The organism is Spiribacter vilamensis (assembly GCF_004217415.1).
In the GTDB taxonomy this organism is placed as follows: Bacteria; Pseudomonadota; Gammaproteobacteria; order Nitrococcales; family Nitrococcaceae; genus Spiribacter; species Spiribacter vilamensis.
This window is the reverse complement of record NZ_SHLI01000001.1, coordinates 795,167-907,142: the sequence shown is the minus strand read 5'-3', so window position 1 is coordinate 907,142 and position 111,976 is coordinate 795,167. Positions and strand designations below refer to the sequence as shown.

The 111,976-nt window shown below is 63.7% G+C and carries 110 protein-coding genes, 3 tRNA genes and 2 pseudogenes (1 of these 115 only partly in view); 56 read left to right on the top strand and 59 right to left on the bottom strand.

Going from position 1 to position 111,976, the window contains the following annotated elements:
- The 5 genes in view from sufC to EV698_RS04510 are tightly spaced (at most 44 nt apart) and all read left to right on the top strand, a layout consistent with a single transcriptional unit that may run on beyond the window.
- Positions 1 to 446: the 3' portion of a Fe-S cluster assembly ATPase SufC gene (sufC, locus tag EV698_RS04530; RefSeq protein ID WP_130502943.1), read on the top strand. 310 nt of this gene lie to the left of the window's left edge; 446 of the gene's 756 nt are visible here — the last part of the coding sequence; its start codon lies beyond the left edge, outside the window; the stop codon is at positions 444 to 446.
- Positions 447 to 466: 20 nt separating this feature from the next.
- A complete protein-coding gene (gene sufD, locus EV698_RS04525; RefSeq protein WP_130502942.1) occupies positions 467 to 1,795 on the top strand; it encodes a Fe-S cluster assembly protein SufD in 1,329 nt (442 codons plus the stop codon).
- 44 nt (positions 1,796 to 1,839) lie between these two features.
- A complete protein-coding gene (locus EV698_RS04520) occupies positions 1,840 to 3,048 on the top strand; it encodes a cysteine desulfurase (protein WP_130504017.1) in 1,209 nt (402 codons plus the stop codon).
- A gap of 2 nt (positions 3,049 to 3,050) precedes the next feature.
- Positions 3,051 to 3,509, top strand: a complete 459-nt coding sequence (sufU, locus tag EV698_RS04515) for a Fe-S cluster assembly sulfur transfer protein SufU (RefSeq protein ID WP_130502941.1) — start codon at positions 3,051 to 3,053, stop codon at positions 3,507 to 3,509.
- Positions 3,510 to 3,512: 3 nt separating this feature from the next.
- Positions 3,513 to 3,836 (top strand): SUF system Fe-S cluster assembly protein, encoded by a 324-nt coding sequence (locus EV698_RS04510; protein WP_130502940.1) that lies wholly within the window; start codon positions 3,513 to 3,515, stop codon positions 3,834 to 3,836.
- Here the strand turns inward: EV698_RS04510 and EV698_RS04505 are convergent.
- The 14 genes from EV698_RS04505 to gshA form a co-directional block, all read right to left on the bottom strand.
- Positions 3,829 to 5,433, bottom strand: a complete 1,605-nt coding sequence (locus EV698_RS04505; protein WP_130502939.1) for a TadA family conjugal transfer-associated ATPase — start codon at positions 5,431 to 5,433, stop codon at positions 3,829 to 3,831. The two genes, EV698_RS04510 and EV698_RS04505, sit on opposite strands and share 8 nt — an antisense overlap.
- Complete coding sequence (locus tag EV698_RS04500; RefSeq protein WP_130502938.1) at positions 5,426 to 6,706, bottom strand: type II and III secretion system protein family protein; 1,281 nt, start codon at positions 6,704 to 6,706, stop codon at positions 5,426 to 5,428. The genes EV698_RS04505 and EV698_RS04500 overlap by 8 nt, the downstream gene beginning before the upstream one ends.
- Positions 6,703 to 7,491 carry a Flp pilus assembly protein CpaB gene (gene cpaB, locus EV698_RS04495; protein WP_130502937.1) on the bottom strand — a complete coding sequence of 263 codons (789 nt, stop codon included), beginning with the start codon at positions 7,489 to 7,491 and terminating at the stop codon, positions 6,703 to 6,705. Before cpaB ends, EV698_RS04500 begins: the two co-directional genes overlap by 4 nt.
- A gap of 24 nt (positions 7,492 to 7,515) precedes the next feature.
- Positions 7,516 to 7,644 carry a hypothetical protein gene (locus EV698_RS10440; RefSeq protein WP_275395082.1) on the bottom strand — a complete coding sequence of 43 codons (129 nt, stop codon included), beginning with the start codon at positions 7,642 to 7,644 and terminating at the stop codon, positions 7,516 to 7,518.
- The gene (locus EV698_RS04490; RefSeq protein ID WP_130502936.1) at positions 7,637 to 8,317 is read right to left on the bottom strand and encodes a hypothetical protein; all 681 of its coding nucleotides are present in this window, start codon (positions 8,315 to 8,317) and stop codon (positions 7,637 to 7,639) included. The genes EV698_RS10440 and EV698_RS04490 overlap by 8 nt, the downstream gene beginning before the upstream one ends.
- Before the next feature lie 25 nt (positions 8,318 to 8,342).
- Entirely contained in the window at positions 8,343 to 9,101 is a 759-nt protein-coding gene (locus tag EV698_RS04485) for a hypothetical protein (RefSeq protein ID WP_130502935.1), read from the bottom strand.
- Positions 9,098 to 10,333, bottom strand: a complete 1,236-nt coding sequence (locus tag EV698_RS04480; RefSeq protein ID WP_130502934.1) for a hypothetical protein — start codon at positions 10,331 to 10,333, stop codon at positions 9,098 to 9,100. Before EV698_RS04480 ends, EV698_RS04485 begins: the two co-directional genes overlap by 4 nt.
- Positions 10,320 to 10,607: a Flp family type IVb pilin gene (locus tag EV698_RS04475; protein ID WP_130502933.1), complete on the bottom strand. Its 288-nt coding sequence runs from the start codon at positions 10,605 to 10,607 to the stop codon at positions 10,320 to 10,322. The genes EV698_RS04480 and EV698_RS04475 overlap by 14 nt, the downstream gene beginning before the upstream one ends.
- A gap of 91 nt (positions 10,608 to 10,698) precedes the next feature.
- Positions 10,699 to 12,582 carry a hypothetical protein gene (locus EV698_RS04470; RefSeq protein ID WP_130502932.1) on the bottom strand — a complete coding sequence of 628 codons (1,884 nt, stop codon included), beginning with the start codon at positions 12,580 to 12,582 and terminating at the stop codon, positions 10,699 to 10,701.
- On the bottom strand, positions 12,583 to 13,038 hold the full coding sequence (locus EV698_RS04465) for a tetratricopeptide repeat protein (protein WP_165385720.1): 456 nt from the start codon (positions 13,036 to 13,038) through the stop codon (positions 12,583 to 12,585).
- Between the two features lie 2 nt (positions 13,039 to 13,040).
- Complete coding sequence (locus EV698_RS04460; protein WP_130502930.1) at positions 13,041 to 13,415, bottom strand: DUF192 domain-containing protein; 375 nt, start codon at positions 13,413 to 13,415, stop codon at positions 13,041 to 13,043.
- A complete protein-coding gene (locus EV698_RS04455; protein WP_130502929.1) occupies positions 13,412 to 14,302 on the bottom strand; it encodes a type II secretion system F family protein in 891 nt (296 codons plus the stop codon). Before EV698_RS04455 ends, EV698_RS04460 begins: the two co-directional genes overlap by 4 nt.
- Positions 14,295 to 15,146, bottom strand: a complete 852-nt coding sequence (locus tag EV698_RS04450) for a type II secretion system F family protein (protein WP_130502928.1) — start codon at positions 15,144 to 15,146, stop codon at positions 14,295 to 14,297. The genes EV698_RS04455 and EV698_RS04450 overlap by 8 nt, the downstream gene beginning before the upstream one ends.
- Before the next feature lie 32 nt (positions 15,147 to 15,178).
- On the bottom strand, positions 15,179 to 16,765 hold the full coding sequence (gene gshA / locus EV698_RS04445) for a glutamate--cysteine ligase (protein WP_130502927.1): 1,587 nt from the start codon (positions 16,763 to 16,765) through the stop codon (positions 15,179 to 15,181).
- Positions 16,766 to 16,910: 145 nt separating this feature from the next.
- On the opposite strand from gshA, the gene phbB reads away from it, so the two are divergent.
- Complete coding sequence (gene phbB, locus EV698_RS04440) at positions 16,911 to 17,633, top strand: acetoacetyl-CoA reductase (protein WP_130502926.1); 723 nt, start codon at positions 16,911 to 16,913, stop codon at positions 17,631 to 17,633.
- 6 nt (positions 17,634 to 17,639) lie between these two features.
- Here the strand turns inward: phbB and EV698_RS04435 are convergent, their stop codons facing one another.
- Entirely contained in the window at positions 17,640 to 17,912 is a 273-nt protein-coding gene (locus EV698_RS04435) for an HlyU family transcriptional regulator (RefSeq protein WP_165385719.1), read from the bottom strand.
- Positions 17,913 to 17,986: 74 nt separating this feature from the next.
- On the opposite strand from EV698_RS04435, the gene EV698_RS04430 reads away from it, so the two are divergent.
- Entirely contained in the window at positions 17,987 to 18,568 is a 582-nt protein-coding gene (locus EV698_RS04430; protein ID WP_130502924.1) for a class I SAM-dependent methyltransferase, read from the top strand.
- Here EV698_RS04430 and EV698_RS04425 read toward each other — a convergent pair.
- The gene (locus tag EV698_RS04425) at positions 18,532 to 19,710 is read right to left on the bottom strand and encodes an MFS transporter (RefSeq protein WP_207220498.1); all 1,179 of its coding nucleotides are present in this window, start codon (positions 19,708 to 19,710) and stop codon (positions 18,532 to 18,534) included. The two genes, EV698_RS04430 and EV698_RS04425, sit on opposite strands and share 37 nt — an antisense overlap.
- A gap of 50 nt (positions 19,711 to 19,760) precedes the next feature.
- Here EV698_RS04425 and EV698_RS04420 point away from each other — a divergent pair, with 50 nt between their 5' ends.
- The 11 genes from EV698_RS04420 (at position 19,761) to EV698_RS04370 (ending at position 28,088) form a co-directional block, all read left to right on the top strand.
- Positions 19,761 to 20,009: a hypothetical protein gene (locus EV698_RS04420; RefSeq protein ID WP_130502922.1), complete on the top strand. Its 249-nt coding sequence runs from the start codon at positions 19,761 to 19,763 to the stop codon at positions 20,007 to 20,009.
- Between the two features lie 4 nt (positions 20,010 to 20,013).
- Positions 20,014 to 20,265: a DUF2249 domain-containing protein gene (locus EV698_RS04415; protein ID WP_165385718.1), complete on the top strand. Its 252-nt coding sequence runs from the start codon at positions 20,014 to 20,016 to the stop codon at positions 20,263 to 20,265.
- Positions 20,266 to 20,283: 18 nt separating this feature from the next.
- Positions 20,284 to 21,042 (top strand): VIT1/CCC1 transporter family protein, encoded by a 759-nt coding sequence (locus tag EV698_RS04410; RefSeq protein ID WP_130502920.1) that lies wholly within the window; start codon positions 20,284 to 20,286, stop codon positions 21,040 to 21,042.
- A gap of 19 nt (positions 21,043 to 21,061) precedes the next feature.
- A complete protein-coding gene (locus EV698_RS04405) occupies positions 21,062 to 21,529 on the top strand; it encodes a universal stress protein (RefSeq protein WP_130502919.1) in 468 nt (155 codons plus the stop codon).
- Positions 21,530 to 21,536: 7 nt separating this feature from the next.
- Complete coding sequence (locus EV698_RS04400) at positions 21,537 to 22,040, top strand: CinA family protein (protein ID WP_130502918.1); 504 nt, start codon at positions 21,537 to 21,539, stop codon at positions 22,038 to 22,040.
- A 94-nt stretch (positions 22,041 to 22,134) separates the two neighbouring features.
- Positions 22,135 to 23,178: a recombinase RecA gene (gene recA / locus EV698_RS04395; protein WP_130502917.1), complete on the top strand. Its 1,044-nt coding sequence runs from the start codon at positions 22,135 to 22,137 to the stop codon at positions 23,176 to 23,178.
- A 5-nt stretch (positions 23,179 to 23,183) separates the two neighbouring features.
- Positions 23,184 to 23,666, top strand: a complete 483-nt coding sequence (locus EV698_RS04390; RefSeq protein ID WP_130502916.1) for a regulatory protein RecX — start codon at positions 23,184 to 23,186, stop codon at positions 23,664 to 23,666.
- A 12-nt stretch (positions 23,667 to 23,678) separates the two neighbouring features.
- Positions 23,679 to 26,282, top strand: a complete 2,604-nt coding sequence (gene alaS / locus EV698_RS04385) for an alanine--tRNA ligase (RefSeq protein WP_130502915.1) — start codon at positions 23,679 to 23,681, stop codon at positions 26,280 to 26,282.
- A 12-nt stretch (positions 26,283 to 26,294) separates the two neighbouring features.
- On the top strand, positions 26,295 to 27,572 hold the full coding sequence (locus EV698_RS04380; RefSeq protein ID WP_130502914.1) for an aspartate kinase: 1,278 nt from the start codon (positions 26,295 to 26,297) through the stop codon (positions 27,570 to 27,572).
- Positions 27,573 to 27,730: 158 nt separating this feature from the next.
- Complete coding sequence (csrA, locus tag EV698_RS04375; RefSeq protein WP_130502913.1) at positions 27,731 to 27,937, top strand: carbon storage regulator CsrA; 207 nt, start codon at positions 27,731 to 27,733, stop codon at positions 27,935 to 27,937.
- 59 nt (positions 27,938 to 27,996) lie between these two features.
- Positions 27,997 to 28,088: transfer RNA gene (locus tag EV698_RS04370), tRNA-Ser, on the top strand.
- A gap of 343 nt (positions 28,089 to 28,431) precedes the next feature.
- Here EV698_RS04370 and EV698_RS04365 read toward each other — a convergent pair.
- Positions 28,432 to 29,523: a PQQ-dependent sugar dehydrogenase gene (locus EV698_RS04365; protein ID WP_130502912.1), complete on the bottom strand. Its 1,092-nt coding sequence runs from the start codon at positions 29,521 to 29,523 to the stop codon at positions 28,432 to 28,434.
- Positions 29,524 to 29,833: 310 nt separating this feature from the next.
- Here EV698_RS04365 and EV698_RS04360 point away from each other — a divergent pair, with 310 nt between their 5' ends.
- A complete protein-coding gene (locus tag EV698_RS04360; RefSeq protein ID WP_130502911.1) occupies positions 29,834 to 30,187 on the top strand; it encodes a DUF805 domain-containing protein in 354 nt (117 codons plus the stop codon).
- Here the strand turns inward: EV698_RS04360 and hemG are convergent, their stop codons facing one another.
- Positions 30,188 to 31,576: a protoporphyrinogen oxidase gene (hemG, locus tag EV698_RS04355; protein WP_130502910.1), complete on the bottom strand. Its 1,389-nt coding sequence runs from the start codon at positions 31,574 to 31,576 to the stop codon at positions 30,188 to 30,190.
- A gap of 280 nt (positions 31,577 to 31,856) precedes the next feature.
- Here hemG and EV698_RS04350 point away from each other — a divergent pair, with 280 nt between their 5' ends.
- A complete protein-coding gene (locus tag EV698_RS04350; protein ID WP_165385717.1) occupies positions 31,857 to 32,399 on the top strand; it encodes a porin family protein in 543 nt (180 codons plus the stop codon).
- A 42-nt stretch (positions 32,400 to 32,441) separates the two neighbouring features.
- Here EV698_RS04350 and EV698_RS04345 read toward each other — a convergent pair whose 3' ends face one another.
- Positions 32,442 to 34,313, bottom strand: a complete 1,872-nt coding sequence (locus tag EV698_RS04345) for a bifunctional diguanylate cyclase/phosphodiesterase (protein ID WP_130502908.1) — start codon at positions 34,311 to 34,313, stop codon at positions 32,442 to 32,444.
- 137 nt (positions 34,314 to 34,450) lie between these two features.
- On the opposite strand from EV698_RS04345, the gene EV698_RS04340 reads away from it, so the two are divergent.
- Positions 34,451 to 35,752, top strand: a complete 1,302-nt coding sequence (locus EV698_RS04340) for a sensor domain-containing diguanylate cyclase (protein ID WP_130502907.1) — start codon at positions 34,451 to 34,453, stop codon at positions 35,750 to 35,752.
- On the opposite strand, the gene EV698_RS04335 is transcribed toward EV698_RS04340, so the two are convergent.
- Genes EV698_RS04335 through EV698_RS04280 form a run of 12 tightly spaced genes read right to left on the bottom strand, consistent with a single transcriptional unit; the run spans position 35,753 to position 47,991 of the window.
- Positions 35,753 to 36,565 carry a prepilin peptidase gene (locus tag EV698_RS04335; protein WP_130502906.1) on the bottom strand — a complete coding sequence of 271 codons (813 nt, stop codon included), beginning with the start codon at positions 36,563 to 36,565 and terminating at the stop codon, positions 35,753 to 35,755.
- Positions 36,562 to 38,295, bottom strand: coding sequence for a hypothetical protein (locus EV698_RS04330; protein WP_130502905.1), 1,734 nt, complete (start codon positions 38,293 to 38,295; stop codon positions 36,562 to 36,564). Before EV698_RS04330 ends, EV698_RS04335 begins: the two co-directional genes overlap by 4 nt.
- A gap of 3 nt (positions 38,296 to 38,298) precedes the next feature.
- Positions 38,299 to 38,778, bottom strand: coding sequence for a PulJ/GspJ family protein (locus tag EV698_RS04325; protein ID WP_130502904.1), 480 nt, complete (start codon positions 38,776 to 38,778; stop codon positions 38,299 to 38,301).
- Positions 38,779 to 38,816: 38 nt separating this feature from the next.
- A complete protein-coding gene (locus tag EV698_RS04320) occupies positions 38,817 to 39,431 on the bottom strand; it encodes a type II secretion system protein (protein ID WP_130502903.1) in 615 nt (204 codons plus the stop codon).
- Complete coding sequence (locus EV698_RS04315) at positions 39,422 to 39,898, bottom strand: pilus assembly FimT family protein (protein ID WP_130502902.1); 477 nt, start codon at positions 39,896 to 39,898, stop codon at positions 39,422 to 39,424. The genes EV698_RS04320 and EV698_RS04315 overlap by 10 nt, the downstream gene beginning before the upstream one ends.
- Positions 39,895 to 41,124, bottom strand: coding sequence for a type II secretion system F family protein (locus tag EV698_RS04310; RefSeq protein WP_130502901.1), 1,230 nt, complete (start codon positions 41,122 to 41,124; stop codon positions 39,895 to 39,897). Before EV698_RS04310 ends, EV698_RS04315 begins: the two co-directional genes overlap by 4 nt.
- Positions 41,125 to 41,126: 2 nt before the next feature.
- Positions 41,127 to 42,878, bottom strand: a complete 1,752-nt coding sequence (locus EV698_RS04305; RefSeq protein WP_207220497.1) for a GspE/PulE family protein — start codon at positions 42,876 to 42,878, stop codon at positions 41,127 to 41,129.
- Positions 42,879 to 42,883: 5 nt separating this feature from the next.
- Positions 42,884 to 43,591 carry a tetratricopeptide repeat protein gene (locus EV698_RS04300; protein WP_130502900.1) on the bottom strand — a complete coding sequence of 236 codons (708 nt, stop codon included), beginning with the start codon at positions 43,589 to 43,591 and terminating at the stop codon, positions 42,884 to 42,886.
- The gene (gene mshL / locus EV698_RS04295; protein ID WP_130502899.1) at positions 43,588 to 45,186 is read right to left on the bottom strand and encodes a pilus (MSHA type) biogenesis protein MshL; all 1,599 of its coding nucleotides are present in this window, start codon (positions 45,184 to 45,186) and stop codon (positions 43,588 to 43,590) included. Before mshL ends, EV698_RS04300 begins: the two co-directional genes overlap by 4 nt.
- A 4-nt stretch (positions 45,187 to 45,190) precedes the next feature.
- Positions 45,191 to 45,655 (bottom strand): hypothetical protein, encoded by a 465-nt coding sequence (locus tag EV698_RS04290; protein ID WP_130502898.1) that lies wholly within the window; start codon positions 45,653 to 45,655, stop codon positions 45,191 to 45,193.
- On the bottom strand, positions 45,636 to 46,328 hold the full coding sequence (locus EV698_RS04285; RefSeq protein ID WP_130502897.1) for a type II secretion system protein M: 693 nt from the start codon (positions 46,326 to 46,328) through the stop codon (positions 45,636 to 45,638). Before EV698_RS04285 ends, EV698_RS04290 begins: the two co-directional genes overlap by 20 nt.
- A complete protein-coding gene (locus tag EV698_RS04280; protein ID WP_130502896.1) occupies positions 46,315 to 47,991 on the bottom strand; it encodes a hypothetical protein in 1,677 nt (558 codons plus the stop codon). The genes EV698_RS04285 and EV698_RS04280 overlap by 14 nt, the downstream gene beginning before the upstream one ends.
- 197 nt (positions 47,992 to 48,188) lie before the next feature.
- Here EV698_RS04280 and EV698_RS04275 point away from each other — a divergent pair, with 197 nt between their 5' ends.
- Positions 48,189 to 50,141: an O-antigen ligase family protein gene (locus EV698_RS04275; protein ID WP_165385716.1), complete on the top strand. Its 1,953-nt coding sequence runs from the start codon at positions 48,189 to 48,191 to the stop codon at positions 50,139 to 50,141.
- A 148-nt stretch (positions 50,142 to 50,289) separates the two neighbouring features.
- Entirely contained in the window at positions 50,290 to 50,514 is a 225-nt protein-coding gene (locus tag EV698_RS04270; RefSeq protein ID WP_165385715.1) for a transposase, read from the top strand.
- A 263-nt stretch (positions 50,515 to 50,777) separates the two neighbouring features.
- Here the strand turns inward: EV698_RS04270 and EV698_RS10435 are convergent, their stop codons facing one another.
- Together EV698_RS10435 and EV698_RS10430 are read right to left on the bottom strand one after the other, a co-directional pair.
- Positions 50,778 to 51,194, bottom strand: coding sequence for a type II secretion system protein (locus tag EV698_RS10435; protein WP_130502893.1), 417 nt, complete (start codon positions 51,192 to 51,194; stop codon positions 50,778 to 50,780).
- Positions 51,195 to 52,095: 901 nt separating this feature from the next.
- Entirely contained in the window at positions 52,096 to 52,590 is a 495-nt protein-coding gene (locus tag EV698_RS10430) for a type II secretion system protein (RefSeq protein ID WP_207220496.1), read from the bottom strand.
- 165 nt (positions 52,591 to 52,755) lie between these two features.
- On the opposite strand from EV698_RS10430, the gene EV698_RS04255 reads away from it, so the two are divergent.
- On the top strand, positions 52,756 to 53,781 hold the full coding sequence (locus tag EV698_RS04255; protein WP_130502891.1) for a type IV pilus twitching motility protein PilT: 1,026 nt from the start codon (positions 52,756 to 52,758) through the stop codon (positions 53,779 to 53,781).
- A gap of 12 nt (positions 53,782 to 53,793) precedes the next feature.
- On the opposite strand, the gene aceK is transcribed toward EV698_RS04255, so the two are convergent.
- Both aceK and icd read right to left on the bottom strand, forming a co-directional pair.
- Positions 53,794 to 55,527: a bifunctional isocitrate dehydrogenase kinase/phosphatase gene (gene aceK, locus EV698_RS04250; RefSeq protein ID WP_130502890.1), complete on the bottom strand. Its 1,734-nt coding sequence runs from the start codon at positions 55,525 to 55,527 to the stop codon at positions 53,794 to 53,796.
- A gap of 35 nt (positions 55,528 to 55,562) precedes the next feature.
- A complete protein-coding gene (gene icd, locus EV698_RS04245) occupies positions 55,563 to 56,861 on the bottom strand; it encodes an NADP-dependent isocitrate dehydrogenase (protein ID WP_130502889.1) in 1,299 nt (432 codons plus the stop codon).
- Positions 56,862 to 56,962: 101 nt separating this feature from the next.
- Between icd and ppk2 the strand changes: the two genes are divergently transcribed.
- Positions 56,963 to 57,646, top strand: a complete 684-nt coding sequence (gene ppk2 / locus EV698_RS04240) for a polyphosphate kinase 2 (protein WP_130502888.1) — start codon at positions 56,963 to 56,965, stop codon at positions 57,644 to 57,646.
- Here the strand turns inward: ppk2 and EV698_RS04235 are convergent.
- Entirely contained in the window at positions 57,630 to 58,844 is a 1,215-nt protein-coding gene (locus tag EV698_RS04235) for an FAD-binding domain-containing protein (protein ID WP_130502887.1), read from the bottom strand. The genes ppk2 and EV698_RS04235 overlap by 17 nt on opposite strands.
- Positions 58,835 to 59,329, bottom strand: a complete 495-nt coding sequence (locus EV698_RS10355) for a methylated-DNA--[protein]-cysteine S-methyltransferase (RefSeq protein ID WP_207220495.1) — start codon at positions 59,327 to 59,329, stop codon at positions 58,835 to 58,837. Before EV698_RS10355 ends, EV698_RS04235 begins: the two co-directional genes overlap by 10 nt.
- A gap of 74 nt (positions 59,330 to 59,403) precedes the next feature.
- On the opposite strand from EV698_RS10355, the gene EV698_RS04225 reads away from it, so the two are divergent.
- The gene (locus EV698_RS04225) at positions 59,404 to 60,645 is read left to right on the top strand and encodes a M28 family peptidase (protein ID WP_130502886.1); all 1,242 of its coding nucleotides are present in this window, start codon (positions 59,404 to 59,406) and stop codon (positions 60,643 to 60,645) included.
- A 43-nt stretch (positions 60,646 to 60,688) separates the two neighbouring features.
- Here the strand turns inward: EV698_RS04225 and EV698_RS04220 are convergent, their stop codons facing one another.
- A complete protein-coding gene (locus EV698_RS04220; protein ID WP_130502885.1) occupies positions 60,689 to 60,904 on the bottom strand; it encodes a DUF2283 domain-containing protein in 216 nt (71 codons plus the stop codon).
- Positions 60,905 to 61,246: 342 nt separating this feature from the next.
- On the opposite strand from EV698_RS04220, the gene EV698_RS04215 reads away from it, so the two are divergent.
- A complete protein-coding gene (locus EV698_RS04215; RefSeq protein WP_130502884.1) occupies positions 61,247 to 61,651 on the top strand; it encodes an RpnC/YadD family protein in 405 nt (134 codons plus the stop codon).
- 14 nt (positions 61,652 to 61,665) lie between these two features.
- Here the strand turns inward: EV698_RS04215 and EV698_RS04210 are convergent, their stop codons facing one another.
- Complete coding sequence (locus EV698_RS04210; protein WP_130502883.1) at positions 61,666 to 62,277, bottom strand: NYN domain-containing protein; 612 nt, start codon at positions 62,275 to 62,277, stop codon at positions 61,666 to 61,668.
- 40 nt (positions 62,278 to 62,317) lie between these two features.
- On the opposite strand from EV698_RS04210, the gene EV698_RS04205 reads away from it, so the two are divergent.
- The gene (locus EV698_RS04205; protein WP_130502882.1) at positions 62,318 to 63,583 is read left to right on the top strand and encodes an MgtC/SapB family protein; all 1,266 of its coding nucleotides are present in this window, start codon (positions 62,318 to 62,320) and stop codon (positions 63,581 to 63,583) included.
- Positions 63,580 to 64,347, top strand: coding sequence for an FkbM family methyltransferase (locus EV698_RS04200; RefSeq protein WP_130502881.1), 768 nt, complete (start codon positions 63,580 to 63,582; stop codon positions 64,345 to 64,347). The genes EV698_RS04205 and EV698_RS04200 overlap by 4 nt, the downstream gene beginning before the upstream one ends.
- On the opposite strand, the gene EV698_RS04195 is transcribed toward EV698_RS04200, so the two are convergent.
- From EV698_RS04195 to EV698_RS04185, 3 genes are all read right to left on the bottom strand, one after another.
- Positions 64,313 to 65,038, bottom strand: coding sequence for a DUF3581 family protein (locus tag EV698_RS04195; RefSeq protein WP_130502880.1), 726 nt, complete (start codon positions 65,036 to 65,038; stop codon positions 64,313 to 64,315). The two genes, EV698_RS04200 and EV698_RS04195, sit on opposite strands and share 35 nt — an antisense overlap.
- 78 nt (positions 65,039 to 65,116) lie before the next feature.
- Positions 65,117 to 65,524, bottom strand: a complete 408-nt coding sequence (locus tag EV698_RS04190; protein WP_144114321.1) for a DUF4332 domain-containing protein — start codon at positions 65,522 to 65,524, stop codon at positions 65,117 to 65,119.
- Positions 65,525 to 65,543: 19 nt separating this feature from the next.
- Positions 65,544 to 66,740 (bottom strand): lytic murein transglycosylase, encoded by a 1,197-nt coding sequence (locus EV698_RS04185; RefSeq protein WP_130502878.1) that lies wholly within the window; start codon positions 66,738 to 66,740, stop codon positions 65,544 to 65,546.
- Between the two features lie 78 nt (positions 66,741 to 66,818).
- Here EV698_RS04185 and EV698_RS04180 point away from each other — a divergent pair, with 78 nt between their 5' ends.
- Both EV698_RS04180 and EV698_RS04175 read left to right on the top strand, forming a co-directional pair.
- Positions 66,819 to 67,283 carry an FxsA family protein gene (locus EV698_RS04180; protein WP_239016205.1) on the top strand — a complete coding sequence of 155 codons (465 nt, stop codon included), beginning with the start codon at positions 66,819 to 66,821 and terminating at the stop codon, positions 67,281 to 67,283.
- A gap of 45 nt (positions 67,284 to 67,328) precedes the next feature.
- Entirely contained in the window at positions 67,329 to 68,234 is a 906-nt protein-coding gene (locus tag EV698_RS04175; protein WP_130502876.1) for an AEC family transporter, read from the top strand.
- Here EV698_RS04175 and EV698_RS04170 read toward each other — a convergent pair.
- The 3 genes and pseudogenes from EV698_RS04170 to EV698_RS04160 all read right to left on the bottom strand — a co-directional run bounded on the left by EV698_RS04170 (position 68,183) and on the right by EV698_RS04160 (position 72,865).
- A pseudogene (locus tag EV698_RS04170) lies at positions 68,183 to 71,326 on the bottom strand (efflux RND transporter permease subunit). The gene EV698_RS04175 and the pseudogene EV698_RS04170 overlap by 52 nt on opposite strands.
- The gene (locus tag EV698_RS04165) at positions 71,323 to 72,390 is read right to left on the bottom strand and encodes an efflux RND transporter periplasmic adaptor subunit (protein ID WP_130502875.1); all 1,068 of its coding nucleotides are present in this window, start codon (positions 72,388 to 72,390) and stop codon (positions 71,323 to 71,325) included. The pseudogene EV698_RS04170 and the gene EV698_RS04165 overlap by 4 nt, the downstream one beginning before the upstream one ends.
- Before the next feature lie 106 nt (positions 72,391 to 72,496).
- Entirely contained in the window at positions 72,497 to 72,865 is a 369-nt protein-coding gene (locus tag EV698_RS04160; RefSeq protein WP_130502874.1) for a phasin family protein, read from the bottom strand.
- A 145-nt stretch (positions 72,866 to 73,010) separates the two neighbouring features.
- Between EV698_RS04160 and EV698_RS04155 the strand changes: the two genes are divergently transcribed.
- Together EV698_RS04155 and EV698_RS04150 are read left to right on the top strand one after the other, a co-directional pair.
- Positions 73,011 to 74,990, top strand: coding sequence for a mechanosensitive ion channel domain-containing protein (locus EV698_RS04155; protein WP_130502873.1), 1,980 nt, complete (start codon positions 73,011 to 73,013; stop codon positions 74,988 to 74,990).
- Positions 74,987 to 76,990, top strand: coding sequence for a CocE/NonD family hydrolase (locus tag EV698_RS04150; RefSeq protein WP_207220494.1), 2,004 nt, complete (start codon positions 74,987 to 74,989; stop codon positions 76,988 to 76,990). The genes EV698_RS04155 and EV698_RS04150 overlap by 4 nt, the downstream gene beginning before the upstream one ends.
- Here the strand turns inward: EV698_RS04150 and tsaA are convergent.
- Complete coding sequence (gene tsaA, locus EV698_RS04145) at positions 76,987 to 77,691, bottom strand: tRNA (N6-threonylcarbamoyladenosine(37)-N6)-methyltransferase TrmO (RefSeq protein ID WP_130502872.1); 705 nt, start codon at positions 77,689 to 77,691, stop codon at positions 76,987 to 76,989. The genes EV698_RS04150 and tsaA overlap by 4 nt on opposite strands.
- 30 nt (positions 77,692 to 77,721) lie before the next feature.
- Here tsaA and cysM point away from each other — a divergent pair, with 30 nt between their 5' ends.
- The 4 genes from cysM to EV698_RS04125 are packed head-to-tail and all read left to right on the top strand — an operon-like array spanning position 77,722 to position 81,383.
- The gene (gene cysM / locus EV698_RS04140; protein WP_130502871.1) at positions 77,722 to 78,615 is read left to right on the top strand and encodes a cysteine synthase CysM; all 894 of its coding nucleotides are present in this window, start codon (positions 77,722 to 77,724) and stop codon (positions 78,613 to 78,615) included.
- Entirely contained in the window at positions 78,612 to 79,382 is a 771-nt protein-coding gene (locus tag EV698_RS04135; RefSeq protein WP_130502870.1) for a 3'-5' exonuclease, read from the top strand. Before cysM ends, EV698_RS04135 begins: the two co-directional genes overlap by 4 nt.
- Positions 79,383 to 79,387: 5 nt before the next feature.
- Positions 79,388 to 80,719, top strand: coding sequence for a 23S rRNA (uracil(1939)-C(5))-methyltransferase RlmD (rlmD, locus tag EV698_RS04130; protein WP_130502869.1), 1,332 nt, complete (start codon positions 79,388 to 79,390; stop codon positions 80,717 to 80,719).
- Positions 80,720 to 80,741: 22 nt separating this feature from the next.
- Entirely contained in the window at positions 80,742 to 81,383 is a 642-nt protein-coding gene (locus EV698_RS04125) for an NUDIX domain-containing protein (RefSeq protein WP_130502868.1), read from the top strand.
- On the opposite strand, the gene purB is transcribed toward EV698_RS04125, so the two are convergent.
- A complete protein-coding gene (gene purB, locus EV698_RS04120; protein ID WP_130502867.1) occupies positions 81,307 to 82,689 on the bottom strand; it encodes an adenylosuccinate lyase in 1,383 nt (460 codons plus the stop codon). The two genes, EV698_RS04125 and purB, sit on opposite strands and share 77 nt — an antisense overlap.
- A 56-nt stretch (positions 82,690 to 82,745) precedes the next feature.
- On the opposite strand from purB, the gene EV698_RS04115 reads away from it, so the two are divergent.
- Complete coding sequence (locus EV698_RS04115; protein WP_130502866.1) at positions 82,746 to 84,140, top strand: class II fumarate hydratase; 1,395 nt, start codon at positions 82,746 to 82,748, stop codon at positions 84,138 to 84,140.
- Here the strand turns inward: EV698_RS04115 and EV698_RS04110 are convergent.
- Positions 84,109 to 84,963, bottom strand: coding sequence for a RibD family protein (locus tag EV698_RS04110; RefSeq protein ID WP_130502865.1), 855 nt, complete (start codon positions 84,961 to 84,963; stop codon positions 84,109 to 84,111). The genes EV698_RS04115 and EV698_RS04110 overlap by 32 nt on opposite strands.
- Before the next feature lie 49 nt (positions 84,964 to 85,012).
- Here EV698_RS04110 and uvrC point away from each other — a divergent pair, with 49 nt between their 5' ends.
- From uvrC to folM, 5 genes are all read left to right on the top strand, one after another.
- Positions 85,013 to 86,833 carry an excinuclease ABC subunit UvrC gene (gene uvrC / locus EV698_RS04105; protein ID WP_130502864.1) on the top strand — a complete coding sequence of 607 codons (1,821 nt, stop codon included), beginning with the start codon at positions 85,013 to 85,015 and terminating at the stop codon, positions 86,831 to 86,833.
- Positions 86,834 to 86,858: 25 nt separating this feature from the next.
- Positions 86,859 to 87,425, top strand: coding sequence for a CDP-diacylglycerol--glycerol-3-phosphate 3-phosphatidyltransferase (gene pgsA, locus EV698_RS04100; protein WP_130502863.1), 567 nt, complete (start codon positions 86,859 to 86,861; stop codon positions 87,423 to 87,425).
- 37 nt (positions 87,426 to 87,462) lie between these two features.
- Positions 87,463 to 87,538: transfer RNA gene (locus EV698_RS04095), tRNA-Gly, on the top strand.
- Positions 87,539 to 87,577: 39 nt separating this feature from the next.
- Positions 87,578 to 87,651, top strand: a tRNA-Cys gene (locus EV698_RS04090).
- A 21-nt stretch (positions 87,652 to 87,672) separates the two neighbouring features.
- Positions 87,673 to 88,380, top strand: coding sequence for a dihydromonapterin reductase (gene folM / locus EV698_RS04085; protein WP_130502862.1), 708 nt, complete (start codon positions 87,673 to 87,675; stop codon positions 88,378 to 88,380).
- A gap of 38 nt (positions 88,381 to 88,418) precedes the next feature.
- Here the strand turns inward: folM and EV698_RS04080 are convergent, their stop codons facing one another.
- From EV698_RS04080 to prpB, 4 genes are read right to left on the bottom strand one after another with little or no spacing between them, the layout of a single operon-like run.
- Positions 88,419 to 90,329, bottom strand: coding sequence for a propionyl-CoA synthetase (locus EV698_RS04080; protein ID WP_130502861.1), 1,911 nt, complete (start codon positions 90,327 to 90,329; stop codon positions 88,419 to 88,421).
- A 33-nt stretch (positions 90,330 to 90,362) separates the two neighbouring features.
- Entirely contained in the window at positions 90,363 to 91,790 is a 1,428-nt protein-coding gene (locus EV698_RS04075) for a bifunctional 2-methylcitrate dehydratase/aconitate hydratase (RefSeq protein ID WP_130502860.1), read from the bottom strand.
- A gap of 25 nt (positions 91,791 to 91,815) precedes the next feature.
- Positions 91,816 to 92,967 (bottom strand): bifunctional 2-methylcitrate synthase/citrate synthase, encoded by a 1,152-nt coding sequence (gene prpC, locus EV698_RS04070; protein ID WP_130502859.1) that lies wholly within the window; start codon positions 92,965 to 92,967, stop codon positions 91,816 to 91,818.
- Entirely contained in the window at positions 92,964 to 93,857 is an 894-nt protein-coding gene (gene prpB, locus EV698_RS04065) for a methylisocitrate lyase (RefSeq protein WP_130502858.1), read from the bottom strand. The genes prpC and prpB overlap by 4 nt, the downstream gene beginning before the upstream one ends.
- A 216-nt stretch (positions 93,858 to 94,073) precedes the next feature.
- Here prpB and prpR point away from each other — a divergent pair, with 216 nt between their 5' ends.
- Positions 94,074 to 96,005 carry a propionate catabolism operon regulatory protein PrpR gene (prpR, locus tag EV698_RS04060; RefSeq protein WP_130502857.1) on the top strand — a complete coding sequence of 644 codons (1,932 nt, stop codon included), beginning with the start codon at positions 94,074 to 94,076 and terminating at the stop codon, positions 96,003 to 96,005.
- Here the strand turns inward: prpR and fabB are convergent.
- The 4 genes from fabB to EV698_RS04040 all read right to left on the bottom strand — a co-directional run bounded on the left by fabB (position 95,997) and on the right by EV698_RS04040 (position 100,183).
- Positions 95,997 to 97,226: a beta-ketoacyl-ACP synthase I gene (fabB, locus tag EV698_RS04055; protein WP_130502856.1), complete on the bottom strand. Its 1,230-nt coding sequence runs from the start codon at positions 97,224 to 97,226 to the stop codon at positions 95,997 to 95,999. The two genes, prpR and fabB, sit on opposite strands and share 9 nt — an antisense overlap.
- 12 nt (positions 97,227 to 97,238) lie before the next feature.
- Positions 97,239 to 97,757, bottom strand: a complete 519-nt coding sequence (gene fabA / locus EV698_RS04050; protein WP_130502855.1) for a bifunctional 3-hydroxydecanoyl-ACP dehydratase/trans-2-decenoyl-ACP isomerase — start codon at positions 97,755 to 97,757, stop codon at positions 97,239 to 97,241.
- 90 nt (positions 97,758 to 97,847) lie between these two features.
- A complete protein-coding gene (gene dxs, locus EV698_RS04045; RefSeq protein WP_130502854.1) occupies positions 97,848 to 99,737 on the bottom strand; it encodes a 1-deoxy-D-xylulose-5-phosphate synthase in 1,890 nt (629 codons plus the stop codon).
- Positions 99,728 to 100,183, bottom strand: coding sequence for a YcgN family cysteine cluster protein (locus EV698_RS04040; RefSeq protein WP_130502853.1), 456 nt, complete (start codon positions 100,181 to 100,183; stop codon positions 99,728 to 99,730). Before EV698_RS04040 ends, dxs begins: the two co-directional genes overlap by 10 nt.
- 79 nt (positions 100,184 to 100,262) lie before the next feature.
- Here EV698_RS04040 and EV698_RS04035 point away from each other — a divergent pair, with 79 nt between their 5' ends.
- Positions 100,263 to 101,849, top strand: coding sequence for a peptide chain release factor 3 (locus EV698_RS04035; RefSeq protein WP_130502852.1), 1,587 nt, complete (start codon positions 100,263 to 100,265; stop codon positions 101,847 to 101,849).
- A gap of 65 nt (positions 101,850 to 101,914) precedes the next feature.
- Positions 101,915 to 103,264: a DegQ family serine endoprotease gene (locus EV698_RS04030; RefSeq protein ID WP_130502851.1), complete on the top strand. Its 1,350-nt coding sequence runs from the start codon at positions 101,915 to 101,917 to the stop codon at positions 103,262 to 103,264.
- A 77-nt stretch (positions 103,265 to 103,341) separates the two neighbouring features.
- On the opposite strand, the gene EV698_RS04025 is transcribed toward EV698_RS04030, so the two are convergent.
- From EV698_RS04025 to EV698_RS04015, 3 genes are read right to left on the bottom strand one after another with little or no spacing between them, the layout of a single operon-like run.
- Positions 103,342 to 104,367 carry a class I fructose-bisphosphate aldolase gene (locus tag EV698_RS04025; RefSeq protein ID WP_130502850.1) on the bottom strand — a complete coding sequence of 342 codons (1,026 nt, stop codon included), beginning with the start codon at positions 104,365 to 104,367 and terminating at the stop codon, positions 103,342 to 103,344.
- Positions 104,368 to 104,386: 19 nt separating this feature from the next.
- Positions 104,387 to 105,130 (bottom strand): TVP38/TMEM64 family protein, encoded by a 744-nt coding sequence (locus tag EV698_RS04020; RefSeq protein ID WP_130502849.1) that lies wholly within the window; start codon positions 105,128 to 105,130, stop codon positions 104,387 to 104,389.
- Complete coding sequence (locus EV698_RS04015) at positions 105,114 to 106,418, bottom strand: DUF3422 family protein (protein ID WP_130502848.1); 1,305 nt, start codon at positions 106,416 to 106,418, stop codon at positions 105,114 to 105,116. Before EV698_RS04015 ends, EV698_RS04020 begins: the two co-directional genes overlap by 17 nt.
- 113 nt (positions 106,419 to 106,531) lie before the next feature.
- Here EV698_RS04015 and EV698_RS04010 point away from each other — a divergent pair, with 113 nt between their 5' ends.
- From EV698_RS04010 to EV698_RS03970, 10 genes and pseudogenes are all read left to right on the top strand, one after another.
- Positions 106,532 to 107,179, top strand: coding sequence for a rhomboid family intramembrane serine protease (locus EV698_RS04010; RefSeq protein ID WP_420853022.1), 648 nt, complete (start codon positions 106,532 to 106,534; stop codon positions 107,177 to 107,179).
- A gap of 260 nt (positions 107,180 to 107,439) precedes the next feature.
- Positions 107,440 to 108,399, top strand: coding sequence for a 2-hydroxyacid dehydrogenase (locus EV698_RS04005; protein ID WP_130502846.1), 960 nt, complete (start codon positions 107,440 to 107,442; stop codon positions 108,397 to 108,399).
- 365 nt (positions 108,400 to 108,764) lie between these two features.
- Positions 108,765 to 109,241: a DUF4760 domain-containing protein gene (locus EV698_RS04000; protein ID WP_130502845.1), complete on the top strand. Its 477-nt coding sequence runs from the start codon at positions 108,765 to 108,767 to the stop codon at positions 109,239 to 109,241.
- 35 nt (positions 109,242 to 109,276) lie between these two features.
- Positions 109,277 to 109,756 (top strand): PIN domain-containing protein, encoded by a 480-nt coding sequence (locus EV698_RS03995; protein WP_130502844.1) that lies wholly within the window; start codon positions 109,277 to 109,279, stop codon positions 109,754 to 109,756.
- A gap of 72 nt (positions 109,757 to 109,828) precedes the next feature.
- A complete protein-coding gene (locus tag EV698_RS03990) occupies positions 109,829 to 110,269 on the top strand; it encodes a hypothetical protein (protein WP_130502843.1) in 441 nt (146 codons plus the stop codon).
- Positions 110,250 to 110,375, top strand: coding sequence for a hypothetical protein (locus EV698_RS10425; RefSeq protein WP_275395083.1), 126 nt, complete (start codon positions 110,250 to 110,252; stop codon positions 110,373 to 110,375). The genes EV698_RS03990 and EV698_RS10425 overlap by 20 nt, the downstream gene beginning before the upstream one ends.
- A gap of 21 nt (positions 110,376 to 110,396) precedes the next feature.
- A complete protein-coding gene (locus tag EV698_RS03985) occupies positions 110,397 to 110,879 on the top strand; it encodes a hypothetical protein (protein WP_130502842.1) in 483 nt (160 codons plus the stop codon).
- A 75-nt stretch (positions 110,880 to 110,954) separates the two neighbouring features.
- The gene (locus EV698_RS03980) at positions 110,955 to 111,461 is read left to right on the top strand and encodes a DUF4760 domain-containing protein (protein ID WP_130502841.1); all 507 of its coding nucleotides are present in this window, start codon (positions 110,955 to 110,957) and stop codon (positions 111,459 to 111,461) included.
- 87 nt (positions 111,462 to 111,548) lie between these two features.
- Positions 111,549 to 111,737, top strand: a complete 189-nt coding sequence (locus EV698_RS03975; RefSeq protein ID WP_130502840.1) for a type II toxin-antitoxin system HicA family toxin — start codon at positions 111,549 to 111,551, stop codon at positions 111,735 to 111,737.
- 9 nt (positions 111,738 to 111,746) lie between these two features.
- Positions 111,747 to 111,963, top strand: a pseudogene (locus EV698_RS03970) (type II toxin-antitoxin system HicB family antitoxin).
- The last annotated feature ends 13 nt before the right edge of the window (positions 111,964 to 111,976 follow it).

Genomic DNA, 111,976 nt, shown 5'->3' with positions numbered 1-111,976 from the left:
CCGTCAACGCGATGCGCAAGCACAAGGGCGAGCCCGAGATCGACGCGATGGAGTTCCTCCAGATGGTGCGCGAGCGGGCCCGGCGCGTGAAGCTCGACGAGACGCTGTTGCAGCGCCCCGTCAACCAGGGCTTCTCGGGTGGCGAGAAAAAGCGCAACGAGATCTTCCACATGTCGGTGCTTGAGCCGAAGCTCGGCATCCTCGACGAGACCGACTCGGGCCTCGATATCGATGCGCTGCGGATCGTCTCCGAGGGCGTCAATGCGATGCGCGACGGCGAGCGCTCGTTCATGGTGATCACGCATTACCAGCGCCTGCTCCAGCATATCGTCCCCGACGTGGTTCACGTGCTGGTGGATGGCCGGATCGTCAAGACCGGTGGCAAGGAACTGGCCGAGGAGCTGGAAGAGAAGGGCTACGAGGGCTTCGACGAGGCTGCGGCCTGAGTTTGCGAGGAGCATCAGTGATGGAAGCAGTAGCGGAAGCAAAGAGCGTCTACCTAACGGCATTCGAGCAGCTCGGGAACACCGGCCCGAGTTGGCTCCGGTCGCTCCACGAGCGCGGTATCCACGCCTTCGAGGCACGCGGCTTTCCCGGCCCGCGCGAGGAGGCCTGGCGCAAGACCAACCTGCGGCCGGTGACCAGCGCGGAGTTCCCGGTGGCCGACTCGCAGGGTGTCGCGCCAAAGGCACTCGTCGAGCGCCTCGGTGATCTGGGTGACAGCTACCACCTCGTGTTCGTGGACGGGCGCCTGGCGGCCGACCTGTCGGATCTCTCCGATCTTGCCAAGGGTCTGACCGTGACCCCGCTCAGCCAGTACGAGGACAGTGCACCGGAGCGACTGCAGTCCGCGCTGGGTAATCGGGTGGATATCGACTGGCACCCGTTCGCTGCCCTGAACACCGCCTTTTTCGCGGACGGTGCCTACATCCATGTTGCGCGCGGCGCGATGATCGAGAAACCGATCGCGGTGACGCATGTCATCACGGCCGAGGCGAATGGCAGGGCGGTCTATCCGCGGCTGGTCGTCGAGGCCGAGGAGGGTGCGGAAGTCCGCGTCGTGGAGCGCTTCATCGGTGATGACGAGGCCAGCACACTGGTCTGCCCGGTCAGCGAACTCAGCGCCGGTGACAACACGATCCTCGACTACAGCCGGTTGCAGGAAGACGGCGCGGCGGTGATGAACATCGGCACGGTCAACCTGGTCGCGAAGCGGAATACCTCGCTCCGGGGTGCCTTCGTCGCCGATGGTGGCCGCCTGGGGCGTGTCGACCTGGTGGCAGACCTCGAGGGCGAGGGTGGCGAGATCGACTGTAACGGTATTTATCTCACCGAGGATCGCCAGTTCGTCGACTTCCACACCTGGTTTAACCACCGCGAGGGGAACTGCTTCAGTCGCCAGCGTTTCAAGGGCATCCTGCAGGATCGCTCCGAGACGTCGTTCGATGGCCTGGTCAAGGTGTTCGAGGGCGCGCAGAAAACCGACGCGGTGCAGGAAAACCGTAACCTGATCCTCGGCAAGCGCGCACTGGCCCACTCCAACCCGCGTCTCGAGATCTTTGCCGACGACGTCAAGTGCACCCATGGCTCGACCGTGGGCGAGCTCGACGAGCAGGCCCTGTTCTACCTCCGCACCCGTGGTATCAGTGCCGAGGGGGCGAAGGGCATGCTGACCCTGGCCTTTGCCGGCGAGATTGTTGACATGTTTAAGGTTGACGGTGTCCGCAGCCATGTCCGGGGCGTTTTGATGCGCCGGCTGGGCGTGGAAGACGCGGATATCGGGGAGATCCTTTGAGCGCACATCCCATCGATGACACCGGTGCCGTGAGCGGTCCGGAAATGGCGCAGTACCGGGCCGACTTCCCGGTGCTGCAGCAGCCCATGAACGGCCGGCGGCTGGCATTCCTCGACAGCGCCGCGAGCGCGCAGAAACCGCAGTGCGTGATCGACGCCGAGCGGGAATGCTACGAGCAGTACTACGCGAACATTCATCGCGGCGTATACCAGCTCTCGCAGCGCTCGACGCAGGCATTCGAGAACGTCCGGGCAACCGTCAAGCGGTTCATCAATGCCGCCGACGAGCGCGAGGTGGTGTTCGTCCGCGGTGCGACGGAGGCCATCAACCTGGTCGCCCAGTCGTTCGTGCGCCCGAAGCTCCAGCCTGGAGACGAGGTGCTCATCACCGGTATGGAGCATCACGCCAATATCGTGCCCTGGCAGCTGGTGACCGAGGCCACGGGCGCAAGGCTGGTCGTGGCGCCGGTGCTCGATGACGGCTCGCTGGACATGGACGGCCTGCGCGAGCGGATCAGCGAGCGCACCCGCTTTATCAGCGTTGTGCATGTCTCCAACACGCTCGGGACCATCAACCCGGTGGAGACGATCACCGCGCTTGCCCACGAGCGCGGGATTCCGGTGCTCGTGGACGGGGCCCAGTCGGCGCCGCACATGCCGGTGGACGTCCAGGCCATGGGCGCGGATTTCTACACGTTCTCGGCGCACAAGACCTACGGGCCGAGCGGCTCGGGGATCCTCTGGGGGCGATTCGAGCTCCTCGAGGCGATGCCGCCCTACCAGGGCGGTGGCGACATGATCCGCACGGTCACCTTCGAGGGCAGCGAGTATGCCCCGCCGCCGCAGCGGTTCGAGGCCGGTACGCCCAACATTGCCGGCGTCATCGCCATGGGCACCGGGCTTGAATACATGGAATCGGTCGGGCGCGAGTCGATCCTTGCCCACGAGCAGTCGCTGCTCGCCTACGCCAACGAGCGCCTCGCGTCGTGGGACGATCTGCACGTGATCGGCACCGCGCCCGGCAAGGCCGGCGTCATCTCCTTTGTCATCGACGGGATCCATCCCCATGATATGGGGACGATTCTCGATATGGAGGGGGTCGCGGTCCGTGTGGGTCATCATTGCACCCAGCCGCTGATGGAACGGTTCAACGTGCCGGCGACGGTACGGGCCTCGTTCGGGCTCTACAACGACCGCGCCGATGTCGACGCGCTGGTTGATGGCCTTACCAAGGTGAAGTCGCTGCTCGCCTGATCATGACCGAACTCTCGGCGCTCTATCAGGCGGTGGTGCTTGATCATAACCGCTCGCCCCGGAACTTCCGGGCCGTGGAGCCCCATGATTACAGCGCGGACGGCAAGAATCCGCTCTGTGGCGATCGGGTGCATGTCGAGCTGCGGCTGGATGGGGACGGTCGGATCGAGGATATCGGGTTTGACGGCGAGGGATGCGCCATATCAATGGCGACGGCGTCGATCATGACCGAGGTGCTGATGGGCCGCACGCTGGACGAGGCCCGGGACATCAGCGCACGGTTTCAGGGCCTGGTGAGCGGTCGCGGGGGCGAACTGTCGGTGGATGGCGATTCGGCGCTTGAAAAGCTCCAGGCACTCGCCGGCGTTCGCGATTACCCGATGCGGGTAAGATGCGCGACGCTCGCATGGAACACGTTGCAGGCGGCGCTGGATTCGCCTGACGGTCAACGCACGGAGTAGAGCATGGTGGAACGTCCCCCGGTCGAGACCCTTCGCGAAGGTGTCGTTGCCGCGCTGCGCAGCGTCTACGATCCGGAAATCCCGGTGGATGTCTACGAGCTCGGTCTCATCTACGAAGTCGAAGTGGATGAGGAGGGCTTCGTCGACGTGCTCATGACGCTGACTTCCCCCGCCTGCCCGGTGGCCGGGCAGATGCCGATCATGATCAAGGCCGCCGTGGAGCAGGTGCGCGGCATCGAGGCCGCCGAGGTCGAACTTACCTGGGATCCGCCCTGGACCCAGGATCGCATGTCGGAGACTGCGCGACTCGAACTCGGTTTCATGTAAATCCGCTCACCGATGCCGGTGTCGGTTCGATAAACGCCGGCATCTGGCCGGTGGCATGAAACCCGTCGTCGTACCGGAACAGCTCGGTGAGCAGGATCCGGTCGCCCTCCATTCCCGCCACCTCGGTGATCGCCGTGATTCGCCTCGCGCCATCGCCGAATCGCGTCAGCTGCACCACGATATCGATTGCCGCGGCGATCTGATCGCGGATTGCCCGCGCCGGCAGATCCATGCCCGCCATCAGTGTCATTACCTCGAGTCGGGCGAGGGCATCACGCGGGGTGTTGGCGTGGGCCGTAGTCAGTGACCCGTCGTGGCCGGTATTCATCGCCTGGAGCATGTCCAGGGCCTCCCCGCCGCGGCACTCACCGACGAGGATCCGGTCGGGCCGCATGCGAAGCGCATTGCGGACCAGGTCGCGGATCGGGATGGCGCCACTGCCCTCGATATTCGGCGGTCGTGACTCGAGCGCCACGACGTGGTCCTGTTGCAGGCGAAGCTCGGCGGAGTCCTCGATGGTGACGATGCGCTCCGACTCGTCGATCTCCTCGGACAGGGCATTGAGTACGGTGGTCTTGCCGGTACCGGTGCCGCCGGCGATCAGGATGTTGCGGCGCCGGTGCACGCACAGGCGCAGGAAGTCGGCCATTTCGCGATCCAGTCCACCGAAGCGGATCAGGTCGTCGAGTCCGATCCGCTCGTCGCCGAAGCGTCGGATGGTGAGCGTAGCGCCGTTAAGCGCCAGTGGCGGAATTATGGCGTTGACCCGCGAGCCGTCCGGCAGCCGTGCGTCCACCAGGGGCGAGCCCTCGTCGAGTCGTCGACCCAGTGGCGAGACGATGCGATCGAGGACGCTGTCGAGCGAGGCGGCCGAACTGAACTCCAGCGCCGTTCTCTCGAGCCGCCCGCCACGCTCGACATAGATCCGCTCGTGGCCGTTGACCATGATCTCGCTGACCGCCGGGTCTTCCATGAGTGACTCGATCGGCCCGAGCCCGACGGTCTCGGCGACCACCGCGGCGACGGCGGTCTCGGCATCGACCTCGGCGGGCAGCGTGAGCTCTCCCTCCTCGATCAATTGCCACGCCGTGGCCGCGGCCTCCTCGCGAAGCCGTTGCGCGGAGAGCGTCTGGAGGATATCGCGGCGATACAGATCGAGTCGCTGGCTGATGCCCTCCTGGAAGCGTCGCACGAGATCGGGTGAGATCCGCGGCGCAACCGGGGTAACGGGCGCCTGTGGCGATGCGGCTGTAATGGGCGTGGGCGTGGGTTCCGCGACCTCGCAGACGGTGTCGGATGCGGCCTGACGGATCTGCCAGTTCGCATCGCCGAGGCTGAGGGTATCACCGGCGGCGAGGGGGCCGGCCTGACGGACCGGTTCGCCGTTGAAGACAATCTCCTTGCGACCGGCAAGCAGACGGATATGCACGCCGTACTCGTCGACACGCAGCTCGGCATGGCGGCGGGCGATGCCACTACCGCTGATGCGCAGGTCGCAGCGACGACTGCTGCCGATCGCGTAGCGAGCGCCCCGGTGGAGCGGGAGGGTTGTGGGGGAGTAATCCCCGAATCGGTGGACGAGCTCGAGCTCACTCATAACGGATCTCCTCAAGCGGCAGGCGACGGGAGGCGGACCGACCTGCGGGGTCGCGAGGCGTCGCCGCGGCAGGTTCGTCCTGTAGGGTGGGCGTGATCAGCACGACGAGTTCGGTCTGCTGGTTCTGGAATCGCTCCGAGCGGAACAGTCGGCCGATGACCGGGAGCTGACCGAGTCCCGGCACCTCGCTGACGGCGCGCGACTGCTGCTCGTCGATGAGCCCGGCAATGAGCAGTGTCTGGCCACTCGCGCCGCTCATCTCCGTGACTGCATTGCGCACCGAGAACCCGGGGACGCCGAGGACCGTGACGGATTCGTCCACATCGCTTACCTCCACCTCGATGCGCGTGCGAATCCGTGCGTCATCGCCCACCCGAGGGGCGACCTTGAGCAGAATCCCGTAGTCCTTGAACGTCACCGAGGGCGCGCCATCGGCGCCCTGGATCGGGATGGGCACCTCGCCACCGGCCTGGAACTCGGCCGATGTGCCGCTCAGCGCCGAGAGCATGGGCTCGGCGATGACCCGTGCCTCGCCGGACTGACCGAGCAGATCGATCATGGCAGTCAGGCTCAGGCCGACGCCGAGATAGCCGTTCCCCTTGCCGATATCGAGCGGCAGGGCGTTGGACGGCAGGAACTCGCCGAGCTCGCCGCGGAATACATCGTTGGTCTCGAGATCGGAGGCATAGGCGAAGCTGATCGCCGGCGACTGCGTGGCCCAGTCCAGGCCGATCTCGCGCAGCGTGGATTTGCGCAACTCCACGAACCGCGCCTTGACCTGCACCGTGGGTGTCTCCGTCATCGACAGCGGATCCGTGAAATCGCCGAGTGCCGGGTAGGCGGCAATGAGCGTCTCGAAGCGCTGCCGGTCGCGCTTCGTTGCCGGTTGGCCGGTGACGAAATACTCATCCGCGGTGCGCTCGAGCGTGACGCCGCCGATCCGCGCCGCCAGTGCCTCGAGTTGCGGATCACGGGTCGACGCCGATGACGGCCGGACGATCACCGGCAAATGCCGGGATTCGCCATTCCCCAACCAGAGTCGCAGATCGGTGCGGCCGGCGGCCCGTCCCATCAGCAGGACACCATCGCCATCACCGAGCACCTCGACCTCCGCCAGGGCGCCGTCGCCGAGGGCAACACGCGTGATATCGCTCGCCTCGACGATCCGCGAGTGGCCGATGGCGACCTCGATGGCGGCCGTCAGCGGACTCCAGAGCAGCCCGGCGGCGAGGGCGATGCGGGCGATCAGGTGTCGGTGACAGGGGCGGCTCATGGCTGGCCTCCGATGATCAGTTCGATATCCGGTGGGGCGTTGCCTGGATCGGCGTCCGGACCGGTATCGATGAGCGCCGCGGCGTCGATGCGAAAGCCATCCACCGGCGCGTTGTCGGTATCGGAACGCAGGACGACATGGATATCCCCGATCGCGAGTGCGTGGGTGATCCGTGCCGCCTCCAGCGGCGAGACGGCCAGCGTGAGATCGTCATACCGGACGGGGCCTCGGGGTGTGCCGGCGTCACCCAGCTCCGAGCCGGTGGCAAGGATAGGGATATCGGCGAGGAGCGGAACGGTCTCGCGCTCGCCGTCATTCCGATAAGTCAGCATCAGATCGAGCCGATCCCCGGGCCCGAGCAGGCCGGCGATCTCCGCACCGCCGGATACCGGGATGGTGATGGCGCGATCCCCCGGTTTGACCTGCTCGGCGAGTCGTGCCCGATCCGTGTCCTGGACATGCGCGGGCAGAATCGCGCGGCCGGCAGCAACCTCGCGCTTGAGCGTCCGTCCAGCGATGCCTGACCAGTCGGGTGCCGCGAGTGCACTGTCATGAGTGAATTTCACCGGCATATCGCGAATGGCAACGCCATCCCGGGTCAGCCGACTGCCCTCGGGCAGATGGTCGCGGGCGACGATCACCGCGCGTGTGGCATGGTCCGATCGCAGTTCGGCCTCGAGTGCACTGGCTCGCTGCTCGAGATGGCGGTCGCCGAACCAGATCCCGGCACCGCCGGCTATCAAGGCGCCGGTGACCAGCAGCACACCGCGTTTTATGGGATTCATGACGGATCTCTCCAGGCATCCGGACTAAAGGGGGATCGCGAGGGTCCAGAGAACGCCGTCGCCGTGGCTCCCCAGGGCCTTAATGACCCGATCAACGCCTGACCATACGCCGACGAGACCGGCCGCTACTGCGAGGTATTCGGCACTACTCATCGGTCGATACCGGGACAACGCCGTGAATTGTGGCCTGCGCCCCCTCCTCATTCCCGGCAACAGCGAGGTCGAGTGTATCCGTGCCACGGCTCATGGCCGCGAACCGGTATCCGAGCAATTGGCTGGGGCCATTATCATCGACACGCCAGCCTGCACTCTCCAGTCGTTCCACAACCCGCTCGATCGCGGGTTCGGATGCCAGCGAGGTATGGGCGATCACAGTGAATCCATCGCGATTCCGTTGCTGCGTGAACACCTCGAAGCTGTCCGGCAGCGGGATGTAAGGCTTAACGGATGTTACGTCCGCGCCGGGATTCGCGATGATGTTGACCATCACTGCATGACCCGACCCGTCGCGCTGAATCTCCATGTAGCGCTCCCGGGGACCTCCCGATTGCGTCAGAATCGCGTCGCCGTTATCGCCGGTTCCGTGCCTGAACAGATCTCCTGCTTTGTGCTCCCAGTGCTCCTCGTATCGCGACGTGAGCATGTCGATGGATTCCTCCGTCTTGTAAGCAAGCTGGCACATCTTTCTGCCGCCAAATACAACCTGACCGTCGCGATACACCTCGGCTGCATCTGCGGGCAGCGGGAGGGTGCGAAGCTCGTCAGCGCAGTCGTTGCCGATCGCTGTCGCGGAGATCGCCAGCAGGCCGGTGGCGAGTCCCGACACGAAGGAGCTGCGCCATTGCGGTCGGTCAATGCCGGGTCGGGAAAAGATCGGATCGGGGTACGAAGTCGGTCGAGCGGGCATAGCGTCCCTCCTTGAACACGAAGAATCCGCCCAGTGCCTGGGCGGGTTTGGATAGCGTATCGACGGGTTCACTCGCGACGATCCGTTCGGTCCGTCGCTGGTAGGCACGGTCACTTCCGGCCTGCCAGTGCCCCGGCGAAATAGCCCCCTGCGCCTCGAAGACGAGCGGCGGGTTTCGGTCACCCTCCTCGAGGCGGGGCCGGGCGCCCATCCGTAGCCGATGGCCGACGAGCGTCTCCCGGGGTAATCCGAGCATGTCACCGGATAGCCCGGTGGCCTCGATGACATCGGGGATGGACTGACCGTAGGCGATGTTGCGGACGGCAGTGCCGGGCTCGGGCAGATTGGAGTTCCCGCGCTTGCGTCCGTCCTGGCGTTGGATGCCATCCGCGTCGGTGTCGCGGAGCATCCCGTCGCGATCTTGCCAGAGCGGGTTCTGGCTGACGCCTTCGCGTCTGAGGCGCGCCCTATCCACGATCGGGGCGTGATCGTTGCCGAAGATGCGGTCCTCGATGGCGATTGGTAATGCATCGTCTTTGCCGCGGCCGCTGATCTCCTCCCAGGCGGCATAGCGTGCGCCGGCGATCGCGGCGCGTTCCATGTCCTGGAGGCGTCCGAGATGGTCCATCGCCAGAAACGCCGGGATAATGGCGAGCAGACCGATCAGCGATTCCGTCATGGCCGTTCCGTGCTGGCCGCTCATGGCAGCCTCGGTAACTGCGGCTCGCTGAGAGCGGCCTCCCAGTAGGGATTGAACAGGGTGGCCGGGCGGTGGCGCGCCGGGCAGTAGCGGCCACAGTTATCGGGCACTCGATAGCGCACCTCGCCGATGCTCAGATGCGCATTGACGGCGTTGGCGTCATCCGCGTCATCAGCGCCCGGAAGCGGTGCGGTGACCAGTGCCGGGATCCGGAGCAGCTTCTTGTCTGCGGGTGGATTTTCAAGACGTGTATATTTGCTCACACCTCGGTAGTTGCCGCCGAGACCATCGGCGCTCGCCCGCCCGCTCGCGAGGGTCGCCCAGGATCCCCAGCTGAATTTGGCCGGGTTGAAAAAGCTCACCTGCAGCCGGTCCCCCGATCGCCAGCCGCCGGCATCCGGCAGAGGGGGCTGCTGGGTGACGCCCTGTTTGCGAAACCGAACCGTATGGAAAACGGAGTGATTCCATTTCCGGCCGCCGCGACCATAGCGTGGGCGCCCGCGGCGTGCCGGTCCCCGTAACCAGCGACTCAGTCCGCGATCACGATCGATGGTTGCCGACAGAAGGCGCTGAAAGTAACCGTCGTCCTTTCCGGGGCCGACCGAATCGAGTGCGAGGTAGCTCGAGAACCGCTCGGCGAAAAGCCGCGCGTCCATGCCAGCCTCGTACGGCGCCGGGATGGCATCGATGGCGTCGGCGTCATTGATCTTGAATTGCTCGTCGTGGCGATGAACGACACGACGCATGGCCTCGTCAACCTTGCCTTTTCGCAGCCCGATTCGGGCGTCGTACTGCGTGGTGGTCAGGATATCCAGGTACGCATCCGTCCCGCGGATGTAGAGACCGGTCGTGTGCGCCGACACTTTCGTCGCCTTGGACAGGAGCCGTTCGGCCTGGCTAACGGCGGGGCCGACATAGGGGATAAAGCGGGCGTAGCGCTCGATCTGTTCGACGGCATCATCGGTGTATCGCAACCAGCTGATATAGGCGACTGCATGGCCGACGGCGATATGATTCGCGATGAGCGCGCGATTGGTATAGGCGATCAGGTTGAGCCGGCGCGCGGTCCAGGCGGCTCCGCTGTAGGCGGCCGCATCGGCGGCGTTGACCACCGCCGATTCCTGGGCGACGCCGCGGGCGACGCGGTGGCTGACGGCGATTGCCGCTGCCGCGAGGGCAAGCGTTGCAAGCACCACCGGCAGGACCTGGCCGCGCTGCGGATCAGTTCTGCGCATCGAAACTCTGCAGCGTGTCTTCCTGATCGGCACGGCTAGCGGCGCGCTCGGAATGATCATCGGCCCGGTCGATTTGATCGCTACCGTCCTGACCGGCCATCTCGCGGGCCATCGCAGCGGCCTGGCTCGAGATCGTATCGCCGAAGGCGGAGAAGATCCCGATGCCGGCGACGGCGATCAGTGCGGTAATGATGATGTACTCGGACATGCCCTGTCCGCGCTGGCGATGGCGGCTCTTGAGCCCTGTGCCTGGATGCGGGTGTTGAACGATCATGGCGCCTCCCTGGTTGACGTGACTCCCGGCAATGAGCCGTTGCCAACCAGACTGGACACGATCGCCGGCGTCGCGAAGTACCGCCAGTCGGCTATTCGGGGGCGATGACCGAACGGCAGTCGTCGAGGGTTCGGGCGGTAGCGAGCCAGTGAATGGCCGGATCATCAGCCTCAATCGCCTGGAATTCTGCGGTCGATGCATCGAAGGCGATGGGTTGCGCGCCGACGCGCCAGCGCACGGCCCGAAGCCCGGTCGTGGATTGCTGCAGTCCGAACGCCGGCGGGCGGATCGATGATGCCATTGGGTCCATGGGGATCAGTCCCGTCTGGCGGCACAGCCAGCCCATGGCCGCGTCCACCGATGCGGGGACGGCTTGCCAGTCCGTCGCGACCCCGAACTCCCGCGCCAGAAGGGCGATGCTACCGCGGTGTCCGGCCGCGGGTGAGTGAATAGCGCGAGTCTCGAGGGGCGTTGCCAGCGCCGGCGTTGCTGCGCTACTGAATTTCTCCAGCGATCGATGCTGCAGGACGATGGCGATGCCGATTGATGCGGCCGCGAGGCCGACGACCGGCCATGCGGAGCGGGGCGATGATCGAGCCGGGGATCGGGCCCGCATTCGCCGGCTGCCGCCAAGGGCCACAAAGCCGGTCGCGAGCAGGCCATAGAGAACGCCCGGGTCCTGGTCGCTGGCGATGTAGCGATCGGGCAGTGGCAGCGCCGCCACTCCGCTCGTATAGGGCGCGGCGAGGACGCGTCTCCTGCCATCCGGGTAGAGCACCGCGCTCGGTCCGGCGTTAGCGACGACGATCATGGCGATAGCGACCCGCGCCGACTGCAGGTGAACACTGCGCTGGTGCATTCCGGGCAGCGGGATCGATCCGAGGTAGGCGACGCTCGCGGGGTTGAGGATGACCCGTGGTCGACGTGCGGCGGCCCGATCCACAGCGCCGGGGTGGGTGCCATCGGAGCAGATCAGCACCTCGAGGGCATCGATGTCCGGCGGAGTGGTATTGATTTGATGCACCGGGCTCAGATCGCGCTCGGCGAAGGGCAGGGGGTAATGCTTACCCCAGCGCCGCCCGGTGGCATCCTCATCCCCGCTGCCGGCGGATAGCCGGACCTCGCTTTCGACACGGCCGGGCCGGTGGTAGCGGTAGCCATGACGCAGGTGGGTTGCCGATGAGTCCGTGACTCGCCAGTCCGGCCCGAGAAACCCCGGCGACGCGGCCTCGGGCCAGATGATCCAGTCCGCATCCAGCTGCCCGGCGGTCCGCGCGAGGTGTTGCTGGCGCGCCTTGAGGCCTTCCAGTCCGCCGTCCGCGATGGCCTGGTGACGGGTCCGGGGCGTGATGTTGGTCTGGATAACCGCAATCCGCGCGCGCTCGGCGTCATCGGTGGTCGCGACGGGCGGTTGGACCAGGGCGAGCGGCAGCAGTGCAAACAGGGCCACGGTAAACCGGGCCGCGATGGCGGGCGTCATCGCTCGGGCCCGCCGGTGGTGCAGTAAAATGGCGAGCGCCGTTTGCAGGAGGCCGATGGCGAGATCCGAGGCCAGTATCCCGCCCGCGCCGATCAGGGGCAGGTGGATGAAACCCGTCGGCAGAAACAGGCTGAGCGAGAGCGGGAGGCCGAGTGCGCGCACTCCGGCGAGGAGTCCGCAGAGCACGATGACCGCGATGATCAGCCGGCCCGGCGAGCCTCGACCGCGTCGATCCGTCGCGAGCAGGGCTGTCAGGATGAACGGGGTCAGAGTGGCACCGATCACGACAAGCGTGAGTCGCGGCTCGGCGATGACGACGGGGCCGATCGCGAATCCGGCGGGGAGGCCGATGGCCACGAGCGTCTCCACGACCCGCCGCGGCGGGGAGGCATGCAGTGCCATTAGCCACGGGACCAGCCAGATCAGTCCGGCCGGTAAAAGGGCGATCGGCGGCAGGGCGGCAATGCCGAGGAGGCCGGTGAGAAGGCCGGCCATTCACTCGCGGGTGCCCGCCGCCGATCGCCCCAGCGCCCCGATCGCCTGGCGGATCCGGATTAAATCGGGGCGCCCCGCGCTGATCGGCGCCAGCCGCTCGTGGCGGTCGAGCAGTGAACGGGCCTGTTGCAGGTGAACGACGGCGAGGTTGTAGGTGGCGAGTACATGCCCCGGGTCGCGCTCGAGCGCGGCGTCGAAGTGCTCCAGCGCGGCCGGGTCGTCGCCGCGGCCATAGGCGATAATCCCGAGCTGGAAATGCGGTGATACCAGTGCCGGTGACTGTTCGAGGGCCCGTTCGTAGCCCATTCGCGCCTGCTCGATGTCGCCGCGCTCGAGGGCGCTGTCCGCAGCCGCGAGGGTCTCGATGACCGAAGGTGGCCCGTTCGGAGTCAGGGCGAGGCAGCCCTGGAGCAGGAGCATCGGGACGATCAGGGCGAGGCGCGCCGGTCGGTGCATGATCATGCGAGATCCTCTTCGGAGTGGAAGCGATGGCCGATAAGACCGGGTGGAACGCTGTGAGCGGCCAGTTCCAGGGTGGCGCCGGTTCCCCGTGGGGCGCGCAGGAATCGACCCGGTGCAACGGCGTGATGGACGCGCAGAATGGTCAGGGTCCGGTCGAGTGCAAGGATGTCGATGGGATAACGCATGCCGACGGTATGGACGCCGCCGCGGGAGATCAGCAGGAGTCCGGTGCCGGGCGGGGGTGGTGTCGCCTGCCCCAGCAGCCCGATCAGCCGCGGGAGGAAGCGATCGGCCAGGGTGATACGAATGCGCAGCACGCCGGTCTCCATCGGTAGCGCGATCGTGGACTGATCCGCGACGGGCGGGCTCACAGCAGCCGGCCTTCGAGGAACTGCATCGCGATCGGAAAGCCGATGATCAGAAAGGTGACCGGGAAAAGCAGCCCGACCAGCGGCGCGAGCATCTTGACCGGGGCCTCGTTGGCCTTCTTCTCGGCGGCCGCGAACCGCTCGCGACGGCGTTGTGCCGCCTGATCGGTGAGGGTCTGGCTGATCGCGGCGCCGGTCTCATCCGCCTGGGCGATGGCGGCGACAAACCCGTGCACGGCACCAAGATCGACCCGGCTCGCCATGCGCTCGAGCGCCTGCAGGCGAGGGACGCCGGTGCGGATCTCCCGATCGACGCGCTGCATTTCCTCGCGTAGCGGGCCCCGCTCGAGATGGGCACTGCACTGCGGTAGCGCCGCGCTGAAGCTCATTCCCGCCCGGACGGACAGGCCCAGCAGTTCGAGCAGTGCCGGAAACTGCCGGGCGATCCGTTTTTGCCGGCGCAGGCCCTGATCGCGGAGCCAGATTGCCGGATAGACGCCGCCGAGGAGTGCGGCGCCGAGCAGTGATCCGGGGCCGTCCCAGCCGCTCTCGCGCAGTGCCGGCTGGAGGGCGAGTGTAACGATGACGGCGGCGAGGGCCGTCAATCCGCGCAGCACCATCCACTCCTCGGCGAGCACGGCATAGCCCATGCCGGCCCGGTCGAGTCGCCCCGCCAGATCGCGTGTCGACATCCAGCGCTCGGGGCGGATGCGCTCGGCGAGTGCCCTCGCCATCGGCAGCAGGAGTCGGAAAAGCCGCGGTGAGGGGTCGCGCCATGGATCGGCATGCCGCCACTGACCGGGTCGAAGCAGCTCGGCCACGCCCGTGATGCCGGCGGCAGCGGCCACGCCGAACAGCGCGACCGTAATGAACGGTGCCGATTCAGACATCGATCGCTACCAGTCGCCGGATCCAGATCACCGCCAGGGTCATGGCGATCGCGACGATGCCGATCACTCCCCAGCCGAGGGGCTCGGTGAAAAGCCGCTGCATCATCACCGGCTGCTGGAGGTAGAGCATGCCGCCGATGCCGAACGGCAGGATGCACATCACCCGTCCCTGCATCCGGCCCATAGCGGTCAGCGCGGCGATGCGCTCCTCGACCTGGGCACGTTCACGGAGGGTCTCGGCGAGGGTGTCGAGGGTGTGGGCAAGATCACCGCCGACGCGGTGCGAGATCATCACGGCGTTGCGAAACAGCGCCGTTTCCTCCGAGGGCACCCGGTCGGCGAACCCGGCAAGGACGGTGTCAAGTTCCTCGCCGAGGCGCTGGCGGCTCAGCATGAGCCCGAATTCCTCGCTGAGCGGTGGGCGCTGTCGTCTCGAGACGAGCTCCATGGCGCGGCCGATGTTGGTGCCGGCCCGCAGCGAGCCTGCCAGCGCCTGCAGGGCATCGGGCAGTTGGCGGATAATCCCGCGGCGGCGGCGCTGACGAATGGTGCGCACGGCGAGACGCGGCAGCATCAGCCCGGTGAGGCCCGCCATGGCGGGCAAAGGCCAGGGAAGCACTACCGCGGTGGAGAGCGTCAGGACCAGGCCGAGGCCGAGCGCGAGCTGCAGGAGCGTGCGCGCCGGTAGATTGATGAACTGGGCACGAAGATCACCCTGTGCCGTCTCGCGGACATGGCATCGATAGCGCCGGATGGCCGGAGCGAGTCCCGTCACGACGGCCAGGAACGCCAGCGCTGAGCCGAGGAAAAGTCCGATCGAGGCGAGTGAAAGCGATGCAGGCATGCCCCCGACACTGCCGGGGGGCCGAGCCGCGTTCAACGACCGTTGGTCGATTCCTGCGCGAAGTAGGCCTCGACGAAGGCCTCGAAGGAGGGCTCGTCGCTTGCCTCGAGACTCGCCTGTTCGGCGAGCGAGCGGGCGGCCTCCTCGCTCAGGCGGGCCCTTGCCGCCTCATCGAGCGGCCAGTCCCGGATCGTCTCCATGTGCTCGGCCGAGGTTCTCAGCGCGAACTCCACGAATTCCTCCCGGTGAGTGCGCATCTCCGCAAGTACCCGGGCGGAGGGGGTTTTGTCGGCGTCTTCCACCGACTCCCGGTAGGCATCGAGGACACGGCGGTAGCGGCCATCGTCATGCACCTCGTCGAGCAGCTCGGCGGGTGCCTCCATGGCATCGAAGAGCTCGCGCGCCCACTGCCGTAGGCCGACCCGATCGCCATCGCCACGGTAGAGCGTGAGGTCCGGATCGCGGCCCTCGCGGGCGACCAGGCCCTGGTTGGCGTTGATATGGTGTTGCTCGAGCGCGTCGATGGGGGGACTGTCCTGGAGCAGGCAGAAAACCAGCAGCGTCTCGAGAAAGGCGACCTGGTCGGCGTCGATACCGACCGGGTTGAAGGGGTTGAGGTCCAGTGCCCGGATCTCGACGTACTCGACGCCGGCGCGGTTGAGCGCACACGTCGGCGGCTCGCCGGACTGCGCGATGGCCTTGGGGCGCACGAAGCTGTAGTACTCGTTCTCGATCTGCAGCACGTTGGTGTTCAGCTGCCGCCAGACGCCGTCGACGCGGGTGCCGATACGCGCGTATTCGGGGTCGGGGGTGCTAATCGCCGAGCGCAGGCTCGCGACATAGGCGTCGAGGTCGTTGTAGTCGATCTCGAGGCCCGCCTGGGCGTTGTTCTTGTAGCCGATGTCGCTCATGCGCAGCGAGGTCGCATAGGGCGTGTAGAACGTGTTGGGGGAGAATGACTGGAAATCGAGGTTACGCCCGCCGGTGAACGATTTGCAGATTGCCGGCGAGGCCCCCATCAGATACGGCACGAGCCAGCCGTAGCGCTGGAAATTGCGAATCAGGCGAAAGTAGAAATCCGACCGGAACGTCGCGAAATCCCGCGGATCGCCCTCTCGACGCTGGACCGAGCGCAGGAACGCCTCGCTGAACGAGAAGTTGAAATGGATGCCGGCGATGGCCTGCATGGTCCGTCCATAGCGCCAGTCCAGGCCGTGGCGGTAGACATTTTTCATGCGCCCGATGTTGGAGTGGCCGTAATCGGCGATCGGGATGCTCTTGTCACCACCAACGACACAGGGCATCGAGGTGGTCCAGAGCAGTTCATCGCCGATCTGGTCGACGGTGTAGCGATGCAGCTCGGCGAGGTGCCGTAGGGCGTCATCGCCGCGGGTGTAGGCGGGCGTGACCAGCTCGAGCAGCGCCTCGGAGTAATCGGTCGTGATCTCCGGATGACACAGCGGCGAGCCCAGCCCCGGTGGATGCGGCGTCTGAGCGATCTGCCCGGTCGGGGTCACGCGCAGGCTCTCTTTCTCCAGCCCGTGACGGCTGCCGGCGAGCAGGCCGCGCTCTCCATGTTCCTGCAGTCGACGGACGCGGCGCTCGGCGCTCTGGTTCATAGTGCTTTCGTACCCGGTTCTGAAAGCCGCGATTGTGCCGATCTCGGCGGTTATTTGGAATGCCATGTTGCGGTGCGTCTGGCCATGTTTTGTTCCGGCTGGGTATTGTGCCGTTAGGTAATTCCCAATATCAGGAGGGGCGGGCATGACAAGAACGGCACTGGTTACCGGCGGAACACGGGGCATTGGCGCCGCCATCGCTCGGGCGCTGAGCGATTCGGGCCACCAGGTGGTGGCGACCTATCAGGGCAACGATCAGGCGGCGACGGCCTTCACCCGTGACACCGGTATCGCGACACGGAAGTGGGACGTCGCCGATTTCGAGGCCTGTCAGCAGGGCGTCGGCGAGGTAGTCGAGGAATTCGGTTCAGTGGATGTGCTCGTCAACAATGCCGGCATTACCCGCGATGCGACCCTGCACAAGATGGAGCTGGACGACTGGAACGCGGTCATCGCCACCAATCTCAACTCGGCCTTCAACATGACCCGGGCGGTGATTAACGGCATGCGCGAGGCGGGCTTCGGCCGCATCATCTCCATCGCCTCGGTCAACGGTCAGAAGGGCCAGATGGGGCAGGCCAACTATGCGGCGGCCAAGGCGGGGCTTATCGGCTTTACCAAATCGGTGGCACAGGAGAATGCGCGTCGCGGCGTGACCGCGAACGTCGTGGCCCCCGGCTATATCAGTACGGAGATGGTCGCGTCGGTCCCGGAGAATGTCCTCGAGAAGATCATCGGTCAGATCCCGGTCAACCGCCTCGGCGAGGCGGAGGAGATCGGCGAGGCGGTTGCCTACCTCGCGAGTGACGGCGCGGCGTTCGTCACCGGTTCGACCCTGAGTATCAACGGCGGCCAGTACATGGTCTGACCCCGCCTAGTGTGACGACTGGAAAAGGCCGGCGCCCTGCTCGTCGATCAGGCGCCGTGCCTTCGCAAGGGTCATCTCCGCGGCGACCTCCCGGCTGCCGTAAATGTCTGCGCGGATGAATGTCGTTGACTTCACCATGCCATCTTGTTCGGTGCTGATTTGCCCCCGTACCCGCCAGCCACCCGGGTCCTCGCTGGGCGTCGCGGTAATGGTGTAGCCCTGGTAAGTCGTCTCCGCCGCAACGGCAGGGGGATTGTCGCCGCCATTACGACCCATCATGCTACGCAGGAATCGAATAATCATTTCCGAACAATGCCCGGTGAGCGGCAGGCAATCAAGGGAGCGACGAACCAATGACGACGATGGGGGATCGACTGACTTTTCTCAAAGGCTTTATCAAGCGCCCCCGCGAGGTCGGTTCGCTGGTGCCGAGTTCTCGCTTTCTCGAGCAGCGCATCTGCCGGGTGATCGATGCCGGCCATACCCGCACCCTGGTCGAGCTCGGCCCCGGTACGGGCGGCACGACGCAGGCAGTACTCGCGGCCATGCCCGCCGATGCCCGGTTGCTTGCCATCGACACCAATCCCGCCTTCGTCGAGCAGCTTCGCACGATTCGTGATCCGCGCCTCATGGTGGCGGAAGGCAGCGCCGCCGATCTCGACGGGCTGCTCGCCGAGCACGGCCTGCCGGCGCCGGATATCGTTTTCTCCGGCATCCCGTTCTCGACCATGCCCGAGGCGATCGGCGACGGCATTCTCCGATCGGCGTGGGCGGCGCTTGCACCGGGCGGACGGTTCACCGCCTACCAGTTTCGCGATGCCGTCTGCCATCAGGGTCGTCGAGTGATGGGCGAGCCACTGGTCGAGTGCGAGTGGATCAATATCCCGCCCATGCACTTCTACTCCTGGGACAAGCCCGAGCGCCCCGGCAGCTGACGCGCCAGCGGTAGCGCCAGCAGGCCGTAGATCAGAATGGGTATGACCGCAAAGCGCGGTGATCCGAGCATATCGCCGACGAGGCCGCCCAGCAGGGGGACGAAGAAGTTGGTGATCGCCCCGACCGCGAACATCCCCGCCGCCAGCGCGGCGGTGGCGTTGCCGCGGGTGTAAAGCGGTGGCAGGGCGACGATCAGGATCAGCAGCAGGCCCACGGCGAGTCCGGTGGGCACGAGCGCGATCAGCGCCGGCCAGCCGGAGAGCCACAGAAAACCGACCAATCCGCCCAGTCCGACCATCATCAGCAACATCAATGGCCGGGAGCGCCCGATCCAGTGACGACCGAAGCTGAACATGATGAGGGACGCCGCGATCTGCGTCGTATTGAACATCACCAGCGCCAACGACAGCAGCGCCTCTTCGCCGCGCCCGCCGAGGACGCTACCCATGTAGGCGTTGACGCCAAAGAAAATCGAACCGCTCGCGCCGAGGAGAATGCCCAGTTTCCACATCAGTGGCCGGCGCCAGTCCGGGAGCCAGTGGCCGGTATCATTCTCGAAGGCCCGCGATACCGGGCTGAGCAGTCGAATGCTCAGTGCCGGGATAAGCGCCGGTAGCGACCAGTAGACGAGTGCCAGGCGCCAGTCGCCGTTGGCGAGTGGCAGCATGACCGGCAGCGTCAGTGTCGAGCCGATGACTTCGCCGATCAGCATGCCGTTCATGTAGATCGCGGTGCCCATGGCGATGCGTGACGGCCACCATTCGGTGAGCAGGGTGGGGAGCGCGGGCTGGATACCGGCAATGGCGATGCCCATGACCGCGGTCGCAATGAACAGCATCGGCGCATCGCCGAGACCCCGTGCCGAGGAGCTGACGGCCACCAGCACAAGCCCCGTGATGAGCGTGCGGCGGGCACCGATGCGGCTGATCAGCCACGACGCCGCGAGCCCCGCCACCGCCAGCATCAGGATCGGCAGGGTGGTAAGCGCGCCGGTCGCCGCCTGGCCGAGATCGAGATCCCGGGCGATGTGGGGCGCCAGCGGCGGCGCGACAAGCACGGTCAGGCGCAGATACAGCCCGGTCAGCCACAGCAGTAACATGACCACGGGCGTTGACGGCGTTTTCGGCGTATCGCTGTGCATGCAATCTCCTGACATGAAACGCTAGACTCTAGCACCCGAGGAGGCGGTCTATGCGGCGATTGAGTGATTCAGACGGCAATGAGTGGAGTGTGGATGTGCTGTTCGGTTCCTACGGGACGTACTACCTCATATTCAGTGCCGGGCCGGGCGATGCGGCCGGCGAGGTGCGCAAACTCGCGATTGGTGCCGACACCCAGCAGGAGGCACTAGGCCAGCTCGCCGCCATGGATGACGCGGCGCTCGCGGATGCACTGGCCGATGCCACCGATTTCGACGCCACTTCCCCGCTCGGGTTCTAGCGGTATGGGCGCCGATTATCCCGGCGGTGTCATTGATCTGCGGCTGCACCGACCGCAGACCCGGCTGATGCTCGTCGAGCAGACCCTGGCCGCCCTCAAACCCGACGAAGACATCCTGCTCGTCTTTCGCGAGCGTCCGGCGTATCTGCCCCACCATATCCACTCGCAGTACCCGGGCCGCTTCGAGATCACGCCGGTGGATGAGGGCCCCGAGGTGTGGAGTCTGCGTGTCCATCCGGTCAGCGACCGCCACTAACCTGCAAGGGATCCTTCAATGCCGGAGCTTGAACACAGCCACCATCCGGAGGATATCCGCCACCGGCTCGAGACCGGGCGGCGGACGAGCTATCTGCGCGACGGGATACTCGGCGGTATCGATGGCTGCGTGACTACGTTCGCGGTGGTCGCGAGCGTAGCCGGCGCCGGTCTGCCGGGACTGATTGCCCTCGGCCTCGGGCTCTCGAGCCTGATCGCCGACGGCTTCAGCATGGGGGTGAGCAACTACCAGGGCGTCAAGAGCGAGCGTGACGCCCTTGACCAGGCGCGGGCGACGGAAAACAGTCACATACGCCATGTTCCTGATGGCGAGCGCGAGGAAATCCGCCAGATTTTCGCCCGCAAGGGCTTCGAGGGCGAGGTGCTCGAGGAGATCGTCGACACCATCTCGGCCGACGAGTCGCTGTGGGTGGATACCATGCTGCGCGAGGAGCATGGCCTCGAGCTTGACGGCGCGGATCCCGTCCGTGCCGCGCTATGGACCTTCAGCGCCTTCGTGCTGGTCGGCGCCATCCCGCTGCTGCCGTTCATGTCACCGGCGATCGGCGTCGACCTGGCCTTTGTAGCCAGCAGTCTCCTGACCGCGATCACCTTTTTCGGCATCGGCTTCGTCAAGGGCGTTATGCTGGGTGAAGGCCATCTGCGATCCGGTCTGGAGACATTGCTGATGGGCGGCGGCGCGGCGATCATCGCCTACCTGGTCGGTGGTGTGTTCGAGCCGATGATGACCGAGATGGGACTGGCCATCTCGAAATAACTGCAGGGAGGAGAAACCGATGTCCCGTCAACCCGATATCCTGATTGTTCCCGTGGACGGATCCGAGGGCGCCAGCGAGGCGGCCCGGTACGCCGTTGGTATCGCCGAGGGGCTGGGCGCCCCGGTTCGGCTGGTCTACGCGTTCCCGAAAGACCCCGTCGACATGTTCGGCATTCCCACCGAGGCGCCGGGGCCCGAGGCACTCGAGTATTTCGCACCCGAGGCGTTCGATCGCCTCCGCGACCAAAGCGCCGAGAAGGCATTCGCGGCGACCCGCAAGGCGGTGGGCGAGACAACCATCGAGATCCAGGAGCAGATCATCTCCGGCAGTCCCGCCGAGGCCATCGTCGAGCACGCGGCCGGCGAGGATGATCCGATGATCGTCATCGGCCGGCGTGGCCTGAGCGGCTTCAAGGAGTTCCTCCTCGGGAGTGTCAGCCAGCGGGTGTTACACCACGCCGGCTGCCCGGTGACCGTGGTCCGCTGAGCGCTCGATGGTGGCTGCCACCGACGAAGTGCTCGAGGCGCTGGTCGGGCAGGTCGCGGGCCGGCTGATCGACGCCGGCTGGCGGCTCGCCACGGCGGAGTCCTGCACCGGGGGCTGGATCGCGAAGGTCTGCACCGACCGGGCCGGCAGCTCGCGCTGGTTCGATGAGGGTGTTGTCACGTACAGCAATGCCGCCAAGCAGGCGCGTCTTGGTGTCCCGGCGGCAACGCTCGAGGGCTTCGGGGCGGTCAGCGGCGAGACCGCGGCGGCGATGGCGACGGGTGCACGGGTCGGCGATGATCGACGCGTAGCGCTTGCGACCACCGGCATCGCGGGCCCCGGCGGCGGTTCCACGCGCAAGCCGGTGGGCCTGGTCTGGTTTGCCTGGGCCTGGCCCGAGGGTCAGGTGGTGACCGATTCCGTGATTTTCTCCGGGGACCGCGACGCCGTTCGTCGCGAGAGCGTGGCGCACGCGCTTCGGGGTGTGCTGATGCGGCAATCCGCCGCCTGACGGTCGCTCAACCCCGACCGCCGGGGTGGGCGGTCGGGCGGTACTGTGGGACAATCAGGGCATTATTGACGGTTTGCAGACCCAGGGGTTAGGTATGGATGAAGATCGCAAGAAGGCACTGGGCGCAGCCCTCGGCCAGATTGAAAAGCAGTTCGGCAAGGGCGCGGTCATGCGCATGGGCGACGCCCGTGCCGTGGGCAACATACCGGTAATCTCCACCGGTTCGCTGGCGCTCGATGTGGCGCTGGGGATTGGCGGCATTCCCCGCGGCCGGGTCGTCGAGATCTACGGGCCGGAGTCATCCGGCAAGACTACGCTGACGCTCCAGGCGATCGCCGAGGCGCAGAAGGCGGGTGGCACCGCCGCCTTCATCGATGCCGAGCACGCCCTCGATCCGGAATACGCCGGCAAGCTCGGCGTCGATGTCGACGAGCTACTGGTCTCGCAGCCCGACACCGGTGAGCAGGCGCTCGAAATCGCCGATATGCTGGTGCGCTCCAGCGCGGTGGACATCGTGGTGGTCGATTCGGTCGCGGCACTCACGCCCAAGGCCGAGATCGAGGGCGAGATGGGCGACTCGCACGTCGGGCTGCAGGCACGCCTCATGTCCCAGGCGCTGCGCAAGCTCACCGCTAACATCCAGCGCTCGAAGACGACGGTGGTTTTCATCAACCAGATCCGCATGAAGATCGGCGTGATGTTCGGCAGCCCGGAGACGACGACGGGCGGCAACGCACTCAAGTTCTACTCCTCGGTGCGCATGGACATTCGGCGCATCGGTGCGATCAAGAAGGGCGACGAGGTCATCGGCAACGAGACCCGTGTGAAGGTGGTGAAGAACAAGATGGCGCCGCCCTTCCGCCAGGCCGAGTTCGAGATCCTCTACGGCGAGGGCATCTCGCGCGAGGGCGAGCTTATCGATCTCGGCGCGAAGAATGGCGTCGTTGACAAGTCCGGTGCCTGGTACAGCTACAACGGCGATCGCATCGGTCAGGGCAAGGACAACGTCCGCAACTTCCTCAAGGAGCATCCGGAGATGACCGACGCCATCGATCAGACGCTGCGCCAGAAGCTCCTTCATCTGCGCGGTGATGACGAGACACCCGCCGAGACGGAAGAGGGTGGGGCGAACGCCTGACACCGATGAGTGCCGAACCCGCCGATTCCTCCGAGGCGATACGCGAGTGCTGTATTCGCCTGCTCGCCCGCCGCGAGCACTCGCGCCTCGAGCTTAAGCGCAAGCTCGAGGCGCGCGACTTTTCGCGTACCGAGATCCCCGCCGTACTGGATACGCTGATCGAGGAAAATCTGTTAAGCGATCAGCGATTTGCCGAGATGTTTGCACGGACCCGCTGCGAGAATGGACAGGGTCCCGTGAAGATCCGCGCCGATTTGCAGGCGCGGGGCGTCGACGCTGCAGAGATTGACCGCTCCCTGGAACTTGTCGACGATACGTGGCTGAACTACTGTCGCGCCGCGTGGCGCCGGCGCTTCGGCGTCGCCCCGAGCGATCGGCGCGAGTGGTCGCGCCAGGCACGGTTCCTGGCAGGTCGGGGGTTCAGTGCCGAGCTGGTCCACCGCGTGCTCGATGAAGCGGCGAACGAAAAAGAGAACACAGACACTTGAAAGCAGATTCGAATGAATAACAGCAGTGCAGCCATCCGCCAGGCCTTCCACGAGTTCTTTGCCGAACGCGGCCATACGATCGTCCCCAGTGCTTCCCTGGTGCCGCCCGATGACCCGACGTTGCTGTTTATCAATGCCGGCATGGTGCCGTTCAAGGATGTGTTTGTCGGTCGTGAGCAACGTCCCTATCAACGTGCCGTCAGTGCGCAGCGCTGTGTCCGCGCAGGGGGTAAGCACAACGACCTCGAGAACGTGGGCTATACCGCGCGGCATCACACCTTCTTCGAGATGCTGGGCAATTTCAGCTTCGGCGACTATTTCAAGCGCGACGCGATCGGCTATGCCTGGACGTTTCTGACCGAAACACTGGGGCTGCCGGCCGAGCGTCTCTGGGTGACGGTCTACGAAGACGATGACGAGGCGGCGTCGATCTGGCTCGACGAGATCGGTGTCGACCCGTCCCGCTTCGCCCGCATCGGCGCCGCGGACAACTTCTGGGCGATGGGCGATACCGGGCCCTGCGGTCCCTGCTCGGAGATCTTCTACGATCACGGACCCGAGGTGCCGGGTGGCCCGCCGGGTAGCCCCGATGAGGATGGCGATCGCTACGTCGAGATCTGGAACCTGGTGTTCATGCAGTACGATCGCGGTGCCGACGGCGCGCTGACGCCCCTGCCCAAGCCCTCCATCGACACCGGCATGGGGCTCGAGCGCATGGCCGCGGTCGCCCAGGGCGTGACCAACAATTACGACATCGACCTCTTCCGTAACCTGGTCGATGCGACGGCCCGGCTTGTGGGTACGGATGATCGCGAGGGCAGTTCCCTGCGGGTGATTGCCGATCATATCCGCGCCTGCGCTTTCCTCGTCGTGGACGGTGTTCTGCCGAGCAACGAGGGTCGCGGCTATGTCCTGCGCCGGATCATCCGCCGCGCCGTTCGCCATGGGTACAAGCTCGGCGTCAGCGAGGTGTTCTTCTGGCGCCTGGTGGAACCGCTGGTCGGCGAGATGGGCGAGGCCTATCCCGAGCTGGCGAGTCATCGCGAACTGGTCGAGCGGGTCCTGCGGCTGGAAGAGGGGCGCTTCCGGGAAACCCTGGAGCAGGGGCTTCGGCTGCTGGAAAACGATCTCGCGGATCTGAGTGGCGACACGGTCCCGGGCGAAACGGTCTTCAAGCTCTACGACACGTTCGGCTTCCCGGTGGATCTGACTGCGGATGTCGTCCGTGAACAGGGCCTCTACCTGGATATGGCGGGCTTCGAAACCGCCATGAATGCTCAGCGCGAGCGCGCCCGGGCGGCGAGTACATTCCGCGCCGAATACGGCGGAGCGGCGGATTTCGGTGGTACCACCGAGTTCAGCGGTTACGACGTCCGCGAGGATGCCGCGCAGGTGATCGGCCTTTATCGCGACGGTGGTGCCGTCGATGCGCTGTCACCGGGCGATCACGGCCTGGTTATCCTCGATCGCACGCCGTTCTACGCCGAGGCCGGTGGCCAGGTGGGCGATACCGGTCACCTGGTGGCCAGTGGTGTGGAGTTCACGGTCGAGGACACCCAGAAATATGCCCAGGCTCGGGGTCATCTGGGGCGCATGGTCAGTGGCGAGCTTCGCCTCGGCGACGCCGTCGATGCCCGCATTGATGTCGCCCGGCGTGACCGCATCACCCTCAATCATACCGCGACGCATCTCCTCCACGCCGCGCTCCGCGAGGTGCTGGGCGCGCATATCCACCAGAAGGGGTCGCTCGTCGCACCGGAGCGGCTGCGCTTCGATTTCGCCCACTTCGAGCCCATCACCGCCGATCAGCTGCGCGATATCGAGGCCCGGGTCAACGCCTGGATCCGGCGTGATGAGGTGGCTGACATCTTCGAGGCCGAATACAACGAGGCCATCGGGATGGGCGCGATGGCGCTTTTCGGCGAGAAGTACGGCGACCGGGTCCGGGTCGTCCGCTTCGGTGATCTCTCCACCGAGCTCTGCGGCGGCTGTCATGTGGGCGCGACGGGTCGTATAGGGCTGTTCCGCCTGACCACCGAGGGCGGCGTATCCGCCGGGGTTCGCCGCATCGAGGCAATCACCGGTGCGGCGGCGGTCGAGCGGGTCCAGCGTGATGCACAGACGCTGGATGAGGCGGCCGCGAAGCTGAAGGTCTCCCCGGATAACCTGCTGGTGCGCCTCGACCAGGACATCGACAAGCTGCGCTCGCTCGAGCGCGAGCTCGGTCGCATGAAACAGCGCCTCGCCAGCCAGGCGGGTAGTGAGCTCGCCGACTCGGCGCAGACCGTGAATGGCGTCAAGGTGCTCGCCGCCCGGGTCGACTCCGCCGGTGAGTCGTTGCGCGACACGGTGGATCAGCTCAAGAACAAACTCGGTAGCGCCGTGATCGTCATCGCCGCGGATCAGGACGGCAAGGTGCGACTGGTCGCCGGCGTCACCACCGATCTCACCGACCGGCTGCGTGCCGGCGATCTCGTTAATCACGTTGCCCGCCAGGTAGGCGGGCGCGGCGGCGGCCGGCCCGATTTCGCCCAGGCGGGCGGTAGCGATCCGGCGGCACTGCCCGCGGCGCTCGAGTCGGTGACCGACTGGGTGCAGGAACAACTAAATCAGTAACAAGGGATCTCCATGTCGCTAGTTGTCCAGAAATTCGGCGGCTCCTCGGTCGCCGATATCGAACGCATCGAGAACGTCGCGCGCAAGGTGATCGCCTCGCGCGAGGCCGGCCACGACGTCGTGGTCGTCGTCTCGGCCATGAAAGGCGAAACCGATCGCCTCAACGAGCTGGCCTTCGGCGCCGCGCAGAGCTCAACGCCCCGACCGCGTGAGCATGATCTGCTGCTCTCCACGGGCGAGACGGTGACCATCGCGCTGCTGACGATGGTGCTCGAGCGCATGGGCGCGCCGGCGCGCTGCCTCACCGGCGCGCAGGTGCGCATCCTCACCGACAGTGCATTCAGCAAGGCGCGGATTCAGGACATCGATGCCGAACTCATCCGCGAGGACCTCGGTGCAGGCCGAATCGTCGTGGTGGCCGGTTTCCAGGGCGTCGACGAGAATGGCTCGATCACCACGCTGGGACGCGGCGGCTCTGACACCACGGCCGTCGCGCTTGCGGCGGCGCTCGAAGCGGATGAGTGCCAGATCTACACCGACGTGGACGGCGTTTACACGACCGACCCGCGGGTGGTTCCCACGGCAAGGCGTCTCGAGACAGTAACCTTCGAGGAAATGCTCGAGCTCGCAAGCCTTGGCTCGAAGGTCTTGCAGATCCGGGCGGTGGAGTTTGCCGGCAAATACCAGGTGCCACTCCGGGTGCTGTCCTCGTTTCAGGACGGCCCCGGGACATTGATCACGATGGAGGGACAGAAGAATATGCAGCAGGGCAGTATGGAAGAGCCCCTGATCGCGGGCATCGCATTCAATCGCGATGAAGCGAAGCTGACCATGATCGGCGTGCCGGACACCCCGGGTATCGCGACCCAGATCCTCGGTCCGGTGGCGGATGCCAACATCGAGGTCGACATGATCGTGCAGAACATCAGCAATGAGGGTCTGACCGACTTTACCTTCACGGTGAACAAGACCGAATACGATCGGGCCCTGGATATTCTGCGCAAGCAGGCCGAGGTGCTCGGCGCCCGCGAGGTGTTCGGTGACAACAGCATCGGCAAGCTCTCGCTGGTCGGCGTGGGCATGCGCTCGCATGCCGGCGTGGCGAGCCGCATGTTCAAGGCGCTGGCGGCGGAGGGGATCAACATCCAGATGATCTCGACCTCCGAGATCAAGATCTCGGTGGTAACCGACGAGGAATCCCTCGAGGTGGGAACCCGCGCGCTCCACAAGGCCTTTGGGCTGGATGATCGCAGTGGCAATACGGTGAGCGTCGAAGGTCAATCGGTCTAGTCAGAGGCGCATAATTGGGCTGAACGCAGGGGAGACAGTCCGGGTCATAGAATATACAATCAAAAAATAGTAGTACTGGATAAGCTATACCGGATATTACGCGAGGGAATGCGAGTCCGACATTGAGGCGGTCGCAATAACAACGAGGAGATGTCGGAATGCTTATTCTGACCCGCAGGGTCGGTGAAACCCTGATGATTGGCGACGACGTCGCCGTGACAGTGCTGGGTGTCAAGGGCAACCAGGTCCGCATCGGTGTCAAAGCGCCCAGGGATGTCACGGTTCATCGCGAGGAAATCTACGAGCGCATCCGCGAAGAGGATGGAACGCCTGAAGAAAAGCGCGCTGCCGACGACGATCGCTAGCTCGGGAACGGCCCGGTTTACGAGACCGCCCTCGATACCGTATTCTTGCGTCTTACATCGGAGAGGTGGCCGAGCGGCTGAAGGCGCTCCCCTGCTAAGGGAGTAAGGGCTTGATCGCCCTTCGTGGGTTCGAATCCCACCCTCTCCGCCAGACATGAAAAAGGGGCCGCAGGCCCTTTTTTTGTGTCTGACGAAAGCCGGGGTTCGAACCCACGAAGGAATAGATGATGGGTTCGACCAATCGCGCAGCGATTGGGACGCGGCGCGGCAGCGCTGCGCCCGGAGGGTGAGGCCCGTGAGGGCCGAATCAATCCCACCCTCTCTGCTCGACGCTGGGAGTTCGAACCCACCGGGACGGATTCGGGTAGAGGAAGGCGCGTTGTCACCTATTTCCAACCGCTCGCACACTCCCTATACACATTGATCCGTGTGTACTGGCCGTGTGCAAAGGGTTAGGGAAAGCTGACAACGGACTCAGCGACTCATCTCGTCTGTCACGGATTCACCCGGACAAGGCGGCCATTGGCCTGGTCCGTTAGCAGGTAGAGATTTCCATCCGGCCCGCTTTCCACGGCCCGAATGCGCCACCCCCGGTCCTCTAGAAGCCGCTCTTCACTCACCACCTCCTGGCCGTCGAGTCGCAGTCGCGCGAGATGGACCTTGGCGAGCGCACCGACGTAGAGATCCCCGTTGTGGAAGGCCATGCCAGACGGGGCAATGGAGGGCGTCCAGACGTGGATGGGCTGGATGGTGCCCGGTTTCTCGCTCGGTGCGATCTCCGGCCCCCAGTACTCGCGGCCATAGGTGGTCTCTGGCCAGCCGAAGTTCTCACCCGCCGCGGGGAGGTTGATCTCGTCGCCGCCCCGAGGTCCGTGCTCGTGGATCCACAGGGCACCGGTCTCGGGATGGCGCGCCGCGCCCTGAGGATTACGATGCCCGTAGCTGTAAATGGCCGCTTCGGCGTTGGCCTGACCAACAAACGGATTGGTCGCCGGAATGCTGCCATCGTCATGAAGCCGGATGACCGCGCCATTGTGGTCTTCAAGATCCTGCGCGCGGTCACGCTCGCCGCGATCCCCGGTAGTGAACAGTACATGTCCCGCGCCATCAAAGCTGATGCGGGAGCCGAAATGCTTGGTGCTCTCAACACAGGGCGTCGCCACGAACAGGGTTTCGAAGTCGGCGAGCTGGTTGTCATCGGTGAGCCGACCTCGACCGAGGTGGGTGGCATTACCGTCCCCGCAGGCACCTGCCCAGGTCAGGTAGACCTGCCGGTTGTCACTGAAATCAGGGTGCAGTTCGATATCCAGCAGCCCGCCCTGACCCTGTGCATCCACCGCCGGCACGCCCGAGACCTGCGCTCGCTGGCCAGTCTCCAGGTCCAGATAAAGCAACCGCCCGGGCCGCTCGGTAACCAGCACTTCGCCTTCCGCGAGAAAGGCCATCCCCCACGGGTGCTCAAGATCTTTGGCGAGCGTCTCCACACCCGAGTCCGCCATTGCGGTCGTCGCTGTCAGGCCTGCAAGCAGGACGATCAAATAGTGGAACAGGTGCTCAAAGACGACGATCATCGTTTGCCTCGGCATATTCCGGGATCTCCACGGCCGCACCGGATCTTTTCGGTTGACTACGTAACGGCCTTATCCCGATCCTACCGCGCGCTCGCGAACCTCGGGGGAAATACGTGATTTGATTTTCACGGCTAAAGCCTCTCGAGTCCTGGAGCGTCCTTAAAACCCGGGGCGTTTAGTGTCTACTCTCGGATTGTGTACTTGACGGGGAGTCTACGAATGACGCAATTGCCCGCAGCTGCCTGCAGCGGTTGCAGCCGCCCCGGCTGAATCGTTTAACCTTCCCTTCTCAAACAAACAGCGTGAGCAGTAAGGGGTCCGTGCCGTGCGTCAGTATTTCAGTTTTGAGGGTGAGTCTAGGCGAGAGGTCTACTGGGCGGTTACAGTGATCAATCTACTGATCGGGGCCGTGATGGTGCCGATTATCGTCGCTGGTGCGACCGCCCCTGACATGCATCCTCTTACCTTCCTCGCGATCGTCATCCTGCTTTCGCCTTTGTGGGTCGGCCCGATCTGGCTGCAACTGGCGACTGGTGCCCGACGTTGCCGGGAGGCAGGGATCAATCCGTTCTGGTCAGCCACCGTGTTCCTGCCCTATATCGCCGTCATACCCGTGGCGGTGATCGGCCTGCTTCCACCCGTGAATCGTGGGGCTGACCGGCTTGATTACCCCCGCTGATTAAACCGTCATCTGCAGCCGCCGGGCCATGGCTTGGCCGCTGTCGATGCAGTCACCGACGCTGATACCGTCACGCCAGTTGCCGACCAGGTGCAATCCGCGGTGTCTGGCCACCCTTGCCTTGATGGCCTCGATCCGCTCGAGATGCCCAACCTCGTATTGCGGAATGGCCTCCGACCAGCGCTTCACTCGTGAGAACACGGGTGTTCCCTGAATACCGAGAATCTCGCCCAGCTCCGTACTGATGATGCTGATCAGTTCATTATCGGGCTGTGCCATGACGCCAGGATTCCGGCGGCCGCCAATGAAGCAGGTGAGAAGCGCATGCCCTTCGGGAGCCCGGGCGGGGAACAGCGTCGAGGAGAACAGCGCACCCAGTGTCTGCCGGTTTTCTCTGCTGGGGATGAGCATGCCGAAACCGTCAAGCGGATGCGAAATAGCGTCGCGCGGATACCCCAGTGCTACGGCCGCGAGGGGCGGATACACGATCTCATCCAGAGCTGCCTGGAGGTCGGTATCCACGTCTTCAAGCAGCTTCGCGCTGACCGACGAGGGTGTAGTGAGAACCACCTCATGGCCGTGAAAAGACCGATCGTGCTGGTCCACGGCCTGCCACCCGCTCTCGTCCCGATGGATGGATTTCACCTCGCTACCCGTGACCAGACGCGCTTCGGGGTAGTGCGCGAATTCATTCGCCATCGCCCGGGTCAGGGTGGCCAGGCCCTTCGGGAAGCTGACCAGATTGCCTCGCCAGTGATCGGGAAAACCATCGATACGCGCCTGCCGACGCTGCGCCCTGGCGCTTGCCATTTCCGTGATGCCGCCGCGCAGTAGCGATCCATGCCGCTGTTCCAGCCGGTGGAGCCGAGGCATGGCCGCCCGGGCCGACAGGCGTTGAGGATCACCGGCGTAAACGCCGGAAACAAACGGATCAACGAAATGCTCGAGGACACGCGGACCGAGGCGTCGTTCGACGAACGCAGCGAGCGTTTCTTCGTGGGCGGCGGATCCACGGAAAGGTTCGGACAACAGGTGGCCCCACGCCTTGAAACCGAGGAGTGGATGCGTCAGTGCGGACAGGACGCCGCTCGGCAACGCGACAGGCTGCCCGTCATTGACCACATAACGCTTCTTGCTGGCGGTTGGTGGAAAGATGACCTCGTCCACCAGTCCCAGCGAGTCAATCAGTCGATACAGGGGGAGCGTACAGAGCAGGGTGTTGGGCCCCAGCTCCATTTGCCACTCGTCCTCTGTCACCGAATGGACATTGCCACCCGGTGATTCCGCGGCCTCCACCAGCGTGACGGATCGCCCCTGGCGTGCGAGCTCGAGGGCGAGTGCAAGTCCGGTCACACCACCGCCGATGATGAGGAAGCCAGGATTCTCCATTGGAGACCACCTATTTTTCGATATTCTATCCCGCCACTGGGAAAAAAGCGGCTATGGAAATTCGCCTATTGCTGACCGCTTGCACACTCCTCATACACATCAAAAAGTGTGTACTGGCCGTGTGCAAAGGGTCGGGGAAAGCTAACAACGGAGACGCCGGGCGGCCACGGTAGAACACTTGGTGGACGACGAAGCGCCTCTCACCTGGAGGGTGCCGCCACCGTAACGGAAACGCTATCCTCCATTGTGAACATACCGACACGCAACGGAGATGCATCCAATGCATATCAATAAAACGCTCCCCCTGGTGATGGCGCTCGCTGGTTCTGTCTCGCCCGCGCTGGCGCAGGAAAAGATCGGGGAGGGGTATATGGGGTTCAGCGTCGGAGCTATGGACGTCGATGTCGATGGAACCTCCGGCGCAACCCCCACCATCGCTATCGCCCATTTCGGTAACAACCTCACGGACTATCTTGGCTTCGAGTTCCGGATAGGAACGGGGATTACCGATGAGGACACCCGTGGCTACGGAACAACCGGCGATGTAGACCTGAATTCATTGTACGGCGCCTATGGCGTGGGGCGTATTCCGCTTGCGGAGGGTTTTTCTCTCTACGGCCTCGCGGGATTCACGCATGGTGAAGTCGAGTTTCTAAATGCCGGAGGCATTGCGGAAGAGCGGGAGAGTGACACGTCCTACGGTATCGGTGCCCGGGTATCCCCGACAGACCGTTTCTCGGTATTTATCGAATACGCCCAGTATCTCGATGGCACGAGCTACGACGTCTCCGGTGGTTCCATTGGTGGTATCTACCAGTACTGACCCCACGGATCAATCCAGCCTAGCGGCCATAGCTGGCATCCATTACCCCAGATAAATCTCCGGCGGCTGTGGGCGGCCGAGGTAAAAGCCCTGCTGGATGGCGATGCCGAGCTCTTTCACCATCTCTGACTGGGTTGCTGTCTCGATCCCTTCCGCGATCACCTGGATATCCAGTACCCGGCAGAGATCCGCGATGGAGCCGACGATGGCACGCGACTTTGCGTCCTCGGTGATGGCCGTGATCAGTGCCTTGTCGATTTTCACGTACTCGATATCGAGCTCGCGCAGCCGGTAGAGATTGCTCTCCAGTGCGCCGAAGTCATCCAGTGCGAGGAGCGTGCGGTTATCGGTCAGCTTCGCCCAGGTGGTCTTGAGATCGGTCAGATCGTCGCCGAGATACTGCGGCAGGCCGCGTTCGGTCACCTCGATCATCACGCGAAGGCCGTGATCGTTGTCGGCGCCGAAGTCGTGCAGCAGCTGCGCGGGGTCATCAATGCGCTGGAGATCCTCCAGTCCGATGTTGTAGGACAGCAGGCCGACACCGCTACGAGCGACCCGCTCGGTCAGCGCGCGACGCATCGCGATGACATAGGCGTAGAAGTCCTCGTCCTTGAGGATTTCCCGTAACCGGTCGAGAAAAATGGCAGGCGAGCGGACTTCATCCTCGCAGGTCCACCGAATAAGGGCCTCGTAGCCGATGAACCGGTTTGTTTCTGCATTCACCAGCGGCTGGATGTAGTAGCTGAACTCGCCGTTCTTGAGTCCCTGTCGGATGTCGCGGTCGGTAACGAAGGCGCCGCTGCTCCGGGAATTGGCGATAAAGGCCGCATCCGCGCAGACGATCGATTTCCAGTCCCGCTCCTTGGCGTGCCGCATTGCCAGATCCGCCTCGGAGAGCCGCTCCGAGAGCGCGTCATCGGGCGCGAGTAGCGTGCCGCCACCGCAAATCTCGATCTTCCCGACATCATCGGCGCCATCGATGCGCATTTCCTGAATGGCGCTCACAATGGTGTCACCGAGTTGACGAACGAATGCCCAGCGGTGCGCCGGTAACAGGATGGCAAAGTCATCACCGTCGAGACGGGCGATCGTCGCCCCGGGGCCGAGTGTCGAGCGCAGCACGCGGGCGATCCCCTGTAGTACCCGATCGCCGGTGCTGATGCCGTGACTGTTATTGATCGCCTTGATGTTGTAGACATCGATCAGAAGCAGGGCGGCGCCCCGATAGCGGACACCGTCGCCGTACAGCTCCTGCAAGCCGAACCGGGACAGCTCACCGGTGATCGGATCGGTCTGGATCTGTTTGCGGAGCCGGTTCTCGAACCGGCTCTGAACGAACAGGTAAGTGCCGATGATGCCGAGCAGGCACCAGAGCACGAACGATTCCAGCATGAAACGCCAGAACCGCCGGTCGAGGGTGTCCTGGATATACTCGGCATCGGTCGTCAGCTCGAGCGTTCCGACACGGCGGCTGTTAAGGGTAATGGCCGTCGTGTACGACAGCGCTGGAAAAGCCCCGCTGAACCCCAACTCTCCGGGGGAGGTTGATTCTTCTGCCGCGCTGTCGTACTCCAGCGCGTACCCACGGCGCTGTGCGCTGACCAGCAGCTTGTCGTCGCGATCGCGCACCTGGACCGCTCCGGCCCGCGGCAATGTCTCGAGCAGCCGCATCTCCCGACGGATTTCCGGCAGATTCCGAAACACGACGCTCTCCGCGCTGCGCTCACCCAGCAACTGGGCAACCCGCTCGATGGTGGTCTCGGTCCGTTCCGTTTCACTCCGCACCTGCTGCTGGTAGCCGAGATAGAAAGCGAACGTCACGCCAAACCCGACCACGAGGACGAGTTCGAGCAGAGCAATCTGTATCCATCGCAGGCTGCGCAGACGTCGCCAGCAGATTCTCAGTATCGTCAACAAGTAAGCGGTCTCCGGTCGCCAGTGATTGGTTTGTCAGGGCCGGAAGGGTACCCTAACCGTCGACAAATTTATCCCATATAAGGGACGCACGCGGAATTTAAGTGTTACGGGCGGTGCCCTCAACAAAGGATGTTATGGCTGACCAGATAGCGCAGTCTGTCATTGCAAAGCTGATCGAGCAGATCAACGATGCAGTGCTTGTGACACACACGGAGCATCACTCCGGCGGCTACGTCATTGTTTATGCCAACCCGGCATTCTGCGCCATGACGGGCTACGGCCTCGATGAACTGATCGGCCAGACACCGCGCATCCTGCAGGGACCGGCGACCGATCGCAGCGTCATCCACCGGCTCGATACCAATCTCCAGGGCGGCGACTCCTTCGACGGTACAACGGTCAACTATCGCAAGAACGGTGAGCCGTACATCGTTCGCTGGGCCATCTCGCCGATCAGTGATGACGTGACCGGCGAGCGCTACTACGCCGCCGTCCAGCACGAGGTCACCCGCGAGGTCCATACCGAGACCATCAACCGGAATATCCTCGAGAGTATCGACGAGGCGATTATCGCGATCGATCCGTCCGGCGTCGTGACCCGATTGAATCAGGCGGCTATTCGTATCCTGGGTCTGGATTCCGAGTCCGTGCTGGAGGGCAATGACTGGGCGGAATGGCTGGCGCCGCTGGCGGACGCCCGCGTTACCGCGCCCCGGGATCATCGCGTTTCGTCCGAATCCGTTGACCTTCGTGCGCTGATCCATGAAGTCATCGAGAAGGGCGAACCCGGAACCGCGACGCGCTATGCGTTGATCGAGGTGAACGGCCGGCCGGTCAATATCCGGCTGGCGGTGACGGCCCTGACAACGCCGTCCGGCGACTATCTGGGCGTCCTGATCGTGATCCGTGATCGCACGAACCAACACGCATTCGAGCAGGCACTCTGGCAGGCGGCTACGCATGACCCGCTCACCGGTGTCTATAACCGCAAGTTCGCCGATGATGTGTTGGCATGGGCCGTTGCAAACGCGGACCGCAGCGGAGAGATCGCCTCACTCATTCTCTTCGATCTGGATTACTTCAAGGCGGTCAATGACACCTACGGCCACAACGTGGGCGACGAGGTATTGAAAGCGGTGACGGAGGCCGCTCAGAGCTGTCTGCGCTCGCAGGATTACCTCGTTCGCTGGGGTGGCGAGGAGTTTGCGGTGATTCTGCCGGGAACCGATCGCGATGCCGCCAGCGCGATTGCCGAGCGACTGCGGACACGCATCGCCGCCGCCACCGAGGGGACGGATCTCCCGAAGGTGGAGGTCTCGCTGGGAGTTGGCGAATATCGCAATGGTGAGGGTACCCGACCCTGGTTTCGGCGCGTGGACGATGCGCTCTACAGGGCCAAAGACAGCGGTCGCAACCGCCTCGAACTCACCGACTAGCTATCCCCACGGCGGGAGATAGACAGCGAGAGAGGGCGGGGCGGTTATCGCAATCCACCCGGCAACGGCAAGATAGGGCCCAAAGGGGATCTCCCGCTGGCCGTCGATACCCATTAACGGCGCCTGCGCCAAGATGATCAGCAACGCGGCAATGGGGGCGATCAGGATCGTCGCGAGCAGCGCCTCCGGCCCGCCCCAGGCGCCGATCAGGGCGAAGAGCTTGAAGTCGCCGTACCCCAGTCCTTCGATGCCCCGCAGCAACCGATAGCCGGCATTGATCAGCCATAGCGATGAATACCCGGCTGCGGCGCCGATGATCGACATCGTCGGGGTAATGAAGTCGGTCCCGACACTCACGAGCAAACCGATCCAGAGGCCGCTCAGCGTGAGGGCATCCGGCAGCAGATGCGTCTCGAAGTCGATGATAGCCATCGCGATCATCCATCCACTGAGCAGCAGGAGCACGGCGGTGATTGGCTCGATGCCGTACCAGGCGACAACGGCGGCAAAGACAATCGCCGTTAGCGCTTCGGTGAATGGATAGCGGGGCGAGATCGGGGCATCGCAATCGCGGCAGCGTCCACGGAGCAGCAGCCAGCTGATGATGGGGATGTTGTCACGGATGCGGATCGGGTGCTTGCAGTGGGGGCAGTGAGAGCCCGGCCAGGCGATGCCGGGGGGAGGTGCATTATCACCGGATGCAGAGTCAGTCTGCCGCTCGGCGTAGTCGATCTGCGCGGGGATGCGGGAGATGACTACGTTTAAGAAGCTGCCGACAAGAGCCCCAAGGAAAACGGGAAAGATAAAGGTCATTCCAATTCCGGGATAGCGATACGGCCGATGCTAACCGACCCGTTAGGACGATCAGGGATTTCTTCTTTTATCTCTTTTTCAAGGCTTTCGAGCGTCTCATCTGAAATCTCTGGCGGATTGTCCAATGAACTGGATGGGTTAACATCCTTTTCAGTGGCCCTATAGTTTCTATGAAGCGGCTTCGAACCACCACCCCCAATATTATAGTACGACTTTCTGATATCACTTAGTTCGAAACGTATATAATCATCCGAAAATATGCCTCCGTCAAAAACCAAATCGTACTCATTCAGCTCCTCAAATTCAAACTTGACATCTTCATCGTGGCTTATGCTGTCGAAGTAAGCGCCATTGGAAAAAATTGTTTGACCTTTCTCGAGCTCATTCACCTCAAATTTTGCCTTGTTTCCTTTCAGAAAAACCTTTTCCAAAAATTTCACAGACACGGAATTTTCTTTGTCCTCCCCCTGGATTTGTATTTTGGCGTCTCCGTTATTGCCCTCGAGCAGAACAGGGGCGCCCATGACCACGCTGTCTGATATGTCGCTATCCGCTGTATGTTTGAATTGGAGCTCTGCCTTGTCATCAGTGCTTCTGATAAAAACCACATTTTGTGAATAAACATCCGTCTTTTCCGGAATCTTAAGTGACCCGGATCCATCAAACTCAAATTCCGCTTTTGCTTCTCCATTGCTTGCATCTAAAATAACAGGACCGTCGATTTCTAATAGATCGTTTATACCTTTAAATTTAAACAACGCTGTTTCTCCGTCGATCAGCACGCCCTTTAAACCACTGATGCTTCCACCTTCTTTTATATCGAATTCAACTACAGCATCCCCATCGGTCGCGGTAATTATAAGCGGCCCATTCATGCTTATACTAGACTTTATTTCATTGTCGATAATATCAGCACCGTCCCCTTCCAAGAGAACTCCTCCGCCAACTGTAATGTCGCCAATGCCCTCCATATCGAAAGGCCATTCCGCGTCACCATCGGTTTTCTTGATGTTAATAGGGCCGCTAATAGAAAGATCGCCTTTGAAATCATCCAGCTCGATATCGAAATCTTCTCCGTTAAAAAAGAGACCATCTTTAATTACTATAGAGTCGAGGTTTTCAGAATTGTCTATTGCGAAGTCGACTTCTCCAGCCCCATCTGCGCCTTCATCTCCGAAGATGAGTGCCTTCGTAAACGAAAGTTCCTTAGCATCATCGTCACACAGTATATCGATTTCGATATCACCCTCATCATTATCGAATTCGTCGATTGAGCAAGAGTTATCCGGGGAAGATTTCATTCGGTCTCGAAGTTGTTTTTCTGTCCTTATAGGATCAAGACCGCTTTCTCCTATACTGTATCCATACTGCGCGTTGTTAATTTCTATGTAGCCATCGTAATCGAAGCCTGGGGTTGCAGCATTCGATTGCGCATGTGTATTGAAATTAGCCCCTGGGTACATTACCCTTTCAATGTCATTCGGTCGCGTATTGTTGGCATTGGCATCTATATTTACTCCGCCATCATTAAGCAGACGTACCGAATCCCCTACGCTATTCCCGTGAAGCGCCCTTGTCTTTTCGTTCACGGTAATAGCGTTTTGAGTCAGTAACGCGTTTGTACCAGCGGCGACAGCGCCGACGCCTAAGATTGATACTATCGCGACAATCATGATGGAGCCGCTTTGTTTCGCACGACCGGCAATTTCGTAATCTGTACTTCGATTCATCTTTTATTGCCTCGGCGTAGCTCTAACTAAGTGGGATTCACCGTCAAGTTTCAGGATTAGTTCGTAAAGATTAGTGCTCGGAGTTTCTAAGAGGCGTTCACAATAAAAATTATATGGCTCGTCCTTGTCAATAACACTGAACAATACCTCGCCTTCTTCGAACTCTTTATTTACAATCACGAAGTCCGTTCCACGATATTTATACTCTACAAGGCCTGCACTGCCGGGAATCTCAATTGCATTACTGGTAGGGCAAGTTGGTATCCCTGAACTGAATCGGATATCGTTAGCGACCCTCGATAAGGCATACTCGATATCGGCCTCTTGATCGGTTTGTTCATCGATCACGAATTTCGTCTCTATCAAATTAATCAACGGTTGCCCGATAAATCCGCCGATGACTGCCAATAGAGTGATAGTGGCGACCATCTCAATGAGTGTGACGCCGTCTTCAGCGTTATGTATGAAGCGCGCGACACCCATCCTGTTTTTCCTACCTGAGATGATCGACAAACGAAATTCTAGCATCCTTTCTTATTCCCAGTCGTCCCGCTTTCACCTGGGCAATTATTGTTGTTCCCGTTCCCATTCCCATTCCCGTTCCCATTCCCGTTCCCATTCCCGTTCCCGTTCCCGTTCCCGTTCCCGTTCCCATTGCCATTGCCATTGCCATTTTGATTCGTATCTTCATTAACTGGCACGATCAGTTCGAGCTTTTGGTTAGATCGAATTGGAACAGTAAATTTTGTCGCGAATTCGTTATCAATCTGTTCCGCTGTTTCTCCGCATGAAGACGTGTCTATGCAGATTTTGTTATCGTTCTTATCAAAGAACAGGTCGCCAGGCGCCCAGTTATTTAATGCGGTATTGTCGAAAGTCCCCTTAAAGCACTCACCTGGAACGTTTCCTTGTTCTTCGTAGACCGCAAGGATGGTCTCATAACAGGTTTCCGCAGCTCGTAGATCTTCCGCATAACTCTGGTTATTTTCGGAAGCATCCAGGCTTATAACCATTAGCCTTACGATGGTTGCGCTGCTGATGCCGATGATGACAAGAGCAATGACAAGCTCGATGAGTGTCAGCCCAGACTCTCTATTGGACGCTCTGTGGCGGTGCGATGCGTTACTCAGTTGCATGGTGCTCGGTCCACTCGGCCCGTTTGACCGTTGAGGCAAATTATCCGGGGATCTCCCTCGGTCGGCGTCAACGATACTCTGTACTCAGACTTTCCTTCGTCGCACGGCTCGCAAATTTCGTCACAAGAGATCTCTTTTACGCTTCTAGTGCTGGCGTCTCCGACAGTAAAACGCACTTTTACGGGACAAACCTCCATAGAGGTGCCTAATCGGTCGTTCAGGGCACCGATCTCCCCCTCGAGATCCGCGACTTGAGCGGCGTCGGGGTCATTGCTTGGTGGTAATCGGTGGACTGCCCGTGAGCGCGCTTTGCGCAGCTCGGCGATAACTATGTCTTCGGCCTGAGCCAGATCGGTAGCGCTTCCACCGCCGCTGAACGATCGGAATCCAAGCGCCGCAAATACCCCGAGGATCACCAGCACGATGACGATCTCGAGTAGTGTGAAGCCTTTGTTATTCCCGATCATATGTTGGAACTCATCTGCCAGATCGGCATGAAGATGCCGACGGCGAGGACGGCGACGAGCAGTCCTATGAATCCGATCATGATCGGTTCGATGTAGGAGGGCAAGCGCTTTAGATCGGACTCGACCTCGCTCTCGTAGAAGTCGGCGACCTGGTCCATCAGATCCGCGAGCTGACCGGTCTCTTCGCCGACGGCGAGCATCTGCAGGATCATGGGCGTGAAAAGCCCGCTTTTCTGACACACGCTGTGCAGGCTCTCGCCGCGCTCGATGCCGGTTCGCAGGCTACGGATGCCGCCGCTGACATAATCGTTGTCCGTGGCGTCGGCGACCGAATCGATGGCGGTGAGCAATGGCACACCGGCACGCAGGGCCATGGCGAACGTCCGCGCGAAGCGCGCCAGCAGGGCGCGGTTGAGTACCTGGCCGACGATGGGCAGCTTCAGCTTCGCGGCATCCCACTGGAATTTACCCGCCGGGGTGCGCAGATAGGTGCGTATCCCGAAAACGACGGCGATCGTGCCGCCAAGCAGTATCGTCCCGTTGTTCCGGGTGAAGTTCGATAGCCCGAGCAACAGCTGGGTCGTGACCGGCAGCTCGGCATCCATGCTCTCGAATAGCTGTGCGAACGTCGGGATTACAAATATGTTGACCACGACGAACGCCGCGGCGATTGCGATCAGCACGAATGTCGGATAGCGCAGGGCGGACTTGACCCGATCGCGGGTGACGCGCTCCTGTTCGAGGTTCTCCGCCATTCTGGCGAGCGCGGTCTCGAGCTGGCCGGATTCCTCGCCCACTCGAATCATGTGGATGAAAAGCGGCGGGAAGACGTCGCGGTGCTGATCCATGCTGTTTGCAAGCGCCGAACCGCCCTCCAGGCTATTGGCGATCTCGTAGAGCGCACTGCCGAGCTTTTGATGGTTGGCATTCTCGCCGAGCCCGCGCAGGGCACGCGTGACGGGAACGCCCGCGTGCAACAGCGAGCGGAAGTGGCGCGAAAAGATGATGAGCTCGTTCAGCGGGACTGGGCGGCCGAAGTACTTCGCGAAGAGCTTGCCGACATCCATATCGGCGCCGAACGACTCCTCGGCCTCCTCTTCGAGCGCCAGGGGCGTCGCGCCGAGGTTGAAGACATACTCGGCGGCGGTACGCTGATTGTCGGCGTCGACCTCGCCGCGGATCAGCTGTCCATTGGTGGTGCGGGCGCGATAGCTAAAGCGTGGCACGATCAGCGCTCCGCGCCGATGATCTCGCCGAGTACGCGAACGACCTCGGCGACGTTCGTCTTCCCCTGCTCGACGAAGGAGACGGCGGTATCGGCCATCGGTGTATAGGTCGGCGACTCGTGCGCCAGCTTGGAGAACTCGGCGATATCGCCGTGCCGCAGCGCCTCGCGCATCCCTGAATCCAGTTCCACCAGCTCGAACAGCCCCACACGACCGCTGTAGCCGCTGTTTTCACAGGTCCGGCAACCCTCACCCTCGTAGATGAGCATGTTGCGGGGATTGGCATGTCCCGCGCGCTCGAGCCACGCGACCTCATCATCGGTGGCGGCCCGGGGTTTCGCGCACTGCGAGCACACCCGCCGCAGCAGGCGCTGGGCGATGATGCCTCGCAGCGCCGCGGCGAGCATGAATGGCTGGATGCCCATGTCCAGCAGGCGGTTGGCCGTGGAGACCGCGTCGTTGGTATGCAGCGTGGAGAGCACCCGGTGACCGGTGATGGCCGCGCGCATGGCGATCTCGGCGGTCTCGGCATCGCGGATCTCACCCACCATGACGATGTCCGGGTCCTGGCGCAGCGAGGTGCGCAGGACGCGGGCGAAATCGAGGCCGATACTCTCGCGCACCTGTACCTGGGTGACGCGGGGCAGGGCGTACTCCACCGGATCTTCCACCGTGATGATCTTGACCTCGGAGCTGTTCATCTCGCTCAGCGCGCCGTAGAGCGTCGTCGACTTGCCCGATCCCGTGGGACCGGTGACGAGGATCAGCCCGTTGGGGATGCTCATCAGCTGCCGGAAGCGTTGGAGGAGCTCGGGCTCCATCCCCGTCTGATCCAGCGAGGACACCCCCGATGACTGATCGAGCAATCGCATGACGACGCTCTCGCCATGCTGCTGGGGCAGGGTAGACAGACGCACGTCGATGCTGCGGTCCTGGATGCGCGCGTTAAACCGGCCGTCCTGGGGCAGGCGCCGTTCGGTGATGTTGAGCCCGGACATCAGCTTGAGCAGCGAGATCAGCGCGTCCTGGATATTGCCCTGACGCACCAGGCGCTCGTGGAGGATGCCGTCCTTGCGCGAGCGGATCCGCAGCAGGTTGTCCTCGGGCTCGATATGGATGTCCGAGGCCCCGCGCTGGATGGCGTCCTCCATCAGGGTCCGCAACAGGCGAACCGCCGGTGAGCTGGCGCGGCCCGCCCCCACGGTCAGGCTGGAGAGATCGATCTCCTGCTTATCCGCGAGCTCTTCGCCGATCTCGTCGGCGATGCTCTGCAGCTCATCGGTCCGGGCATAGACCGCGTTGATGTAGTTGATGACCTGCTGGCGGCTGGCGATCCGGAATTCCACGGGCTTCGGCAGAATCCGCTCGATCTCGTCCATGGCCATGACATCGCCGGGGTCGTCGGTGGCCACCACGAACTTCTCCGAGGATTCCTCGATGATGGCCGCCCCGAACCGGCGCGCGGAATCCTCCGGCAACTGGCTGGCGGTCTCCTTGTCGACCCAGTACTCGTTCGGGTCCACCGGCTCGATCGCGTAGTGTTCGGCGAGCACCTCGTTGAGTGCCCGTTCGGAGATGCGGCCGGTCTGGACGAGTGCCTCGCCGAGGGCCTGGCCCGAGCGTTTCTGCTCTTCCAGCGCGATCTTGAGATCGTTGGCCGTGATCATCCCCTGTTCGATGAGCTGATCGCCCAGGCGCTGAGGGCGCTCGGGACGATCGGGGCGGTTCGAACGGTCTGAGTTTTCGGCAGCCACGATGGTCAGCCTCCGTAGGGTATCTGCGTATCGCGGAGTGCGGTGACGCGGTCTTCCCCGTAGTTACGGATTTGGGGATCGATGTCGTCCCGTTCCAGCAGACTGGACCAGAGCTCACGAGCCTCCTGTCGGCTCCCATGATGATCCAGACTGGTGGCCCTGCCTAGCACCCAGGCGGGATCCGATGGGTCGGCCTTGTGCAGTTCCGCGTAGATCTCGGCGGCCTTCGCGTGCTGCCCCGTGCGTCGGTAGAGATCGGCGAGGTGCGAGCGCAGGTAGGTGTCCTTGGAATCAACCGGCGGCCGGATGGATTCCAGCGCCCTGATCGCCACGGCGGCGTCGTTATTATCCCGCGCGATTCGGGCGAGCATCCGGGCAGTGACGAAGTCCCCCGGCTTTACTTCAAGCCCCCTGGTGAGGACACCCTGCGCCCGGTCGGGCCGTCCGGCACTCATCAGGATCCGCGCATAGGCCCGGCGGGCCACCATCAGCCCCGGGTCCAGCGACAGGGCCTCGCGGAACTGGCGCGAGGCGCTGGCCAGTTCGCCCGCCTCGATATTCCGCCTGCCCTGGTGATAGAGGCTGAGTGCGCGCTCGCCGTCGGCAACACTCGATGGCGCGCGCTGCATCCCCTCGCTCTGCGCCAGCGCGGTGGGTGCCATGATGGCCAAGGTTATTGTCAGAAGGGGCAACAGCAGTAGTTGTCGATTCATAGCATCTGCTCCAGCTGACGATCGATCTCGCGCCGCCAGGTATCATCACCAACGATCGTCGGGCGCAACAGGATAACTAGCTCGACCTTGCGGGAGACATTTCGCTCACGCCCGAAAAGCAAGTCGAATGGCGGGATCCGCCCAATCCCGGGCACGGCGGAATCTACGGACTGTTCGCGCCGCTCCATGAGACCGCCGATCACGATCAGATCGCCATTACGGGCCCGGACGATGGAATCCGACTGCCGAACGTCGCTGCTCGCGAGTTCGAATACTGCCGGTGGTCCAATCCCCCTGTCGACGCTCCGGGTCGTCTCGGTGACATCCGTGACAGACGGCTGCACGTGTAGTGTCACGAACCCATTGCCATCGATACTCGGCGTCACGTCCAGCGAGATACCCGAGAAGAATGACCTGAACTCGGGGTCCACTTCGGTTGAAGTTTCACCATCTTCAGTTTCTGTAGTCAGCTCAACATCGGTCTGGAAGAAACTGTCTGTCCCCACCTTAATCAGCGCCTTCTGATTGTTGAGCGTTGAGACTCGCGGCGAGGAGAGCACCATGACGTCGCCCTGCTCGTCGAGAGCCTTGATCGTCGCTTCGAATGGCCCGTCGGGTGTGACGTCCAGAGTGAAAATCCCGGGCAAATTATCCTGCTCGGTCTGCTCGACCTCGAATTCCCCCGAACTGCTATTCATGTAGTTCCAGTCGATGCCCGCCTCGAACTCGTCGCTCAGGGTAACTTCGAGGATGCGGGCCTCGAGAACGACCTGACGGTTGATGGTCCGCTGCAGGTTAGTCACGAACGCCTCCACCTGGTCGAGTACTTCGGGCCTGGCTCGCACAACTACCGAGCCCGCCTCGGGACTGGTCACGACGCGGGCGGCGTCGCCGGTATCCGGGGCATCGACGTCGTTGGTCTCGCCAGCCTGTCCGTTAACGATTTCCTGGATCGCGTTCTCGACGTCTGTCCAGAGATTGGAATTCGCCCGGGTTGTCAGACTGCTCCCGTTGATCTCACCCGGCAGGCTCGCGGACTCGTCCTCCTCGGAAGAGCTGACCTCGCCGCCTGCTACCCGCGTCCCGGAGATCCCTTCGCGGCTGACATTGATGTAGTTGAGCTGGAAGACGCGCGTTTCCAGCGAGGAGGGGAGGACCAGGTACGAACCGTCAGTGCGCCGATAGTGGTAGCCATACCCCTCGCGAAGGATGTCCATAACCTCCGGGACGGAGACATCGCTTAGTTTGAGCGAGACAGAACCAGTGATGTCCGGGTGGACAATCACGTTGTAGGGCGTGTCCTCGACCAGGCCGTGGTAGAAGTCGGCGACGGCGACATCGCTCGCGGTGATGTCGAAGCGCGGCGGCTCGAGCGTCGGGCCCTGTGATGCGTTGAGCGGCTCCGGTGTGAGCATCGCATCGGCGGCCGCAGGCAGGGGCGGGATGCCTCCGGTGGCGGTCTCCTCCGGCGCCTCGGCGCTCATGGCATCGGTAATAACCGCGTCGCGCTCGGCCTGCGACAGCCCCCCGGTCGCCGTGCAGCCAGTAAGCACCGCTAGCATGCCGACTGTCAGCAGCAGTCTTGTGGGTCTCATCGTTTTATTTTCCCCCTCCACGGATTCCCCCTGATCCCGGCCTGTCTTTCACGACCCCATGTTCCACGACAGGCCGATCCTCCGTGCCATTGTCCGAAGCGGCCAACAGTCCGTACTGATAGATCGCCTCGACGGTCCCGCGGTCGATGGTGTCGCCCTCGACCGTGATCTTCTTTTCAACCAGTGCGTGGCTTGCCCAGTCACCGCCGCGAGCGCTCTGTACCACGATGGTAGGACGCGCGGGCGGTGGCAATGGCTCACCTTCCGCAGCGCCGGCTTCTCCCCCTTCGGTGCCGCCGGCCGGTTGCCTCGCCGCGACCACGCTCTCCGGTGGCGCCGTGGGGTCGCCCAGTTCGGCATCGGAGGCCAGCGAGGCCGACTCCTGGGCAATGCCTGGCGCACTCAGTCCCAGCAGGAAAATGGCGAGTAACGCGCCCGTTAGACGGCGATCAGAGTGATGTGGGTGCATAGATATCGAACCTTACCGTGACACGAGCCAGCGGATGCTCGGTCACCTCGTAGTCTAGAGATCGCCAGACGACCTGAACCTCGTTGCGCTCGAGTGAGCGGAGAAGCGCCAGCGTCTTTTTGAAACCGGCCTCGAATACCATCGTAATCTGGCGATGCTCGATGTTCATTCCACTGGCGGCCGAGCTGTCCCCGTCGGAGACACCCTCACCGGGCTTACGCTCGAACCGGATGAACCGTGGCAAGTCCGATGCCCGAACCTGCGACTGCAAACGATCCATTGCCTCCTGCATGGGGACAGCCGCGATAAAGTCGAGGCCGCCATCCACCAGGGACTCGGTCAGATTATCGACCTCAGTCTCCAGTTCCGCGATCGCCTGGCGGGCGAATTCATTCGGATCCCGCGCTTTCTCCCGCTCATCCCGGAGCGCCTCCAGCGTCGCCTGGAACTGCTGCTGCTGGGTCTCGAGGCTTTCCGCCTCGTTGTCGAGGCCTTTCAGCTGCTCGGTGGCCGGTGCAAAGAAAAAGCTATGCCAGGCGAGGGCGAGGGCACCGAAGACACCACCCACGACGAGGACGCGCTCACGCGGTGTGCGCCCCGATAACCAGTCGGTCGAGCGCTTGATCAGCTGCCGGATCGAATCCGTGAGCCCGCTTCGCTTAGTTATCGCCATTATTCAGCCGTCGTAGCAAACGCTGCAGATCGGCGCCTCCCGTCTCATTCGCGGAGTTGCCATCCTGAACCGGTGTTGCTGCCGCGAACAATCCCGGCCCCTGCATGGTGAACTCGAGGAAGGTAATGCCGTTGCCGGCGTTGCTGAAATTGTCAACACCGATGCGCCGGGGTGACCAGTCACGAAACGCCGATGTATCTCTCAGGCGGCCGGCCAGGGTCTCGGCCTGCAGCGCGCTGAGTGACTTGCCCCTGATCGTGACGTTTCCGGGTTCGATGTTGATGCTCTGCAGCCAGAGCCCATCGACGCGGTTCTCCGCCAGTGCCCGTAGGGGCGAGGCAAAGCCGTCGATCAGCGAGGTATCGACACCCTCGAACTCGTTGAGGATGCGGGTGTAGAGATCCCGCCGCCGCTCGAGTCGCTCCTGTTCAGCCACGTATCGCGCGTCCGGTTCGGCCTGCTCGACCGCCTCGATCTCCTCGCGGAGCGTGCTGACCTGTGCCTGCAGGGCGTCACGTTCTGTCGTCATGCGCTCGACGTCGTCCCTGGCACCGGAAACCAACCAGGCCTGCACGCCGCTGATCACCGCCAGAACGGCAATGCCGGCCACAAGGCCCATGGCCAGGAGCTCCGGCGATGTTACCGATCGGGTTCTGGACGGGCGCTCGTAGATCGAGGCGTTTTCGGGTAGTTCCACATTGAGGGTGCCGGCCACCGCCAGCATGCCCTCGGGTGTGGCCGCGGTGGAGGCAGTGGCATCGTCGGCCGGCTCGATATGGGGCGGTATCCGCAGGATCTCGCAGTCGATGCCGAGGGCATCGGCGAGGCGTTCACGGACGGTTGCCATACCCGCGAAATCGGGGCCGATGTAGGCTCGGGCGAGGGGCGTCGAGGAGAGGCGCTTGTTGAAATTCTCCGCCGTCCGGACGCACTCCGTGGTCAGCCGCTGGATCTGGTTTTCACTAAAGCCCGCCTCGCGATCGACGGTCAGGGTGACGGTTCGCGACAGGAACAGGTTGTCCCGGCGTGCGACCGCGAGTCCGGTACTGAGCTCGGCGACGAACACGGAGAGCGTGGGCGGGTAGGTGGTCTCTTCCACCGAATGCTCACCCGCCTCGGCCGCCTGCCGGGCAAGGGTGATCAGCGTTGTCTCGCGGGGGAAAACCGCCTGCAGATCCAGCTTCGCCTCGTCGACGGCGTCAACGATCCAGTCGAGGAGATTGCGGGAGATCACGGTGGCGCGGACAAGGGTCTGCTCTTCGGCGTTGGTCTCGCGCTCATTGCTGAGTCGAACGCCGGTGGTGACGACCTCCTCGCTGCCAAGGACGCCGGGGGGTGTGACCCGGTAGCGCAGCGCGTCGCGGAGCTCGTCATCGCCAACGCCGGGCAGATCGACGAACTGCGTGTCGTAGTCCTTGCGACTGAGCGTGACGTAGGCGGCCTTGCCCTTGACGTCGTATTCGTCGACAAGCTGTCCGAGGACACGGCCGACCTGATCCCGCGAGCAGGGTCGCGTGACACAGGCGAGAAGATGCGTGTGATCCGCCGAGAGCACCGACATCGTCACCGACGTCTGTGCGAAGTGGATACCGACACGGATTGCCGCTTTCGCCTCGCGGCGTTTTCCACCCCGTCGGAATTTACTCGATAGCCACTGTTTCATCATCGGATCCGTGATAATTCATATTATCCATTCGTCTGCATTCTACCGGAAAATCATGCCCATGCGACGCTTCCCGTCCCCGAGCGACCGCGGCCAACGCTTTGATTCCTTGTTGATGTATCGTGTTGTGCCGTGAACAACGATGGAATGGATAGCACCTAATGGCAGGGAATGCGGCGAATACAATGACCCCATCAATGACGGCACCCAACAAATGGCTACCGGCGGCCGTTGTCCTGATCGCCCTGACCGCGGCGGGTATCGGTCAGGCCAACCCGACATCGCATTTCATCGGACTCGGGATCATGGGTTCGGTTTCATTACTGGGGCTGATCGTCGCCGTGGTGCACGCGCGCTCACAACCTTCGATCCCCCTCGGTCCCGTCGGGATGCTGCTGTTGCTCTTCTGGGGATGGGGGGCGCTGGCGGTTCTGTGGAGCCAGGTGCCCGATCAAACCGTGCTCCAGATGATCAAGTTCGGCGCGATTGTTGCCGCGTATCTCTCCTGGCGGATCGTGATGGCGCCGCAGGGCCGGCATATCGCGCCGATGCTCTACGGACTGTTGATTGTTGCGGGCCTGATCATGGCGGTCGGCATGATCGGCCAGGCATTCACGGGTCACCGGGCGCAGGCGCTTTTCCTCAATCCCAACTCCGCCGCCGCGCTGCTTAACGTCATCTGGCCTGCGGCGGCCGTGGCATGGCTTGTCGGCACCGACCGAATGCTGGACCTATCAAGACTCCAGCGGTTCATGCCCGGCGTTCTGTTCCTGCTGGTCTTTGCGGCGGGGCTGGATGGGGGGCGTGCGAGCTTCCTGGCCCTGTTCACGGCGCTGATTGTTGTCGTGGGTGGCGCTGCCTACGCGTTGCAGACGCGGTGGCGACGGCTCGCGGGGGTTGCCGGTCTGGTGATCGGCGCGCTGGTGCTTGCCTACCTCGCGAACCTGTTTGGACTCACCGAGGGGCGGCCGCTCGCCGACCGTGTCGCCTCGCTCGCCGATCCGAGCGAGGCCGGCCAGGTGCGCTTTCTGATGTGGTCGGCGACCTGGGACATGATCCAGGAGAACCCGTGGCTTGGGATCGGCCCCGGGGTGTTCTGGCTGGCGTATGCGGCGGTGCGCCCCGCGGGAGACGGCAGTGCAGGGCAGTACGCCCATAACGACTATCTGCAGTTCTGGGTAGAGCGCGGTTTGCCCGGGCTTTTGATTGTGATCGCATTGATCGCGGTTTGCACTTGGCTGTTTTTCCGTAGCGTGCGTGCAGGTCGAGCTCGCCAGAGGACACCGGCAGAGCGGGGCGCGGTGATCGCGGCTTTTGCGGCGATTGGCGGGATCGGTTTCCACGGGTTGTTCAGTTACCAACTACAGTTGCCGGCGGTGATGATTCCAGTAGCGTTGCTGTTGGCGGAACTGGAGCGGATGAATGGGGATACACTCGCTGTGAATGTCCCGATGCCTGCGTGGCGTCGTCCGCTAATTTTTGCTTCCGCTTCGGGACTGGTCGCCTCGGTGTTGCTGGGGTTGTTTTTGATTGCGTCATCGCAGTACTACGTCGAGCGTGGGCAGGAGCAGTTGCGGGATGGTGAGATCTTTGCAGCGGAGCAATCGTTTTCGAAAGCCATGACTCGGTGGTCAATGACGGATGTGCCTTGGCTTGTCAAGGCATTGCTCTACGTGCGTGTGTCGGAGAATCTTTCCGAAGATCGAATCTGGGGTGGCGAGACCGTTTTTAGCGAAGCCCAGCGATTCTTGGATGAGGCAGAAAGAAGGAATTCGTTGCGCTCGACGCCAGCAAGACTGCGTGCCAAACTCTTTTTGACAGAGAATTCTTCTTCCGGTACCGAAATTGCACAAGCATTCGATGCAGCCCTGTCCAGAAACCCTCGTGATGTTGGGGCAAGGTTGAGTTACATTGGGTTCTTGGAGAACAAAGGAGAAGATGCGAAAGCACAGGGTATCCTTGAGAAAGGGATCGATTTAGAATACAGCCGCTTCAGTTCTGGAATGCGGTTCTATCAAGCCGTTTCCACTGATTTTTCGGATTATCTAACTCCGTATTCTAAGATAAATGCAGAGTCAAAATTAGAGAAAATCAAACGAGAGATCGGAGGAGAGATAAGTTTCGAAGCCAGCAGACTAGAAATTAATTGATGGGGCATTTATAAAACAGTTGTCAAAAAAACCCAAATTTTCCAGTATTTGTTTAACTGTCGAGTATTGATAATTCTTTAATATTCAGGCGTTATCTTTGTAGGTGTCACATGAGATGTTGACCACATTGGCGCAGGGGGCGAAAGTAGTGAGCCGGCAACTACGCTGGTCGGAGATTATTCCGCTCTTCGCCTTCTGGCCGGGAGTTCGCAAGATTATCTATACCGCCAACGCCATCGAATCGCTGAACAGCCAAGTGCGTGAGGCGGTGCTGAATAAACGACACTTCTGGAGCGATGAGGCGGCGATCAAACTGATCTATCTGGCACTGCGGACTGTTCAGACGAGGTGGAATCGATCGCCGGTCCAGTAGCGTGCTGCAAGACACAGTTCGCTTTCCAATCTGACGAACGATTTGTCGTCGAAGCCTTAAACCAAGAAAAAAGCCCATAAGCAGAAACTTTCACAGACCTGCCAGATTTTCACCGTTTTCTTCACTTGCCAATGTGCGTCGCACCTTTCATGCCAGGCACAGAGGACGGCTCCTTGAGGCTATAGAATTATCCGGTACTCAACGATCAGTCGGAGGAACCGGTGAGCCGGCTCCTCCTGTAGAGCGATTGAGACTCAACACGGTTATTCAGTAAATGTCACACATACATCTTCAGAAACAATTGCACCATCAGTTCCACTTGTAGCCGCGGCAGTAAACGATACACCGCTGCATGTATCATTGTCTGGGTCAAATGAATCTACTGAAAAATTATCACCATCATAATCAGCTACAGATCCGTTGGATAAGTCCGTAGGTGAAAAAGTCTCCCCGCTAATGGCCGCCCTACTGGCTTGGACAGTCGCTTCACCGGACAGCGTTGTTGCTAAACCACTGAGCCTCGCATCATCTTGTAGACCCGTAAACTGCGGGACAGCAATCGACGCCAGAATGCCGAGCACCACGAGCACGATGACCAACTCGATGAGCGTGAAGCCCCTCTGGCGACGTGCGATGGCGGCGCTGTACCTCGACCTGTCGGCAGTTATATCTTTTTCCATTTGATTCTCCTGATAATAAAATAGGTTTTCGCGGACACGGCATCTTAACCGGAGACTGGACTGTACCATCGGCGCGTTTCGCATTCCAGCGACGGCCTTACTCTATGGCGACTTTGGCCGGTTCAGTGTATCGCCGAAAGGGCTATGGTGAGTCGAATCCGGCCGCATGCAGCGGATATGGCTTACCGCCACACCGGCTTCCAACCCGGGCGTCCACTAACAACCACACGGTCGGCGGTATAGTGACGAGCACTGTTCACCTGCGAACATGTCCCCTACGCACGCGGTGTTGGTCAACATGACCGTAGTCGATTTGTGACGGTCAGCGGCAATGAGCACAGAGATCGCTACAGTACCCTTGATTACTTCATTCGACGGAACAACTCCTCACGTCCGAATGTTTTCAATTCCACAGCTCCAGATTTGGTTTTGAACTGATGGAGTGCATTGGAAATTTAGTGTTCGGCACCTTTTAACCAAAGGTTAGGTTATCCGCCGCCGTCGCATACTTATTTAGCAGACTAATCACGGATCGCGCTCGATATTTTTGCGCTAGAGAGCACTCGAGCTCATCTGCATTCTCAGCGGTTGGAACAGCAATATCGTGATCCTCACGAGTACCCTTGGGGTAATAACCGGCTCAATAAGCATGGACTGACCATTTTTTCATTTATCCTAATACCTTTCAGGACGCCTCTTCCACGCTTTTGCGCGGCGCTGGCATGCAGGGCAAGTTTGCTTTTGATCAGACGCAAGCCCGCGTAGCTCTCGGTGCAGCGCTTTGAAAAGGACATTGTTTGGTTTTACATTAGCAAAGCTTTGGTTGCCTATGTATATGTTTTAGGTGCTTCGCTGGGTTTCGCATGTCAGATTGTGCAATTCGGGGAAATAGTGCACCAGATCATTTTCTTTTGTAGATAGCGCAGGGTAGTTCTCGAGGAAATTCGTTCGGATTCTCTCTGTCTGCATACCGAGTAAGCGTAAACAGTGCCGCCTCGCTAGTGACGTTTTTGTTATCATTATTTATTAATTCCTCCATCCTTTTCCTCCGTTCTTCCTCAGTTTTGTTTGTACTTTCTATTGTTTCAATCCCGTACTTCTCTTCCCATCCACTAAGGTCTTCGCTCAGGAAAAAATCATCGGCATTACGCTTGCATGCGCCGCCATTATCAGTACCAGTCTCCGTCAGGTTAGTACATCTCAACCCGTTACTTTGGCATTTGAGTACGTTAATCCTATTGTACGTCTGGATAGCTCGCGCCTGCGTCTGAACCTCAGCTAACCCAACGCGATCCGTCAAGTCACTAAACCGCGGCACGGCAACGCCCGCGAGAACACCGAGGATGATCAGGACGACCACGAGCTCGATGAGTGTGAAACCTGAATGTCCAGTCATTGTGGCTGTTCTCATTCCCAGGAGCCTCTACGCGCTTTTTTGATCTGTCTAATGATGCCCGAGCTTTTTTCGCATCGATACGCGATCAACTCTGCCTGCCCAAGCTTACACTCCGCCACCACACTTGCTAACGTCTCATTGTATTTCCCTATCGGAGCCGTTTCCATGGACCTGAATGCCCTTATCGTCGATGCCGTCCGCCAGGGCGCCTCGGACCTGCACGTCGCAGCCGGCGGCCCGCCGACCATCCGCGTCGACGGCGATCTGCGCGCGCTTACTGACGAGGCCATAACCCACAAGGCCCTTGAGAAGGCTCTCTTCGGGATCATGGACGAGGCGCAGCAGAATCAGTACCTGCAGCATCAGGAGGTGGACTTCGCGTTGCAGGTCGAGGGAGCAGGGCGTTTCCGTGTCAACGTCTACGAGCAGTTGAACGGCCCCGGCGTAGTGATGCGCGCCATCCCGCAGGAAATCCCCTCGCTCGAAGAGCTGAACGCACCGGAGATCATCCGCAAGATCTCCGATCGCAGCCGCGGGCTGGTCCTGGTGACCGGGCCGACGGGATCCGGCAAATCGACGACGCTCGCCGCGATGGTCGACCACCGCAACCGCCAGTACCCCGAGCACATCCTCACCATCGAGGATCCGGTGGAGTTCGTGCATCAGTCCAACCAGTCGCTGATCACCCAGCGCGAGGTGGGCCACCACACGGTCGATGTACGGCACGCGCTGCGGGCGGCCCTGCGCGAGGATCCCGACGTCATCCTCGTCGGCGAGCTGCGCGATCCGGATACCATCCGCCTGGCACTGACCGCAGCGGAGACGGGCCATCTGGTGTTCGGCACGCTGCACACCCGCACGGCGGCGAGCAGCATCGATCGGATCATCAATACCTTCCCCGGCGATGAGCAGGCCCAGGTCCGCGCGATGCTCGCCGAGTCTCTCCTCGCGGTCATCTCGCAGACGCTGCTAAAGCGCGAGGGCGGCGGGCGCGTGGCCGGATTCGAGATCATGATGGCCATCCCCGCCATCCGTAACCTCATCCGCGACAGCAACCTGGCGCAGATCCCCAACGCGTTGCAGACCGGGCAGGCGAGCGGAATGCAGACCATGAGTCAGTCGGTCAATCAGCTCTTGCGCCAGGGAGAGATCTCGCCCGAGGCGGCGGAGGCGGCCACCGGCGAGACCTGATCGAGACGGGGGTTACATCGCGATCTGTTGCGGCGCGATGCTCTGGCGGGCGTAGGGCACGATCTCCGCCACCTCGCCAGCGAGCCGCCGGCGCTTGATATCACGCCAGTACTCGGCGGTCAGCAGGTCACCGTGTTCCGCCAGGAACGTCTGGCGCAGGAACGCGGGCATGGCGAGAAACCGGATGAACTCCTCGGGAAAGATGTCGTGCGCGCCCACGAACCGGGTGGTGCCGTAGTCCATGAGCGGGAAGTCATCATCCGGTTCGGGCAGCTCGTAGAAGCTGCAGTCGCTGACTAGCATCACTTCATCGTAGTCATAGAAGACCACTCGCCCCGAACTGGTGACCCCGAAGTTCTTCAGCAACAGGTCCCCGGCGAAGATGTTGGTCTCGGCCAGGTCCTTGAGGCAGCGCCCGTAGTCGAGGATGACGCGCTTCGCCTCGGTCTCGTCCACCTCGCGGATGTAGAGGTTGAGCGGTCGCACCCGGCGCTCGACATAGGCATGCGCGAACACCAGCTGCTCGCCGTTGATTGCCACCGTCCGTGGTGCCTCGCGCTGCAGCTCCTCGACCAGGGCCTCGGAAAACCGCGAGCGGGGCAGCTCGAGGTTGCGGAAGAACTGCGTGTCGATCAGCCGCCCGGCGTGGTCATGCCGTGACACCAGCCGATAGCTCTGGTGCACATCCTCCTGGGTGGTGGTCTTCGGCGGCCGGAAGATATCGCGCATGATCTTGAAGACCAGATTGAACGAGGGAAGGGTAAACACGATCATCACCAGCCCGGCATCGCCGGCGGCATGCACGAAGGCGTCATCGGTGTCGTTGAGATGATGCATGAGCTGGCGGTAGCGCTCGGTCTTGCCCTGCCGCAGTCGCCCGAGCACGGTGTAGAGCTCGTCGATGGGCTTGTCCGGCAGCAGTCCGTGGAGGAACTGCACCGCAGCCACCACCGAGGTGGGATCGGCGAAGTAGTATGAGCGGGTGTAGGAGAACACCACCCCCACCTGGTCGGCGGTCAGCAGCACCGCATCGACGGCGATGCCCTCATCGTCATTGCGCAGGGCGACCACGATGGGCCGGACGCCATCGATCAGGCGCATGCGCCCGACGAGATAGGCCCGTGTGCCCTGGAAAAAGTGCGAGTCGATGAACTCGAAGCGCAGGCAGTCGGCATCGCTGTGATCCGTGCCCAACTGCTCGCGGATGGTGGCCGCCATGCCCCGGGCATCGGCCTCCATCGAGATGTAGGGGCGCTGGAAGCGGAAGTCCTCTAGGACCCGGCTGCAGGCCTGATCGAGGTCGTTCCAGCACGGGTAGCGCCGCATGGTCAGCGACTCGATGCCCTCCTCGGGCGGTGGCTGCACGAACTCCACGGCGGCGTTAACGCCACGGGTGCCGAATACGCGCCGAGTGATGGAGTTATAAAAGGTCTTCATGAACCCGGCGTCGGGGACGGCCTCAACGCGAAGGCCGAAGCACTCCCGCACCTCGGCCCAGTAGTCGGCGTTGGCGAGGTCATCGCCGAGCGCCGTGCGCAGCGACTCGACCGTCCATCCCGCCCAGAGCTCGTAGAGCTCGACGCGGGCGGCGATGTCGGCCATCTGGCCCTTCCAGTCACGCTCCTCGAAGCGCCGACCGGCGCGGGCGGTGATCTCGCGAAACGCCCGGTTGTATTCCAGAAACCCGTCGTGAATGCAGCGGGCCGCAGTGGCGACCTGCTGATAGCGGGGGTGGCTATCGATCATGGTGCGCTCCGCGGCCCGTGCCGATCACTCGCGGGTCAGGCCCGCATGCGCTCGATCATCGCCTCGCCGAACTGCGAGCAGCTCACCTTGGTGGCGCCGTCCATCTGGCGGGCGAAGTCGTAGGTGACGTGCTTGCTGGCGATCGCCGCATCCATCCCGGTGAGGATGAGATCCGCGGCATCGCCCCAGCCCAGGTGGCGCAGCATCATCTCCGCAGAGAGGATGATCGAGCCCGGGTTGACCATGTCGCGGCCGGCATACTTGGGCGCGGTGCCGTGGGTGGCCTCGAACACGGCATGACCGGTCTGCTCGTTGATGTTTCCGCCCGGGGCGATGCCGATCCCGCCCACCTGTGCGGCGAGCGCGTCGGAGAGGTAGTCGCCGTTCAGGTTCATCGTGGCGATGACCTCGAAGTCGGTCGGCCGCAGCAGCACCTGCTGGAGGGTGATGTCGGCGATGGAGTCCTTGACCAGGATCCGGCCGGCGGCCACGGCGGCATCCTGCTCGGCGTTGGCGGCTTCCTGGCCTTTCTCGGCGACGGTGCGCTCCCACTGCGACCAGGTGTAGGTCTCGTCGGCGAACTCGCGCTCGGCGAGCGCGTAGGCCCAGCTGCGGAAGGCGCCCTCGGTGTATTTCATGATGTTGCCCTTGTGGACAATCGTCACCGATTCGCGGTTGTTATCAATGGCATAGCGGATCGCGGCGCGCACCAGCCGCTCGGTGCCCTCACGCGAGATCGGCTTGATGCCGAAGCCGCACTCGTCGGGGAAGCGGATATTGGCGTGGGCGGACGGGAAATGCTCGGCGAGCAGCGACTTGAAGCGCTCGTTCTCCTCGGAGCCGGCCTCGAACTCGATCCCGGCGTAGATATCCTCGGTGTTCTCGCGAAAGATCACCATGTCGACCTTGTCCGGGTTTTTCACCGGCGAGGGGACGCCGTTGAACCAGCGCACCGGCCGCTGACAGACATACAGATCGAGCACCTGGCGCAGTGCCACGTTGAGCGAGCGGATGCCACCGCCCACCGGCGTCGTCATCGGGCCCTTAATGGAAATCAGGTACTTGCGGATCGCCTCGACGGTCTCGTCGGGCAGCCAGGCCCCCACCTCGTTGTTGGCCTTCTCGCCGGCGAGGACCTCCATCCAGTGGATCTTGCGCTTGCCGCCGTAGGCCTTCTCGACCGCGGCATCCACGACGCGCTGCATGACCGGGTTGATGTCGATGCCGATACCGTCACCCTCGATATAGGTGATGATCGGGTTGTCGGGGACGTTCAGAACGCCGTTTTCCAGCGTGATCGGCGCGCCGTCGGCGGGGACCTGGTAGGTGCTCATGATTGGGCCTCTCTCTTTCGTTGGGAGTCGTTTTTATTGCGCTTATTCTTTCATACTCACCCCACCGACGACACTTAATCGCCGCAGAGGATTTTCTCCGTATGGATAACGCCACATATAAGCAGCAGAAACACGATCTGCAGCTCGAACTGCTCAGCCTGCAGCGGTGGGTGAAAACCACCGGGCAGCGCATCGTGATCGTCTTCGAGGGGCGGGATGCCGCCGGCAAGGGCGGGGCGATCAAGCGCTTTACGGAACATCTCAATCCCCGCGGGGCGCGGGTGGTGGCGCTAGATAAACCGACGAGCGTGGAGCAGGGCCAGTGGTACTTCCAGCGCTATGTCGAGCAGTTCCCGACGGCCGGCGAGATCGTCCTGTTCGATCGCTCCTGGTACAACCGCGCCGGCGTCGAGCGGGTCATGGGGTTTTGTACCCAGGCGCAGTACGAGGGCTTCCTGCAGCAGGCGCCGGCGTTCGAGAAGCTGCTCGTGGACTCCGGCACCTGGTTGATCAAGCTGTGGTTTTCGATCAGCCGCGGGGAGCAGCTGCGGCGCGTCGAGGCGCGCGAGGCCCATCCGCTCAAGCGCTGGAAACTGAGCCCCATCGACCTTGAGGCCCTGCGGCGATGGGATGAGTACACCACCGCCAGTGAGCGGATGTTCAGGGCGACGGATACGCGCGAGGCCCCCTGGACGGTGATCGAGACCGACGACAAGAAAGAGGCGCGTATCAGTGCCCTACGCCATGTCCTTAATCAACTGCCTTACACTAACGCTCCACAATAAGCGGCCGCGCCGCCTTCCAGAAGCGGAAGAACCCGGCGGTCGATGCCGGCCAGTGGAGCGCGTCCCAGTCGCGGAGCGCGGTCCGCCGCGTTACGCCACCGGCCTCGAGCACCGTGTCCAGCGCCGCCATGGCATCCCCCGTGGGACCGGTGGGGACATAGGGCGTTAGCAGCTGATCGACGCCCGCCGCGGCCGCGGCATCGCGGACCGCCGTCAACCCGTCGGCCGACGCCAGATCGATGGGCCCGACGGTTTGACTGCCGGGATTGCGGGCGAGGGCGTCCATCAGCCCGTCGCGGGCGAAATCGCGCACACGATCGGCGACCGGGCCACTGCTGCGCCAGTCGGTGCTCTGGACCGCGATCACCACGGGCCAGTCGCGCTCGCCGAAGAGGGACTCCGGCAGCAGATCATCCTCGTGGATCAGCAGGCCAGTAGTCGGCGTCACCTGCCAGTCCGTCGCGAGCGGTGCAGGACCCACCGGCGGGCGCTCGATGCCCTCGGGCGCCGAGACCTGGGTGTTGATGAGATAGCCCGGATTGAACCGGCCGTTGGTGTACTTGTTGATATTCGACGAGCGGGCGATATAGGGCTTGCCGGGTGTGTGCAGGCCCGCGACCCAGCGCCATGAGAGCGTGTTCGAGGCGGGATCGCCATCGAGCAGGTGGCGCAGGAAGAAGTCCGCGCCCAGCGCCCAGGGCAGCTCCAGCGTGAACACCCAGATACTCGCGAACCACATCCGCGCGTGGTTGTGGAGATAACCGGTGTCGCGCAGCTCGTGGACCCAGAAGTTGAAGGCGTCGATATCGGTCTCGCCGGCAAGGGCCTTGTCCAGATCGGCGGCGAGCCGACGGTCCTTGGCGACCTGCTCGTTCGCCTCGTCGCAGGCCGCGCGGTAGTCGTGCCAGTGCACCGGCCGGCGCTCCAGGAACCCCTTCCAGTAGGTCCGCCAGCACACCTCCTGGACATACTTCTCGGCGCCATCCAGGCCGTGGGCGTCGATGGCGGCGTCGACGGCCGTCTCCTCGAGCAGCAGGCGATGCCGCAGCCAGGGCGAGATCGCCGAGACGCGGTTATCGCCCTCGGGGCCGAAGTCGTGATTGCGCCAGCGCGCATAGTCCGCGCCGGCATGGGGGATAAAGGCGTTCAGCTGCGCGAGGCCGGCATCATGGCTCGCAGCGGGGCGTTCTAGAAACATGTCGACAGGCTCCTGTGGCCGTTCTCGTCGTCCAGCAGCCGGCGCTTGCGCGCCGCGCCGCCGATGTATTGTCCGGTATTGCCGTCGCGGCGGATGACCCGGTGGCAGGGCAGGAGCATCGGCACCGGGTTGGCGGCAACGGCGCTTGCAACGGCACGGATGGCGCGGGGCCGGCCAATACGCGCGGCAAGGTCTGTGTAACTGACCGATGTACCCCGGGGGAGTTCGGTCAGCGCCCGCCAGACGCTCATCTGAAAATCGGTGCCGCGTAACAGCAGCCGCAGCGGTTTGTGCCCGCCCCAAGGCATCGGCAGGGGCTCGGCCGTTCGTTCCGCCCGTGGCAAAGGCCCCTGGAAAACCGTCCGCTGCAGGCTCCGGGCATCACCGATCAGCAACAGACACCCCCACGGCCCGTACCAGAGCGCTCGGTGGGGGGCGGCAGGCCGGCGTGAGACGGCAACGATTTCGACCGGGGGTCCGACCACGGGCTGCTCCTGATGCTGACGAGGCGTTATGCTAGGCAATGACAGTCAAACCTTAAACAACAGGGAGCCATTCTATGGCCGATCACGCCAAGCCGTGGACCGAGTCCATGCCTGACGAGCAGTTCCAGTTCATCCACGACATCCTCGCCGCGCCGAGCCCCATCGGCATGGAGGCGGCCATGACCCAGGGCGTGCTGCGCCCCCACATGGAGCGTATCGCGCCCGAGGGTGCCGCCGTGCACAATTTCAAGGGCCATGCGGGTGTCGTGCTCGATACCCATCCGGGTCGGGATGATCTTTTCACCGTCATGGTAATCGGCCATGCTGACAAGATCCGCATGCAGGTGCGCAGCATCGGCGAGGACGGCAAGGTCTGGATCAACAGCGATTCGTTCCTGCCCACCACGCTGATCGGCCACGAAGTGAGCATTTTCAGCGAGGATCCCGAGGCCCCGGGCGCCTACCGCCGCTTCGATGGCGGCACGGTGGAGGCCCTCGGCGCCATCCATTTCGCCGATCCCAAGGTCCGCTCCGGTGAGCAGGGCGTGAAAAAGGAGCAGCTCTACGTCGAGCTTCAGCTCCACGGCGAGGAGAAGAAAAAGCAGGTGGAGGATCTGGGTATCCGCCCCGGTGACAGCATCCTCATGAACCGCCCGATCCGGCCCGGGTTCAGCCCGGATACCTTCTACGGTGCCTACCTGGATAACGGCCTTGGCTGTTTCGTCTCGGCGGAATCGGCGCGGCTCGTCGCCGAGGCGGGCGGTGCATCGAACATCCGCATGCTCTTCGCCGCCGCCACCTATGAGGAGATCGGCCGTTTCGGTAGCCGCGTGCTGGTCAGCGAGATGCGCCCCGATGCGATCATCGGTGTCGACGTCAATCACGACTTCGTGGCGGCCCCCGGAATCGGTGACAAGCGTATGTCGCCGGTGACCATGGGCAAGGGCGCCACCATGAGCGTGGGGGCGATCGTGAGCGAGCAGCTCAACCGCCGCATCGAGACCGTCGCCAACGAGAAGGGCATCCCGCTCCAGCGCGACGCCGTGGGACCGGATACCGGCACGGACGGCATGGCCGGTGTGCTCGGTAACGTCGACTGTGCGGCCACCTCGGTGGGCATGCCCATCCGCAACATGCACACCATCTCCGAGAGTGGTTGCACGAAGGACGTGCTCGCCTGCACCCACGTCGTCGCCGAGACGCTGATGGCGCTGGATGCCGAGGAGACCACGCCGGGGACGCTCGCCGAGCGCTTCCGCAGCCAGCACCCACGGCTGGACCAGGCGACGCCGAAGCGGCACCCGGGCAACGGCTAGTTGCCTCGCAGGGCGGGAGAGAGCCGAGGCGCTTTCTCCCGCGCTAAGCGGCGTTTAGCGCCTTGAGCGGAAGATGCTCGGCGACAAGACGATCGATTTCTGCGTGCGACGAGGCGTTTTGAATATCGATGCCTACCAATACGCCTGCGGAATCATAATCGAGCACGACATTAGGCGACACCTCATCGCTCTCGACTGACGCTCGCTCAACCAGATGGATGTAAAGCGAATCCGTATCCGGATCGTAGTTCAATCGCATGGCACAAACCTCCTGTCTGGTTAATCGACGCTGCGGAAGCCGCAGCATTCTCGGGGAGTTATCACCTATTCCTGACCTTTTGCACACCCCTCGTACACATCGATCAGTGTGTATGGACCGTGTGCAAAGGGTTGGGAAAAGCTGACAGCGGCGTTCAATCTTCACCTGTGCTCAGTCTCGGTAACCCTGGAACACCGCCTATATCGTCTGCGCCAAACTTGCTTTCCAGCAACCGCTACAGCACCGCCGCCACGCAGTGTCCGCCATTAATGAATCAGTTCGCATTTCACACGATGGCGATGCAATACCGTGCTGGCTCTGTCCCGATGCGATTAACAGGTTATGACCAACCAACCCCCGACACCACACGATGCACTCGTTAAGGCACTGCTCGAAGGCCTGCCGTCAGGCCATCCCTTGGAGCAGCCATTACTGGTGTATATCGTTGCCGCTTATGGTCCACTTACCAAACAAGATGTTGAACAGGCAATTGAGCGCGCACGCCCGGATCGGGCGGAGGAGTTGGTGATGACCGCCGCAGAGCAGTGGATTCAGCAGGGCGAAGAGAAGGGCCGTCATGAAGGCGAAGCCGGACTGCTGCTTTGGCAGCTCGAGCAGAGGTTTGGTCCGAATGGGGTCGCGCCCTACCGCGAGCGTGTCGAGCAAGCCAGTGCGGCAAACATCCGAACGTGGTCCGGCCGTCTTCTCACGGCAACGACTATCGACGCCGTTTTTACAGACGGATAACTACCGACGGTTAACTAAGGCGTCGATACCACCGGGCCATCCTCACCCGTCAGGGCCGGCAGGTGGTCGTCGAGCCAGAGTACCCGGTCGGACCGGGCCTGGAGATCCGTCGCCACGCCCGTACTGAACACCGCGAGCTCAATGCGCTTGCCGAACTCCGAGAGATGCTCGATGGCGTCGAGCAGGTCACCGTCGCCGGATGACAGTACGAGGCTGTCGTAGCGATCGCGGTGGATCAGCGCGAGGGAGGCGAGGCCGACATCCACACCCATCTGGCGCTGGTTGAACAGCCGATGATGGCCATTGCCGTGGGGACAGTGCAGATCCACCTTGCTCCCGCAATCCGTACACCAGGCATTGCGCACGCGCTCGCTCTTCAGACCGTAGAGCTTCACGATCAGGTTGGGACCGTGAGGGGCGGCAGTCTGCAGCCAGTTATGGAAGCGGTCACGGCCCTCGTTGGGCTCGTCCTGCGCTGAATTGAGGAAATAGCCACGCCACAGCGGGCCGAGCTCGCGCTCGATGAGTTCACGCAGACGCAGGTAATCGATGCGCCGCTGGTTGCCCAGCAGTGCAAGATTGTTCGCGTGGATGTAGCTTGCATCGATCAGCCAGAGTCTGCGCATCGGGGGTGTCCACCGTGGAAATACGCGTCAGAATAACGCAATGACGGACAGCGGGCATTGGCTGGCACTGGCGGTGGCCCTCGCCATCGGCGCCGTGATCGGCCTCGAGCGGGGCTGGCAGCGGCGTGAGGTGACCGAGGGCGGGCGCGTCGCGGGACTGCGCACGTTCACGCTGATCGGTTTTGCCGGCGGCATCACCGGTGTGATCGGCGAGCGTGTCGGGCCGGTGCTGGTGCCGGTAGCGCTCGCCGCCGTCGCCGGGCTTTTGATTATCGGTTATCGCCGGCGTCTGCGTGACGACGAGGATCGCGGCATCACCACCGAAGTGGCGGCGCTCGTGACCTTCCTGCTCGGTGCGTTGGCCACCCTCGAGGCGCCACTGCTGGCGATGGCGGGCGGCGTGATCACCGCCGCCATCCTGGGGTTCAAGCCCCGCCTGCATGCGCTTTTGCGGCGCGTCGACGCCACCGAGCTGCGGGCCATCCTGCAGCTGGCACTGATCACCGCGGTGATCATCCCGCTGCTCCCCGACCAGGGCTATGGCCCCTGGGGCACGCTCAACCCGCGCACGCTCTGGATCATGGTGGTGCTGATCAGCGCCATCGGCTTTTTCGGCCACTTCGCCGTGCGCCTCGGCGGTCCCCGCCGCGGGATCCTCTTTACCGGCCTGTTCGCGGGGCTCGCCTCGTCCACCGCGCTCACGCTTACCCTGTCACGGGCGGCGCGCGGCCAGCGCGAGTATCAGCCGCTGTTCGCCGCCGCGGTGGTGATGGCGAGCACGGCGATGTTCCCGCGCATCCTCGTCCTGGTGGGCGCGATCCAGCCGTCGTTGCTGCCGGGGCTCTACGTGCCCGTGGCGATTATTACCGTTGTCGGTGCGACGGCCACCCTCGTTCTCGCCTTCGGGGCCCGGTCGGGGGGCGAGGGCGCAACCGGCACACCGATGGCAAAGCCCTTCGAGTTGCAGACGGCGCTTCGCTTTGCGCTGTTGCTGGCGGTGGTGATGATGGCCGGCGAGGCGCTGCGTCGCTATGCCGGTGATGCGGGGGTTTATTTGCTGTCCCTCGTCTCCGGCATGACCGATGTCGATGCGATCACCCTGTCGCTGTCGCGTATGGCGTCCAGCGGGCTGAGCGCGACCGTCGCGCAGCAGGGGATTATCATCGCGGCCATGGCGAACACCGCCGTCAAGCTCGGACTGGCGGTGGGCATCGCCCGCGGGCGTATGGGCTGGCTGGTCGGGGCAGGGCTCGGCAGTGTCATCGCGGCGGGCGCCATCTGGACGGGAGTGACGATCTGGCAATGAATATCCGTCAGATGATCGGCCTTGGCCGCTCGATGTTCATCTATGCCGCGCCCTGGCGCCAGCCGGCGCTGCGCCGGTTCTACCAGCCGCTGATCGAACCGGGTCGGCCGGTGTTCGATATCGGTGCCCACCTGGGGGATCGCAGCCAGGCGTTTGCCGCACTCGGCGCGCAGGTGATCGCGCTCGAGCCCCAGCCCGCACTGCGGCCGTTCCTCGCCTGGCGACTGCGTCGCTATCCCGATGCCGTGGTGCTCGGCGATGCCGTGGGGGCAACCACCGGCGAGGCGCGGCTCGCCCTCAGCGATCGGCATCCCACCCTCGCCAGTCTCGATGCCGACTGGCGCGCGAGTATCGGCGAGCGCAATTCATCCTTCGCCGACGTGGAGTGGGAGCGCGAAGTGACGGTGCCGCTCATCACCCTCGAGACGCTGATCGCCCGCTACGGCGTGCCGGGCTTTTGCAAGATCGATGTCGAGGGCGCCGAGCTGGCGGTACTGGAGGGACTCGAGCAGGCGTTACCGGCGCTCTCGTTCGAGTACGTGGCGGGCCGCGAGGACCAGGCCCGCGCCTGCCTCGATCGCCTCGAATCGCTGGGGGACTATCGCTACAACGTCACCATTGGCGAGCGCCGGCGCATGGCCCTGTCCGACTGGCAGACCGCAGACGCCCTGCGCGACTGGCTGACCGACCATGCCGCGGCGGCCGGCTCGGGGGATATCTACGCCCGGCTTATTCCCGGCGGCGCGCGTGATAGGCGTCGATAACCTCGGCCATTGCCTCGTCGTCGTACGCGCGCAGACCGCTCACCACCATCCACTTGGCCGCATGGCCGATCACGCCCTCGCCATCCTCGATCCGATAGTCGAACCGCACATCGGCGCGTTTGCCGCTGACCGTCAGTGAGGCGTCCTGCGGGTTGACCGCGACGTCGATACCGGGGGCGCGCTCGAGATCGAGCGCCATGCTGTCGTAGACCAGGAACGGTCGCTGGGGGTTGAACATGACCCCGGCCTCGGCGAGCAGTGGGCAGAGGCGATCAGGAAACGTCTCTCCCGAGCACCCGACATAGGCACGGATGAGGGCGAGTCGGGCGGCCTCGTCGCTCGGCAGCGGAGTGTCGTGGGTGACATGGACGTACTCGCGTCCGTCGTCGCCTGCGATGGCGAATTCGCTGCCGGAGCGTGGCGGGAACACCAGCGGCGTACCGGCCCGGAGCATGCCCCGAAAGGAGAGGGCGAAGCGTTGTGACAGGCCGTAGCGATGGGTGATCAGGGCGAACAGCAGATCGCCGGGCACGCAGAACCGCGGCGCCTTCACGTCATGCAGCGGGTTATGGTCGCCCGCTACCTGTTTGGCGAATCGACTGCCCTGATCGGCATCCACCCATAGCCGATCGCCATCCTGGTGATGAAAGGCACTGAGCGGCTCGCTACCCGATGCGACGCTGGTGGACATAAATCGTGGAATCCTTCCGTGGCGAGATCAGAACGCCACAGTTTATCGCCCCCGTCGCTACTGTTGCGAGCCCTGCGATCAGCTCCCGGCCGACTCGATCCAGCGCTCGATCTGGGCGCGGGATACCACCGCCTTGTCGGCCTTCAGGCGCTCGGTCAGCGTATCCGCATCGGCGGCGGCGAGATCGGCGTGGGTCCGGATCCCCATGGCCACCAGGCGCTTTTGCATCGCCGGGCCGATGCCGCGTATGGCGGTGAGATCGTCGCTCGCCGTCGCCGTCGCCGTCGCCGTCGCCGCCTCCGGCTCGGCGGGAGCGGCGGCTTCGGCGGCGGCAGCTTCCGGGGCAGGCTCTGCGTCCGGCTCCGGATTGGTTGCCGGGGCGGATTCCCGGTCGGGCGCCGGTTCGGACGGGGCGGCATTTTCAGGCGACCCGTCATTCTCCGATTTCGGGAGCCACCAGGTGGCCATTTCCATCCAGCGGCTCATCAGTTTGTTCCACATGGTTCTAGCCCTCTTGTCGATCAATGCCGAGTTCGTTGAGTACGGCGGGGTCGGGATAACCGTCGCGGGTCATGCCCTGTTGTGTCTGAAAGCCGCGGATCGCGGCACGGGTCTGCGGCCCGAGCCGTCCGTCGGCAGTGCCGGCGTCAAAACCGCGCTCGTTCAACGCTGTCTGCAGTGCCTCGATCGTGTCAACGTGCAGCGCCGGATGATCCGGTGGCGGGTTGTAGAGCGGCGGGGCGCCGACAAGGCGGTCGGCGAGCCGACCCACGGACAGGGCATAGAAGCGCGAGGGGTTCCAGCGCATGATCACGTCGAAATTCGGATAGACCAGGAACGCCGGGCCCGCGGCACCGGCGGGGATGATCAGCCGGGCGGTCAGATCGGCGGCCGGCAACGCGTCGCCATTCGCCTGGCGAAGGCCGGCACGGCGCCAGTCGGTCACACTGCGCTCGGTCTCGGCGAGGTCATAATCAAATCCCTCGGGCAGGCGTACCTCGCGCCCCCAGCGCTCTTCAGGCTGCCAGCCCCGTGCGCGAAGGAAATTCGCCGCCGATTCGGCGGCATCCGGGAGGCTCTCCCACAAATCGGTGCGACCATCGCCATCGGCATCCACGGTGTGGCGGCGGTAGACGCTTGGCAGGAACTGGAAGTTGCCGAGCGCACCCGCCCATGACCCGCGCAGCTGCTCGGCGCTGAGTGACTCGTCGTCGACCAGGTGGAGTGCATCGATCAGCTCGGCGCGGAAGAAATCGCCGCGGCGGCGGTCACAGGCGAGGGTTGCCAGTGAGCGCACGGTCGACATGTTGCCCGTGGTTCGCCCGTAGTTGCTCTCGAGTCCCCAGAACGCCACCAGGTAGCGGGCGGGGACGCCATACTCGCGCTCGATGCGCCCAAGCAGATCGGCGTGCTCACGGAGCAGCTCCCGCCCCCGCTTGATGCGGCCACGATTGACGCGGGCGGCGAGATAGTCGTGCAGAGTGGTGGTGAACTCCGGCTGGCGCCGGTCGAGCTCGATAACACGCTCGCTCGGCGTGATGTCCGAGAGCAGGCGGTCGACGGTTTGCGCCGATATGTCGCGCTCGAGGGCGGTATCGCGAAGGTTATCGAGACACGACCCGAAATCCGTTTCGGCGTTTGCCGTGGCGGGTATTCCGGCAATCAGGCCAATGATCAGACAGGCCTTGCGGCTACGGCTCATCGGACCTCCTTCCGATCTGCCCGGCGCGTTTTCTGGATGTTACCCTCTGTGCTCCGTTTATCACAGTCTGGAGTGATCGTGCCCACTCTACTTATCCTGTTTGTGACCATCCCGCTCGCCGAGCTCTTTCTGCTCATCGAGGTGGGGAGCTGGATCGGTGCGCTGCCCACCATCGGGCTGTGCCTGCTGACCGCCATGCTCGGCGCGGCACTGCTCCGCCAGCAGGGGCTGCAGACCATCGCCCGGGCGCGCAGCAATCTCGACCGCGGGTCGCTGCCGGCGATGGAACTGCTCGAGGGCGTCGCCCTGATCGCCGGCGGGGCGCTGTTGCTCACCCCGGGCCTCGTCACCGATGTGATCGGCTTTCTGTGCCTGATCCCCTTTACCCGCCACTGGCTGGTTCGTTTGGCGCTCGCGCGCATGGCGGTACGGGTGAATCCGGCGGGACCCGGACCGGGGCAGGGCCCCGGCGGCGGTGATCGGGATCGCGAGCGGGACGTGATCGAGGGTGAGTACGAGCGTCGCGACGACGACCGTCGCTGATCGGCGGGTCACGCTCTGCTCGCCATTGCCCAGATCCTTGCGCCGGTGGTCGTGGTCATCGGCCTGGGCTGGCTGCTGGCGCGGACCGGTTTCCTCTCCGCCACCACCATCGGTGAGCTCAACCGGCTAACCTACTGGATCGGTCTGCCGGCGCTGCTGGTGCAGCGTATCGCCGCCGCCACACCGGCATTCGATCGGGTCGGGAATATCCTGCTGGTGCTGGTGGGCACCACCGCCATCATCATCGTGATCAGCGCCGTGCTGGGTCGCATGGGTCGACTGCCGGGTGCGTCGCTGGCGACCCTGATTCACGCGAGCTACCGCGGTAACCTGACCTTCGTCGGACTGCCCGTGGTGATCTATGCCTTCGCCGGCAGTGGTGCGGCGTCCGCGGCGGAATCGGCGGCCCTCATCGCCTTCGTGCCACTGGTGATCGTCTATAACGTGGTCGCGGTCATCGTCATGCAGCTGCCCGGCCAGTCCGGCCCCCGATCGGCGCTGCGGGGGCTCGGCCGGCGTCTCGTTGGCAACCCTATCCTGATCGCGACCGTGCTCGGCGCGGTCATCGCGCTCGCCGGCGGGGGGATGCCGGTGTTCCTGGATCGCACCCTGGGTGCCATCGGCCAGATGGCGCTGCCGCTGGCGCTGATCGGCATCGGTGGCGGGCTCTATGCCACCCGCCTGCGCGGCCAGCGCCGCTGGGCAACCACCGCGGCGCTGCTGAAGACCGCGGCCACACCGCTGATCGGATGGCTGCTGGCGCTGCAGGTCGGCCTGCAGGCCGACGAGATGCGCCTCGCGCTGATTTTTCTCGCCTGTCCCACCGCCTCGGCCGCCTATGTCCTCGTCCAGGAGATGGACGGCGACGGGGCGCTGATGGCGGGGACGATCGTGATCAGTTATCTGTTGGCGCTGCCGTCGATGGTGCTGGTGCTGTCACTCACCGGCTGATCGAGTTCGCGGTCCAGTGCCGCCTGGGCGGCGGCGCGGGGCCGGGCGAAACGGGCCAGCAGCAGATACAGCGCCGGCGTGAAATAGAGCGTGAAAACCGCGGCCATGCCCAGTCCGCCAAACACCACCCAGCCGATCGCCGCCCGTGATTCCGCGCCGGCCCCGCTGCCGAGGATGAGTGGCAGCCCGCCGAACACCGTGGCGATGATCGTCATCGACACCGGTCTCAGCCGCACCCGCGCGCTCTCGAGCGCCGCGTCGCGCAGCGATCGGCCACTGTCGCGGAGCTGGTTGGCGAACTCCACGAGCAGAATGCCGTTTTTCGCCATCAGGCCGATCAGCAGGATCAGGCCGATCTGCGAGTAGATATTGATCGAGGTGCCACTCAGCGCCAGGGCGAACACCGCGGCGGCAAGGCCGAACGGGATGGTGAGCATCACCACCACCGCGCTCATCACGCTCTCGAACTGCGCGGCGAGTACCAGCAGCACGATCAGCAGCGCCAGTGCGTAGGTCACGAACACCTCCTGGCGGGTTTCCTCGAGGGCCTCGGCCTCGCCCCGGGTGATCAGGCCGACATCCGCCGGCAGCGTCTCGTCCGCGAGCGCCCGCAGATCGGCGACCGCGGCCTGGAGGGGATAGCCATCCTCCACCGCAAGATCGATGCTGATGGCCCGGCGCTGCGCCTCGCGATCGAGTTCCGCGGCGACGCCTTCCTCGCGCAGGCTGACCAGGGTCGATAGCGGGACCATGGCGCCCTCGTCGGACTGGATGCGCAGGTTGGCGAGATCGGCGGGGCGATTGACCTGTCGGCTGCTCGACTCGAGACGCAGCGGAATCGCCCGGTCATCGATATTCAGATCGACGATCTCGAGCCCGCTGATCATCGCCTCCAGCGTTTGTGCCAGTCCGTCGATGGGCACATCCAGCGATTCGGCGCGCTGGCGATCGATATCCACGCGCACCTGGGGCTGGGTGGGCGAGTAATCGATGCGGGCGCTGCCCAGCCCGTCGACATCCTCCTCGATGGCGCGGCTGAAGGTCTGCGCACTGGCATAGAGGGTGTCGTAGTCGTTGCCGAGCAGGGACACCTCGAGGCCGCTGCCGACGCCGCGCAGACCCAGGCTGTTGGGGCTGCCCACCCGGGTGTTGACACCGGGGAGGTCGGCGAGCGCGGCGCGGATATCCGCGGCGATGGCGCTTTCCCCGCGCTCACGCTCCGACCAGGGGGCGAGCGGCGCCACGATCAGGATGCGGTTCGGATCCCAGCGACCGGCGATGGTGAAAAGCCGGGTCACCTCGCCGCTGTCCACCAGGGGCTGGAGCAGATCCTGCATGCGCCAGGCCTGGTTCTAGCTGTAGCGCAGACCGGCGCCGTCCGGGCCGTTGGCGACCACGTAGATCAGCCCCCGGTCCTCCTCGGGCAACAGGGTCTCGTCGATGCGGGTGTACTGCTGGACGGCAAGCCCCAGCACGAGCAAACCGACCAGCGCCATCAGCCAGGGGTGGGCAACGGCATGGCCGAGGCTGCGGCCATAGAAACGACCAATCAGGCGCCCGAACCACCGTAAACTGGACATGACACCCCGAGTCGGTTCCGCCACGCCCGCCTCGTCCGCCGGGCGGAGGATGCGGGCCGCCAGCGCCGGGACCAGTGACAGGGCGATAAACGACGACAGCCCCACGGCGACGGCAAGCACCACCCCGAATTCCCGAAACAGCCGTCCCGCGGTGCTCGGCAGCAGCGAGATCGGGACGAACACCGCCACCAGCACGGCGGTGGTGGCGATCACCGCGAAGAAGACCTGGTGGGTGCCCAGCAGCGCCGCGGCACCGGCTTTGAGCCCCATGCGCTGGCGGCGCTGGATGTTCTCGAGCACCACGATGGCGTCGTCCACCACCAGCCCGGTGGCGAGCACCAGGGCGAGGAGGGTGAGCAGGTTGACCGAGAAACCGAGCATCCAGATCGCGGCAATGGTGCCGGTCAGTGCCAGCGGGATGGTGATCGCCGGGATCAGTGTCGCCCGCGCCGAGCCGATGAAAAGCCAGATCGTTGCCACCACGATCAGGGTGGCGGCGATCAGCGTGATGAGCACCTCGGTAATCGCCCCGCGAATGAATACCGCGTCGTCCGAGGTCTTGACCAGGTCGACATCGTCGAGGCGCCGGTTGAGGTCGTCGATCGCGGCCTCGGCGGCGGTGCTGATCTCGAGGGTGTTGGACTGTGCCTGGCGGACAATACCCATCCCGAGGATGGGCTCGCCGTTCAGCTGGACCTGGCTGCGGGCATCCGCCGGGGCAAAGAACACCCGCGCGACGTCACCGAGGCGCAGTCCCGGCTCAAGGCTCAGCGCCGCGATCCGGGCGGGTGTGTCGAGGGTGGCATTGGCGCGTACCCGCAGCTCGAGGGGCGAGTCACGGAAGCTGCCGGCGGGGATGTCGAGATCGGCATCCTCGAGCCGGGTGATCAGGTCATCCACTGCGAGCCCGTGAGCAGTCAGCTGCAGGGGATCGACCGCCACGCGCAGCTGGCGCTGCCGATCGCCGTAGAGCCGGACATCGGCGACGCCGGGGAGCGAGACCAGCGCCGGGATGATATCGGTCTCGACCCGGCGGGTGAGGGCATCGAGGCTCAGCCTGTTGCCGCGCGCGGCAACCCGGACCACGGGGCTCGCGTCCTGATCGGCCTTGATGACGTTTACCCGATCGACGTTATCGGGCAGGCGGCGCTCCACCCGACTGACCGCCTCGCGGACATCGGCGGCGGCACTGTCGAGGTCGGCATCGGCGCTGAACTCCACCACCACGCGGGTGCTGCTCTCCTCGCTCGAGGCACTGATGCGGCGCACGCCGGCGACACGTGCCACCGCGCCCTCGATCTCGCGGGTCACCTCGGCGTCCATGGTCTCGGGGGCTGCCCCGGGATACGAGGCGCTTACCGTGATCCGGGGGCGATCGACATCCGGCAGCTCGCGGACCTCCACCCCCAGCAACGCCGCGATCCCGGCGATGGCGATGATCAGGTTGATGACGGCGACCAGCACCGGTCGCCGGATGCCCAGTGCCGGCAGGCCGCGGGGGGTGTCGGTCATTGCGCGGCGGTGTCCCGGATCGCCTCGATGGCGGGATAGTCATCGAGATCGGCCGGATCGATCACGCGCACCTCGATACCGGGGCGCATGCGCTGCGCCCCCTCGCTGACGACTCGGTCATCACGCTCGAGCTCGCCTTCCACCAGCACATGCCCGGACTGGCGAGCGATCAGTGACACCCCGACACGCCGGGCCTGGCCGTCACGCACGATCCAGACGTAGGCGCCGTTATCGCCCCACTGCAGACTGGTCGCCGGGACCCGGAGATGGGTCGGACCGGGCAGTTCGGTGCTCACACGAAAGCGCATCCCCGGCCGGAAGCGATCGTCCCGGTTGTCGATTCGCGCCTCGACTCGAAAAGTCCCATTGGTGGTGTCGATTCGACTGTCGACGGCCTCGATCGTACCGGTCACCGTCGCCCCGGGGCGGGCCCAGGCGGCCAGGGTGATCTCGTCGCCCGGCGTCAGTTGCCCGAAGTACTGCCCGGCGAGCTGGAAGCGCACCGTAAGCGCGGTGCGATCGTCGAGCGTGGTGATCGGGGTGTCGGGGTCAACACGTTGTCCGACCTCGATATCGGTCATGCCGGTGTAACCCGCGAAGGGGGCGAGCCGCTCGCGGTCGTTAAGCGCGATCCGGGCACGCTCCAGTGCCAGTCGGGCCAGTTCGACCTCGCGTCGGGCATCGTCGATGGTGGTCGGCGAGAACATGCCCTGATCGATGCCGGGCTCGTAGCGTTCCAGCCGTCGGCGGGCGTCGCGAAGCTCTGCCCGGGTGCGCTCGACCTCGTTGCGCTCCGCCTCGGCGTCGAGGGTGAGGAGGGTGCCACCGGCCTCGACGCGTTGATCGGCATCGACTTTAATCGCGGTCACGATGCCGGTGGCTTCCGGGTAGAGGGTCACCGAGCGCCGGGCACGCGACTGACCCACTGCCTCCAGGCGCGTGACCGCCTCGCCGGTCGTGACGGGGCTCAGACGTACCGGCGCCGCATCAGACTGGGCGCCGGCCGGCCCGACCACGATCAGGGCAAGGGATAGCACCGCGAGTAACAATGGCTGTCGAATCATGCCGGAAGAATAGCGCCTCGGTGCGGTAACAGCGAATACCGACCACGAAAAAAGGCCGCCGGTTCGCCACCGACGGCCTTTCTAGCTAATCCGATCGAAACCGGATTTACTTGGTCGACTTCGTCGCCGCCTCGGAGGCCGTCTTGACGTTCGTCTCGACGAGCTTGCGGGCCTCGTTGACGAAGTCCTGGTTCATGGCGGCGACCTTCTCGGCGTCGCTCTTCGCCCGCTCGGTCATCTCCTTGGCGACCTTCTGCTGCTCTTCGGCATAGGTCTTCAGCGCCTCGGTGTCCTTGACCTCAAGCGCGGCGCGCGCCTGCTGCATGCCGATGTCGGTGTAGGTCTTCGCCGCTTCCATCTGGGCGTCGATCATCTTCTCGGCATAGTCCATCGCAAGCTTGGCATAGTCCCGGGTCGGGCCCATGAACATCTTCTCTGCCTGCTCGCTCGCCTGGTTAAAGTTTTCGTTCGTCATGGCTTGGTTCCTCTGTTTGCTGTTTTAGTCCAAGGCTATATCGCCTTGTTGCGGTGCAATATAGCAAGTGGCTTGTTGCGGTGCAATAAAAATTTCGCAACGCGTTTTTGTTATCGTATACGCCGATTAAACAAAGGGATCAATCATGCTGGATGACAATGGATCTGCACTGATCGGCTGGGTTGGCGAGGCACGCGAGGCCCTCACCGCCTGGGCAATGCAGCTTGTGGCCGAGGCGCAGGCACTGCCGGCGACGGTAATGGACTTCGCCGACCTGCAGACCGCCGTGAGCGCCGGCCGCCTGATAGGCCTGATCGTGCTGGTGCTGCTTTTGCAGCGGGTCCTGCGTCACCGCGGCGATGCCCTGATCGATCGGCTCGCGACCTGGCAGCGCCGGAGCCGGGCCGATCTGGGGCCGCTTTGCGGGATCTGCGTGATTGCCGTGGCGATCACGGTGCAGGGGGCGAAGGTGGCGCTCGTCGCCGCCATCGGTTACGGCGCACTGCTGCTCGGGGCGGTGGAGGCGCCGGACTGGTCGGCAACGGCCGGGCGATTCCTGCTGGCATTCGTCATCGCCGAGATCGCGCGCCTGGTCATCAATATCTTCCTCGAGCCGCGCGCCAATGCCGCGCGCCTGCTGCCACTGGACGAGGCGAACGCCCAACACTGGGAAAAGCGGCTGTCACGACTCGCGCGAATGGCCGTCTATGGCGTGATGTTCATCGCGCCGGTTGTCGCCATCGCCTTCCCGGCGGCCGCTCTCCTAGTCGAAGGGGCGATCGCGTTGTTCGTGCTGCTGGGGGTTTTCGCCGCCATCCGCGAGGCCCGCGAGCCGGTCCGGCAGTCGATGCTCGCGCGCGCGGGTCATCACAGGAACAGCTTCTACCGGCCTGTCCTGCGGCCGCTGGCCGGGCTCTGGCATCTGCTGGCAGGGGCCTACAGCGCGATCTTCGCGGGGCTGGTCGTCATCGCGCCGCCGAGCGCCTATCTTTTCATGCTCCAGGCCAGTGCGATCAGCCTGGTCATCATCCTTGCCATCGGGTTTATCGGCACCTATGTCGGTAACCTGCGCCGTATCGGTCAGTTGCTGCCGCCAACGGTACGCGCGCGTCTGCCCATGCTGCCGGTGCGCCTCGACGGCTGGCTGCCGAAGCTCGTGCGCACCATCAATGGCCTGCTGGTGGTCACGCTGCTGGCGTCGCTGGTTGATGTCTGGGCCATCGCCGACGTCCGTGCCTGGCTGGGGACCCCCGAGGGGCAGGCGCTGGTGGGCGCGATCACCGCGCTACTGGGCATCGCGTTCCTGTCGCTGACGGGCTGGCTGCTGGCCGCGAGCTGGATCGAGGATCGCCTCAATCCCGATACCGGCGAGGGCGAACCGGGCGCCCGCGAGAAGACATTACTGTCGCTGTTCCGCAATGTCATCGCGATCGCCATCCTGGTTGTCGCCGGCATGATCGCGCTCTCGGAGATCGGCATCGATATCGGCCCGCTCCTTGCCGGTGCCGGTGTGATCGGTCTCGCCATCGGTTTCGGTGCCCAGACCCTGGTCCAGGACATCATTACCGGGGTGTTCATCCAGTTGGAGGACGCGATCCACCAGGACGATTTCATCACTGCCGCGGGCATCAGCGGGACAGTGGAGCGGCTCAGCATCCGCTCGCTGGGACTGCGTGATCTCGCCGGGACGCTACACGTGGTGCCGTTCTCATCGGTCACGACGGTGTCGAACTTCACCCGCGATTTCGGCTATCACCTGGGTGAATACCGTATCGCCTACAAGGAAAACCTCGGCGAGGTCATCGATCATCTCCACGAGGCGTACGCCCGGATGATGGAAAACCCCGAGATCGGCACCGAGGTGACCGGGCCGCTGGAGGTGGATGGCGTGACCGCACTCGCCGACAGCTCGGTGAATATCCGTGTCCGCATCCGCAGTACCCCCGGCATGCAGTGGGCCGTTGGCCGCGCCTTTAACCGCTGCGTGAAGGATCGGTTCGACGCCGTGGGTATCGAGATCCCGTATCCGCACATGAAGATGCATTTCGCGGGCGAGCGGCAGGACAAAGCGCCACCGGCCGAGATCGCGCCGAGCGATCCGGCGACCTCGGCGGCGGAGGAATGACGGCGATCCATATCGAAGAGGATGTGCGCATCCCCATGACCGACGGCGTGACGCTCTCGGCACGGATCTGGCGGCCGGCGGAGTCCGTGACAGCGCCCGTGCCCGCGGTGCTCGAGTACATCCCCTACCGCAAGCGCGATCACACCCGGGCGCGCGACGAGACGCTGCATCGCTGGCTCGCCGAGCATGGCTACGCCAGCGTCCGCGTGGATATCCGCGGCAGTGGGGAATCCGGCGGGGTGCTCGCCAACGAGTACCTGCAGCGCGAGCTCGACGATGGCTACACGGTCATCGAGTGGCTCGCCCGCCAGCCCTGGTGCGATGGTGGCGTGGGCATGATCGGCATCTCCTGGGGCGGGTTCAGCGGGCTGCAGCTCGCGGCGATGCAACCACCGTCGTTAAAGGCGGTGGTAACGGTCTGTTCCACCGACGACCGCTATGCCGACGATATCCATATGATGGGCGGCTGCCTGCTCGGCGATAACCTGTCCTGGTCGTCGGTGATGTTCGCGTTCAACAGCCTGCCGCCGGATCCCGGCCTGCGCGGCGAAGACTGGCGGTCGATGTGGCACGAGCGCCTCGAGGCCAGCGAGCCCTGGCTGATGGAGTGGCTCGAGCACCCCCGTCGTGATGATTACTGGCGTCACGGCTCGGTGTGCGAGGACTACGCGGCGATTCGCTGCCCGGTCATGGCGGTAAGCGGCTGGGCGGATGGCTACACCAATGCGGTGTTCCGGCTCATGGCCAACCTGAGTGTGCCGCGCCGTGCCATTGTCGGCCCCTGGAGCCATCGCTATCCGCATCAGGGCGTGCCCGGGCCGGCGATCGATTTCCAGCAAACCGTCCGGGACTGGTGGGATCGGTGGCTCAAGGGCAGCGACAACGGCGTCGATGACGCCCCCATGCTGCAGGCCTGGATCCAGGACGCGGTCGCGCCGGCCGCCCGCTATCGAGAGCGCCCGGGGCGCTGGGTGAGCGAGTCGGCCTGGCCCGCCGCCGGCATCCGTTCGCAGACGCTCTACCCGGGCGCAGGCGGGACGTTGGGTGCGACACCGATGCCATCCCCCGTCGCCCCGATCTCGCTGCAATCGCCACTCAGTCTGGGGCTTTTCGCCGGTAAATGGTGCAGCTATGCCGACGGCCCGGATCTGCCCTGTGACCAGCGCGAGGAAGACGGCGGCGCGCTCAATTTCGAGACCGAACCGCTTGCCGAACCACTCGAGCTGCTCGGCGCACCGGTGTTGCGCCTGCGCGTGCGGGCCGACCAGCCTAACGCCCAGATCGCCGTGCGCCTCTCGGATGTGGCACCCGACGGGGCGGCGACGCGAGTGAGCTATGGCGTGCTCAACCTCTGCCATCGGGACGGGCACGAGCACCCGCAGGATCTGCAACCGGGGGTCGATATCGATGTGACGATCCGGCTCAACGAGCTCGGCCATCGCTTCGCGACGGGGCATCGACTGCGGTTGTCGTTATCGACATCCTACTGGCCGCTGATCTGGCCGGCGCCGGAGCCGGTGACTCTCGCGGTGAGTGCGCACGCCACGGCTCTCGACCTGCCGGTGCGCGAGGTGGAGCCGCATGACGAGATAACGCCGGTTTTCGACGCCCCGCGTGACGAGGGGCCAGCGGCGATCACCGAGGTAATCCCCGCCGAACACCGCTGGCGGGTGCAGCGCGAGCTCGGCGATGCGGAATCCGCGCTGGAAGTGGTCATGGACAATGGCACCCGCAGCCTCTATGACATCGATCTCACCATCAGTGATCACACCCGCGAGCGCTACTGGCTGACCGATGGCGATGCGCAGAGCGCAACCGGCGAAGTGGTGGCGACCTACGGACTGCGCCGCGGCGACTGGCAGATCGAGACCCGCACGCGGACTCGACTCGAGACCGACGCGCAGGGGTTCTACGTCACCGCCGAGCTCGATGCCTGGGAGGGCGAGCAGCGGGTATTCACCCGCAACTGGTCCCGGCGCATCCCGCGCTCAAAGGTCTAGCGGCGATCCTCGGGGCCCGTCGTCACCGGGGTGATGGCGGTGACACGCGCCGTCGCCGCATCCATCACCCATTGCACCTCGTAGCCGAGCAGGCGCATTCCGTAGCGTCGGCCGTCTGAAGCGTGGTAAGCGGGCCGCGGATCGGCGGCGAGGGTCTGCTCGATCAGCGCACCCAGATGCGCCGGCGCGGTTCCGAGTGCTGTTCGTGCCGCATCGCTCCACTCGACGGCGAGGCCGGGGGCCGTGCTGCCGAGCCCCTCGGGCGCGCGGGCATCAACCGGTGCCTCGATCGCCGGCAGGTAGGGCTTGATATCGAACACGGGCGTCCCGTCCATCAGGTCGGCGCCGCGAAGGGCGAGGCCCCGACCGGGTGGCTCCAGTAACCCGGCGAGCCGGACCAGCGACAGCCCGAGGCCGTTGGGCCGAACCGGCGAGCGGGTCGCGAACACGCCCAGGCGTCGATTGCCGCCAAGCCGGGGCGGGCGGACGGTGGGGCGCCAGCCGCGAGTGACACTGGCATGAAAGCCGAACACCAGCCAGCAGTGACTGCAGTCGTCGAGACCGCGCAGGGCATCCGCGTCATTGAACGGGGCGTGCAGGATCAACTCGGCGCGGGCCTCCGGCACCAGTCCCGGCTGGCGCGGGGTGCCGAAGCGGCTCTCGAAATCACTGCGGACGGTGGCGATGGGCTGGATATCCATGTCGGGATGATACTGCGTTACAATTCGTGTATGGCATATCCAAGCGTCGATCAATGCGTCGGTAACACCCCGCTGGTACGACTCCAGCGGCTGGCGGATACCGGATCCAACACGGTTTTGCTCAAGCTCGAGGGCAACAACCCGGCGGGGTCGGTGAAAGATCGTCCCGCCCTCAACATGATTGCCCAGGCCGAGAATCGCGGCGAGATCCGGCCCGGCGATACACTCATCGAGGCGACCAGCGGCAATACCGGCATCGCGCTGGCCATGGCGGCGGCGGTGAAGGGCTACCGGATGATCCTGATCATGCCGGCGAACATGACCACCGAGCGCCGGGCGTCGATGCGCGCCTATGGCGCCGAGCTGGTGCTGGTCACTGAGGAAGAGGGCATGGAGGGCGCGCGCGATGTCGCCCAGCGGATGCAGGCCGAGGGCAAGGGCCGGGTGCTCGATCAGTTCGCCAACCCGGATAACTGGGGCGCGCACTACCTGGGGACAGGGCCCGAGATCTGGCGCGATACCGGCGGCACCATCACGCATTTCGTCGCCTCCATGGGCACCACCGGCACCACCATGGGGGTGTCGCGCTATCTCAAGGAACAGAACCCGGATATCCAGATCATTGGCGCCCAGCCCCGCGAGGGGGCGAAAATCCCCGGTATCCGCAAGTGGCCGGAGGCCTACCTGCCGGCGATATTCGAGTCGCAGCGCGTCGACCGGGTGGTCGAGGTGGCGCAGGACGAGGCCGAGGACATGACCCGGCGGCTGGCGGCGGAAGAGGGTATTTTCGCCGGCATCTCCAGTGGCGGGACGCTGTGGGCGGCATTGCAGATCGCGAGCGAGGTGGAAAACGCCACCATTGCCAGCATCGTCTGTGACCGCGGTGATCGTTATCTGTCGAGCGGCGTGTTCCCCGATCAATGAACGTCTTCGCCTTTGATATCGAGACCGTGCCCGATGTCGCCGGCGGCCGCCGGCTGCACGGTTTCAACGGGCTCGCTGACGGCGACGCGGCCGAGGCCATGCTCGCCATGCGGCGCGAGGAGACCGGCTCGGACTTCCTGCGCCTGCCACTCCACCGGGTGGTCGTGATCTCGGTCGCCGCGCTCATTGGCGATCGCTTCACGGTGTTCTCGCTCGGCGAGGGCGGTGATGACGAGGCGCGCCTCATCGACCGGTTCTTCGATGGTATCGAGCGCTACGTGCCACGGCTGGTGAGCTGGAACGGCAGCGGCTTCGATCTGCCGGTGCTGCATTACCGCGGCCTCATCCACGGGCTGAGCGCACCGCGCTACTGGGAGACCGGCGACGAGGATCGCTCCTTCCGGTTCAATAACTACCAGAACCGCTTCCACGACCGCCACACCGACCTGATGGATGTGCTCGCGGGCTACTCCGGGCGTGCCGTGGCTCCCCTCGACCAGGTCGCGACCCTCTGCGGTCTGCCCGGCAAGCTGGGCATGAGCGGGGCCGACGTCCGCCACCAGATCGACGCCGGCCACTTCGATGCCGTGCGTGATTACTGCGAGCACGACGTGCTCAATACCTACCTGCTCTGGCAGCGCTTCCGGCTGCTGCGCGGCGAGCTCGACGCCAGCGGTCATGCCGCCGAGTGCGATCGCGTTCGCGATGCGCTCGCCGAGGCCGGCAAGCCGCATCTCGATCAATTCCTCAACGCCTGGACGGGCTGATACGCATGGGTGGACGACGCAGCGGGCGACTGCCGCAGGCGCCGATCGAGCTCGATATCGATCGCATCAGCCACGAGGGTCGCGGAATCGGCAACAATGACGGCCGGACCGTCTTCGTCCAGGGGGCGCTGCCCGGCGAGCGCGTCACCGCCGATATCCGCCGTCAGCGCCGTCGCCAGCAGGAAGGCCAGGCGCTGTCGGTGGTGGGCGAACCCGCCGCCGATCGGGTCACTCCGCCCTGCGAGTTCTTCGGTGTGTGTGGCGGCTGCAGCCTCCAGCACATGGACCCCGCCGCCCAGGTCCGGCACAAGGAGGCAACGCTCGCGGAGCTGCTCCGGCATGGAGGCGACGTGGCCCCCGATCGCTGGCTCGCGCCGCTCACCGGCCCCACCGCCGGCTACCGGCGCCGGGCCCGGCTGGGTGTCAAGTACGTCCCGCGCAAGGATGACCGCGTGCTGGTGGGTTTTCGCGAGCGCTTCAGCCCGTTTGTCGCCGATATCGAGTCCTGCCACGTGCTCGATGCGCGGGTGGGCGATCTGCTCTCGGCACTCGCCGACCTGGTCCGCGGGCTGACGATTCCCGATCGGATCGCCCAGATCGAGGTGGCGGCCGGCGATGACGAGGTCGGACTGGTGTTCCGCAATCTGCGCCCCCTCGCCACCACCGATCGCGACGCGCTGATCGCCTTCGGCGAGGCGCACGGGCTATTGATCTTCGAGCAGCCCGGCAACGAGACCACCGTCGCCCCGCTGGGCCACAACGCCGAGCGGCTCCATTACCGACTCGATGACTTCGGCCTGGTGTTCGCTTTCGCGCCCACAGACTTCACGCAGATCAATGCGCATATCAATCGCCGGATGGTGCCGCAGGCGATCGAGCAGCTCGCCCTCGGGCCGGAAAGCCGGGTGCTGGATCTGTTCTGCGGGCTGGGGAATTTCACGCTGCCGGTGGCCCGCCACGCGGCGTCGGTCATCGGCGTCGAGGGGGCGGAGGCGCTGGTCGAGCGCGGCCGCGAGAACGCCGCGCTCAACCGAATCGACAATGCCTCGTTCGCCGCCGCTGATCTCACGCAGATCGCGCCCACGGCGGAGTGGCTCGGCGGCGGTATCGATCGAGTGCTACTCGATCCGCCCCGCTCGGGGGCACTCGAGGCCCTGCCGGCCATCGCCGGATTGAAGCCCGGTCGAATCGTCTATGTCTCCTGCGGTCCGTCGACCCTTGCCCGCGATGCCGGTGAACTGGTCCATCGCTACGGCTACCGGCTGGAAGCCGCAGGACTGATGGACATGTTCCCGCATACCGGCCATGCCGAGGCGATGGCGGTATTCAGCCGCTGACCCCAGTCGAGGAGCCATTCCGATGAGCCGAGACTACGAAATTATCCACCGCGAGATCGTCCACGACGGTTTCTTTCGGGTCAGTCGATTGACGCTGCGGCATGCGCTGTTCGGCGGCGGGCAGAGCCAGGCCCTGGTTCGCGAGCGCCTCGAGCGTGGCAATGCGGTGGGGGTGCTGCCCTATGACCCGTGGCTCGACCGGGTGGTACTGGTCGAGCAGTTCCGCCCCGGGGCTATCGACAGCGGCTTCGGGCCCTGGCTGCTGGAGCCGGTGGCGGGCATCGTCGAGCCGGGCGAGCAGCCCGAGGAGGTCGCCCACCGCGAGACCCGCGAGGAGGCGGACTGCGCCCTTGGCGAGCTCGTCTCCATGGCGCATTACCTGGTCAGCCCCGGCGGCAGCTCGCAGACGGTCAAGCTCTACTGCGCGCAGATCGACAGTCGTGACCTGCGGCTCGAGGGCCACGGCCACCCGGACGAGGGCGAGGATATCCGCCTGCATGTCGTGCCCGCGGATCAGGCCATTGCCATGCTCGACAGCGGCGCCGTCTCCGCGGTGATGTCGATCGTCGCCCTGCAGTGGCTCGCGCTCAATCGCGACGCGCTGCGAGATCGCTGGCAAGCGGCGCCGCGAGCCCCGTATAACGGGCCGGCGTCAGGGCCTTGAGCTCGTCGCGCACCGCCTCGGGCAGGTCCAGGTCATCGACAAAGGCCTGCAGCGCAGCGGTATCGACGCGCTTGCCGCGGGTCAGCGCCTTGAGCTTTTCGTAGGGCTCGGGGACGCCGTAGCGGCGCATCACGGTCTGGATCGCCTCGGCCAGCACTTCCCAGTTGGCATCCAGATCGGCGGCGATGCGCTCGTGATTGACCGCGATCTTGCCGAGTCCGCGCATCACCGCCTCGTGGCCGATCAGCGTATGGGCCAGGCCGACGCCGATATTGCGCAGGACGGTGGAGTCGGTGAGGTCGCGCTGCCAGCGCGAGACCGGCAGTTTGCGGGCGAGATGCTCGAGCAGCGCATTGGCGATGCCGTAGTTGCCCTCGGCATTCTCGAAGTCGATGGGGTTGACCTTGTGGGGCATGGTCGACGAGCCGATCTCGCCCTCGACGGTGCGCTGGCGGAAATAGCCGAAGGCGATATATCCCCACAGATCCCGGACCAGGTCGGTGCATACGGTATTGAACCGCGCCATCGCATCGAACAGCTCGGCGATGCCGTCATGGGGCTCGATCTGGGTCGTGTAGGCGTTGTGATCGAGCCCGAGGTTCTCGACGTAACGCTTTGAAAACGCCGGCCAGTCGATCGACGGGTAGGCACTCAGATGGGCATTGTAGTTGCCCACCGCACCGTTCATCTTGCCGAGGATCGGGACCGCGGCGAGCTGATCGCGCTGGCGCTGCAGACGCGCCGCGACGTTGGCGAACTCCTTGCCGAGCGTGGTGGGGGACGCCGGCTGGCCGTGGGTACGGGCGAGCATCGCCACCTCGGCATGCTCGTGGGCCAGCGCGGTCAGGCGCTCGATGATTTGATCCGCGGCAGGCAGCAATACATCATTGCGGCCACGACGGAGCATGAGCGCGTAGGCGAGGTTGTTGATGTCCTCGGAGGTGCAGGCGAAATGCACGAACTCGGTAATCGCCGCGAGCTCCGGGTGATCGGCCATGGCCGTTTTGATGAAATACTCGACGGCCTTGACGTCGTGGTTGGTGGTGGCCTCGATGGTCTTGATTGCCGCCGCGTCGGCCTCGTCGAAGCCGGTGGCGATGGCGGTCAACGCCCGTGCCGCGCTGTCGGAGAGCGGCGGTACCTCGGCGATGGCATCCTCGGCGGCGAGGGCCTTCAGCCACTCCACCTCCACGAGTACGCGATGGCGGATCAGTCCGAACTCGCTGACCAGGCCCCGGAGCGCCTCGGTCTTGCGGCCGTAACGGCCGTCGATGGGGGAAATGGCGGTAAGCTGACTGAGTTCCATGGGCTCCAACCCGCTGCAAAACAAAACGCTATTCTACAAGAACCGGAGAGACGATGATGAGTGAGCAGGGATTCCGGACCGAATCGGACAGCATGGGCGAGCTGCAGGTGGCGATGGATGCGCTCTACGGCGCCCAGACCCAGCGCGCCGTGGACAACTTCGCGATCAGCGGGCTCACCATGCCGCGCCGCTTCATCCAGGCGCTGGGGCTGATCAAGGCGTCCGCCGCCGAGGCCAACCAGGCGCTGGGGGATCTGGATCCGGCCATTGCCGGCGCGATCGTTCGCGCCGCCGAGGCAGTCGCCGACGGCGAGCACGATGCGCAGTTCCCGGTGGATGTCTTCCAGACCGGCTCGGGGACGAGCAGCAACATGAACGCCAACGAGGTGATCGCGCATCTCGCCACCGCCGACCTGGGGGCGACGGTCCACCCCAACGATCACGTCAACATGGGCCAGAGCAGCAATGACGTCATCCCGACGGCGATCCATGTCGCCGCCGCGGTGGCCTGCAGCGACGAACTGCGCCCCGCCCTCGATCATCTCGCAGCGACCCTCGAGCGCCGTGCCGATGAGCTGAGCGATGTCACCACCACCGGACGGACGCATCTGATGGATGCGATGCCGGTCACCCTCGGCCAGGAGATCGGCGGCTGGGCCTACCAGGTCCGCCAGGGCGAGGTCCGCGTCGGCGAGGCGATGGAGCGCATCCGCGACCTGGCCCAGGGCGGCACGGCGGTGGGGACCGGCATCAACGCCCGTCCCGAATTCGGCGGCGAGGTCGCGACGGCGCTGACGCGGCGCACGGGCGTGACCTTCCGGCCGAGCCCCAACCGCTTCGAGAGCCTGAGCAGCCAGGATGCGGCGGTCGAGCTCTCCGGGCAGCTGAAAACCGTGGCGGTCAGCCTGATGAAGATCAGCAACGATCTGCGCTGGATGAACTCGGGCCCGCTCGCGGGGCTGGGCGAGATCGCCCTGCCGGCGCTACAGCCCGGCAGCAGCATCATGCCCGGCAAGGTCAACCCGGTTATCCCGGAGGCGGTGGCCCAGGTCTCGGCACAGGTCATTGGCAACGACACGACCATCACGGTCGCCGGGCAGTCGGGCAATTTCCAGCTCAACGTCATGCTGCCGGTGGTGGCGCACAACCTCCTGCAGAGCATTTCGCTGCTGGCAAACGGCGCCCGGGCGCTGGCCGACCGGGCGGTGGCGGGCTTTACCGTCAATCGCGAGCGCCTCGAGGCCGCCCTGGGCCGCAACCCGATCCTGGTGACGGCGCTCAATACCGCGATCGGTTACGAGCTGGGCGCGAAGATCGCCAAGCGCGCCTATGCCGAGGGCCGCCCGCTCATGGAGCTGGCGCGGGAGATGACGGATCTCGCCGATGACGAACTCGAGCGGCTGCTCGATCCGAAGACGCTTACCGCGGGCGGGATCCCGGGGGCCGACTAGGACGGCAGTCGTAACGGGCGAAGGTCTGCGTGCAGCCATTCGGGCCGTGGGGATCGACGTGGAGTGATGCGAGGGTGAAATCGCCGGCCTCGGCGAGCCGATCCCCTTCGCAGAGACTCGCGAAGGGACGGCCGCCGATGATTCGGTGGACCGTCGTGAGATAGAGCGCATCGACGACGCCGGCGGCGAGCAGCATGTGCATGACATAGGGACCGGTGATCGCGTAGACGCGCCGGTAACCGAGCCCGCCAAGCCGTGCCGCCAGCGCCTCGCCGCCGGGTTGTTCCACGTCGGGCAGGGCGATGACCTCGACCCCGGCCTGTTCGTGCGCCTTGACGCGTCGCTCGTCGGGCGCCGAACCGGTAATGACGATGACCCGCCGGCCCTGCTCGAGCAGCCGCGCCGGCACCTCGAAGTCGAGGGTCATGCTCAGCACCGCCACATCGGGCTGCGGCGCCAGGCCCTGGTCCCTGCGGAATGCCCGGATGTCGCGGAACGCGTCACCGGTGCCCACGGGCAGGATGTCCTGCGCCTTGCCGGCGTCGAGTTCGCGCAGGTAACGGCCCGAGCTCAGCAACACATCGGCATGCCCGGCGAGCTCCTCGAGCAGGCGCCAGTCGCGGGCATTGGCGATGTCGCCGGGGACCGTCTGGCCCCCCGTCGCGCCCGGAACACTGATGCGGCCATCGAGGCTGACGATGTAGTTGGCGTAGATGAAGGGTCCGCCACGACCGTGGTCGGGTAGGGCGGAATCGAGATAAAGGCCGGCGAGCGGGCGCACCGTGCCGGCATCGGGATAACAGGACATGATCGTTTCATCCATCACCTCCGGACCATACGGCAAAGCCTCGTTGGCGCGCTAGAATGGGGCCATGAGCCAGACGAATGCATTCGATCCCGATCCCGTTCTGAAGACCCTGCCGACCGGGCCGGGGGTCTATCGCATGTTCGATGCCGATGCCACGGTGATCTATGTCGGCAAGGCCCGTAATCTCAAGCGCCGGGTCAGCAGTTATTTCCGCAAGGGCGCCCACAACGCCAAGACCCAGGCGCTGGTGGGGCAGGTCGCCGATCTCCAGGTAACGGTCACGCATACCGAGGCCGAGGCGCTGATCCTCGAGAACAACCTCATCAAAGAGCATCGACCGCGCTACAACGTTCTGTTGCGCGACGACAAGACCTATCCGTACATCTATCTCTCGACCCAGCAGGATTTCCCGCGGCTCGGCTTCCACCGCGGTCAGCGGCGGGGAGAGAGTCGGTATTTCGGGCCCTTCCCGTCCTCCGGCGCGGTCCGCGAGACGCTCAACCACCTGCAGAAGGTCTTCCCGGTGCGCCAGTGCCGTGACAGCTTCTACCGCCACCGCACGCGGCCCTGTCTGCAGTACCAGATCGGCCGCTGTACTGCGCCCTGCGTGGGCTACGTCAGCGAGGAGGACTACGCGAAGGACGTCCGCCACGTCGAGATGTTCCTCTCCGGGCAGAGCAGCGAGGTGGTCGACGAACTGGTCCGGCGGATGGAGGCCGCCGCCGAGGCGGAGGATTTCGAGCTCGCCGCCCGGCTGCGCGACCGGATCACGAGCCTGCGGCGCATCCAGGAGCGTCAGTATGTCTCCGGCGCCAAGGGCGATGTCGATGTCATCGCCTGTCGGCTGCGCGAGAACATCGCCTGTGTGCAGGTTTTCGTGATCCGCGACGGCCAGAATCTCGGCAACCAGACCTGGTTCCCGCGCACACCGCCGGAGACCACGCCGGAGGAGATCCTCTACGCATTCATCGCCCGTCACTACCTGGGTGAGTCGCCGCCCGGGGAGCTGCTGGTGAGCCACGAACTGAGCGACGGCGAGGTGCTCGCCGAGGCGATCAGCAACGACGCCGGCTATCGGGTCGGGATCGCCTCGCGGCTTCGCGGCGAGCGGCGGCGCTGGCTGGAGATGGCGCAGCGCAATGCCGATCATGCCCTGAGCGCGCGAATGAGCGGCGAGGCACTGATGGAGCGGCGTTTCGAGGATATCCAGCAGGCGCTGGCGCTCGATGAGATCCCCGAGCGCATCGAGTGCTTCGATATCAGCCACACCCGCGGCGAGGCAACGGTGGCCTCGTGCGTGGTCATGGGCCGCGAGGGCCCGATCAAGGACGATTACCGGCGCTTCAACATCGAGGATATTACCGGCGGCGATGACTACGCGGCCATGCACCAGGCCCTGGAGCGACGCTTCAAACGGCTGAGCGACGGCGAGGGGACGGCGCCGGACGTGCTCCTGATCGATGGCGGCCAGGGCCAGCTGCGCCAGGCCGAGGCGGTCCTCGAGGATATGCAGATCGAGGGCGTGCTGCCGGTGGGCATCTCCAAGGGGCCGCGCCGCAAACCCGGCGAGGAGGTGCTGCTGGTCTCGGGGCGATCCGACGAGATTCGGCTTGCGCCGGAGTCGCCGGGGCTGCATCTTCTCCAGCAGGTTCGCGATGAGGCGCATCGCTTCGCCATTACCGGCCATCGCAACCGGCGGGGCAAGGCGCGCCAGCAGTCGAGCCTCGAGGAGATCCCCGGGCTCGGGGCCAAGCGTCGGCAGGCGCTGATGAAGCAGTTTGGCGGGCTCAAGGGCATCAAGCGTGCCGGGGTCGAGGATTTATCGAGTGTTCAGGGGATCAGCACGGCGCTCGCCGAGCGGATTCACGGGCATCTCAACGGCTAGCAAACGCAATGGTAGGCTCGCAGCTATGGAAATGACGCTCCCGAATATCCTCACCTGGCTGCGGATCCTGATGATCCCGGTGCTGGGGCTGTTGTTCCTGCTGCCAACGCCATGGGCGAACGCTGCGGCGGCGATCGTCTTCGCCCTTGCGAGCATTACAGACTGGCTGGACGGCTTTCTCGCCCGGCGCTGGAACCAGGTCTCGCCGTTCGGCGCGTTTCTCGACCCTGTGGCCGACAAGCTGATCGTCGCCATCGCGCTCATCATCGTGCTCGTGGAGTCGCCGACGGCGCTGGTGGCGATTCCGGTCGCCATCATCATCGGCCGCGAGATCGCGGTCTCGGCGCTGCGCGAGTGGATGGCGGAACTGGGGCAGCGAGCCAGCGTCGCGGTGGGCATGACCGGGAAGTTCAAGACCGCCGCGCAGATGATCGCGATTATCCTTTTGCTGTATCGCCATGAGCTCTACGGCATCCCCACATGGCCGGTTGGCCTGGGCATGCTCTACGTAGCGGCCGGCCTGACGCTGTACTCGATGGTCCTGTACCTGTCCGCGGCGTTGAAGACCCTGGATAAGGTCGAGCAGGGTTGACACAAAACGCGCCCTGATTAAAATACAGAGCTGTAACGCGGGAATAGCTCAGCCGGTAGAGCACAACCTTGCCAAGGTTGGGGTCGCGAGTTCGAATCTCGTTTCCCGCTCCAAACAGGAGACCCCGGTCGCCCTCGGCCGGGGTTTTTTATGGCTAGGTGGCAGAATGGTGATGCAGCGGCCTGCAAAGCCGTGAACGCCGGTTCGATTCCGGCCCTAGCCTCCATCCAATCGCCCGGAGCACTCAATGACGTCGCCCATCCTTGTCACCGGCGCCAGTCAGCGCATCGGGCTTGCCTTTGCCATGCATTGCCTCGAACAGGGCACGCCCGTCATCGCGACCTATCGCACGCGTCGGCCGGCGGTGGACAACCTGCAGGAAGCGGGTGCCCGATGCTTTTACGCGGATTTCGCCACCAACGCGGGCATTGATGCATTCATCAGCACGCTCAGGGAAGAGACGGCTTCCCTGCGCGCCATTATCCACAATGCCTCCGACTGGCTGCCCGAGAGCCCGGACTCCGACCCCGCCGAGGTCATGGCGGCGATGATGCAGATCCACTGCACGACGCCGTATCGCATCAACCTCGCATGCAGGGACCTCCTGGAGAACAGCGACTCGGTCACGGACATCGTCCACATGACCGACTACGTCGTGGAGAAGGGCAGCGCCAAGCATATCGCCTACGCCGCCAGCAAAGCCGCCCTCGAGAACCTGACGCTGTCCTTTGCGCGCCTTCTGGCACCGCAGGTGAAGGTGAACAGCGTTGCCCCGTCGCTGATCATGTTCAACGAAGGCGACAGTGAGGCCTACCGCGAGAAAACGCTGAAGAAATCCCTGCTCGGCATCGCCCCGGGCGAGACGGCTGCCGTGCAGGCACTTCAGTTCCTTCTGGACAATCCGTACGTTACCGGGCGCAGCATCGGCCTCGACGGCGGGCGGCCCCTGGTCTGAACCGCCCGTCGACCCCGGCGTTGCGCGACGTCTACGCGCTAGCTTGCGTACCGCCCCACCTTGATGAATTCAAGGGCCTCGCGGATTTCATCGAGACTGGACGGATCCTCGATCGTGGCGGGCACGGCGACGTCGCGATCCTGCGTGAGCTGTCGGATCGACTTGCGCAGGATCTTGCCCGATCGGGTCTTGGGTAGCTTGTCCACCACGGCCACGGCCTGGAGGTTGGCAATGGCCCCGATCTTTGTGCGAATGACCTCCATGAGCGCTTTCTCGAGCGCCTCCGGATCGATGGACTGCCCCTCCTTGAGCACCACGAAGCCGAGCGGCATCTCGCCCTTGAGCTCATCGGCGATCCCCACAACGGCACACTCGGCCACCGCCGGATGATGACCGATCAGCTCCTCCATCTCGCCGGTGGACAGGCGATGGCCGGCGACATTGATGACGTCATCCATCCGTCCCATCACGAACAGGTACCCGTCCTCGTCGATATAGCCACCGTCCGAGGTGTCGTAGTAGCCGGGGAAGGCGTTCAGATAGGACAGGCGGAACCGGTCATCGTCGCCCCACAGCGTCGACAGGCAGCCGGGAGGGAGGGGGAGTCCAAGCGCGATGTTGCCCTGTCTGCCTGGCGGTTGCGGCGTGCCCTGGCTGTCGAGGATCGTAATGCGGTAACCCGGCACCGGAAGCGCCGCGGAACCGCTTTTCTCGCGATGCGGTTCGATGCCCATGGGGTTGGCGGCGATGGCCCAGCCGGTCTCGGTCTGCCACCAGTGATCGATCACCGGCAGGCCCGTAATGTCCTTGATCCAGCCGTAGGTGGGCGGATCGAGGCGTTCACCGGCGAGGTAGATGGCCTGCAGCGATGACAGGTCGTAACCCGTCATCAGGGCGGCGTCGGGATCCTCCTTGCGGATCGCCCGGAACGCGGTGGGCGCGGTGAAGAATGTCTTGACCCGGTGCTCGGCGATGACCCGCCAGAACGCCCCGGCATCCGGCGTGCGTACCGGCTTGCCCTCGTACACCACGGTTGTGCAGCCGTGGATGAGCGGGGCGTAGACGATATAGGAGTGGCCCACCACCCAGCCGACGTCGGAGGCGGTCCAGAACACATCCCCGGGGTCGAGGTTGTAGATCGCATCCATGCTGAAATTGAGCGCGACCGCGTAGCCGCCGGTATCGCGGACAATGCCCTTCGGCTTCCCCGTCGTGCCCGAGGTGTAGAGGACGTAGAGCGGGTGGGTGGCATCCACCGGCACCGGGTCGACGGGGGAGGCGTCTTTCATCAGGCGCTCCCAGTCGAAGTCCCGCGTGGTCGCGGAGTTTCTGTGCAGGGTGGCCTCGCACTCGGGCCGCTGCAGCACCACGGTGGCGGTCGGCGGATGCTGGCAGACCTGCAGGGCCTCGTCGACGAGGGGCTTGTAGGGCAGCACCCGCGAGACCTCGATCCCGCAGCTCGCCGTAATCAGGGCACGGGGCCTGGCATCATCGATTCTCACCGCGAGCTCATGGGGCTGGAAACCGCCGAAGACCACCGAATGGATGGCCCCCAGGCGAGCGCAGGCGAGCATGGCGACGAGGGCCTCGGGGATCATCGGCATGTAGATCACCACGCGATCACCGTGCTCCACCCCCAGTGCGCGCAGCCCGCCGGCGAACCGGGCGACCTCGTCACGGAGTTCCTCGTAGGTGATGTGGCGCTGCCGGCCGGTGACCGGCGAGTCGTGGATGATCGCCGTCTGCCCGCCGCGCCCGTGATCGACGTGGTAGTCGAGCGCCAGGTGGGCCATGTTGAGCCGGCCGCCGGCGAACCAGCGGTCGAGTCCGTCCTCATCGCGGCTCAGAATGGTCTCGGGGGCCTTGAACCAGTCGAGTTTGGCGGCCTCCTGCCGCCAGAATCCCTCCGGATCGCTGATCGAGCGGTCGTAGACGTCCTGATAGTTCATGGGTTCTCTCCTCCAGTCTTTTTTTCGTTCTGATCAGATTACATAGAGATCAACATACTCGTTGACCGGCATCGCCTCGAGGGTGGCCTGGTCGAGTGACACGTCGAGGATGGCGCGCTGCTGCCGGGGCGGGAAGCGACGTGCCAGGTTGGTCCGGAACTTGTCCTCGAGCAGCGGGATCCCCTCGTCGCGGCGGCGCTTGTGGCCGATCGGATACTCCACCACCTCCTCGTCGAGGACGGTGCCGTCGTTCAGCTCAATGGTCAGGGCATTGGGTATGGAGCGCTTTTGCGGGTCGTGGTAATCGGCGGTGAACGCCGGATCCTCGACGCAGACGATCTTCTCGCGAAGGGCGTCGATGCGCGGATCCGCGGCGGCGCTGTCCTCGTAGTCGCGGGCGGTGAGGTGGCCGAAGATCAGTGGCACGGCGACCATGTACTGCACGCAGTGATCCCGATCGGCCGGGTTGTTGAGCGGACCCTGTTTGTCGATGATGCGAATGCAGGCCTCGTGGGTGCGGATACGGATGTGCTTGATGTCCTCCGACGAATACCCCGCTTCGGCGAGCCGGCGGTGCAGCGTAACCGCCGCTTCCACCGCGGTCTGCGAATGGAACTCCGCGGGGAAACTGATCTTGAAGAGCACGTTTTCCATCACGTAGCTGCCGTACGGGCGCTCAAAGGTGAACGCCTCGCCGTTGAAGAGCACGTCGTAGAAGCCCCAGGTCGGCGCGGTCAGGACCGTGGGATAGCCCATCTCGCCGGTCTTTGCCATCAGCGCCAGGCGCACACCGCGCGCCGTGGCATCGCCCGCCGCCCACGACTTGCGACTGCCGGCATTGGGGTAATGGCGATAGGTGCGCAGCGACTGGCCATCGACCCAGGCGAGCGACACGGCGTTGATGATCTCCTCGCGGGAGAGGCCGAGCATCTCGGCGACCACGGCGGTGGTGGCGACTTTCACCAGCACCACGTGATCCAGGCCGACGCGGTTGAACGAGTTCTCGAGCGCGATCACGCCCTGGATCTCGTGGGCCTTGACCATGCCGATGAGTACCTCGCGCATGGTCAGCGGCGGGCGGCCCTCGGCCACCGCGGTCCGCGACAGCCAGTCGGCGGTGGCGAGGATCCCGCCGAGATTGTCCGAGGGGTGGCCCCATTCGGCGGCAAGCCAGGTGTCGTTGAAGTCGAGCCAGCGGATCATGGCGCCGATATTAAAGGCCGCCTGGACGGGATCGAGCTGGAACTGCGTGCCCGGCACCTTGCCGCCGTTGGGAACGGTGGTGCCCTGGATGACCGGCCCCAGCAGCTTGGTACAGGCCGGGTATTCAAGGGCCTCGAGCCCGCAGCCGAGGGTATCGATCAGGCAGTTGCGGGCGGTCTCGAGCGCGATGGCCCGGTCGATGGGATAGTCACGGACGTAATCGACGATGTCGATCAGGACCTGGTCGGTATTGCTCATGGACGTCGCTCCGGTTGTTCGTTGTTCAGTCGCGCTCATTAAGCGGCACGAATGTCAGGTTGTCGGGACCGATGTAGTTGGCGCTCGGGCGGATGATCTTGTTGTCCTGGCGCTGCTCGATAATATGCGCCGCCCAGCCCGAGGTCCGCGAGATGACGAACAGTGGCGTAAAAAGCGCCGTGGGGATGTCCATGGCGTTAAACGCGACGGCCGAGAACCAGTCGAGGTTGGGGAACATCTTTTTCGTCTCCCACATCACCGACTCGATGCGCTCGGCATTCTCGAACATGCGGGTGTTGCCGTTGTTGTTGGCAAGATCCCGGGCGACGCGTTTGATCACCTCGTTGCGCGGATCGCTGATGGTATAGACCGGATGGCCGAAGCCGATCACGACCTCCTTGTTCTCGACACGCGCGCGGATATCGGCCTCGGCCTCGTCGGCATTGCCATAGCGCTGCTGGATAGCGAAGGCCGCCTCGTTGGCGCCACCATGCTTGGGCCCGCGCAGGGCACCGATGGCACCGGTCACCGCCGAGTACATGTCCGAACCGGTGCCGGCAACGACCCGGGCGGCGAAGGTGGAGGCGTTGAATTCGTGCTCGGCATAGAGCGTGAGCGAGGTGTGCATGGCCCGTGCCCAGTCGGCGGACGGGGCCTGGCCGTGGAGCAGGTGGAGGAAGTGGGCGCCGATGGATTCATCCTCGGTCTCGACCTCGATCCGCCGGCCGTTGTGGCTGAAGTGATACCAGTACAGGAGTATCGAACCGAGCGAGGCGAGTAGCCGATCGGCGATGCCCCGGGCGCCCGCCTCGTTGTGATCGTCCTTTTCCGGGAGTGTACAGCCGAGCAGTGAGACCCCGGTGCGCATGACATCCATCGGGTGGGCCGACGCCGGCAGCTGTTCGAGCGCCTTTTTGACCGGGTTGGGCAGGCCGCGCAGGCGCTTGAGTTCGGCCTTGTAGCGGCTCAGCTCGTTGCTGTTCGGCAACCAGCCGTGGACCAGCAGGTGCGCGGTCTCCTCGAAATCGCAGCCTTCGGCCAGATCGAGGATGTCGTAACCGCGATAGTGCAGATCGTTGCCGGTCAGGCCGACGGTGCAGAGGGCGGTGTTACCGGCGGTGACACCGGACAGGGCAACCGACTTCTTGGGCTTGGCAGTCGTGGTCTGTGTATTCATGTGTTGTTCTCCGTACTGAAGAGTTGATCGAGCTTGTCCTCGTAGGCGTGGTATCCGAGGAAATCATAAAGCTCGGCCCGCGTTTGCATCCTGTCGACTACGCTGGCCTGGCTGCCCTCGGCGCGCATCGTCCGGTACACATCGAGGGCGGCGGCGTTCATCGCCCGGAATGCCGAGAGCGGATACAACACCATCCCGACACCGGTACGGCCCAGTGACTCGCGATCGAACAGCGGCGTGGAACCGAACTCCGTAATGTTCGCGAGTATCGGGACATCCACCGCCTGCGCAAAGGCCCGGTACATCTCGAGCTCGGTGATCGCCTCCGGGAAGAGCATGTCGGCGCCGGCCTCGATGTAGGCGCCGGCGCGATCGATGGCGGCTTCCAGTCCCTCACCGGCGAGCGCGTCGGTTCGCGCCATGATCACGAAATCGGGATCGGTGCGGGCATCGACGGCGGCCTTGATCCGGTCGACCATCTCCTGTTTCGAGACAATCGCCTTGCCGGGCCGGTGACCGCAGCGCTTGGTCTGGACCTGGTCTTCGATATGACAGGCGCCGGCCCGCGCCTTGATCAGTGAGCGAACCGTGCGGGCGATGTTGAAGGCGCCGCCGAATCCGGTATCGGCATCCACCAGGACCGGCGTGTCGACGGCATCGGTGATGCGATTGACGTCGGTGACCACATCGTCAAGCGTGGTGATGCCGAGGTCCGGCAGCCCCAGGGAACCCGCGGCAACGCCGCCGCCGGAGACGTAGAGCGCCTTGTAGCCGACCTCGGTCGCCATGACCGCGTGGTAGGCATTGATCGCACCGGCGATCTGGAGTGGCCGTTCGGCCTCGACGGCCGCCCGGAAGCGTTTCCCGGGGGAATCGGGGGGGGTATGCATGCTCTCTCTCCTCGTTGTTTATGTGGCGTTCAACAAAGGTTGCAAGGGGCATGCCATCGCCTCGACATGCTGGCCGCGACGGACATAAGTCGCTGATATAAAACGATTCGAGGGCGCTGCAGTGATCAGGACGAGAGAGCGATCTGTTTCACTATTCGTTTAATCAGCCTGCTATGGCACAGTAAGTGAAACGGCTGACTGACCGGGGGAGAGGGAATGCCGGATCAATTGCACGGAGGCCGGCATCGGCCGGTCATTCTCGCGGTCGGTTTCAGCCGCCTCAAAGAGGTGTTCCGGGACATCGTCCCGAGCTATGCCGCCGATGCCGATATCCATATCGTCGATCGGGGATTCGATGATGCGCTCACGGCCATCCGCGAGTACGAGCAATCGCACGGCGTGGATGCCGTGGTCGCAGCCGGATCCAACGGCGCGTTTCTGCGGCGCCACCTGGCACTGCCCGTTATCCTCGTGACGCTCACCGGTTTCGATGTGCTGAGGGCCCTGGTGATCGCCCGGCGACAGTGCCGTCGGATCGCCATTATTACCCACGGCGAGACGCATCCGGAGTTGCTCGAGTTCCAGCAGCATTTCGGCCTCGAGCTCGAGCATTTCGCCTACGAGACCGCCGCCGACGCGCAACGCCGGGTGAGTGATCTCGCCGCGCGTGGCGTACGGGCGATCATCGGGCCCGGCCTGGTCACCGATCTCGCTGAGCAGGCGGGACTGAACGGGGTGTTCGTCTACTCCCGCGCCTCCGTCGAGCAGGCGCTCGACAGCGCCATCGAGCTCAGCCGGATCGGCCGCATCGAAGCGGCCCGGCGGGAGCGGCTCGACACCATCCTCCAGCAGCTCGACGAGGGCGTCGTGGCGGTGGACATGGAAGAGCGGGTGCAGTCATTCAATCCCGCCATGGAGCGCCTGCTCGGCATGGCCGCGGACAAGGTCCTGGGTCGCCGGCTGAGCCAGGTCGCCGGCCAGCTCGGGCTGCGCGAGACCCTCGTCAATGGCGTCACGGAGCTTGGCGGCGTTCAGCGGATCGGCACCCGTACGCTCGTGACCAACCGTATTCCGATCCGCGAGCAGGGGGTCCAGACGGGGGCGGTCATGACGCTGCAGGACTCGGCCACGATTCAGCGTGTGGATCGCAGCCTGCGCTCGACGAATAAACCCCGGCAGTTCGCCGCGCGCTACGAGCTCGACGAGATCATCGGCGAATCCCGGCCCACGCGTGATGCCCGCGCCCTCGCCGCCAAATACGCGGCCACCGACACCACCGTGCTGATCCTCGGCGAGAGCGGGACCGGCAAGGAGCTCCTCGCCCAGGGCATTCACAACGCCAGTGCCCGTCGGGGCCACGCCTTTGTGCCATTGAACTGCGGTGCGTTTCCGGAATCGCTGCTCGAGAGCGAACTGTTCGGATTCGAGGAGGGGGCGTTCACGGGCTCACGCCGGGGCGGCAAGCCGGGGCTGTTCGAATCGGCCCATACCGGGACGATATTCCTCGACGAGATCGGCGAGATGTCGCTGACCCTGCAGACCCGTTTGCTGCGGGTGCTCCAGGAGCACGAGGTGATTCGCCTCGGGGCGACCCAGCCGACGCCGGTGGATGTGCGCGTGATCGCCGCTACCCATCGGGATCTCGCCGCCGCCGTCGATGCCGGGACATTCCGGCAGGATCTCTTCTACCGGATCAACATCCTGCGCCTCGATGTGCCGCCTCTGCGCGCGCGGATCGACGATATCCATGCCCTGGCGCAGACCATGCTGACCCGGGCGCTGGAGCGGCAGGGGGCCGGCGGTTCGGTCGAGGCGATCCGTGACCAGATGATGCCGGTCTTCCTCGCCTACGAATGGCCCGGCAATATCCGCGAACTGGAAAACATCATCGAGCGCCTGGCGATCTTCGCCGGCGAATTCGACCAGGGTGCGATGGACCCCGAGCGCCTGGTCCGACTGGTGCCGGAGCTGTTCGAGGGAGAGACCGACAGGACGAGTGCATCGACCCGTCCGGCGGGCCGGTCCGCCGAGACGGCGCGGATTCGGCGCGTGCTGGATCTGTGCGGCGGCAACCGGACGGCGGCCTGCCGGCAGCTCGGTATCAGCCGAAGCACGCTGTGGCGTCGGCTGTCCGAGCGATCAGTGTGAGTAGCGGCGGAAAGCGAGTGTGGCGTTGGTGCCGCCGAATCCGAAGCTGTTACTCACGACCAGGTCGAGCGATTGCCCGGTCCGTGTCCGGGTGACGATGGGATAGTCTCCGGCGTCCGGATCGAGGTTGTCGACGTTGAGCGTGCCGGCGATGAACCCCTCCTGCATCATCAACAGTGAGTAGATCGCCTCCTGCACGCCGGCGGCCCCCAGCGAATGCCCGGTGAGCGACTTGGTGGAGCTCACGGGCGGCCGGGTGTCGCCGAAGACCGATTCGAGGGCCCGCAGCTCGGTGATGTCACCGGCGGGCGTGCTGGTGCCGTGGGCATTGACATAGTCCACCGGATTATCGGCATCGACGCCCGCCATCTCCAGGGTCTGCGCCAGGCAGCGCTCTGCGCCCTCGCCGGAGGGGGCGACCATGTCATAGCCGTCGGAGGTGGCGGCATAGCCCACCAGTTCGGCGATGATCGGCGCCCCCCGGGCCTCGGCATGCTCGAGCGACTCGAGCACCAGCATGCCACCGCCACCGGCGATCACGAATCCGTCGCGGTCGCGATCGAACGGCCGCGAGGCCCGCTCGGGCGTGTCGTTATAGCCCGTGGACAGCGCGCCCATCGCATCAAAGAGCATGGTCAGGCTCCAGTGCTCTTCCTCGCCACCACCGGCGAACATTACGTCCTGCTTGCCGAGCTGGATCTGCTCCATGGCGGCACCGATGCAGTGCGCGCTCGTCGCGCAGGCGGACGAGATACTGTAATTGATGCCCTTGATGGCGAACGGGGTGGCGAGACAGGCCGAAATGGTGCTGCCCATGACCTTCGGAACGGCGAAGGCGCCGATCTTGCGCACGCCCCGCTCGCGGAGGATATCCGCGGCGCGCACGACATTCTCGGTGGACGCACCGCCGGAGCCGGCGATCAGCCCGGTACGCGGATCGGAGATAGCCTCGGGGGGTAACTCCGCCTGATCGATGGCCTGCTGCATGGCGACATAGGCGTAGGCCGCGGCATCGGCCATGAAGCGGCGCGCACGGCGCGGGATCGCCGCCTCGAGATCGATATCCGGCCGGCCCGAAACCCGGCTGCGCAGGCCGCGTTCGGCGTACTCATCGTTGTAACGAATCCCCGAACGCCCGTCGCGCAGGGCGTCGGTGACTGATGCCGCATCATTGCCGAGGCAAGAGACGATGCCCATGCCGGTGACTACCACTCGCCGCACGTTTCGACTCCCTTAGAGATTGTCCTGTGGATTCTGGAACAGACCGACGCGCAGATCCATGGCCCGGTAGATCTCATCGCCATCAACGGTAACAAACCCGTCGGCAATGCCCATGTTGAGGCGGCGCCGAATGATCCGCTTGATATCGAGCCGGTAGTGGACGAGGGCATTATCCGGCAGGATCTGGCCGGTGAACTTCACCTCGCCACATCCGAGCGCGCGCCCCTTGCCCTCGCCGCCGGTCCAGCCGAGGTAGAAACCCAGCAGCTGCCAGAGCGCGTCCAGCCCGAGGCAGCCCGGCATCACCGGATCGCCGGGGAAATGGCAGCCGAAAAACCACAGATCGGGCTTGACCGCGAGTTCGGCGTCGACCCGGCCCTTTTCGTATTCGCCGGTGTGATCGTCGATATGCGTGATCGCATCGAACATGAGCATGTTCGGTACGGGTAACTGCGGGTTACCCGGCCCGAAGAGCTCGCCGTGGCCGCAGGCGATGAGTTCATCGTAGGTGTAGCTGGATTTCTGATTCATGGATATCCGCAGGCCAGCGCCCCTTTGACATGGCCCTGGCATGTCGAAGCGCGGCGGCATTGAGGAAAGGGCTCGTTCAAGCGCGCGACACTACCCACTGGTGACCGGAGGCGCAACCGTCCGTCCCAGCCAGTCATTGATCCGCCGGCGCACACCGGCCGTGTCGAGCCCGACCAGCTCGAGCTGTTCGTCGCGCTCGCCATGATCGACAAAGCGGTCGGCGAGACCGATCTGCAATATCGCCGGGCGCAGGCCCTGGACCGCTAGTGTCTCGATGACTGCCGAGCCGGCGCCACCGGCAATCATGTTCTCCTCGAGGGTGATGATTGCATTGTGGGTCTCCGCCATCTCGCGAATGCAGTCCTCGTCGAGGGGTTTGACGAAGCGCATGTTGACCACGGTGGCATCGAGCTCGTCGCCGAGTGTCTCCGCCGCCGCCACCATGGTCCCGAAGGCGAGGAGGGCAACGCCCTTGCCGCGCCGGCGGACCTCGGCCCGGCCCACCGGGAGGGTGTCGAGCGATGCATCGGGCGCGACACCGGGACCGCGGCCACGCGGGTAGCGCACCGAGGCCGGCCCGTCCACGGCCAGGGCGGTGGAGAGCATCTGCCGGCATTCGCGCTCGTCCGCCGGGGCCATGACGGTCAGATTGGGCAGGCAGCGCATGAAGCTGAAATCGAACATGCCGTGGTGCGTGGCCCCGTCGGCGCCGACCAGCCCGGCGCGGTCAAGCGCAAAGACCACCGGCAGATTCTGCAGGGCGATATCGTGGATCAGCTGGTCATAGCCGCGCTGCAGGAAGGTCGAGTAGATCGCCAGGACCGGCTTTTCCCCCTCGCAGGCGAGCCCGCCGGCCATCGTCACGGCGTGCTGCTCGGCAATAGCGGTATCGAGATAGCGATCCGGAAAGCGCTCCGCGAATGCCACCAGTCCCGAGCCCTCGCGCATGGCGGGGGTGATGCCCCAGAGCCTCGGCTCCCGCTCGGCCATGTCGCAGAGCCACTGACTGAAGACATCGGTGTAGGTCAGCGGCGCGGTCCCGCTGGCGGCCTTGATGCCGGCCACGGGGTCGAAGGCCTTGACGCCGTGATAGGCGATCGGGTTTGCCTCGGCCCGGGCGTAGCCCTTGCCCTTGCGGGTGACGCAGTGAAGGATGCGCGGGCCATCCATCTCGCGGAGGCGCTCGAGGACGGTTACCAGTTCGTCGACATCATGGCCGTCCACCGGGCCGAAGTACTGGAAACCGAGCTCTTCGAAGAACGTGCCGGGGATGAGCATGCCCTTGACGTGTTCCTCGGCGAGCTTGGCGAACTCGCGCATGGGCCCGGGCATGTACTCGAGCATCTGCTTGGCCTCGGCGCGGAAGTTGCCGTAGACACCGCCGGCGAGCAGCCGCGCGAAGGTCTTGTTGAGCGCGCCGACGTTCTCCGAGATGGACATCTCGTTATCATTCAGCACGACCAGCAGGTCCGGGCGGACGTCGCCGGCGTGATTGAGCGCCTCGAACGCCTCGCCCGCGGTCAGCCCGCCGTCGCCGATGACCGCACAGGTCTTGCGATTCTCGTTGCGGTTGCGGCTTGCCAGCGCCATCCCCAGTGCCGCGCTGATCGCCGTGCTCGAGTGCCCGACACCGAATGTGTCGTAGGGGCTTTCATCGCGCACCGGAAAGCCCGCAGGCCCGTCGATCTTGCGCACCCGGCTGATCTCCTGGCGACGGCCGGTGAGGATCTTGTGCGGATAGCACTGATGCCCGACATCCCAGACCAGTCGGTCGAACGGTGTCTCGAGCACGTAGTGCAGGGCGACAGTCAGCTCCACCGCGCCGAGGCCGGCCGCGAGATGGCCGCCGGAGCGGGCGACGCTGTTGAGCAGATAGTCACGGAGCTGCCCGGTCAGCCGGGGCAGCTGACTCTGCGGCAGCTCGCGCAGGTGGGCCGGCTCGTCGATGCCCTCCAGCAGCGGGTAGGCACTCATATCCATGACGTCTCCTCCACGTAATCCTCGAGCGCCGCGTCGGCCCCGAGCGTCTTTTCATTGACCAGCTGCCCCCGCACGGAGATCCCCGCCCGGTGAACGGTTTCGGGGTCTCCCGAAACCAGCGGGTGCCACCACTCGAGGGATTTGCCCTCGTAGAGCCGGCGATAGGCGCAGGTCCGGGGTAGCCAGTGGTATTGAGCGACTTTTTCGACAGTCAGCTGGATACAGTCCGGGACGCTCGCATGGCGATCGGGATAGTCGGTGCACTGACACGAGTGGGTGTCGAGCAGCTGGCAGCCGATGCGGGTCGGAAAGACCTCGCCGGTGTCGGCATCCTCGAGTTTGTGGCGGCAGCACTGGCCACAGCCATCACACAGGGCCTCCCACTCCGACCAGGAGAGCTCGGAGAGGCGCTTGCGCTGCCAGAACGGGGGCTTATCGAAAGTCATGCCTCTATCATACCCCCACATTCAGTCGACTCACATCCTGTATAATCCGCGGTTTTAACAGCTTTTCAGTCGGAATCGCATGTCGGACAACACCATCACCACCCAGGCGGCCCGCCGTCGCACCTTCGCCATCATCTCGCATCCGGACGCCGGCAAGACAACCGTCACCGAGAAGCTGTTGCTGTTCGGTGGCGCCATACAGCTCGCGGGGACGGTCAAGGGGCGCAAATCCAGTCGCCACGCCACCTCCGACTGGATGGAGATGGAAAAGGAGCGCGGCATCTCGGTGACCTCGTCGGTCATGCAGTTCGAGTACCGCGACCGGATGATCAACCTGCTCGATACGCCGGGGCACGCCGATTTCTCCGAGGATACCTACCGCACGCTGACCGCCGTGGACTCGGCGTTGATGGTGATCGATGCGGCGAAGGGCGTCGAGGACCGCACGATCAAGCTCATGGAGGTGTGTCGGCTTCGTACCACGCCGATCATGACGTTCATGAACAAGCTCGACCGCGAGGGTCGCGATCCGATGGACCTCATGGACGAGGTCGAGCGTATCCTCAATATCCGCTGCGCGCCCGTGACCTGGCCGATCGGCATGGGACAGCGCTTCCAGGGGGTGTTCAACCTGCTCGATGATCGCGTGCACCTGTTCGGCTCCCATCATGCGGGGCGTATCCAGGCCGGTGAGACCATCGAGGGGATCGATAACCCCCGGCTCGACGAGTTGCTGGGTGAACAGGCGCAGGAGCTGCGGGACGAGGTCGAGCTGGTCCGCGAGGCGGGCAATACCTTCGATCGCGAGGCCTACCTGGCCGGTGAGCTGACACCGGTCTTCTTCGGATCGGCGGTCAACAACTTCGGGCTCGAGGAACTGCTCGACCGGTTCGTCGAGCACGCACCGCCGCCGCAGCCGCGGGAGGCCGAGGGTCGTGAGGTATCCCCGCAGGAGATGGCGCTGACCGGTTTCGTGTTCAAGATCCAGGCCAACATGGACCCCAACCACCGTGACCGGATCGCGTTCATGCGGGTCTGCTCCGGGGCGTTCGAGCGCGGCATGAAGGTGCATCACGCAAGGATTGGCAAGGATGTGAAGATCGCCAACGCCATCACCTTCCTCGCCTCCGACCGGGAGCATGTGGAAACCGCCTATCCCGGTGACATTATCGGGCTGCACAACCACGGCACGATCCGTATCGGCGATACCTTCTCCCAGGGGGAGTCGCTCAAGTTCGCCGGCATTCCCAACTTCGCGCCGGAGCTCTTCCGGCGCGCCGTGCTCAAGGACCCGATGCGCATGAAGGCGCTGCAGAAGGGGCTCGTCGAGCTCTGCGAGGAGGGCGCCTCGCAGCTGTTCCGGCCGCGCGTGAGCAACGATTTGATCGTCGGAGCGGTCGGCGCATTGCAGTTCGATGTCGTCGCCCACCGGTTGCGCACCGAGTATGGCGTCGACTGCCAGTTCGAGCCGGTCAACGTGTCGACGGCGCGCTGGGTCTACAGCGACGATCCGCGCCAGCTCGCGCGCTTCGAGGAGCGCCAGGAGGAGCATCTCGCCGAGGACGTCTCGGGGGCGCTTGCCTACATCGCGCCATCGCGGGTCAACCTGCAGCTCACCGAGGAGCGCTGGCCGGATATCGAGTTCCGTGCCACCCGCGAGCACTGAGCCCTTGAAAAAGCCTCTCGGACGCCACCATATCCTGACGAATATCAGCAGTCTGGAGGCTCGAAATGATCCGATCGATACTGGCGCTGTGCCTGGTCGCGCTACCGCTTGCCACCCCGGCACAGATCGTCGACGAAGAGGGTAACGTCCCCACGCTCGCCCCGCTTGTCGAGCGTGTCTCGCCGGCGGTGGTGAACATTGCCACCTCGGGGACCGTCGAGGCGGAGTCGAATCCGCTGCTCAACGATCCGTTTTTCCGGCGTTTTTTCGATGTCCCCGAGGAGCCGCGTCAACGCGAGGTGCAGTCGCTCGGCTCGGGGGTGGTCGTTGATGCCGGCGAGGGCTATGTCCTCACCAATCACCACGTGATTGCCCGCGCCGACGAGATTACCGTCGCCTTCAATGACGGTCGGGAGCTCTCGGCGGAGATCGTCGGTTCGGATCCGGAAACCGACATCGCCGTACTGCAGGTCGATTCCGACAACCTCACGGCCCTTCCGCTGGCCGACTCGGATGAGCTGCGGGTGGGCGATTACACCATGGCGATCGGCAATCCGTTCGGGCTTGATCACACCGTGACCACCGGCATTGTCAGCGGCCTTGACCGAACGCTGCCCGGCAACAATGGCGCGCGGCTGCAGAGCTTCATCCAGACCGACGCCTCCATCAATCCCGGTAATTCGGGTGGTGCACTGGTCAACCTCAAAGGTGAGCTGGTCGGCATCAATACCGCCATCCTGTCCCGCAGCGGCGGCAACATCGGAATCGGCTTTGCCGTGCCCATGAATATGGCCCGCGAGGTCATGAACCAGATCATCGAGTACGGCGAAGTCCAGCGAGGTATCCTCGGTGTACGCGTTCAGGATCTGACAAAAGAGATGGCCGAGGCCTTCGATATCGAGCGCAATGATGGTGCCCTGATCGCGCAGGTCACCCCCAACTCCCCGGCCGCCGAGGCTGGACTCGAGGCCGGCGATATCGTCACCGGTGTGAATGGCACGGCGATTCCCGACGCCAATGCCATGGCCAACGCCATCGGGCTGCTCAAGATCGGTGATGAGGTGGATATCACCTACGTTCGTGATGGCGAGGAGCGGACCACCACGGCGACCGTCGCCGATCCGCAGAAAGGGCAAATGACCGCCGATGCGCTGCATCCGGCATTTGCTGGCGCCACCTTCAGCGAGCTCGATGAGCGCTCGCCGCTATTCGGCAAGGTCGAGGGCGTGCTCGTCACCGACGTGTCCGAGGGCAGCCGGGCGGCGGAGTATCTGCAGCCCGGTGACGTGATCACGTCGGTCAATCGCCAGGCAGTGGACTCCATGGCGACGTTCCGCTCGAGGGTCGAGGGCAGCGAACGACTGCTGCTCAACATCCGCCGTGATAACGGCGCGTTCTTCGTGCTGGTGCGTTAACGGCCCATGGCGAAGCGCGAAAAAAGGCGGGCTCCGATGGGCCCGCCTTTTTTATGCCCGTCCCGAGGACAACGAGCTCAGGCGTTGTCTTTCTCCATGGAGGCGGCGTAGCGACCGTCTCTTGCCAGCGAATTGAGCCTGGCCCGGTGCAGGAAGGCCTGCTGGGCCGCCGCCTTGTTCTGCGCATCGCCCGCCCAGGCGGCCTGCACCGGATTCTGCAGTGCCCGGCTGAACGAGAAACCGAGCACCCAGGGCTTCGCGCCCTCGGCCTGGTTGATGGCGTTGAGGTTGGCCGTCGCCTCCTCGCTGGTCTGACCGCCGGAGAGGAAGTTGATGCTCGGCACGGCCGCCGGGACCGTCCGCCGGAGCACGCGCAGCGTCGCCTCGGCACAGACCTCGGGGCTGGGCCGCGGATGGCTCTTGCCGGGCAGCACCATGTTGGGTTTGAGGACCGTGTACTCGAGCAGGACGTTGTGACGGCGCAGGGCCTGGAAGAGGGCGGCCTGTGCCGCTTCCGTGACCACCGCGCAGCGCTCGATGTCGTGGTCGCCGTCCATCAGCACCTCGGGCTCGACGATGGGCACCATGCCGCGCGACTGGACAATGGCGGCGTAACGGGCGAGCACCTCGGCGTTGGCATCGAGGGCCTGCCGGCTCGGCAGTGAATCGGTGACGGCGTAGGCGTTGCGCCACTTGGTGAACAGCGCCCCCTGTTCGAGATAGCCATCGAGCCGGTCGCCGAGGTTATCGAGGCCCTGGGTGACCTTTTCACCGCCGCTGCCGGAGAGCTCCACAAGGCCCTTGTCGACCTTGATACCCGGGACGATATCCTGTGATTCGCAGGCCGCCGGGATCGTCAGGCCATCATCGGTGCGCTGGCCGAGGGTTTCCTCGAAGAAGATCACGCCACCAATGGTCTCGCCGATCCCCGGTGTCGTCGCGAGGAGGCTGCGGTAGAAGCGTCGGCTCTCCTCGGTGGATTCGATGCCGAAGTCGGACAGTCGCTTGGTGATGGTGGGGTAGCTCTCATCGGCGGCCAGGATGCCGCGCCCGGGACGCGTCAGGCGTTCAATGGTGTGTTGCATCTGTCCGATTCGGTCCATGGTCCTCGTTCCTCTTTTGCTAGCGTTTCTCGGGGGATTCGCGATCGGTATCGGTATCGGTGCTCGCATAGCGGCGCATCCAGCGACGTATTATCGCGAACATCAGTAATGTAAAAGCGCCGATGGCCGCAAGCACGAGCAGGCCGGTGATATCCGGATCGAGCAACAGCCGCTTGGCCTGGTTGCCCAGCGCCGCGATTGCGGCAATACCTGGTACGGTGCCGATCAGTGTGCCGTTTACGTAGGGCCAGAAACCGATGGACGAAGCACCGGCGATCAGGCTGACGGCATGGAAGTGCGCGACCGGCAGCACCCGCAGGGCGGTGACAATCATCGTGCCGTGGCGGCCGGCCTGGGCATTGAGTCGGCTGAGCGTGCGTCCGCCCAGGCGGCGCATGGGCTCGGTGCCGAGCAGGTGCCCGAGCAGATAGCTGAACAGTGCGGCCGCCAGCGTGCCGGCCGTGGCCAGCGCGAACCCGCCCAGCGGGCCATAGATCAGGATGGTCGCGACGACCATCACGGTCAGGGGGATGAATGCCACGCCGGCGCCGATGTAGAGCAGGATAATGGCCGGCACGGCCCAGGGTTCGGCGCGCAGACGCGCACCAAAGGCCAGAAGGCGATCAAGCTCGGTGTAGGTCTCGAGGTTGTAGAGCTCCCAGAGTACGCCGACACCGATCATGATCGCGACGATCACCAGCCCCCGCCACAGCAGCGGCCAGCGCCGACGAATCGCGGCGCGCCATTCAGCCTGCGTCGGCATTGTCGCGAAGGACGCGGCCCCGGCCCCGACGGATACCAATGGCGACACCGGCAATAACAAGGGGAATACTCAGTGCCGTGGCGATGCCGGCGTTGGGAACGATCCCGGCCTCGCCCAGGCCATTGAAGGCATAGCCCACCAGCGATACGCAGTAATAACTCAGGATAACGACCGAGAGGCCCTCGACGGTCTCCTGGAGCCGCAGCTGCAGCCGGGCGCGGCGGTTCATGGATTCGAGGAGGTCGCCATTCTGTGCCTCCAGCGCCACGTCGACCCGGGTCCGCAGCAGATTGGCGCCCCGACTGACCCGCTTGGAGATGCGCTCGAGCCGATCGCCGATATACACGCAGGTATCCAGGGCGGGCGCCAGGCGTCGCTCCATGAATTCATCGAGCGTGCTCACACCCTCGATCCGCTGCTCACGCAGTACGCTAAGCCGTCGCCTCACCAGTGTCCCGTAGGCCTCGGTGGCGCTGAAGCGGAAGTTGGTGCGTGCCATCAACCGCTCGACGCGGGCGGAGAGATCCGATAGTGAAGTCAGCAGTTCGCGCTCGTCGGAGAGATTCGAGACGGTCGAGAGCCGATCCATGAGCGTCCCGAGCTGGGTCTCCATATCGGTGATCTCGGCGGAGAGCTCCCGGGCCAGCGGGAAACCGAGCAGCGCCATGAATCGATAGGTCTCGAGCTCGAGCAGGCGCTGGACCAGGCGGCCGGCCTGCATGGCGTTAAGGCTCTTGTCGAGCACCAGAAAGCGCAGGAACCCGTCATTGTCGGCCATGAAATCGGTCCACACGGAGGCGGCGCCGCCACTGCACTCGCTGCCGGCAAGGCTGTCGGCCTGGAAGTAGCGACCCAGCGTGTCGATATCGGTGCTGACGCTGCTGGCGCCTACCAGCGTTACGTGCATGGCGGCGAGCAGTTCGCCTGGGAGTCCGGGCAGCCACTGGCTGGGCAGACTGCCGATCGCCGGGTCGGCGAACGGGCTGGACTCGGCGCCATCCACGAAGATCGTATAGGTGGAGAATTCGGTATGGCGCTCCCAGCGAAGCCGGAATCCGCGCGCCTGCAGCGTGAAATGACCGGCCTCGGCATTGGGCGGGTCGATCTGCAGGCGCTCACAGAGCGCGGTCATATGCTCGACCTCGGCACTGCGCCCGCTGGTACCGGTGTGCATGACCAGGTGCGAGACCCGGAGCGGGCTGTCGAGGCTCTCGAAGGGGCGGGCGTGCGCCTCTCCCAGCAGTGTTTCGCGGAGTGTGTGGGTAGTGATACCCGTTTTGTTGACCATCAGGAATCGCGGCCTTTCGTACAGGAAGGCGCACGCTAGCGCCGAGCGGATTGTCAGGCAAGTGGCGTCGGTCCTGCCGACCAACGTATCCTCCTGCCATGGGACCAATAAACATGAATGATAACCCGATCGTGCTCTCGATGCTCATCGCCAACGGGCTCGGATTCGCCGCCTATCTCTTGATCGGCCCCGCGATGGTCGCGGGGTTCGGGCTCTGGCCCCTCGGTACGGCCGCGATCAGCGCCCAGTACGGCGGCGGCATTCCGGGGTTTTCGCTCTGGCAACTGCTGACCTACGGCTTTCTGCACGGCGGCATGCTGCATCTGTTCGTGAACATGTTCGCGCTGTGGATGTTCGGGACCTCCCTGGAGCGGTTCTGGGGATCGCGACCATTTTTGACGTTCTACCTGATTTGCCTGATCGGTGCCGGCGTCATCCAGCTGGTCGTCGCCACGATGGCGGCGGATTCCGGGAGCATCTATCCCACCATCGGCGCCTCGGGAGCGGTGTTCGGCATCCTGCTGGGATTCGCGATGATGTTCCCGGAGGAACGCCTGATGCTGCTGTTCCCGCCGATCCCCATCAAGGCCAAGTACTTCGTGATCTTCTACGGCGCATTCGAGCTGTACGCCGGGTTTACCGGATCCATGTCGGGTGTCGCGCACTTCGCTCATCTGGGCGGCATGGCCTTCGGATTCCTGGTGATTACCTACTGGCGCGGGCGTCTGCCAATCAAACCGCAGCGTCGTCTGATGCGCTGACGGTTGTCCACAAAAGCTGTGGATAAGACTGTGGATGGTTTCTCGATAAGTGGCGTGAACCCCTTGTCTCATGCGATGTCCGGACAGATTGCTGGATTATTCACCAGAAAAAATTTATTCAGCAAAATCAATGGTATAGAGAATAAGTTTAGTAATTTGCATCGTCATATTCGCGCAAACCCCCGAGTTCTGCCCGAGCTGCTTATGCGCTTTGACGCTGCCCCGAAACTGTGCATAACCCGATGTCATGAGGACGAACGATGACGCAAACCACGTTTCTTGATCGGGAAACCCTGGATCGAGGCGACCTCGATCTCGATGAACTGTCGGCTGTTTGCGGGCACTTGCGGAGTTTTGGCCGGACCTCACCGGAGGCCGTCATCGACCGGATCGGCGACGCGTCGGTCGTCATTACCAACAAGTGCGTCATCGGTGCCGAGACCCTCGACGCCTGTCCACAGCTGTCGCTAATCAATGTCGTGGCGACGGGGGTGAACAACATCGATATCGATGCCGCCCGCGAGCGTGGCGTCACCGTGGTCAACTGCCGCGGCTACGGCACCGAGGCGGTCAGCCAGCATGCGATCACACTGATGCTCGTGCTATGTACTCGTCTGATCGACTATCACCGCGCCGTTCAGGGCGGACGCTGGGCCCAGTCTCCGGATTTCTGCCTGCTGGACTATCCGATCCGCGAGCTGGCCGGGCAGACCCTGGTCGTGGTGGGCTACGGTGAACTCGGCGGCGCGGTGGTGGAGAAGGCGCAGGCGCTGGGGATGGAGGTCCTGATCGCCGAGCGGCCAGGGGTCGAGACGCCAAGGGCAGGGCGGGTCACCTTCGACGAGGGTGTTGAGCGGGCGGATATCCTCACGCTGCACTGTCCACTCACGGACGCGACGCAGGAGATGATCGGCCCGGCGGTGTTACGGCGCATGAAGCCGACCGCGTTGCTGATCAATACGGCGCGTGGCGGCCTGATCGACGAGCCCGCGCTGGCGCAGGCATTGCGGACCGGCGAGATCGGCGGCGCGGGCCTTGATGGTTTGTCAGCGGAACCGCCGGTGGATGGCAATGCACTGCTGGCGCCGGGCATTCCGAATCTAATCGTGACGCCGCACAGCGCCTGGGGCAGCCGCCCGGCACGCCAGCGCATTATCGAGCAGACGGTGGAGAATATTCGTGCCTGGCAGGGTGGAGAGCCGATTCGCTGTGTGACGTAGGGGGTTTTTTAGCTGCAGTGGGCACCTCTGTCGCTTGTAGGCTGGAGGTGAACCATGGTGAAGAGGGCCATGCACACGACCAAGCGCAAGGGGCGATCTATACCTTGCCGTGATAAGTGTGGAGTGGGTTGCGAAGTCATTGATTCTGCTTGAGTCATCTCAGGGATGAGATTCTGGGCTTATGCTGTGCTGTTACTTCAATATCTGCATATGCGGCCATCTGGCCGCATATGTTGGCGGAAATCAGGCAAAGAGGCGTTCCTACGCTGTTGAGTTAGAGGCGATTTGAGCGGGTGGTGCGACTGCCCATACCGTATATCCGATACATTGGCGGCCCAATTGTAGTTATACGAATAGAGATAATTATGAGTGATTATGAAAAATGGAGCTTGGCATTGACTGCCATTGGCCACTTATTCGTGGCCTCCAGTATTTTATATGCAGCACGTTCTTGGCTGGTCTCTGAAAAAGCTTTTGAGCGACAGATACAGAAAGACACTAGAACGTACCTATCGGATATTGACTCTCAGATCAGAAGTTTGCAGCGAGAATTGCATGTTGCAGACACATTCGCTGAGAGCCTCAAAAGCGATCCTGAAACTAAAGCAAGAATTAACGGGATACTTAGTATAGTTGAAAGCGTAGGTTACGAAATTGATACTGATTTCTATGATTCCAAAAAAATAAAGAACTGTATTTCCCCTGTCGCAGCTAGCGTTTGGAATCGATGGGAGCCATATATTTTAAGTCATCGGGCGGAAGTAAGTCACGAGAACTTGTGGATTCAAGTTGCGCTTCTTGCCAGCTCGTATCACAAAGCATTGCAGCGGACAGTCCGCTGAATGCGGCGTTGGGCCCCAGAAAGAGAGCTGCCTCAATGAACGTTTTTATCGACACCAACGTTTTCTTGTCTTTCTATCATCTGACTAACGATGATCTGGAAGAACTGCGCAAGCTCAAGGTGCTGTTAGAGAAAGGGAACGTCGTTCTGCATCTACCTCGACAAACGGTTGACGAATATCGTCGGAACCGCGAAACGAAGATCGCGGCTGCATTAAAGAGTTTGAAGGATCAGAAGCTGAATCTGCAGTTTCCGGCTCTCTGCAAAGACTATGGTGAATACGGAGGACTCCGAAATCTTCAGAAAGAGTTCGAGAAGCAACATTCATCCTTAATCGGAAAAATTGCCGAAGATATAGAAAGTAACTCCCTCAAAGCGGATCAAGTAATTGACGAGCTCTTCGAGAAAGCGAAAGATATTCAAATATCAGATCAATTGATAGCGAAAGCTAAGCTCCGAATGAACGTTGGAAATCCTCCAGGAAAGAACGGGTCACTGGGAGATGCCATAAATTGAGAGGCTTTGCTAGAGAACGTACCAAACGACGAGGATCTTTACCTCATAGCCGACGATCGGGACTACTTTTCAGTGCTTGACGAAAACAAGCCTAAGGAATTTCTGATCCGTGAGTGGAAGGATAAGAAGGATGCTAGGGTGGTCTTCTACCGCCGCTTGGCACCTTTTTTCAAAGAGCACTATCCAGATATCAAGTTGGCAAGTGAGCTGGAGAAGGAAATGGCCGTTCAACAGCTTGTTGGAAGTTGCGCATTCGTGACAACGCACGGCGCAATAGCCAAGCTCGCCGGGTTTGAAAATTTCAGTCAATCGCAAGTCAGCGAAATAGTAGATGCGGCTCTGACGAACAATCAGGTCAGCTGGATCCTGGGGGATCAAGACGTATTTGAGTTCATGATCAAGTTCGTTGCTGAATACAAGGACAAGATCAAGGAAGATGCCTACGATCAGCTGATTCAGAGGCTCGAAAACCATGAACTCGAGGAGGACGAGGATGATGATTTTCCGTCCTGACGGGCTGTGGCCCAACAAGGCGCTGCAGCGGACATTTGACCCGCTGCCCATTTTCGGTGCCGCAAAAACAGGCATCGCGTCAAATGCCGCAGAGCTTGGTCGTTAGACATCAAATGAGGGCTTTACGATGGAGCAAGACATCTATTCTCCAAACCCAGATGAGTTTAGAGACGCATTTATTGCTTTTATGCTGACCGTCAGCTCTGTCGCATTTCATCGTGGCTGTGAATTTGGTCCAATGAGAATGGCGTACATTGCTCAATATTTGGCGCACGAATTCAAAGATCGATTTAGCGTGGAAGACGCGGCAATTGTGATGGAGGATATCGGAGCAGATTCTGAACTAGCATTGGGCGCATTGTTTGAAGAGTTCGTATACATAGCATGCAAATACAAGAACTCCGCCGATATGGCTAATATTGACATTACAATCCCGGGAAATACGTCTGACTTTGACGAGGAAACAGGAAACGCCTTCAGTGACGAGGCTATCCAGGACATAGAAACGGTCAACGGGAGCATTGGTCGGTTACTGGCCAAACTGCCAAAATGGGCGCAACGAATCGTCGAAGCGATTCTGGAAGCCTTGAAGCTGACTCGTGGCGGCTAAATGTCTAACGATTGCATCGAGGGCGACACGCTATCTCGCGTGCCTCATGCGAAACGTTAGCGTCGAGGAAATAGCATGACTACATTTGAAATCGCATCCCTCATGATTGCCGTTATTACAGCTGCTGTTCTCGTGGTTCAGGTTGGGTTCGCATTAAAGGCATTAAACGCAGACCATGGACGGAGGAAAAAGCAAGCAACTTTCGAGTTTGTCCAGAAAATTAGACCAGCCTGGCTGGAGGCAAGGCACGAGCGAGATGAGCGCTGGGGGAAAGCCCCGTTGGCCTCAAAAGACCTTAAAGAAATAGAAAACGACTTTCAGCTTATGAGTACGATTCGCAGTTTACTTGGTATTCTTGAGCATTTATCTGTAGGTATGAATTCAGGCGTGTTCGACAAAGACCTCCTTTATATAATGTCAGGGTCGCAGCTCATTAGCACTCACAAACGATTTCGTTCATATATTGACAAGATCCAGCAAACACGCCCTACTGCCTACACGGAATTTGGCGACCTTGTAAGAGATTTTGAAGAACGGAAGAGAATGAGGCCAATAACAGATGGAAATATCGCAAATAGCTAATGCTTACTGTGCCAATCTAAGGACGGCTAGTCGCCGCCGCAGATAACCACATTAAGCGGCCTAGATCGAGATCGTGGATATGGATTAATGAAAGTGAGGGATTTGATCGAGCGACTTGAGGCGGACGGGTGGCAACAGGCCAGACAACGCGGGAGTCACCAGCAATTCAAGTGCCCAACCAATTCGGGAACCGTCACGGTTCCGGGAAAGCTCAATATTGATGTGCGGCCCGGCACTCTGAACAATGTCCGGAAGCAGGCTGGCCTCAAGAAGTAGGAGATGTTCATGCAATTCACCGTCATTGTAGAAGAAGGCCCCACCAGTTGGGGTGCATATGTCCCGGATTTGCCGGGATGCGTTGCTGCGGGCGAGACGCGAGGAGAAGCGCTCCAGCTGATCCGAAACGCCATCGAATTCCATTTCGAGGGTCTCAAGGAACAAGGCGAGCCCGTCCCCGAACCGCACTGCATACAGCGAGGTGGTTAACGTGCATGCCGCATAACCAGGCCGTCGAG

Excerpts from the sequence above, each read along its gene's own strand:
- EV698_RS03980 (WP_130502841.1), top strand. The coding sequence starts at position 110,955 with ATGACTACATTTGAAATCGCATCCCTCATGATTGCCGTTATTACAGCT.
- EV698_RS04165 (WP_130502875.1), bottom strand. The coding sequence starts at position 72,390 with ATGATTCGACAGCCATTGTTACTCGCGGTGCTATCCCTTGCCCTGATC.
- recA (WP_130502917.1), top strand. The coding sequence starts at position 22,135 with ATGGATGAAGATCGCAAGAAGGCACTGGGCGCAGCCCTCGGCCAGATT.
- EV698_RS04420 (WP_130502922.1), top strand. The coding sequence starts at position 19,761 with ATGCGGCGATTGAGTGATTCAGACGGCAATGAGTGGAGTGTGGATGTG.
- EV698_RS04315 (WP_130502902.1), bottom strand. The coding sequence starts at position 39,898 with ATGATCGGGAATAACAAAGGCTTCACACTACTCGAGATCGTCATCGTG.
- EV698_RS04155 (WP_130502873.1), top strand. The coding sequence starts at position 73,011 with ATGCTGGATGACAATGGATCTGCACTGATCGGCTGGGTTGGCGAGGCA.
- EV698_RS04410 (WP_130502920.1), top strand. The coding sequence starts at position 20,284 with ATGCCGGAGCTTGAACACAGCCACCATCCGGAGGATATCCGCCACCGG.
- EV698_RS04005 (WP_130502846.1), top strand. The coding sequence starts at position 107,440 with ATGACGCAAACCACGTTTCTTGATCGGGAAACCCTGGATCGAGGCGAC.
- EV698_RS10440 (WP_275395082.1), bottom strand. The coding sequence starts at position 7,644 with ATGAGTAGTGCCGAATACCTCGCAGTAGCGGCCGGTCTCGTCGGCGTA.
- EV698_RS04320 (WP_130502903.1), bottom strand. The coding sequence starts at position 39,431 with ATGCAACTGAGTAACGCATCGCACCGCCACAGAGCGTCCAATAGAGAG.
- EV698_RS04220 (WP_130502885.1), bottom strand. The coding sequence starts at position 60,904 with ATGCGATTGAACTACGATCCGGATACGGATTCGCTTTACATCCATCTG.
- alaS (WP_130502915.1), top strand. The coding sequence starts at position 23,679 with ATGAATAACAGCAGTGCAGCCATCCGCCAGGCCTTCCACGAGTTCTTT.
- EV698_RS04075 (WP_130502860.1), bottom strand. The coding sequence starts at position 91,790 with ATGAGCAATACCGACCAGGTCCTGATCGACATCGTCGATTACGTCCGT.
- hemG (WP_130502910.1), bottom strand. The coding sequence starts at position 31,576 with ATGGAGAATCCTGGCTTCCTCATCATCGGCGGTGGTGTGACCGGACTT.
- EV698_RS04500 (WP_130502938.1), bottom strand. The coding sequence starts at position 6,706 with ATGAGCCGCCCCTGTCACCGACACCTGATCGCCCGCATCGCCCTCGCC.
- EV698_RS04400 (WP_130502918.1), top strand. The coding sequence starts at position 21,537 with ATGGTGGCTGCCACCGACGAAGTGCTCGAGGCGCTGGTCGGGCAGGTC.
- csrA (WP_130502913.1), top strand. The coding sequence starts at position 27,731 with ATGCTTATTCTGACCCGCAGGGTCGGTGAAACCCTGATGATTGGCGAC.
- EV698_RS04415 (WP_165385718.1), top strand. The coding sequence starts at position 20,014 with ATGGGCGCCGATTATCCCGGCGGTGTCATTGATCTGCGGCTGCACCGA.
- EV698_RS04325 (WP_130502904.1), bottom strand. The coding sequence starts at position 38,778 with ATGGGTGTCGCGCGCTTCATACATAACGCTGAAGACGGCGTCACACTC.
- EV698_RS04480 (WP_130502934.1), bottom strand. The coding sequence starts at position 10,333 with ATGCGCAGAACTGATCCGCAGCGCGGCCAGGTCCTGCCGGTGGTGCTT.
- EV698_RS04010 (WP_420853022.1), top strand. The coding sequence starts at position 106,532 with ATGAATGATAACCCGATCGTGCTCTCGATGCTCATCGCCAACGGGCTC.
- EV698_RS04475 (WP_130502933.1), bottom strand. The coding sequence starts at position 10,607 with ATGATCGTTCAACACCCGCATCCAGGCACAGGGCTCAAGAGCCGCCAT.
- folM (WP_130502862.1), top strand. The coding sequence starts at position 87,673 with ATGACGTCGCCCATCCTTGTCACCGGCGCCAGTCAGCGCATCGGGCTT.
- EV698_RS04435 (WP_165385719.1), bottom strand. The coding sequence starts at position 17,912 with ATGATGGGTCGTAATGGCGGCGACAATCCCCCTGCCGTTGCGGCGGAG.
- EV698_RS04195 (WP_130502880.1), bottom strand. The coding sequence starts at position 65,038 with ATGTCCACCAGCGTCGCATCGGGTAGCGAGCCGCTCAGTGCCTTTCAT.
- EV698_RS10430 (WP_207220496.1), bottom strand. The coding sequence starts at position 52,590 with ATGACTGGACATTCAGGTTTCACACTCATCGAGCTCGTGGTCGTCCTG.
- pgsA (WP_130502863.1), top strand. The coding sequence starts at position 86,859 with ATGGAAATGACGCTCCCGAATATCCTCACCTGGCTGCGGATCCTGATG.
- EV698_RS04465 (WP_165385720.1), bottom strand. The coding sequence starts at position 13,038 with ATGCACCGACCGGCGCGCCTCGCCCTGATCGTCCCGATGCTCCTGCTC.
- EV698_RS04080 (WP_130502861.1), bottom strand. The coding sequence starts at position 90,329 with ATGAACTATCAGGACGTCTACGACCGCTCGATCAGCGATCCGGAGGGA.
- mshL (WP_130502899.1), bottom strand. The coding sequence starts at position 45,186 with ATGAGACCCACAAGACTGCTGCTGACAGTCGGCATGCTAGCGGTGCTT.
- phbB (WP_130502926.1), top strand. The coding sequence starts at position 16,911 with ATGACAAGAACGGCACTGGTTACCGGCGGAACACGGGGCATTGGCGCC.
- EV698_RS04255 (WP_130502891.1), top strand. The coding sequence starts at position 52,756 with ATGGACCTGAATGCCCTTATCGTCGATGCCGTCCGCCAGGGCGCCTCG.
- cysM (WP_130502871.1), top strand. The coding sequence starts at position 77,722 with ATGGCATATCCAAGCGTCGATCAATGCGTCGGTAACACCCCGCTGGTA.
- EV698_RS04300 (WP_130502900.1), bottom strand. The coding sequence starts at position 43,591 with ATGAATCGACAACTACTGCTGTTGCCCCTTCTGACAATAACCTTGGCC.
- EV698_RS04115 (WP_130502866.1), top strand. The coding sequence starts at position 82,746 with ATGAGTGAGCAGGGATTCCGGACCGAATCGGACAGCATGGGCGAGCTG.
- EV698_RS04390 (WP_130502916.1), top strand. The coding sequence starts at position 23,184 with ATGAGTGCCGAACCCGCCGATTCCTCCGAGGCGATACGCGAGTGCTGT.
- EV698_RS04200 (WP_130502881.1), top strand. The coding sequence starts at position 63,580 with ATGAATATCCGTCAGATGATCGGCCTTGGCCGCTCGATGTTCATCTAT.
- EV698_RS04470 (WP_130502932.1), bottom strand. The coding sequence starts at position 12,582 with ATGGCCGGCCTTCTCACCGGCCTCCTCGGCATTGCCGCCCTGCCGCCG.
- fabA (WP_130502855.1), bottom strand. The coding sequence starts at position 97,757 with ATGAATCAGAAATCCAGCTACACCTACGATGAACTCATCGCCTGCGGC.
- EV698_RS04110 (WP_130502865.1), bottom strand. The coding sequence starts at position 84,963 with ATGGATGAAACGATCATGTCCTGTTATCCCGATGCCGGCACGGTGCGC.
- EV698_RS04505 (WP_130502939.1), bottom strand. The coding sequence starts at position 5,433 with ATGAGTGAGCTCGAGCTCGTCCACCGATTCGGGGATTACTCCCCCACA.
- EV698_RS04335 (WP_130502906.1), bottom strand. The coding sequence starts at position 36,565 with ATGACCTTTATCTTTCCCGTTTTCCTTGGGGCTCTTGTCGGCAGCTTC.
- EV698_RS03985 (WP_130502842.1), top strand. The coding sequence starts at position 110,397 with ATGGAGCAAGACATCTATTCTCCAAACCCAGATGAGTTTAGAGACGCA.
- EV698_RS04280 (WP_130502896.1), bottom strand. The coding sequence starts at position 47,991 with ATGAAACAGTGGCTATCGAGTAAATTCCGACGGGGTGGAAAACGCCGC.
- icd (WP_130502889.1), bottom strand. The coding sequence starts at position 56,861 with ATGAGCACCTACCAGGTCCCCGCCGACGGCGCGCCGATCACGCTGGAA.
- EV698_RS04025 (WP_130502850.1), bottom strand. The coding sequence starts at position 104,367 with ATGGACCGAATCGGACAGATGCAACACACCATTGAACGCCTGACGCGT.
- EV698_RS04125 (WP_130502868.1), top strand. The coding sequence starts at position 80,742 with ATGAGCCGAGACTACGAAATTATCCACCGCGAGATCGTCCACGACGGT.
- EV698_RS04365 (WP_130502912.1), bottom strand. The coding sequence starts at position 29,523 with ATGCCGAGGCAAACGATGATCGTCGTCTTTGAGCACCTGTTCCACTAT.
- EV698_RS04190 (WP_144114321.1), bottom strand. The coding sequence starts at position 65,524 with ATGAGCCGCTGGATGGAAATGGCCACCTGGTGGCTCCCGAAATCGGAG.
- EV698_RS04030 (WP_130502851.1), top strand. The coding sequence starts at position 101,915 with ATGATCCGATCGATACTGGCGCTGTGCCTGGTCGCGCTACCGCTTGCC.
- prpC (WP_130502859.1), bottom strand. The coding sequence starts at position 92,967 with ATGAATACACAGACCACGACTGCCAAGCCCAAGAAGTCGGTTGCCCTG.
- EV698_RS04510 (WP_130502940.1), top strand. The coding sequence starts at position 3,513 with ATGGTGGAACGTCCCCCGGTCGAGACCCTTCGCGAAGGTGTCGTTGCC.
- EV698_RS03975 (WP_130502840.1), top strand. The coding sequence starts at position 111,549 with ATGAAAGTGAGGGATTTGATCGAGCGACTTGAGGCGGACGGGTGGCAA.
- EV698_RS04485 (WP_130502935.1), bottom strand. The coding sequence starts at position 9,101 with ATGAGCGGCCAGCACGGAACGGCCATGACGGAATCGCTGATCGGTCTG.
- EV698_RS04450 (WP_130502928.1), bottom strand. The coding sequence starts at position 15,146 with ATGCCTGCATCGCTTTCACTCGCCTCGATCGGACTTTTCCTCGGCTCA.
- EV698_RS04350 (WP_165385717.1), top strand. The coding sequence starts at position 31,857 with ATGCATATCAATAAAACGCTCCCCCTGGTGATGGCGCTCGCTGGTTCT.
- ppk2 (WP_130502888.1), top strand. The coding sequence starts at position 56,963 with ATGGATAACGCCACATATAAGCAGCAGAAACACGATCTGCAGCTCGAA.
- EV698_RS04225 (WP_130502886.1), top strand. The coding sequence starts at position 59,404 with ATGGCCGATCACGCCAAGCCGTGGACCGAGTCCATGCCTGACGAGCAG.
- EV698_RS04215 (WP_130502884.1), top strand. The coding sequence starts at position 61,247 with ATGACCAACCAACCCCCGACACCACACGATGCACTCGTTAAGGCACTG.
- EV698_RS04235 (WP_130502887.1), bottom strand. The coding sequence starts at position 58,844 with ATGTTTCTAGAACGCCCCGCTGCGAGCCATGATGCCGGCCTCGCGCAG.
- EV698_RS04340 (WP_130502907.1), top strand. The coding sequence starts at position 34,451 with ATGGCTGACCAGATAGCGCAGTCTGTCATTGCAAAGCTGATCGAGCAG.
- uvrC (WP_130502864.1), top strand. The coding sequence starts at position 85,013 with ATGAGCCAGACGAATGCATTCGATCCCGATCCCGTTCTGAAGACCCTG.
- EV698_RS04285 (WP_130502897.1), bottom strand. The coding sequence starts at position 46,328 with ATGGCGATAACTAAGCGAAGCGGGCTCACGGATTCGATCCGGCAGCTG.
- sufU (WP_130502941.1), top strand. The coding sequence starts at position 3,051 with ATGACCGAACTCTCGGCGCTCTATCAGGCGGTGGTGCTTGATCATAAC.
- gshA (WP_130502927.1), bottom strand. The coding sequence starts at position 16,765 with ATGAACCAGAGCGCCGAGCGCCGCGTCCGTCGACTGCAGGAACATGGA.
- EV698_RS04020 (WP_130502849.1), bottom strand. The coding sequence starts at position 105,130 with ATGCCGACGCAGGCTGAATGGCGCGCCGCGATTCGTCGGCGCTGGCCG.
- EV698_RS04520 (WP_130504017.1), top strand. The coding sequence starts at position 1,840 with ATGGCGCAGTACCGGGCCGACTTCCCGGTGCTGCAGCAGCCCATGAAC.
- EV698_RS04205 (WP_130502882.1), top strand. The coding sequence starts at position 62,318 with ATGACGGACAGCGGGCATTGGCTGGCACTGGCGGTGGCCCTCGCCATC.
- EV698_RS04185 (WP_130502878.1), bottom strand. The coding sequence starts at position 66,740 with ATGAGCCGTAGCCGCAAGGCCTGTCTGATCATTGGCCTGATTGCCGGA.
- EV698_RS04035 (WP_130502852.1), top strand. The coding sequence starts at position 100,263 with ATGTCGGACAACACCATCACCACCCAGGCGGCCCGCCGTCGCACCTTC.
- purB (WP_130502867.1), bottom strand. The coding sequence starts at position 82,689 with ATGGAACTCAGTCAGCTTACCGCCATTTCCCCCATCGACGGCCGTTAC.
- rlmD (WP_130502869.1), top strand. The coding sequence starts at position 79,388 with ATGGGTGGACGACGCAGCGGGCGACTGCCGCAGGCGCCGATCGAGCTC.
- EV698_RS04455 (WP_130502929.1), bottom strand. The coding sequence starts at position 14,302 with ATGTCTGAATCGGCACCGTTCATTACGGTCGCGCTGTTCGGCGTGGCC.
- EV698_RS04405 (WP_130502919.1), top strand. The coding sequence starts at position 21,062 with ATGTCCCGTCAACCCGATATCCTGATTGTTCCCGTGGACGGATCCGAG.
- EV698_RS04290 (WP_130502898.1), bottom strand. The coding sequence starts at position 45,655 with ATGCACCCACATCACTCTGATCGCCGTCTAACGGGCGCGTTACTCGCC.
- EV698_RS04135 (WP_130502870.1), top strand. The coding sequence starts at position 78,612 with ATGAACGTCTTCGCCTTTGATATCGAGACCGTGCCCGATGTCGCCGGC.
- cpaB (WP_130502937.1), bottom strand. The coding sequence starts at position 7,491 with ATGAATCCCATAAAACGCGGTGTGCTGCTGGTCACCGGCGCCTTGATA.
- EV698_RS10435 (WP_130502893.1), bottom strand. The coding sequence starts at position 51,194 with ATGGAAAAAGATATAACTGCCGACAGGTCGAGGTACAGCGCCGCCATC.
- EV698_RS04040 (WP_130502853.1), bottom strand. The coding sequence starts at position 100,183 with ATGACTTTCGATAAGCCCCCGTTCTGGCAGCGCAAGCGCCTCTCCGAG.
- tsaA (WP_130502872.1), bottom strand. The coding sequence starts at position 77,691 with ATGGATATCCAGCCCATCGCCACCGTCCGCAGTGATTTCGAGAGCCGC.
- EV698_RS04430 (WP_130502924.1), top strand. The coding sequence starts at position 17,987 with ATGACGACGATGGGGGATCGACTGACTTTTCTCAAAGGCTTTATCAAG.
- prpR (WP_130502857.1), top strand. The coding sequence starts at position 94,074 with ATGCCGGATCAATTGCACGGAGGCCGGCATCGGCCGGTCATTCTCGCG.
- sufD (WP_130502942.1), top strand. The coding sequence starts at position 467 with ATGGAAGCAGTAGCGGAAGCAAAGAGCGTCTACCTAACGGCATTCGAG.
- aceK (WP_130502890.1), bottom strand. The coding sequence starts at position 55,527 with ATGATCGATAGCCACCCCCGCTATCAGCAGGTCGCCACTGCGGCCCGC.
- EV698_RS04380 (WP_130502914.1), top strand. The coding sequence starts at position 26,295 with ATGTCGCTAGTTGTCCAGAAATTCGGCGGCTCCTCGGTCGCCGATATC.
- EV698_RS03995 (WP_130502844.1), top strand. The coding sequence starts at position 109,277 with ATGAACGTTTTTATCGACACCAACGTTTTCTTGTCTTTCTATCATCTG.
- EV698_RS04015 (WP_130502848.1), bottom strand. The coding sequence starts at position 106,418 with ATGGTCAACAAAACGGGTATCACTACCCACACACTCCGCGAAACACTG.
- dxs (WP_130502854.1), bottom strand. The coding sequence starts at position 99,737 with ATGGATATGAGTGCCTACCCGCTGCTGGAGGGCATCGACGAGCCGGCC.
- EV698_RS04425 (WP_207220498.1), bottom strand. The coding sequence starts at position 19,710 with ATGCACAGCGATACGCCGAAAACGCCGTCAACGCCCGTGGTCATGTTA.
- EV698_RS04000 (WP_130502845.1), top strand. The coding sequence starts at position 108,765 with ATGAGTGATTATGAAAAATGGAGCTTGGCATTGACTGCCATTGGCCAC.
- EV698_RS04160 (WP_130502874.1), bottom strand. The coding sequence starts at position 72,865 with ATGACGAACGAAAACTTTAACCAGGCGAGCGAGCAGGCAGAGAAGATG.
- EV698_RS04275 (WP_165385716.1), top strand. The coding sequence starts at position 48,189 with ATGACGGCACCCAACAAATGGCTACCGGCGGCCGTTGTCCTGATCGCC.
- EV698_RS10425 (WP_275395083.1), top strand. The coding sequence starts at position 110,250 with ATGATGATTTTCCGTCCTGACGGGCTGTGGCCCAACAAGGCGCTGCAG.
- EV698_RS04330 (WP_130502905.1), bottom strand. The coding sequence starts at position 38,295 with ATGAATCGAAGTACAGATTACGAAATTGCCGGTCGTGCGAAACAAAGC.
- prpB (WP_130502858.1), bottom strand. The coding sequence starts at position 93,857 with ATGCATACCCCCCCCGATTCCCCCGGGAAACGCTTCCGGGCGGCCGTC.
- EV698_RS04150 (WP_207220494.1), top strand. The coding sequence starts at position 74,987 with ATGACGGCGATCCATATCGAAGAGGATGTGCGCATCCCCATGACCGAC.
- EV698_RS04210 (WP_130502883.1), bottom strand. The coding sequence starts at position 62,277 with ATGCGCAGACTCTGGCTGATCGATGCAAGCTACATCCACGCGAACAAT.